The organism is Aeromicrobium senzhongii (genome assembly GCF_014334735.1).
In the GTDB taxonomy this organism is placed as follows: Bacteria; Actinomycetota; Actinomycetes; order Propionibacteriales; family Nocardioidaceae; genus Aeromicrobium; species Aeromicrobium senzhongii.
On record NZ_CP060587.1, the window covers coordinates 453,511 to 565,178 of the forward strand.

Sequence of the window (111,668 nt, forward strand, 5' to 3'; positions counted from 1 at the left end):
GCAAGACGCGTGCCCTGAAGCGGCTCAAGGTCGTCTCGGCGTTCATGGGCAGCGAGAACAACCCCGCGGGCATGGTCCTGGACGCCGTCCCGGTCATCCCGCCGGAGCTGCGCCCGATGGTCCAGCTCGACGGTGGCCGTTTCGCCACCAGCGACCTGAACGACCTGTACCGCCGCGTCATCAACCGCAACAACCGCCTCAAGCGACTGCTCGACCTCGGCGCGCCCGAGATCATCGTCAACAACGAGAAGCGGATGCTGCAGGAGGCCGTCGACTCGCTGTTCGACAACGGCCGTCGTGGCCGTCCCGTCACGGGTCCGGGCAACCGTCCCCTGAAGTCGATCTCGGACATGCTGAAGGGCAAGCAGGGCCGGTTCCGTCAGAACCTGCTCGGCAAGCGCGTCGACTACTCGGGCCGTTCGGTCATCGTCGTCGGCCCGCAGCTCAAGCTGCACCAGTGCGGTCTGCCCAAGCAGATGGCGCTCGAGCTGTTCAAGCCGTTCGTGATGAAGCGCCTGGTCGACCTGAACCACGCGCAGAACATCAAGAGCGCCAAGCGCATGGTCGAGCGTGCTCGGCCGGTCGTGTGGGATGTCCTCGAAGAGGTCATCACCGAGCACCCCGTGCTGCTCAACCGCGCGCCCACGCTGCACCGTCTGGGCATCCAGGCGTTCGAGCCCCAGCTGATCGAGGGCAAGGCCATCCAGATCCACCCGCTCGTGTGCTCGGCGTTCAACGCCGACTTCGACGGTGACCAGATGGCCGTGCACCTGCCGCTGTCGGCCGAGGCTCAGGCCGAGGCCCGCATCCTGATGCTCTCGACGAACAACATCTTGAAGCCGTCGGACGGCCGACCGGTCACCATGCCCACCCAGGACATGATCATCGGTCTGTACTTCCTCACGCTCGACCGTGAGGGTCACGTGGGCGAGGGTCGTGCCTTCAGCTCGACCTCCGAGGCGACGATGGCGTTCGAGCGTGGCGAGATCACGCTGCAGAGCAAGGTCAAGATCCGCATCGACGGCGAGATCCGCGAGACCACGCTCGGCCGGGCGATCTTCAACGAGACGCTGCCCGCGGACTACCCGTTCGTGAACTTCCAGGTCGGCAAGAAGGAGCTCGGTGTCATCGTCAACGACCTCGCCGAGCGCTACAGCAAGGTCGACGTGGCGGTGGCGCTGGACAACCTGAAGGACGCCGGCTTCCACTGGGCGACCCGCTCGGGTGTCACCATCTCGATGGACGACGTCGTCAGCCCGCAGGACAAGGTCGAGATCCTCGAGAAGTACGAGGGTCAGGCGGCCAAGGTCCAGCAGCAGTTCGACCGCGGTCTGATCACCGAGGACGAGCGTCGCCAGGAGCTCATCGAGATCTGGACCCAGGCCACGGCCGAGGTCGCCTCGACGATGGAGGAGCTGTTCAAGGCCAGCGGGGACAACCCGATCTGGATGATGGTCAACTCCGGTGCTCGCGGCAACATGATGCAGCTGCGTCAGATCGCCGCCATGCGAGGCCTGGTGGCGAACCCGAAGGGCGAGATCATCCCGCGCCCGATCAAGGCGAACTACCGCGAGGGCCTGTCGGTCGTCGAGTACTTCATCGCGACCCACGGTGCTCGTAAGGGCCTGGCCGACACCGCGCTGCGTACGGCCGACTCGGGTTACCTGACCCGTCGTCTGGTCGACGTCAGCCAGGACGTCATCATCCGCGAGGAGGACTGCGGCACCGAGCGCGGTCTGCCCAAGACGATCGCGACGCGACTCGACGACGGCACGCTCGTCGCCGCCGAGAACGTCGAGACGTCGGCCTACGCCCGCAACGCGGCGGTCGACATCGTCCACCCGGAGACCGGTGAGGTGCTGGTCGGTGCAGGCGAGGACCTCGGCGACGTCGAGATCCACCACCTCATCGCCTCGGGCGTCGAGACGATCAAGGTGCGCACGGTCCTGACCTGCGACGCCAAGACCGGCACGTGCGCCAAGTGCTACGGCCGTTCGCTGGCCACCGGCAAGCTCGTCGACATCGGCGAGGCCGTCGGTACCATCGCGGCCCAGTCGATCGGTGAGCCCGGCACCCAGCTGACGATGCGTACCTTCCACACCGGTGGTGTGGCCGGTGACGACATCACCCACGGTCTGCCGCGCGTCGTCGAGCTCTTCGAGGCCCGTCAGCCCAAGGGCAAGGCGCCGATCACCGAGGCAGCCGGTCGTGTCACGATCGACGATTCGGACAAGGGCCGCAAGCTGGTCGTCACGCCGGACAACGGTGGCGAGCCGATCGAGTACCCGGTCACCAAGCGCGCGCGCCTGCTGATCCAGGACAACGACTCGGTCGAGGTCGGTCAGCAGCTGACGCACGGTACTCCGGATCCGCAGGAGGTTCTGCGCATCCTGGGTGTCCGCAAGGCTCAGGAGCACCTGGTCGACGAGGTCCAGGAGGTCTACCGCAGCCAGGGCGTGGCGATCCACGACAAGCACATCGAGATCATCGTCCGCCAGATGCTCCGTCGCGTGACGGTCATCGAGCAGGGCGACGCGCGACTCATCCCCGGCGACCTCGCGGACCGCGCGGTCTTCGAGGAGGAGAACCGTCGCGTGGTGGCCGAGGGCGGCACCCCCGCCTCCGGTCGTCCGGTCCTGATGGGCATCACGAAGGCCTCGCTGGCCGTCGAGTCCTGGCTGTCGGCCGCCTCCTTCCAGGAGACGACCCGCGTCCTCACCGAGGCCGCGATCCAGGGCAAGTCGGACTCGCTGCGCGGTCTGAAGGAGAACATCATCATCGGCAAGCTGATCCCGGCAGGCACCGGCCTGGATCGGTACCGCAACATCCGGGTCGAGCCGACCGAAGAGGCGCGTCAGAACGCCTACGCGGTCACCGGCTACGACAGCTTCGACTACCAGTTCGGAGCATCGGACGCGGCGCCGGTGGCGTTGGACGACTACGACTTCAGCTTCGACAGCTGAGTCACTGAGTCACCGCGAAGGGGCCCTGCCGATCCGGCAGGGCCCCTTCGTCATGCCCGGCTCCGTCATGGCGGGCAGCCGCAGGCGGTCAGCGCAGCCGCGGGCTGAGCGGGACGTCGAGGTGCGGCGGCAGCGCCTCGTCGACGCCTCGGTCCCACACGTCGGGGTGGGCGCCGCGGTGGTAGGTGTCCTCCTGCGGGTCGCGGAACATCCACGTGAGGCGCGGCTCGAAGACGGGCCGGAACACCGTGGCCACGGGCTTGGTCATCAAGACGTTGGCGACGATGATCGCGACGACGATGCAGCCCAGGACGGCGGTGGCGCCGTACGGCTCGATCCGCTCCCAGAGCCGGAAGTGCCGGTCGAGCCACACGATGATGAACCCGTGCAGCAGGTAGCAGTAGAACGTGCGGCCACCCAGCGTCGTGGTCCAGGAGCGGGCACGAGGCACCAGTGAGAGCGCCGCCAAGGTGAGCACGAATGCGATCACCAGCAGGGCGGCCCGCGTGGCGATGCCCTCCACCGGGCCGGCGTCGAGCTCGTCGTAGCGGGCCTTCCACAGCAGCCACGTGGTGGGCCAGCGGTCGGCCCACGACTGCGCGTACAGCTGGCACAGCACGAACGTGGCTGCCAGCAGCACGACGGCGGCCGCCCGGATCCGGGCGCGGCCCAGGCGCAGGAACAGGTCGCGATCGAAGTGGAGCCCGATGACGTAGAACGGCAGCAGGCCCAGGACCTTGGGCAGGGCCAGCACGTTCGGGATCTCGATGAGGCCCGACAGCAGCGAGATCAGGACGGCCGTCGTGATCGGGTACTTCAGCGCCCGCCAGATCGGGGTGGTCAGCCGCCAGATGAACAGGGCGGCCAGGAACCAGCCGAGCCACTGCGGCGACAGGATCATCCAGTGCTCGGGCTCGCCGTCGTAGTGACGGGTGATCAGCTGCAGGCCGGTCTCGACGATCAGGTACGGGACGATCAGGGTCGACACGATGCGCCTGATCTGGCGGAAGTCGCCGACGTAGTGGCGGGCCGTGTAACCCGAGATCAGCACGAAGAACGGCATGTGGAAGGCGTAGATCCACGTGTAGACGCCGCGGGCCGAGTCCATCACGACCAGCTCGGTCAGTGAGTGGCCGACCACCACCAGGAGCATCACCCAGTACCGGGCGTTGTCGAGGTAGGCGACGCGTTCCTTGGGCGTGGTCGTGCTGATCGGCAGGGGGTCGAGTCGGCTCATCGCCCTCGACTCTAGTTGCTCGGCCGCCCGAGGACAGCCCGGTGAACCTGCCGCGAGAGGAGGCTCAGACCGTCGGGTCGACGAACAGCGCGAGGTAGTTGCCGCGCGCCGAGAGCGTGTGCACCGTGCGGATCCGGCGGCCGTCGGCCCCGGTGCCCCACGTCGTGATGATGACCTCGTTGAGGTCGGCGACGACGTCGCGCTTCAGCGCCGCCTCCGGGACCCGTCCCTGGGTGAACGCCGTCGCGATCTCGGTCGCGATGGACGCCCGCGGGGTGGTCATCGTGGCGAACGCCGGGCGCTCCCCGGACAGCAGGACCGTCGCGCTCGTGGGCGGGGTGTACCCGTCGAGCACCAGCTCGGGCGCGTCCTCGTCCATCTTGGGCCAGATCCAGCCCGTCTTCTCGTCGGTGTCCTCGACCTTCGGCGGGTCGGCCAGGTCCTCGGGAGAGCGCTCCTCCTGGCCCGTGCGCGGGTCGCCGACGTAGGCCAGCGACAGCGTCATGACAGGACGTTCGAGGGAGGCGTAGTTGCCCGTGCGGGTGGGGACCCGGCCCGGGTCGACCGTCAGGACCACGTGCAGGTCGCGGCCACCGGGGCTCACCCCGGTGACGTCGAGCTTGCAGCCGGTGATCCGCCGATCGGTGGCCTTGCAGTACGCGGCCAGGTCGTCGGTGACGATCTCGGCCTCGGGCAGCAGCACGGAGAGGTCGGCCAGCATCCGGCGCAGGACGAGCGTCGGGTTGCCGTCGACGCGCATGAGCGAGACGAAGGTGTCCGGACGCGGCGGATCGTCGAGGTCCTCGAAGAGGTCACCCTCGGGCCGGGTGTCGAGCGTGGGCGTCGGTGTCGGCGTGGGCTCGGTGGCCTCGCCGTCCTCCTCCGCCTCCGCGGCCTCCTCGAGCGCCTGCTCGGCACGCACGGCGTCCAGTTCGGGCTTGTACGCGTCGATGAGGCGCTCGCTGCGGTAGCGCACCAACGGGCCGAGCTGGGTCGCCCCGTCCGGCACGCTGATGCCGTATCCGATCGGGCTGGCCGGACCGGACTCGTGGGAGTCGATTCCCGGGGGAGTGGTCGTGCGATCGGCGCTGGGGATCGCCCCAGTGGAGGTGCACCCGGTCAAGATCAGCAGCGCCGCTGTCGCGGCGATGGCGGCAGTCAGACGACGCATCGAATCCCTCGGTAGATGTGGACCTCCCGAGGATACCGGGTGGCGTCGTATGGTTCTGTCCATGTTCGCGCCGAGCCAGCCCGAGTCCATCTTCACCTACGGTGCCCCCGCCTTGAAGTTCGGACCGGGCGCCCGTCACGAGATCGCGCACGACCTCGGTCGATTCGCCGCGAGCCGGGTCCTGGTGGTGACGGACCCGGGGGTCGCGGCCACGGGCGCGCCCCAGGAGCTCGCCGACCGCATCGAGGCGACAGGCGTCGAGGCCATCGTGTTCGACGGCACTCGCATCGAGCCGACGGACGCCAGCCTCAACACGGCCATCGACTTCGCCCGCTCCCACGGCCCGTTCGACGTCGTGATCGCGTTCGGCGGAGGCAGCAGCATCGACACCGCCAAGGCGGTCAACCTGCTGCTGACCAACGAGGGCGAGCTGATGGACTACGTCAACGTCCCGGTCGGCCGTGGGCAGGCGCCGGCCAAGCCGTTGCTGCCGCTCATCGCCGTCCCCACCACGACGGGCACGGGCAGCGAGAGCACGACCATCTGCGTGCTGGACGTCGTGGCGCAGCACGTGAAGACCGGCATCTCGCACGCCGCGCTGCGTCCGACGTACGCGGTGGTCGACCCCGAGCTCACGATCACGCAGCCGGCGGGGGTCACGGCCGCATCGGGGCTGGACATCCTGTGCCACGCGCTCGAGAGCTACACGGCGCGCCCCTTCACCTCGTACGAGGCCAAGGCCCCGCAGGAGCGGGTGCCGTACTGCGGCTCCAACCCCATCGCCGACCTGTGGGCCGAGAAGGCGTTGACCCTCATGAGCACGGCGTTCCGCGAGGCGGTCCGTCACGGGGACGACGTGGCCGCGCGGGAGCAGATGGCGATGGCGGCGACCTTCGCCGGTCTGGGGTTCGGCAACGCCGGAGTGCACATCCCGCACGCCAACGCCTACCCGATCGCCGGCCAGGTGGGCGACTTCCACCCGGACGACTACCCGAAGCCCGACGGCACCACGGGCCACGGCCTGGTGCCCCACGGCATGGCCGTCTCGATGACCGCGCCGGCGGCGTTCCGCTTCACGTTCGAGGCGGCGCCGGACCGGCACGTGCGTGCGGCCCGGCTGCTGGACCCGGACGCCGTCATGACCGACGATCCGGCCGAGCTGCTGCCGACGGTGCTCACGGCGGTGATGCGCGACGTGGGCGTCCCGTCCGGGCTCGCCGAGCTCGGGTTCGGCGAGTCCGACCTGCCGTCGCTGGCCGAGGGCACTCTGAAGCAGCAGCGCCTGCTGGCGACCGCTCCCCGCGAGGTGACGGAGGACGACGTCGTCACGATCCTGTCCGGCTCGGTCGAGCTGTGGTGACGGCGCGCGCGTGACGGCACGTCCCACCGCGGCCGACCGGGTGTTCGCGCTGCTGCGCGAGCGCATCGTCGGCGGCGACCTGGCCGCGGGCTCGCAGCACTCGATCTACCGGCTGTCCGAACAGCTGGACGTGTCGCGCACGCCGGTGCGTGAGGCGGTGCTGCGTCTGGCGGACCTGGGCCTCGTGGAGGTCGAGCGCAACCGGGGCATCCGCATCCGCGGCGTGACGGTTGCCGACGTCCGTGAGGTCTTCGAGCTGCGGCTCCTGCTGGAGGTGCCGGCCGCCGCGGCCGCCGCCCGTCGCGCGGACGCGATCCTGCGCTCCGCGCTGGTCACGAACATCGAGGTCACGCGTGAGCACGCGCGGGCCGGCCGCGAGGCCGACTTCACTCGGGTCGACCGGGACTTCCACGCCTTGATCGCCTCCGCGTCGCAGAACACCCGGCTCGAGGCCGAAGTGGCGCGGCTGCGCGACTCGATCCAGGCACGCGGGGTCTCGACGTTCGGTCGCTCGCGCCCCCTGGCCGAGGTCGTCGCCGAGCACGCGCCCGTGGCCGATGCCATCGGGCGGGGCGAGCCCGAGCAGGCCGCCGGTGCGATGGCCGATCACCTCGAGCACACCGGCACCCTGCTGATGGGACAGGTGGCGGCTCGCGACGAGGTCGTCGATCGCCGGTGGGCCGCGCCGGTGCGTGCAGCGGTCGCGGCAGCAGGCAGTAGCATGCTACTGACGGACGACTCTGACGAAGGACCGCGATGACCACGCCCGGCCTGGACGACCGCCTCGACACCACCGGTGACGTCGTGGCGGCACTCGAGCGAGCCGGCGTGCGCGACGTCGACTCCTCCTCGCTGGCGCGGGCGCTCTACAGCTCGGACGCCTCGCTCTACCGCGTCGAGCCGACCGTCGTGGTGCGACCGCACGACCTCGACGAGGTCCACGCCGTGGTCGAGGCGTGCCGGACGACGGGAACGCCGCTGACGTCGCGCGGCGCCGGAACCTCGATCGCCGGAAACGCGGTCGGTACAGGTGTCGTGCTGGACTTCTCGCGCCACATGAACCGGATCCTCGCGATCGACGAGGCGACCCGCACGGCCGAGGTGCAGCCCGGCGTCGTGCACGCCGCCCTGCAGCGCGTGGCCGCGCCGCTCGGGCTGCGTTACGGACCCGACCCCTCGACCCACACCCGATGCACCGTCGGCGGCATGATCGGCAATAACGCCTGCGGCAACCGGGCTCTCGGGTACGGCCGCAGCGCCGACAACGTGGCCGCGCTCGACCTGCTGACGATGGCGGGGGAGCGGTTCCAGGTCGGCCGGGACGTGGCGGTGACGTCCGACCGTCTCCAGGGACTGCGCTCGCTGGTCGGTGCCAACCTCTCGACCGTGCGCACCGAGTTCGGGCGGTTCGGCCGCCAGGTCTCGGGCTACAGCCTCGAGCACCTGCTGCCCGAGCGGGGCTTCGACGTCGCCTCGTTCATGGCCGGCACCGAGGGGACGCTCGCCGTCACCCTGGGAGCGACCGTCGACCTCGTGCAGGACGCGCCGGTGCGCCACCTCGTGGTGCTGTCCTTCGCGTCCATGGCCGAGGCCGCCGACCACGTCCCCGCGATCCTGCCCTTCGAGCCGATCGCCTGCGAGGGACTGGGCGGGCGCATCGTCGAGGTCTACCGAGCGGCTCACGGCGTCTCCTCGGTCCCCGACCTGCCGAACGGCGACGGGTTCCTCTACGTCGAGCTGGCCGGTGACGACGCCGCCGAGCTGCGCGCACGGGCCGACCGGGTCGTCCGTGCATCGGGCGCCCTGGGGCACCGGCACGTCACGTCGCCGATCGAGCAGTCGGTGCTGTGGCGGATCCGCGAGGAGGGTGCCGGACTCGCCTCGCGTGCGTGGGACCGTCCGGCGCTGGCCGGCTGGGAGGACGCCGCGGTCCCGCCCGAGCACCTCGGTGTCTACCTGCGCGAGTTCGAGGACCTGCTCGCCCAGCACGACCTGCACGGCACCCTCTTCGGTCACTTCGGTGACGGCTGTGTGCACGTGCGCATCGACTTCCCCCTGGACGCGCCGGACGGGCACCGGGGGTTCCGCTCCTTCCTCACCGACGCGGCGACGCTGGCGGCCTCGCACGGCGGATCGTTCTCGGGGGAGCACGGCGACGGTCGGGCCCGCTCCGAGCTGTTGCCGCTGATGTACTCGCCCGAGGCCATCGGCCTGTTCGAGCAGGTCAAGCACGTCTTCGATCCCGAGGACCTGCTGAACCCCGGCGTGCTGGTCCGTCCGCGTCCCCTCGACGCCGACCTGCGCACGCTGGGCGCGGGCTGGCCCGCAGGTCTGCCGGGAACTCGCAAGGGACTGAAGCTGCTGCACGACCACGGCGACTTCGGTGCCGCCGTGCACCGCTGCACGGGTGTCGGCAAGTGTCTGGCCGCGCCCGCCGCGGGGGTCATGTGCCCGTCGTTCCAGGCGACCCGCAACGAGAAGGACTCCACCCGGGGTCGCTCGCGGGTCCTGCAGGAGATGGTCGACGGCCGCCTCGTCGGTCAGGGCTGGTCGAGTCCCGAGGTGCACGAGGCGCTCGACCTGTGCCTGTCGTGCAAGGGCTGCCTGGGCGACTGCCCCACCGGGGTGGACATGGCCAGCTACAAGTCCGAGGTCCTGCACCAGACGTACCGGGGCCGACTGCGTCCGCGCAGCCACTACATCCTTGGTCGCCTGCCGATGTGGGCCCGCCTCGGTGCCCCGCTGGCGCGGCTGTCGAACATGGCCCTGCGCCTGCCCGGGATCGCTCACCTGGCGCGCTGGGTCGCGGGCATCGACCAGCGTCGCAACATCCCGGCGTTCGCGCCGCGGACGTTCTCGCGCGAGATGGCCGACCGCGAGCCGGCCGTCGGCGGTGATCCGGTGCTGGTCTGGGCCGACTCGTTCACCGAGTACTTCTCCACCGAAGCCGGTCGCGCCGCGGTGCGGCTGCTCGAGGCCGCCGGGTACGAGGTGCGATTCCTCGAGCGGCAGCAGTGCTGCGGCCTGACGTGGATCTCGACCGGCCAGCTCGATCACGCCGCGAAGCTGGCCGGTGCGGCGGTCGAGCAGCTGCACCCGTTCGTCGCGCAAGGCATCCCCGTGGTCGGTCTGGAGCCGTCGTGCCTGGCCGTCCTGCGCACCGACGCCGTCGAGCTGGTCGACGACCCCCGGGCCGCCGAGGTCGCCCGCGGGGTCTTCACGCTGGCCGAGCTGCTGCGTGACCGGGAGCAGCTCGAGGTGCCCGACCTCACGGGCCGCACCCTGGTCGTGCAGCCGCACTGCCACCAGTCGTCCGTGATGGGCTTCGACGCCGATCTCCAGCTGCTCGCGCGTACGGGCGCGACGGTCAAGCGGGTGGGCGGTTGCTGCGGACTGGCGGGCAACTTCGGGGTGGAGAAGGGGCACTACGAGGTGTCGGTGGCCGTCTCCGAGCTGCAGCTCATGCCCGCCGTGCGCGAGGCCGGGCCGGACGCGATCGTCGTGGCGGACGGCTTCAGCTGCCGCACGCAGCTCGAGGACCTCGCCGACGTCCGGGCCGTCCACCTGGCTCAGCTCCTGCTGGGGGAGCGCTGACCAGAGGGTGACCGCCGCTCCGGGGTGGACGACCGCGGACCTGGTCACGCACTTGGGCGCCATCCGCCGGTGGGCCGCCGCCATCGTGCTGTCGGGACGGCGGATCGCCGATGAGCCGGCCGTGACGGCGACCGAGCCGCTCGACGAGTGGTACGCCGGGACGGCGACCGCCCTCATCGCCGCGCTCCAGGCCGTCGACCCCGATGAGCCGGTGCCCAACTTCGCGCGCATCGACGAGGTGGCGGCCTTCTGGCCCCGACGACAGCTGCACGAGACCTGCATCCACCGCGTCGACCTGCTGCAGGCGTGCGGGCGACCCGAGCACACGTGGGACGTCGACCCCGAGGTGGCCGCCGACGGCATCGCCGAGGCGATCCGGGTCTTCGGCCGGCGGATGACCGACCGCGGCCGGCGCCCCCACGTGGACGCGCCGATCCGTCTCGTCGCCACGGACCTGGACCGCACCTGGATCGTGGCCCCGGACGAGGACGACCCCCAAGCCGCGCCGCGCCTGGTGCAGCGCGAGATCGACGTCGAGGGGGAGGCCGTGGGCACGGCCACCGACCTCTACCTCGCCGTGTGGGGGAGGGCGCCTGCGTCCACCGTCGCTCCGTCGGGCGCCGCCGAGGCGTGGTTGGCCGGCCCCCGCGTGTGCTGACCGCATCCTGGCGCTGGCCCGCGAGCCGAGGCGATTTGTCCCGACGCGGCGGGCTCAGGTAAGATGGGGAGCCGTGCCCGATGTGAGTCGGCGCGACGTTCGAACGGACAAGGGCCCCTGGCCCGATGATCCGTGACCACGGCGGTCGGATACCGCCGCGGTGGAGATCGAGGAAGACCTGCGAGGCGGCATGCGCGCCCGCGATGTAACGGGAGAATTCTCCCAGGAAGAGGCATAGTGCCCACCATCAACCAGCTTGTCCGCAAGGGCCGCCAGAGCAAGGTCGTCAAGACCAACACGCCGGCCCTCAAGGGTTCGCCCCAGCGGCGCGGCGTGTGCACCCGCGTGTACACCACGACCCCGAAGAAGCCGAACTCCGCGCTGCGCAAGGTCGCCCGCGTCCGGCTCTCCAGTGGCACCGAGGTGACCGCCTACATCCCCGGCGAGGGCCACAACCTGCAGGAGCACTCGATCGTGCTCGTTCGCGGTGGTCGTGTGAAGGACCTCCCCGGTGTTCGCTACAAGATCATTCGCGGCTCGCTCGACACCCAGGGTGTCAAGGGCCGCAAGCAGGCTCGCAGCCGTTACGGCGCGAAGAAGGAGAAGAGCTGATGCCTCGTAAGGGTCCCGCTCCGAAGCGTCCGATCGAGACTGATCCGGTCTACGGCAGCCAGCTGGTCACCCAGCTGATCAACAAGGTTCTGTTCGACGGCAAGAAGCAGGTCGCGCAGCGCATCGTCTACACCGCCCTCGAGGGCACGCGTGAGAAGTCCGGCACCGATCCGGTCATCACGCTCAAGCGCGCGCTCGACAACGTCAAGCCCGCCCTGGAGGTCAAGAGCCGCCGTGTCGGTGGCGCCACCTACCAGGTGCCGGTCGACGTCCGTCCGAACCGTCAGACCACCCTCGCGCTGCGCTGGCTCGTCAAGTACAGCTCCGAGCGTCGCGAGAAGACCATGGCCGAGCGCCTCATGAACGAGCTGCTCGACGCCAGCAACGGTCTCGGTGCCAGCGTGAAGAAGCGCGAGGACACCCACAAGATGGCCGAAGCCAACAAGGCGTTCGCCCACTACCGCTGGTGATCCTGGGCGCAACGTCGTTGCGCTCTCCCACCGAACCACTTCTGTAAAGGCTGATCCACACGTGGCAACCGACATCACCACCGACCTGACCAAGGTCCGCAACATCGGCATCATGGCGCACATCGATGCCGGTAAGACCACCACCACCGAGCGCATCCTGTTCTACACCGGCATCACCTACAAGATCGGTGAGGTCCACGAGGGCGGCGCCACGATGGACTGGATGGAGCAGGAGCAGGAGCGCGGCATCACGATCACGTCGGCCGCGACGACCTGCTGGTGGAACAAGCACCAGATCAACATCATCGACACCCCCGGTCACGTCGACTTCACCGTCGAGGTCGAGCGCTCGCTGCGCGTCCTCGACGGCGCCGTCGCCGTGTTCGACGGTGTCGCCGGTGTCGAGCCGCAGTCCGAGACGGTCTGGCGTCAGGCCGACAAGTACGGCGTCCCGCGCATGTGCTTCGTCAACAAGCTCGACCGCACGGGCGCCTCGTTCGACTTCTGCGTCAAGACGATCCGTGAGCGCCTCGGCGCCACGGCCCTCGTCCTGCAGATGCCGATCGGCGCCGAGTCCGACTTCCTGGGTGTCGTCGACCTGATCGGCATGCGTGCCCTGACGTGGCGCGGCGAGACGACGATCGGCGAGGACTACGCCGTCGAGGAGATCCCGGCCGACATGGTCGCCGCCGCCGAGGAGGCCCGCGAGGCCATGCTCGAGACGCTGGCTGACGTCGACGACGATTTCGCCGAGCTGTTCCTCGAGGGTGCCGACATCTCCGTCGACGTGCTCAAGGCCGCCATCCGGCGCGCGACGCTGGCTGCCAAGCTCAACCCGGTGCTCTGCGGTACCGCGTTCAAGAACAAGGGCATCCAGCCCCTGCTCGACGCGGTCGTCGACTTCCTGCCCAGCCCGATCGACGTCGGCGACATCGTCGGCCTCGACCCGAAGGACGAGACGAAGACCGACACGCGTGCGCCGTCGGACGACGCTCCGTTCTCGGGCCTGGCGTTCAAGATCGCCACGGACCCGCACCTGGGCAAGCTGACCTTCGTGCGTGTCTACTCCGGTCGCCTCGAGGCGGGCACGCAGGTGCTCAACGTCACGAAGGGCCGCAAGGAGCGGGTCGGCAAGGTCTACCAGATGCACGCCAACAAGCGTGAGGAGATCGCGTCGGTCGGCGCCGGCCAGATCGTGGCCGTCATGGGCCTCAAGGACACCACCACCGGTGAGACGCTCGCTGACGCGGCCCACCCGATCGTGCTCGAGTCGATGACCTTCCCGGATCCGGTGATCCAGGTCGCGATCGAGCCGAAGACCAAGAGCGACCAGGAGAAGCTGGGCGTCGCCATCCAGAAGCTCGCCGAGGAGGACCCGACGTTCCAGGTCCACACGGACGAGGAGACGGGTCAGACGATCATCGCCGGCATGGGCGAGCTTCACCTCGACATCCTCGTCGACCGCATGAAGCGCGAGTTCAAGGTCGAGGCGAACGTCGGCAAGCCGCAGGTCGCCTACCGCGAGACCATCCGTGGCACGGTCACCGGTCACAGCTACACGCACAAGAAGCAGACCGGTGGTTCGGGTCAGTTCGCGAAGGTCGTCATCGGGCTCGCGCCCAATGGCCCCGACGCCGGTGGCGAGGGTGGCTACGAGTTCGTCAACGAGGTCACGGGTGGTCGCGTCCCGCGCGAGTACATCCCCTCGGTCGACGCCGGTGGCCAGGCCGCCATGGAGTTCGGCGTGCTCGCCGGATACCCGATGGTCGACGTCAAGTTCACCCTCGAGGACGGCGCCTACCACGACGTCGACTCCAGCGAGCTCGCGTTCAAGCTGGCCGGCAACCAGGCCTTCAAGGAGGCCGCTCGCAAGGCGAACCCGGTTCTCCTCGAGCCGATGTTCGCCGTCGAGGTCACGACGCCCGAGGACTACATGGGCGACGTGATCGGCGACCTCAACTCCCGACGTGGACAGGTTCAGTCCATGGAGGAGGGCTACGGCGGCGCCAAGATGATCAAGGCGCTCGTGCCGTTGTCCGAGATGTTCGGTTACGTGGGCGATCTGCGGTCGAAGACCTCAGGCCGCGCGTCGTACTCGATGCAGTTCGACTCCTACGCCGAGGTCCCCAAGGCCGTGGCCGAAGAGATCATCAAGAAGGCCCGCGGCGAATGAGCTTCGGACCCATCGCGTAGGGTTGCCAGAGGTTCGCTCCGACGCGTTCCACACGGCGTTTCAGTCAACAAGATCTAGATACACCAAAACCAGGAGGGCCCCAGTGGCTAAGGCGAAGTTCGAGCGGACCAAGCCGCACATGAACATCGGCACCATCGGTCACATCGACCATGGCAAGACGACGCTGACCGCGGCGATCACCAAGGTGCTGCACGACAAGTACCCCGATCTGAACGAGGCCTCGGCCTTCGATCAGATCGACAAGGCTCCGGAGGAGCGTCAGCGCGGCATCACGATCTCGATCTCGCACGTCGAGTACCAGACCGAGAACCGTCACTACGCGCACGTCGACTGCCCCGGCCACGCCGACTACGTCAAGAACATGATCACCGGCGCGGCTCAGATGGACGGCGCGATCCTCGTGGTCGCCGCCACCGACGGCCCGATGCCGCAGACGCGTGAGCACGTGCTGCTCGCCCGCCAGGTCGGCGTGCCGGCCATGGTCGTGGCGCTCAACAAGTGCGACATGGTCGACGACGAGGAGATCCTGGAGCTCGTCGAGCTCGAGGTTCGCGAGCTGCTCAACGAGCAGGACTTCGACGGTGACAACGTTCCCGTCGTCAAGGTTGCGGCCCACCCGGCCCTGACCGGCGACGAGAAGTGGGCCGAGTCGATCCTCGAGCTCATGAACGCGGTCGACGAGTACATCCCGCTGCCCCCGCGTGAGACGGACAAGCCGTTCCTCATGCCGGTCGAGGACGTCTTCACGATCACCGGTCGTGGCACCGTCATCACGGGTCGTATCGAGCGCGGCATCGTCAAGGTGAACGACACGGTCGACATCGTGGGCATCCGCGAGGACAAGCAGACGACGACCGTCACGGGCATCGAGATGTTCCGCAAGCTGCTCGACGAGGGCCAGGCCGGCGAGAACGTGGGCCTGCTGCTGCGTGGCACGAAGCGTGAGGACGTCGAGCGCGGCATGGTCGTGATCGCTCCCGGTTCGACCACCCCGCACACGGAGTTCGATGGTCAGGTCTACATCCTGTCCAAGGAGGAGGGTGGCCGTCACACGCCGTTCTTCAACAACTACCGTCCGCAGTTCTACTTCCGCACCACGGACGTCACCGGCGTCGTCACGCTGCCCGAGGGCACCGAGATGGTCATGCCCGGCGACAACACCGAGATGTCGGTCGTGCTGATCCAGCCGATCGCCATGGAGGAGGGCCTGCGCTTCGCCATCCGCGAGGGCGGCCGTACCGTCGGCGCCGGCCGTGTCACCAAGATCCACAAGTGATCTGATCTGACACGCACTGCGTGAGGAACCCCCGAGGCTTCGGCCTCGGGGGTTCTTTCTTTTTCCGGCGCCGCCGCGCCGCCCGGTAGCCTCGCGGTGTGGGCCATGATCACGCGCACGGCGCCGGAGTGAAGCACCGAGGACGCCTCGGACTCGTCCTGGCGCTCACACTCTCGGTCCTCGTCCTGCAGGTGGTCGTGGGCCTCGTGACCGGCTCGCTGGCGTTGCTCGCCGACGCCGGCCACCTGCTCAGCGACTCGTTCGGCCTGGTCCTCGCGCTGGCGGCCATCGCGGTGGCCCAGCGACCCGCGGGGGCGCGCAGCACCTACGGCTTCCATCGCACGGAGGTGCTGGCCGCCGGACTCAACGCCCTGATCCTGATCGGTCTGTGTGTCGCCATCGTGATCGGCGCCGTGCGACGGCTCGAGGATCCGCCCGCGATCGAGGGCGGCTGGGTCCTCGCCGCCGGCGTCGTCGGCCTGGTCGTCAACGTGGTCGGGCTGCTCGTGCTGCGCTCCGGCGCCCAAGAGAGCCTGAACGTGCGGGGCGCCTACCTGGAGGTCATGGGCGACACCCTGGGCTCCGTGGCGGTCATCGGGTCGGCCGTCGTCATCCTCGCGACGGGCTGGTACCCGGCGGACCCGCTCGCGTCCCTGCTGATCGCCGCACTCATCGTGCCCCGTGCCGTCTCGCTGCTGCGTGACGTCGCCGAGGTCCTGCTCGAGGCCAGCCCGCGCGATGTCGACCTCGACGCCGTGCGGAACCACATCCTCGGCGTCCGCGGTGTCGTGGACGTCCACGACCTCCACGTCTGGACCATCACCAGCGGGATGCCGGTGATGAGCGCCCACGTCGTCGTCGACGAGAGCGTGGTCGACATGGGCGACGCCCACGCGGTGCTCGACCAGCTCGGCGAGTGCCTCAGCGGTCATTTCGACGTGGCCCACTCGACCTTCCAGCTGGAGCCGGCGGGCCACCTCGAGAACGAGAGTCACCGCCACCGGTAGGTCACCGTCCCGGGGCGGGTGTGACGAGGCCGACGACGTTCCACAGGCCCCGATTTGGAAACTCCGGGAGATGTCTGTCAGAATGGTCAGGTTGCCCCGGCATGTTCGCGGTGGCTCCTGCGGTTGGGAACTCACGCCCAGCTCAACGCACGAGCCGAACCCGAGTCCATGTTGTCCGGCCAGCCGCACCGCATCGCGGGGCGGAGCCGGTCCAACCACCTAACTCGAGAAGTGTGTGTTCCTCTGTGCCCCGCAGGCACCGCGACACGCCCGACCTCGGGGAACGGAGACGGGGGCATGCCTACCCCGAACCCGGGGGCTGGCGAAGACGAACGTAAAGGACGAGCGAGAGCATGGCGGGACAAAAGATCCGTATCCGGCTCAAGGCCTACGACCACGAGGTCATTGACTCCTCGGCGAAGAAGATCGTCGACACCGTGACCCGGACCGGCGCCAAGGTCGCCGGCCCCGTGCCGCTTCCGACGGAGAAGAACGTGTACTGCGTCATCCGTTCGCCGCACAAGTACAAGGACAGCCGCGAGCACTTCGAGATGCGCACCCACAAGCGGCTCATCGACATCATCGACCCGACGCCCAAGACCGTCGACTCGCTCATGCGACTCGACCTGCCGGCCGGCGTCGACATCGAGATCAAGCTCTGAGGGAGGGACGCACACCATGAGCAGCAGCACACTCACCGCGCGCGGCCTTCTCGGCCGCAAGCTCGGGATGACGCAGGTCTGGGACGAGAACAACCGGGTCGTCCCGGTGACCGTCCTCGAGGCCTCCACGAACATCGTCACCCAGATCCGGACGCGCGAGACCGATGGCTACAGCGCCATCCAGCTCGGCTACGGCGAGGTCGACGGACGCAAGCTGAACAAGCCCCAGGCGGGCCACTTCGCGAAGGCCGGCGTCACGCCGCGCCGCCACATCGTGGAGATCCGCACGGAGGCCGTCGCCGACTACACCCTCGGCCAGGAGATCTCGCCCGAGATCTTCGCCGCCGGTGACAAGGTCGACGTGACCGCCACCAGCAAGGGCAAGGGCTTCGCCGGCGTCATGAAGCGTCACGGCTTCGCCGGCGTCTCCGCCTCGCACGGCGCGCACCGCAACCACCGCAAGCCCGGCTCGATCGGTGGCTGCGCCACCCCGGGCCGTGTCTTCAAGGGTCTGCGCATGGCGGGCCACATGGGCACGGACACCGTGACCACCCAGAACCTCACCGTCCACGCGGTCGACACCGAGCGGGGCCTCATCCTGGTCAAGGGCGCTGTGCCCGGGGCCAAGGGCGCTCTCGTCGTCATCCGCTCCGCTGCGAAGGGAGCCTGACCGACATGGCACAGACCATCGACGTCGACCTGCCCGTCGACATCTTCGACGCCCGCGTCAGCATTCCGTTGATGCACCAGGTCGTCACCGCACAGCTCGCCGCCGCCCGTCAGGGCACGCACGACGTCAAGTCGCGCGGCGAGGTCCGTGGTGGCGGCAAGAAGCCGTACCGCCAGAAGGGCACCGGCCGCGCCCGTCAGGGCTCGATCCGCGCGCCCCAGTACAACGGTGGTGGCGTCGTTCACGGCCCCACGCCGCGTTCGTACGACCAGCGCACGCCCAAGAAGATGAAGGCCGCCGCCCTGCGCGGTGCCCTCACCGACCGGGCCCGCAGTGGCCGTCTGCACGTCGTCGAGTCCTTCGTGACCGGTGACGCGCCGTCGACCAAGGCAGCGCTCGCCGTGGTGCGCGACCTCACGATCCGTCCCCGCGTGCTCGTGGTCCTGGACCGCGACGACGCCGTGACGGCCAAGAGCCTGCGCAACGCCGAGCTGATCGCCACGATCACCTTCGACCAGCTCAACACGTACGACGTGCTGCTGGCCGACGACGTGGTGTTCACCAAGGCCGCGTTCGACGCCTTCGTGGCGGCGCGCTCGGCTGAGGGTGTCGACACGGTCAAGCTGAGCCAGGCGGTCGTCGAGTCCGACGCCCCCGCGGCCAAGCCGGCCAAGAAGACGGCCAAGAAGGTCGCGGCCCAGGCCGAGACCGCCCCGGTCGAGACCGCCCCGGCGGACGAGCCCAAGGCCGGCGCCACGAAGACCCAGCCGTACGGCCCGGGTTCGAAGGCGCCGCTCGCCAGCGGCAACGCGCCCAAGGGTCACGAGATCAAGGGCAACGAGAACTCGAAGAAGTACCACACGCCTGACAGCCAGTGGTACGACCAGACGGTCGCCGAGGTCTGGTTCGACTCCGTCGAGAGCGCCGAGGCCGCTGGCTTCGCTCCCGCCGGTGGCGCCGAGGCCCAGGAGGAGAACTGATGACCAACCACGGAACCTTCGCCCGGGACGTCCTGATCGCCCCGGTCGTCAGCGAGAAGAGCTACGGCCTCCTCGACGACAACAAGTACACGTTCCTGGTCCACCCGGACGCCAACAAGACCCAGATCAAGATCGCCGTCGAGGAGATCTTCGGGGTCAAGGTCACCGGTGTGAACACGATCAACCGCAAGGGCAAGGCCCGTCGCACTCGCAACGGTGTCGGCAAGCGCAAGGACACCAAGCGCGCCGTCGTCAGCGTGGTCGCCGGCCAGAGCATCGACATCTTCTCGAGCCCGAGCTGAAGGACTGACTGACATGGCTATTCGCAAGTACAAGCCCACCACCCCGGGCCGTCGCGGCTCGAGCGTGGCGGACTTCGCCGAGATCACCCGCACCACGCCCGAGAAGTCGCTGGTCGAGCCGCTGCCCAAGAAGGGCGGCCGCAACAACCAGGGCCGGATCACCACCCGTCACCAGGGTGGCGGCCACAAGCGCGCCTACCGCGTGATCGACTTCAAGCGTTACGACAAGGACGGCGTGCCGGCCAAGGTCGCTCACATCGAGTACGACCCCAACCGCACCGCCCGTATCGCGCTGCTGCACTACGCCGACGGCGAGAAGCGCTACATCATCGCGCCCGAGGGCCTGAAGCAGGGCATGGCCGTCGAGGCCGGTGCCGGTGCTGACATCAAGCCCGGCAACAACCTGCCGCTGCGCAACATCCCGGTCGGCACCACGATCCACGCGATCGAGCTGCGTCCGGGCGGCGGCGCCAAGATGGGCCGCTCGGCCGGCGCCAAGGTGCAGCTCGTCGCCAAGGAGGGCTCGAAGGCGCAGTTGCGTCTGCCCTCCGGCGAGATGCGCTACGTCGACGTGCGTTGCCGCGCCTCCATCGGTGAGGTGGGCAACTCCGAGCAGTCGAACATCAACTGGGGCAAGGCCGGCCGCAACCGTTGGAAGGGCAAGCGCCCGTCCGTCCGTGGTGTCGCCATGAACCCGATCGACCACCCGCACGGTGGCGGTGAGGGCAAGACCTCCGGTGGCCGTCACCCGGTCAGCCCGTGGGGCAAGCCCGAGGGCCGTACGCGTAAGCGCAAGGCCAGCGACCAGATGATCGTCCGCCGTCGCAAGAGCGGCCGCTGAGAGAGGACCTGGAGAAAAAGATGCCTCGTAGTTTGAAGAAGGGTCCCTTCGTTGACGGCCACCTTGAGAAGAAGGTGGACGCCCAGAACGCAGCCGAGACCCACAACGTGATCAAGACGTGGTCGCGCCGCTCGATGATCCTGCCGTCCTTCATCGGACACACGATCGCCGTGCACGACGGCCGCAAGCACGTTCCCGTGTTCATCACCGACTCGATGGTCGGCCACAAGCTGGGGGAGTTCGCTCCCACCCGCACGTTCAAGGGCCACGAGAAGGACGACCGGAAGGCGAAGCGCCGATGAGTGCCACTACCCGCGACAACGTGAGCGAGCGCCGCGCGCGCCTGCTCGGCGACCGTCCCGGAGCCTTCGCCGTGGCGCGCTACGTGCGTGTCACCGCGCAGAAGTCCCGCCGTGTCGCCGACCTGATCCGCGGCTCGCGCGTCGAGGATGCCCTGACCATGCTGAAGTTCCAGCCGCAGGCTGTGGCCGAGAACTTCTACAAGCTGGTCGATTCGGCAGCCGCGAACGCCGAGACCACCGAGGGTCTGGATCGTTCGACCCTGGTCATCACCACGGTGATGGTCGACGAGGGTCCGACGATGAAGCGCTGGCGCCCCCGCGCCAAGGGTGCGGCCAACCGCATCCTCAAGCGCACGAGCCACCTGACGGTGGTCGTCGAACCCGCAACCGATGAGAAGAAGGGTGGCAACTGACATGGGTCAGAAGATCAACCCGCACGGTTTCCGCCTGGGCATCTCCACGGATCACAAGAGCCGTTGGTACGCCGACAAGCTGTACTCCAGCTACGTCGGTGAGGACGTCAAGATCCGTCGCCTGCTGACCAAGGGCATGGACCGCGCCGGCATCAGCCGCGTCGAGATCGAGCGCACCCGCGATCGGGTCCGTGTGGACATCCACACGGCTCGTCCGGGCATCGTGATCGGCCGTCGTGGCGCCGAGGCCGACCGCATCCGCGGCGACCTCGAGAAGCTGACCGGCAAGCAGGTCCAGCTGAACATCCTCGAGGTCAAGCAGCCCGAGATGGACGCGCAGCTCGTCGCGCAGGGCGTGGCCGAGCAGCTCTCCGGTCGTGTGCAGTTCCGCCGTGCCATGCGCAAGGCGATGCAGACGACGATGCGCTCCGGTGCCAAGGGCATCCGGATCCAGTGCTCGGGTCGTCTCGGCGGCGCCGAGATGAGCCGCTCGGAGTTCTACCGCGAGGGTCGCGTCCCGCTGCACACGCTGCGCGCCGACGTCGACTACGGCTTCTACGAGGCCAAGACGACCTTCGGCCGCATCGGCGTGAAGGTCTGGATCTACAAGGGCGAGGTCGCCGGTACCCGGGCCGAGCGCGAGGCCGAAGCGGCCCGTCGCGCTGCTGCTCCCGGCAGCCGTCGTCCCGGTCGTGGAGAGCGTGGCGGCCGCCGCCCCGCTCGTGACGCCGCTCCCGCTGCCGCGCCGGCTGCCGCCGAGGCGGCTCCCGCGGCCGCTCCTGCGGCCACCGAAGGAGTTGAGTCCTGATGTTGATGCCCCGTCGCGTCAAGTACCGCAAGCAGCACCACCCCAAGCGGCGTGGCATGGCCAAGGGAGGCACGGAGCTCGCTTTCGGCGACTTCGGCATCCAGGCCGTCGAGGGTCACTACGTGACCAACCGTCAGATCGAGTCCGCTCGTATCGCCATGACCCGTCACATCAAGCGTGGCGGCAAGGTCTGGATCAACATCTACCCGGACCGCCCGCTGACCAAGAAGCCCGCCGAGACCCGCATGGGTTCCGGTAAGGGCTCGCCCGAGTGGTGGGTCGCCAACGTCAAGCCCGGTCGCGTGATGTTCGAGCTCTCGGGCGTCACCGAGGAGGTCGCCCGTGAGGCGATGCGCCGCGCGATTCACAAACTGCCGATGAAGGCCCGCTTCATCACCCGCGAGACAGGAGACCTGTGATGGCAAGCAACGCCGCAGAACTCCGCGACCTCACCGCCGATGACCTGGCCGCGAAGCTGAAGGAGGCCAAGGAGGAGCTGTTCAACCTGCGCTTCCAGAACGCCACCGGTCAGCTCGACAACACCGCGCGTCTGCGCACGGTGCGCAAGGACATCGCGCGCATCTACACGGTCATCCGTGAGCGCGAGCTCGGCATCATCGAGCCGCTGCCGAATGAGGGGGCGAAGGCATGAGCACGAAGGACAACGAAGTGAGCAACGAGCGCGCCGCACGTAAGATCCGCGAGGGTCTGGTCGTCAGCGACAAGATGGACAAGACCGTCGTCGTCAGCATCGAGGAGCGCTTCAAGCACCCTCTGTACGGCAAGGTCCTGCGCCGCAACATCAAGCTGAAGGCTCACGACGAGGCCAACGAGGCCGGCATCGGCGACCGCGTGCTCCTGTCGGAGACGCGTCCGCTGTCGGCCACCAAGCGTTGGCGCATCGTCGAGATCCTCGAGAAGGCGAAGTGAGAGACAGATGATTCAGCAGGAGTCGCGACTCAAGGTCGCCGACAACACGGGTGCCAAGGAGATCCTCTGCATCCGCGTTCTCGGTGGCTCCGGTCGTCGCTACGCCGGTATCGGCGACACGATCGTCGCCACCGTCAAGGATGCGATCCCCGGAGGCAACGTCAAGAAGGGCGATGTCGTCAAGGCGGTCATCGTGCGCACCGTCAAGGAGCGCCGCCGTCCCGACGGTTCGTACATCAAGTTCGACGAGAACGCCGCCGTGATCCTCAAGGCTGACGGCGACCCGCGTGGAACCCGCATCTTCGGCCCCGTGGGCCGCGAGCTGCGCGACAAGAAGTTCATGCGCATCATCTCGCTCGCTCCGGAGGTGCTCTGAGATGGCTCGAATTCGCAAGGGTGACCAGGTCAAGGTCATCGCTGGTAAGGACAAGGGCGTCGAGGGCAAGATCATCGCCGTCCTGGAGAACGACCGCGTGATCGTGGAAGGCGTCAACCGGGTGCAGAAGCACACGCGCGCCGGACAGGCCGGAGCCGAGGGCGGCATCATCACCGCCGAGGCTGCGATCCACGTCTCGAACATCATGCTCGTCGTCGACGCCGACGGTGAGAAGACCACCACCAAGGTCGGCTCTGGCGTCATCGACGGCAAGAAGACCCGTATCAGCCGCAAGACCGGAAAGGAGATCTGAGATGGCCACCACCACCGGTCCCCGCCTCAAGGCGAAGTACCGCGAGGAGATCGTCGCCGCGCTGCGCGAGCAGTTCGACTACGACAACGTCATGCAGGTCCCCGGCCTGACCAAGATCGTCGTCAACATGGGCGTCGGTGAGGCGGCCCGCGACGGCAAGCTCATCGAGGGTGCCATCAAGGACCTCACGGCCATCACCGGCCAGAAGCCCCAGGTCACCCGGGCCCGCAAGTCGATCGCCCAGTTCAAGCTGCGTGAGGGCATGCCGATCGGCACGCACGTCACGCTGCGTGGCGACCGCATGTGGGAGTTCCTCGACCGTCTCCTGACGCTCGCGCTGCCCCGTATCCGCGACTTCCGTGGGCTCTCGCCCAAGCAGTTCGACGGCCGTGGCAACTACACGTTCGGTCTGACCGAGCAGGTCATGTTCCACGAGATCGATCAGGACAAGATCGATCGCAGCCGGGGCATGGACATCACGGTCGTCACGACGGCCACCAACGACGACGAAGGCCGCGCGCTGCTCAAGCTGCTCGGCTTCCCGTACAAGGAGAACTGACATGGCGAAGACCGGTCTGAAGGTCAAGCAGGCTCGCACGCCGAAGTTCGGCGTTCGCGGCTACACGCGCTGCCAGCGCTGCGGCCGTCCCCGCTCCGTCTACCGCAAGTTCGGCCTGTGCCGTATCTGCCTGCGGGAGATGGCGCACCGCGGCGAGCTGCCCGGCGTGACCAAGAGCTCCTGGTAATCACCACCACCCAACCGCAGCAGGTCCCCTCCCACCCGCAGGCCCCGGCCGGCGAGCACGAGACGGAAACCGCAGCGAGAAACGGAACACCACTGTTATGACGATGACCGATCCGATCGCGGACATGCTGACGCGTGTCCGCAACGGCAACCAGGCGTACCACGATGCCGTGACGATGCCGCACTCCAAGCTCAAGGAGGGCGTCGCCGCCATCCTGAAGCAGGAGGGCTACATCACCGATTACGCCGTGGCCGACGCCCCCGAGGGTGAGGTCGGCAAGACGCTGACCATCACGCTCAAGTACGGACCGCACCGCGAGCGCTCGATCGCCGGCATCCGCCGCATCAGCAAGCCGGGCCTGCGTGTCTACGCCAAGTCCAACAACCTTCCGAAGGTCCTCGGCGGCCTGGGCGTGGCGATCATCTCCACGAGCCAGGGTCTGCAGACCGACCGTCAGGCCAACAACAACGGAGTGGGTGGGGAAGTCCTCGCCTACGTCTGGTGACGAGAGGAGACTGAACATGTCGCGCATCGGCAAGCTCCCCGTCGCCGTACCTTCCGGCGTCGAGGTCAACATCGACGGACAGACCGTCACCGTCAAGGGCCCCAAGGGCCAGCTCTCGCACACTGTCGCGGAGCCGATCACCGTTCGCAAGGACGATGACGGCGCCCTGTCGGTCGAGCGTCCGAACGACGAGCGTCGCAGCAAGGCCCTTCACGGCCTGTCGCGCACGCTGGTCAACAACATGGTCATCGGTGTCACCGAGGGCTACGAGAAGAAGCTCGAGATCGTGGGTGTCGGTTACCGCGTGCTCCCCAAGGGCCCGTCGGAGATCGAGCTCAACCTCGGCTTCAGCCACCCGGTGCCGTTCACGGCACCCGAGGGCATCACGTTCACCGTCGAGGGTCCGACCAAGCTGACCGTCTCGGGCATCGACAAGCAGGCCGTGGGCGAGGTCGCCGCCAACATCCGCAAGATCCGCAAGCCGGAGCCGTACAAGGGCAAGGGCGTTCGGTACGCGGGAGAGCGCATCCTGCGCAAGGCCGGAAAGGCTGGTAAGTAAGCCATGGCAATCTCGATCAAGCACGCCAAGCACACCGCAGGTCGGGTCGCGTCGCGTCAGCGTCGCCAGATCCGCGGTCGTAAGAAGATCCAGGGTTCGGCCGAGCGTCCTCGTCTGGTCGTCACCCGCTCGAGCAAGCACATCGTCGCCCAGGTCGTCAACGACCTGGAGGGCCACACGCTGGCCTCGGCTTCCACCATGGAGTCGGACCTGCGCTCGTTCGACGGCGACAAGACGGCCAAGGCGAAGAAGGTCGGCGAGCTGCTCGCCGAGCGCGCCAAGGCCGCCGGCATCGACGCGGTGGTCTTCGACCGCGCCGGCAACAAGTACGCCGGTCGCGTCGCCGCGCTGGCTGACGGCGCCCGCGAGAACGGGCTGGATTTCTGATGACCATCACGACGAACAAGGGGAGTGCCGCATGAGCACGCGCCGACAGGGTGGCGAGCGTCGCGGAGGCCGCGGCGACCGCAACGCCGACAAGTCCAATTACATCGAGAAGGTCGTCACGATCAACCGTGTGGCCAAGGTCGTCAAGGGCGGCCGGCGCTTCAGCTTCACCGCGCTGGTGATCGTCGGTGACGGCGACGGCCAGGTCGGTATCGGCTACGGCAAGGCCAAGGAAGTCCCGACGGCCATCGCCAAGGGTGTCGAGGAGGCGAAGAAGTCCTTCTTCCGCGTCCCGCGCATCCAGGGCACCATCCCGCACCCCGTGCAGGGTGAGAAGGCCGCCGGTGTCGTCTTCCTGCGCCCCGCGTCCCCCGGTACCGGCGTCATCGCCGGTGGTCCGGTCCGCGCCGTGCTGGAGGCCGCTGGCATCCACGACGTCCTGAGCAAGTCGCTCGGTTCCTCCAACGCGATCAACATCGTCCACGCGACGGTCGAGGCTCTGCGTCTGCTGGAGTCGCCCGAGGACGTGGCTCAGCGCCGCGGCCTGACCGTCGAGGAAGTTGCTCCTGCGGCCCTCATCCGGGCCGGCAAGGTCAAGTACGGAGAAACGGAGGCGACCGTCTGATGGGCAAGATCGAAGTGACCCAGATCCGGTCCGCGATCGGCCGTGAGTCGAACCAGCGCAACACGCTGCGTTCGCTCGGGCTCAAGCGCATCGGCGACGTCAAGGTCGTCGAGGACCGTCCCGAAATCCGCGGCATGGTCAACACCATCCCGCACCTTCTCTCCGTGAAGGAGGTGGACTGATCATGGCGATCAAGCTGCATCACCTGCGCCCGGCCCCGGGCGCCAAGAAGGCCAAGACCCGCGTGGGTCGTGGTGAGGGCTCCAAGGGCAAGACCGCTGGTCGTGGCACCAAGGGCACCAAGGCCCGTTACCAGGTGTCCGCCAGCTTCGAGGGTGGCCAGGTCCCGCTCCACATGCGCCTGCCGAAGCTCAAGGGCTTCACCAACCCGTTCCGGGTCGAGTACCAGGTCGTCAACGTGGGCCGTATCGGCGAGCTCTTCGCCGATGGCGGTGCCGTCGACGTGCCGTCCCTCATCGAGAAGGGCGCCGTCCGCAAGGGCAAGCCCGTCAAGGTGCTCGGCGGAGGCGACATCGACGTCGCGGTCCAGGTGACCGTCGACAAGGTGTCGGCCTCGGCCAAGTCCAAGATCGAGGCCGCCGGCGGCTCGGTCACCGCGTCCTGACGCGGTAGTTCGGTAGTCGGAAGCGAACGTCGGGCGGGTTCTCCCCATGGGGAGAGCCCGCCCGTTTCGCTCACTGTTACAGTCAGACGGCGTCAAGCCGTGAAGCGGGAGGAAGTCCGTGCTCAAAGTCTTCGTGAACGCGTTCAGGACACCTGAACTGCGTCGCAAGATCCTCTTCGTGCTGGGGATCGTCGTGCTCTTCCGGCTCGGCTCCATGCTGCCCGCTCCGGGCGTGAACGTGGCCAACGTGCGTCAGTGCGTCGACCAGGCCGCCGGCGGCGAGAACGCCGGCCTGTTCGCCCTCATCAACGTCTTCTCCGGCGGCGCCCTGCTGCAGTTGACCGTGTTCGCGCTGGGCATCATGCCCTACATCACCGCGAGCATCATCCTGCAGCTGCTCGTCGTCGTGATCCCGCGGCTGGAGGCCCTCAAGAAGGAGGGCCAGTCCGGTCAGGCGAAGATCACGCAGTACACCCGCTACCTGACGGTCGGCCTGGCGATCCTGCAGGCTGCCGGCATCGTGGCGCTGGCCCGCAGTGGCGACCTGTTCCAGGGCGCCTGCAACCTGCCGCTGCTCTACCGCCCCGACAGTCTGGCGTCGTATCTGCTCATCGTCCTGACGATGGTCGCCGGCACGACCGTGATCATGTGGTTCGGCGAGCTCATCACCGATCGCGGTGTCGGCAACGGCATGTCCGTCCTGATCTTCACCCAGGTCGTCGCGACCTTCCCCGGTGCGATGTGGAACATCCGCCAGGGCCAGGGCTGGACCACCTTCGCCATCGTCATCGCCGTCGGCCTGGCCGTCGTCGCCCTGGTCATCTTCATCGAGCAGGCCCAGCGCCGGATCCCGGTGCAGTACGCCAAGCGCATGGTCGGTCGCCGGATGTTCGGCGGCTCGTCGACCTACATCCCGCTCAAGGTGAACCAGGCCGGCATCATCCCGGTCATCTTCGCCTCCAGCCTGATGTACCTGCCGGTCCTGTGGGTCAACTTCAACCAGGGCTCCCCGGCCTCCACGTGGATCCAGGATCACCTCGTCACCGGCGAGCACCCGCTCTACATGGCGATGTTCTTCCTGCTGATCGTGTTCTTCACGTACTTCTACGTGTCGATCACCTTCAACCCCGAGGAGGTCGCCGACAACATGAAGAAGTACGGCGGCTTCATCCCGGGCATCCGCGCCGGCAAGCCCACCCAGGACTACCTGGCGTACGTCCTCTCGCGCATCACGGCTCCCGGTGCCCTGTACCTGGGCCTGATCGCGCTCATCCCGATGCTGGCGATCTCGCTGGTGGGCGCCAACCAGAACTTCCCGTTCGGCGGCACGACGATCCTGATCATCGTCGGCGTCGGTCTGGACACCGTGAAGCAGATTGAAAGCCAGTTGCAGCAGCGCAACTACGAAGGGTTCCTGAAGTGACGCGACTCCTCATCATGGGTCCGCCCGGGGCGGGCAAGGGCACGCAGGCGGTGGCGCTCGCCGAGCGCATCGGCGGTGCTCACATCTCGACCGGCGACATCTTCCGCGCCAACGTGGCGCAGCAGACCGAGCTCGGTCAGACCGCGCAGCGGTACATGGACGCCGGCGAGTACGTGCCGGACGAGGTGACCAACGCGATGGTCGCCGACCGGCTCGCCCAGGACGACGCCCGCGAGTCGTTCCTGCTCGACGGCTACCCGCGCACGCTGGACCAGGTCGCCAAGCTCGACGACATCCTCGGCGCGCTGGACTCCAAGCTCGACGGCGTCATCGCGCTGACCGTGGTCGAGGACGAGCTGATCGCGCGTCTGCTCGAGCGGGCCAAGAGCAGCGGTCGCTCCGACGACACCGAGGACGTCATCCGGCACCGCCAGGACGTCTACCGTGCCGAGACCGAGCCGCTGCTCGCGGTGTACCGCGACCGCGGTCTGCTGATCGAGGTCGACGGCATGGGCACCCCCGAAGAGGTCGGTCGCCGCATCGCCGACGCTCTGCCGTCCTGATCCGGTCCGAGGAGTCCCCGTGTTCGGCGAGTCCATCGAGCTGAAGACCCCCGAGCAGCTCGCCACGATGCGCCAGGCGGGTCTGGTGGTCGGCCGCACCCTCGAGGTGCTGCGGGCCGCCGTGGCCCCGGGCGTCTCGACGGCGGACCTCGACGCCCTGGCGCGCGAGCGTCTCGCCGCCGAGGGCGCGACCTCGAACTTCCTGGGCTACCACGGGTTCACCGGGGTCATCTGCGCCTCGGTCAACGACGAGATCGTCCACGGCATCCCGGGCGACCGGGTGCTGGCCGAAGGCGATCTCATCTCGATCGACTTCGGCGCGGTCGTCGACGGCTGGCACGGCGACGCCGCGATCACCGTCCCGGTCGGCGAGGTCGCACCCGAGGTGGCCGAGCTCAATCGCGTCACCGAGGAGTCCCTGTGGCGGGGCATCGCCGCCGCGCGCATCGGTGGGCGCGTCGGCGACATCTCCCACGCGATCCAGTCCTACGTCCGCAGCCAAGGCCGCTACGGCATCACCGAGGGCTTCACGGGGCACGGCATCGGCTCCGAGATGCATCAGGCGCCGGACGTCCCGAACGCCGGGCGTCGCGGCAAGGGTCCCAAGATCACGCTGGGCATGGCGCTGGCCATCGAGCCGATGATCACGCTGGGCACCTCGCGCGCCGAGATCCTCGAGGACGACTGGACCGCCGTCACCACCGACGGCACCTGGGCGGCACACCACGAGCACTCCATCACGGTCACGACCGAGGGTGTCTGGGTGCTCACCGCGCTCGACGGCGGCGCCGCCCGCCTCGCCGAGCTGGGCGTCCCGTGCGCCGAGCCCGCCTGACCTCACTGCGGGCGAGATGTGCTCCGAATTCCACCTTTCAGATCGATTGAAAGGTGGAATTGGGAGCAAATCTCGGGTGTGGGAGAGACTGGGCGCATGCGCATCTCGTGGTTGACCCCGGTCGTGCTCGGCGCCGTGCTGCTGGCCGGTTGCGCCGATCGCGGCGACGACCCCGACCGGCCGGCGACCACCCCGAGTCCGTCGGGGGCCGCTGCCGAGGCGACGCTCCGGGACTATCTCGTGGCGGCCGACGCCGGCGACTGCGACGCGGTCAAGGAGACCGTGCTCCTGCCCGAGCAGGTCGAGTGCGGGGACGTCCACGAGCAGGAGGGCCGCTGGTCCGCCGGAGGCGTCGACCTCCGGGCGGTGCCCATGACGACCGAGGTCGTCGAGACCAGTGCGACGGTGACGGTCGACTGGCCGAAGGATCCCGAGGACGTCTGGAGCCTCGAGCACGTCGACGGTTCGTGGCGAGTCGTCAACGCCGACTCCGGTGACGAGGTCTGAGTCCGCTCAGCGGTGCAGCTCGGCGGTGCAGCACTTGACGCTGCCGCCGCCCTTGACGAACTCCGTCAGCGCGACCGGCACCGGGCGATAGCCGCGGGGGACCAGGGCGGACGCGAGATCGGTGGCCTCGCGGGGGAGCACCACGTTCCAGCCGTCGCTGACCAGATTCAGTCCGAAGGCCAGTGCGTCGGCCTCGGAGCACTCCCAGGACCCGGGGAAGAGGCGGCGTAGGGTCCGCCGGCTCCGTCGGCTGAACGCGCCGGGGAACCACGCGATGTCCGCGGGTGCCTCTCCGCCACCGTCGTCGAGGACGGCCAGGGCGACGTCGAGGTGGTAGAAACGCGGGTCGACCAGGTCCAGGGACACGACGGGACGGCCCAGCGCGGCTGCCGCCTCCGCGTGGGCGTCCCGGCTGGTGCGGAACCCGGTCCCGGCCAGGACGACGTCGGCCAGGACGAGGAAGTCGCCCTCGCCCTCGTTGACGTGGGCCGGCCGGCTGACCTCGCGCCCGGTGCCGCGCAGGAAGTCGACGTGGGCGTGCGCCTCGGCCTGGCGCTGCGGGAATGCGAAGGCCGCGCCGTAGGTGCGCGTGCCGATCGAGACGGCGCCGTTGGCCGCGAACACCATGTCCGGCAGGCCCGGGACCGGGTCGAGCAGGTCGACGCGGTGACCCAGCCCCAGGTAGGTGTCGTGGAGCTCCTGCCACTGGAGCCGAGCCGCCACGGAGTCGACGGCCACCGTGGGATCCATCCACGGGTTGATCGCGTAGACGACGTCGAACTGCGTGGGCGGGCACATCACGTAGTGCCGGGTGCGCGCCGCGCGGGGCGCGACGGCCCGTGGCGTCGTCAGGATCTGGGCCATGGGACTCCCTCGGTCGATTCCTCGATCCTAAGGAGCGCCGGACGATCGAACCATCGATCTTTCCTGCCTCTGACCGATGATTCGTTGCGCATTCCGCGCCCTGACCTTTGGTACGTTTCGGGCATGAGCCTGGACCAGATCGATCGTGACCTGCTGGAGGCACTCACCGAGGACGGCCGCGCGAGCTTCGCCGCGCTGGGCTCTCGCGTGGGACTCTCGGCACCGGCCGTGAAGCGCCGCGTCGACCGCCTCGTCGAGACCGGTGTCATCAGTGGCTTCACGGTCGTCGTGGACCCGCACCATCGCGGCTGGACGACCGAGGCGTACGTCGAGGTCCACTGCCAGGGCACGATCTCGCCCGCCGTCCTGCGCGAGGCCTTCCTGCAGGTCCCGCAGGTCCACGCCGCGGCGACCGTGTCCGGAGCGGCCGACGCGATGCTGCACCTCGTCGCGGAGGACGTCCGCGACCTGGAGCAGGCCCTGGAGAGCATCCGGGCGGGGGCGGCCAACGTCAGCCAGACCGAGACGTCCATCGTCCTGTCGCGGCTCGTGCACGACCGGCGCAGCGTGGCCGGGCAGGAGCGTCGGGAAGGGCGACCGTCGGACCCGGCGCGCCGCTAGCGTGACCGCATGACTCGATCGCGGACCGCCTCGGTCGGTGCCGGACTCGTCGGCGCCCTCGTCTTCGTCGAGTTCGTCAGCGGGTTCCTGCAGGGGTACTACACGCCCTTGGCCACCGACATCGCCCGGCACCTCGACATCAACGACGCGGACGTGAACTGGTTCGAGGCGGCGCAGCTGCTGTTGTCGGCGCTGTGCGTGCCGCCGCTGTCGAAGCTGGGCGACCTGATCGGGCACCAGCGGGTCCTGGCCTGGTCGGCCGGGCTGACCGCAGTGGCGACGTGGGGGATCGCCCTGTCCTCGAGCTTCGAGACGTACCTGGTCTTCTGGGCCCTGCAGGGCGTGTTCACGGTCTGGCTGCCGCTCGAGGTCGCCCTGATCTACCGGCGCAGCATCGGCCGGCCGATGCGCGCCGCCGCGACACGTCGCGCGACGGGCGTCATCGTCGCGGCGTTGCAGGCCGGTGCCATCGCGGGCGCCCTCTCGGCGGGCGCCACGTCGGCGGTGTTCGACGCACTGTGGATGGTCCTGGCCGTGCCGGCGGTGCTGACCGTCGCCGTGGTGGTGGTGATCATCGGGTTCGTCCCGGGCGGACACGAGGTCCAGCCCGGCAGCCTCGACGGGCCGGGGTTGGCCTGGATCAGCGCGAGCCTGCTGCTGGTGACGGGAGGTCTGTCGCTCGTGCGGGTGTGGGGTGCCGGCTCGCCGTGGCCGTGGACGGCGATCGTGCTCGGAGCGCTCGCCCTGGTCCCGTTCTGCCGCCACGAGCTGCGGACGCCGGACCCGATCATCGATCTGCGGGTCATGCGACAGCCCGCGATGTGGCCCGTCCAGTTCACGGCCCTGCTGTTCGGGGTCAGTGTCCTCGGGGCGCAGATCCCGTTGTCGACCTTCGCGCAGACCGATCCGGAGGTCCATGGCTACGGCCTCGGTCTGGACTCCACGTCCGTGGCCCCGATCATCGGCGGCTACGTGTTCTCGATGCTCGTGGGCGCCCTGCTGTTCGCCCGGATCAGTCAGCGGTCGAGTCCTCGGGCGTGCCTCATCGGTGCCGCCACGCTGGTCGGGGTCGGGTACGCGGCCCTGCTGGCCCTGCACGGGTCGGTGCTGCAGATGGCCGCCTGCATGATCGTCGCCGGGCTGGGCTCGGGTGCGCTCGTCGCGGCCCTGCCGGCGGCCGCCGCAGCGGCCGCACCCGAGGGTCGTACGGCCGTGGCCACGGGCCTGACGAACACGACCAAGACCATCGGCGGCTCCTTCGCCTCGTGCATCTTCGGGGTCGCCCTGGCCGCCGGGGCGACGCACGCGACGGCCGCCTCGCTCTCGGGGTACTACACGGTCTGGATCGTCTGCTCCGCCACGGCGTTCGTGGCGGCGATCGGGCTCAGGTTCGTCCCTCGGCTGGCCTTCGCCGATCCGGTGGCACGAGAAGAGGAGCTGGAACGATGACCGCAGCCGAGCGACTGGCCGAGCTGATCGCCTGCCGCACCGTCTCTGCGCCCGACGAGCGCGACGAGGCGCAGTTCGTCGCCTTCCGCGAGACCTTCGCGCGGCTCTACCCGCAGCTGCACGGGTCACTGGAGCTGACCGAGTTCGAGGGCGGCACCCTGCTGTTCCGGTGGCCGGGTCGCACGTCGGCCGATCCGCTGGTGCTCATGGCGCACTACGACGTCGTCCCCGCACCGGCCGAGCAGTGGGATCGCGACCCCTTCTCCGGGGCCCTCGAGGACGGCTTCGTCCACGGCCGCGGCGCGCTCGACGACAAGGGCCCGCTGGTCTGCATCGCCGAGGCCGTCGAGTCCCTGCTGGCGGAGGGGTTCGAGCCCGCCCGCGACGTGTACCTGTCGTTCGGCGCCGACGAGGAGGTCTTCGGTCGCGGCGCGTCCGACGTGGTGTACCACCTCGAGTCCGCCGGCGTCCGGCCGTGGCTCGTCTCGGACGAGGGCGGCGCGGTCGTCGACGACGCCCTGCCCGGCGTCTCGGCCCTCACCGCGATGGTCGCGATCGTCGAGAAGGGCAGCGTCGATGTCGGCCTGCTGGCACGCGGCGGGGGAGGGCACGCGTCCACGCCGTCCCGCCACGGCGCCACCGCCCGGCTCGCCCGCGCCGTCGTGCGGCTCGAGCGACATCCCGCGACCCCGCACCTGTCCGATCCCGTCCTGCAGATGCTGGACGCCCTGGCCGACCTCGTGCCGCGCCCGGCCGGTGCCGTGCTGCGCCGCGCACGTCGGGCCAACCGCCCGGTGGCCGAGCTGCTCGCCCGGCTGGGCAAGGAGACCGGCGCGATCGTGCGCACCACGATGGCGGTGACCCAGCTGAGCGGCAGTCCCGCCCGCAACGTCCTGGCCACCGAGGCGCGCGCGAACGTCAACGTGCGGCTCGCGATCGGCGACACGAAGCAGCAGCTGGTGACGCGCCTGGAGCGGCTGCTCCGAGGTCTCGACGTCGAGGTCGAGCGCGTCGACGGCGACGATCCGCCCCCGGTGTCGCGGACCGACAACGACGCGTGGCGGGCCCTGGGCGATGCCATCGCGGTGCTGGGCCCGGACATCCATGTCGTGCCGTACGTGCAGACCGGAGGCACCGACTCGCGTCACTTCACCCGCATCAGCGACTCGGTCTACCGCTTCGCCCCGCTGCACATGACCCGGGCGCAGCGCGACTCGATCCACGCCCCGAACGAGAAGGTCGCGATCGAGACGCTCGAGCGCGGCAGTGCCTTCCATCGCGCACTCATCACAGGGCTGGGCTGAAGGCCCTAGAGTCGGCCCATGGCAGTCGATCCCACCGGTGCGGACCTCAAGCGATTCCTGGCCGAGGACCCCGGTGGTCCCGTCGTGATGCTGAACCTGCTGCAGTTCCGCGAGGACGGCATCGCGTCCTACCGCGAGTACAGCGAGCGGGTCGGTCCGTTCCTGGCCAAGGTCGGCGGCGAGGTCGTCCACGCGGGCAACCTGTCCACCGCGCTGGTCGTCCCGCAGGACTGGCCGTGGGACGCCGTGCTGCTGGTCCGCTACCCCTCGCGCGAGGCGTTCAGCCAGATGGTGGCCGATCCCGAGTACCAGCAGATCACCGGTCTGCGGTCGCAGGCGCTCGACGCCGCGGTCCTGCAGGCCGGCACCACCTGGGGTGTCTGAACCCGCTTCCGAGGCCCGATTTGAGTCCGGGGCCCCCTTCGACGTAGACTTGTGTGTCGGCCTAGTCGGGCCGTATCCCCATGCCCAATGGCAAACCCGGGAACGGGTGGGGACACGTGCGCGTGCCTGGTCGAACAGTCGATACGAAGAAGTTGAGGTGTATGGCGAAAAAAGAAGGCGTCATCGAGATGGAGGGCGCGGTCGTCGAGGCCCTGCCCAACGCGATGTTCCGGGTCGAGCTGGCCAACGGCCACAAGGTCCTGGCACACATCAGCGGCAAGATGCGCCAGCACTACATCCGGATCCTCCCCGAGGACCGTGTCGTGGTGGAACTCTCGCCCTACGACCTCAGCCGCGGTCGCATCGTCTACCGCTACAAGTGACAACTACACATCCCCCACGTTCAGTTCGTACCGAAGAGAGAGCTTCTCGATGAAGGTCAACCCGAGCGTGAAGAAGATCTGTGACAAGTGCAAGGTGATCCGTCGCCACGGCCGCGTCATGGTGATCTGTGAGAACCCGCGCCACAAGCAGCGCCAGGGCTGAATCAGAAAACCCTCTTCTTCAACGCAGCACCCTGAACATCTGATGGCTCATCCGGGCCCCGTCCACGACGGAGTCCGGGTGTCACCTCCGGCGCAGAGGCCGGAGCCCGATCGAGGCGATCGGGATGCCCCAGGTGACGACACCTCTGCCGAACCGAAAGGAACTGCCAGCACATGGCACGCCTCCTCGGAGTGGATCTGCCGCGCGAAAAGCGCGTGGTGATCGGACTCACGTACATTTTCGGGATCGGCCGCACTCGTGCGGTCGAGGCCCTCGCCGCCACCGGCATCGACCCCAACACCCGTGTTCACGAGTTGACCGACGACCAGCTCGTCGCGCTCCGTGACTACATCGAGGCGAACTTCCAGGTCGAGGGTGACCTGCGCCGCGAGGTCACCGCGGACATCCGCCGCAAGATGGAGATCGGCTCGTACCAGGGCCGCCGTCACCGTGCGCACCTGCCCGTTCGCGGCCAGCGCACCAAGACCAACGCGCGCACCCGCAAGGGCCCCAAGCGCACCGTCGCCGGAAAGAAGAAGTGAGGTAGCCGATGCCCCCGAAGAACTCCGGCGCCAAGAAGGTGCGCCGCAAGGAGAAGAAGAACGTCGTTCAGGGCGAAGCCCACATCAAGAGCACGTTCAACAACACGCACGTGACGATCACCGACCCCAGCGGTGCGGTGATCGCGTGGGCCTCCGGCGGAACCGTCGGCTTCAAGGGCTCGCGCAAGTCGACTCCGTACGCCGCCGGCATGGCCGCCGAGGCCGCCGGACGTCAGGCGATGGACCACGGCATGAAGAAGGTCGACGTCTTCGTCAAGGGCCCCGGCTCGGGACGAGAGACGGCGATCCGGTCGCTCAGCGGCGTCGGCCTCGAGGTCGGCACCATCTCTGATGTGACCCCCAGCCCCCACAACGGCTGCCGTCCGCCCAAGCACCGTCGTCTCTGACGCGTCGACTTTCTTCAAGGAGTAATCACCCATGGCCCGTTACACCGGACCTCTCACCAAGAAGTCGCGCCGTTACGGCGTCGACCTCGTTGGTGGGGACAAGGCCTTCGAGCGCCGTCCGTACGCGCCCGGCCAGCATGGCCGCACCCGCGTCAAGGAGTCGGAGTACCGCACCCAGCTGCAGGAGAAGCAGAAGGCGCGTTACACCTACGGCGTCCTCGAGAAGCAGTTCCGCAAGTACTACGAGCTCGCCTCGCGTCGTCCCGGCAAGACCGGTGACAACCTGTTGATCCTGCTCGAGAGCCGCCTCGACAACGTCGTCTACCGTGCCGGCCTGGCCCGCACGCGTCGTCACGCCCGCCAGCTGGTGACCCACGGTCACTTCCTGGTCAACGGCGTGAAGACGAACATCCCGTCGTTCCAGGTCAGCAAGCACGACATCATCGACGTCAAGACCAAGAGCCTGGACACGACGCCGTTCATCGTCGCTCGTGAGACCCACGACGCCGACACGGTGCCCGGCTGGCTCGACGTGTCGCCCGATCGTGGCCGCATCCTCGTGCACAACAAGCCCGTGCGCGAGCAGATCGTGGTTCCGATCCAGGAACAGCTCATCGTCGAGTTCTACTCGAAGATCTGATCCTTCACCAACCTCCACCAACCCGGCCCTCATATAGCGGTGGGACCGGAAAGGAAGATGCATCATGCTGATCGCACAGCGCCCCGTTCTGTCCGAAGAGGTCGTCGACGAGTTCCGTTCGCGGTTCGTCATCGAGCCCCTCGAGCCCGGATTCGGTTACACCCTCGGCAACTCGCTGCGTCGTACGCTGCTGTCGTCGATCCCGGGTGCGGCCGTCACCTCGATCAAGATCGACGGTGTCCTCCACGAGTTCTCGACCATCGAGGGCGTCACCGAGGACGTCACCGAGATCATCCTCAACCTCAAGAACCTCGTCGTGTCGTCGACGATCGACGAGCCCGTGGTCATGTACCTGCGGGCCGACACCGCCGGTGACGTCACCGCCGCGGCGATCACGCCGCCGGCCGGCGTGGAGGTCCACAACCCGGACCTGCACGTCGCGACGCTCAACGACAAGGGTCGTCTCGAGATCGAGCTGGTCGTCGAGCGTGGCCGCGGCTACGTCTCGGCCGTCCAGAACAAGACGGGCGACGAAGAGATCGGCCGCATGCCGGTCGACTCGATCTACAGCCCGGTCCTGAAGGTCACCTACAAGGTCGAGGCCACCCGTGTCGAGCAGCGCACCGACTTCGACAAGCTGATCATCGACGTCGAGACCAAGTCCTCGATCCTGCCGCGCGACGCGATCGCGTCGGCCGGTTCGACGCTGGTCGAGCTCTTCGGCCTGGCCCGTGAGCTCAACGTCGAGGCCGAGGGCATCGACATCGGCCCGTCGCCGGTGGACGAGCAGCTGGCCGCCGACCTCGCGTTGGCGATCGAGGACCTGGACTTCACCGTCCGTTCCTACAACTGCCTCAAGCGCGAGGGCATCCACACCGTGGGTGAGCTCATCACGCGCAGCGAGCAGGACCTGTTGGACATCCGCAACTTCGGGTCGAAGTCGATCGACGAGGTCAAGGCCAAGCTCGCCGAGCTCGGTCTGTCGCTCAAGGACAGCCCGCAGGGCTTCGATCCGTCCGCCGTCATCGACACGTTCGACGAGGACGCCGGATTCGCCGAGGACGAGCAGTACTGAACTGCTCTGACACCACTGATTCAGGAGTAACGACATGCCCACCCCCACCAAGGGTCCTCGCCTCGGCGGCAGCCCTTCGCACCAGCGGCTGATCCTGGCGAACCTGGCCCAGAGCCTGTTCGAGCACGGCCGCATCACGACGACCGAGGCCAAGGCCAAGCGCCTGCGCCCGTACGCCGAGCACCTCATCACCAAGGCCAAGACCGACACGGTGGCCAACCGCCGCCACGTCGTCAAGGTCATCCGTGACAAGGGCGTGCTGCACACGCTCTTCACGGAGATCGGTCCGGCCATGGCCACCCGTCCGGGCGGCTACACGCGCATCACGAAGATCGGTCCGCGCAAGGGCGACAACGCCCCCATGGCCGTCATCGAGATCGTGGAGGCCAAGGACTTCGACGCCGCCGCGCCGAAGGCTCCGGCTGCCGAGGCCGCTCCGGCTGCCGAGGCCGCTCCGGCTGTCGAGGAGGCCCCGGTCGAGGAGACCGTGACCGACGAGACCGTCGAGACGCCCGCCGAGGAGACCGCTGAGGTCACCGAGGCTCCGGCCGACGAGGCGACCGAGTCCACGCAGGACGAGGCCAAGTAACACCTCTCGTACGAAGCGCCCATCCCGCTGGGGTGGGCGCTTCGTCGTTCCCGGGCAGCGACGCCTCCGCGTCGCACCCGCGGGTTACCATCAAGAGCCACTCGTGGAGCGGGTCGGCGAGACATTGTCGGGGGAAGGTCCATCATGACGCCGTGGCTGCGCCGTCCACTCACCCTGCTCGTGCCTGCGGCGCTGACCTGCGCCCTGGCGGCGGGCTCGCTGCCAGCAGTCGCGGCCGATGCTGCGGACCCGCTGAACACCGCGCCGTTGTCCCAGCCCGCCCGCGGCCTGATCGTCAAGCTCGCCGATGACGCGGACGGTGCCGTGGCCGACCTGGTCGACGACGTCGCCGCCGAGCTGCCCAGCGACATCGGCGTGGCCGAGACGACCTCCGGCCCGGCCGACCTCGGCCTGCTGGAGCTGTCCGAGGAGGTCGAGTCCGAGGATCTCGACGCCGCGATCGAGGTGCTGGAGTCCGACCCGCAGGTCGAGTGGGTCGTCCCCAACGGCGTCCGCCTGCCCTCGGCGACCGCGAACGACCCGTACTTCACCAACGGCCGGCTCTGGAACCTCAACGGCGCCTGGGGCGTCGAGGCCGACAAGGCCTGGGACATCACCACCGGCAGCCCGAACGTGCGGGTCGCGGTCGTCGACACGGGCCTGGTCGCCAACCATCCCGATCTGGTGGGGCAGTCGGTCGCGGGTCGCGACTTCGTCGACGACGAGTACGACTGCGCCAACCTCGCCTGCTCGCGGATCCGGTACCGCAACTCGTTCACCAGTGCCAACGACGGCAACAGCTGGGACGCCAACCCCGCGGACCCCGGTGACTGGCGCGACTACGCCGGCCAGTGCGCGGGGATGGCCCAGGGCCGCAGCACGTGGCACGGCACCCATGTCGCCGGCACGATCGCGGCGAAGCGCAACAACGGCGTGGGCGTCGTGGGCGTCGCGCCCACGGTGAAGGTGCAGCCGGTCCGCGTCCTGGGGCGCTGTGGCGGCACCGACTGGGACATCGCGATGGGGGTCCTGTGGGCCTCGGGCGTGAACGTCACCGGCTACGACGGCCGTCGTCACGGCGCCGTCCCGGTCAACCGGACGCCCGCCAAGGTCATCAACCTCTCGCTGGCTGGGTGGGTGCCTCGGCCCGCGGACGTGCGGGAGCTGTGCAAGTTCTACGGTCAGATCGCCTCTGTCGCGCGCAAGCGTGGGTCCACGATCGTCGCCGCGGCGGGCAACAACGGGCGGAACCACGCCCAGAACGTGCCCTCGTCGTGCCCCGGCTACATCGCCGTGGCCGCCACGGACCAAAAGGGGTTGCGCGCGAGCTTCTCGAACTACGGCCCCGGCATCGACGTGGCGGCCCCCGGCGTCGGGATCGTCTCGACGTTCAACACCGGCGCGAAGGCGCCGGCGACGAACACCTACGCCTCGTGGGACGGCACGAGCATGGCCGCGCCGGCTGTTGCGGCCACTGCGGCTCTCGCGTACTCGGCGGGGATCACGCACCCCGACGTGGTCGAGCGCGTACTCAAGGCCACTGCACGACGGGCGGCCGGGTGCTCCGTGGCCCAGTGTGGCGCGGGTGTCGTCAGTGCCCACAAGGTCCTGACCGCCAAGGCTCCGACGAGTGCGCCCCGATTGACCGGAACGCCGCGGCCCGGTGGCACGCTGCGGGCGACGCCGGGGGCGTGGCGCAACGGCGCCACCGTCAAGCTCACCTGGCTCCGTGCCGGCCGCGCCGTCGCCACGGGCCCCGCGTACCGGGTGACGAAGGCCGACATCGGCAAGGTCGTCACGGTGCGGGCGACCGCCACGAACGGCTCGCCGGGGATCTTCCACCAGAGCTCGGTCGCGGTGAAGGTCAAGCCTCGTCTGGCCTTCGGCCTGCCGTCGAAGCTCAAGAAGTCCACGCGCGCCAAGATGACGGTCAAGGTCAAGGCGCCCTACGTGCGCCCGACCGGCACGATCAAGGTCTACGACGGCAAGAAGCGCATCGCCGTCAAGAAGCTGAAGGCCAAGAACAAGGGCAAGGTCGTCATCAAGCTGCCCAAGATCACGAGGAAGGGCAAGCACCGCATCCGGGTCGTCTACTCCGGCAGCGGCAAGGTGAGTGCGGCCAAGCGGAGCAAGGTCGTCCGCGTCCGCTGATCTCCTGCGCCAAAGGGGGGACGTGACACCCGTGGCACCGGTAACCTGCTGAGGTTCACCTCGTTCGTCGAGACGTCCCCTCCCGTCAGGACACCGCCGTGCGCCGCAGCCTGCCCTTGTTGGTCCTTCCGGTCCTTGTCGCGGCCACCGTGATGGTCGACGTCGGCGCCTCGGCGGCGCCGTCGGGTCCGCCGCCGGGCACCGCTGTGTCGGTCACGACCGATCCCGCGGGCGCGAAGGCGCCGGCCCTGGCCCGCGGCCTCATCGTGAAGGCGCGCACGGACACGCCCGCCCGACGTGCGTCGATCGCCCGGAGCGCGCGCACCGAGCTGCCCGACGGCAACGATGTGGCGTCGACCAGCAGCGCGCCGGCCGGGCTGTCCGTCCTGCGGCTCCAGGACCCGGTGCCCGTCGGCGAGCTCGATGCGGCGATCGCCGAGATCGACGCACGTGCCGATGTCGAATGGGTCATCGCGGACCGGCTGCGATCGACCTCCAGCGTGCCGCCGGTCTCGGTCGACGACCCGCACTTCCTCATCCAGGGGAACCTGTGGGACACCCGCGACACCATCGACGGCCTGCCGACGAACGGCGGCTTCAGCACGAAGGCACCGGCGTTGTGGCGCTCCACGAAGGGCGACCCCTCCGTGGTCGTGGCGGTCGTCGACACCGGCCTCGCCGCGCATCCTGACCTGGTCGGCCAGACCGTCGCGGGCTACGACTTCGTCGACGACGAGTGCACGCCGGTCGGCGACGCCTGCCACTACGACCGCACGTACATCAATGCCGGCGACGGGAACGGATGGGACGCCGATCCGGCCGATCCGGGCGACTGGCTCGACGAGGGCCTGGTGACGAAGTGCTTCGGCCCGATCGACGACCCGGCCGACTACACGGCCGACAGCTCCTGGCACGGCACGCACGTGGCAGGCACGGTCGCCGCGAAGGCCGGGAACGGTATCGGCGTGGCCGGCGTGGCGCCGGGCGTGAAGGTGCAGCCCGTCCGCGTCATGGGCCACTGCGGCGGCTGGGACCTGGACATCGTGTTCGGGATCCTGTGGGCGTCCGGCGAGGACCTGCGCGAGTACGGGGTGCCCCTGAACCCGACGCCGGCGAAGGTCGTCAACCTGTCGCTCGGCGGCGTGTACGACTCGGCGGCCGAGGCCGCCCAGGACTGTGAGCTCTACAGCGACGTCGCCACCGTGGCTCGGGCGCGCGGCGTGACGCTCGTGGCCGCTGCGGGCAACGCGTCCGGCCAGGCGATCGCGCCGCTCAACCTGAGCGTGCCCGCGTCCTGCGCCGGGTACGTGAGCGTCACCGCCTCGAGCGACACCGGACACCGCTCCTGGTACTCGACCGCGGGGGAGGGGGCGGACATCGCCGCACCCGGCGGTGACATGCAGGTGCCCACCACGTCGGCCGAGCGCGGCATCTTGTCCACCATCAACCTGGGTGCGACGCGACCGGCGGCGGCGGGCTACGGCTTCTACCAGGGCACGAGCATGGCCGCTCCGGCCGTGGCTGCGGGTGCGGCACTGCTGTACTCCCTGGGCATCACCGGCCCTGCCGCCGTCGAGCCGGGCCTGAAGTCGGCGGTTCAGCCGTTCTCGACCGTGCCCTACGGGCAACGCACGATCGGCGGCGGGACCGCGTCGCTCACGACCGACGAGCTCGACTGCACCACCACGGGACGGACGGCCTGCGGCGCGGGCATCCTGGACCTGTCCCGGGTGACGGCGCCCCTCGGCGCGCCGAAGATCACCGGGACGCCGGCACTCGGCGTGGTCCTGCAGGGCCAGTCGCGCGGTCTGACGAACGGCGGCGCCGGCTCGACCATCACCTGGTGGCGAGGAGCGACGAAGGTCGGCACGGGGGCGACCTATCGGGTCGTCGCCGCGGACCTGGGTCGGACGTTGACCGTGCGGGACACGGTGGCCTCGGGGCCCTTCGCCGGTGCCTCGCGGGCGGCGTCGGTGGACGTGCCGGTCGCGCCGACCCCGACCCCGAAGCCGACGCCCCAGCCGGTGGCCAAGGTGAAGGCGACGGTACGGATGTCGGTGCCGTCGAAGGTCAAGCGCACGAAGCGCGTGCCGGTGACCGTGCGGATCGCGGCGCGCGGCGTGCGTCCCACCGGCACGGTGCGGGTGTACGACGGCCGCAAGCGGCTCGCGACACGGAAGCTGCAGGCCAAGCACGGCGGCAGCCTGCGGATCACCCTGCCGAAGCTGAAGAAGGGCAAGCACCGCATCCGCGTCGTCTACTCCGGCAGTGCCACGGTGCGCTCGGCAGCGACGAGCAAGGTCGTCCGCTCCCGCTGAGTCGCGTCACGCGTCGAAGGAGTCACCCCGTCCGATGCGGACGGGGCCCTGCGCCGCGGCGGCCGTGACGGGGACTCCGCGGCGGGTCACCTCGACGTGACCTCCGGACCCGGAGACGTGCCCGGGTGAGTGGTCGCCTCAGCGGACGCCCAGGGGTGCGGCCAGGGGCAGCGACCACGGCAGTGCCTCGTGCTCACGGAGTCGGTCCCGCAGCACCTCTGTCAGGTGCTCGGGCATCGGTGTCGTCCGCCGCGAGGTGAGGTCGACGTGGAGCTCGAGGAACTCCAAGGTGTTGGCGATCGTCCCGCGCGAGCGGTTGACCACGATCGTCAGCCCGTGGATCGCCTTGGGTGCGACGCCGAGGATGCGCAGGTGGACCGACAGCTCGTCGCCGACCAGGGACTCGTCGAGGAAGCGGATGTGGTGCTCCACGCTGAAGACGCTGTGTCCGGTGCGAGCGCGGTAGGCGTCGTCGAACCCCAGCTCGGTGAAGGCCGCGTCGGCGGCCTCCATGTGCAGCCGGTAGTAGTGGCCGACGTTGACGTGTCCGTTGCCGTCCTCGAACTCGGGCGGCGCGACCAGGGACAGGGCGGTCCCCAGGCCGGAGACGTCGTCGATCGTGGGCGCGGTGGCGGTGGTCATGGCGGTCACTCTAACCACAGTTGAATCGAGTTTCATATCCCTCGCCCACCTCGTCGGGGGTGCCCGGGGTGACGTGGCCGCGTTTAGGTGCTAAAACTGAAACCAAGTTCACCTTGTGACGCACGACACGTGTCGTCACGTCAGTTGCGATCGAAGGACGACATGGTCAACATCGTTTCCCGCGTCTGGGCCCACGCCGACTCCGAGCCGGGCCGGGTGGCCGTCCGGTCGCCCCGCACGATCACGTTCGAGCAGTTGCGCGAGACGAACCGGCGGGTCGCCGGCGCCGTCCGTGCCGCCGGCCTGCAACCTCTCGATCGGGTGCTGTTCATCGCGCCGACGATCCCCGAGTTCCCCGAGGTCTACTACGGCCTGCACGCGGCAGGGGTGACCGTCACGACGATGAACGTCATGTCGACGGTTCCCGAGATCGACTACGTCCTCGACGACTGCGACGCGTCGCTGGTCATCGCCTGGCACGAGTGCGCCGAAGCTGCGCGCACGGCGGCCGAGCGGCGCGGGATCCCGTTCTGGCAGCTCGACCCGGGCGTGACCATCGAGGCCGAGCCCCTGATGCAGGCCCACGAGCACGAGCCCGACGACACCGCGATCATCCTCTACACGTCCGGCACGACCGGTCGGCCCAAGGGTGCCGAGCTGACGGCCGGCAACCTCGTCGAGACCGTGGACTCCTTCATGCCCGTCCTGGAGCTCAGTGACGACGACCGGTTCGGTACCGCGCTGCCGCTGTTCCACGTCTTCGGGCAGGCGGTGTGCATGAACACGGCGCTCGCGGTGGGGGCGTCCTTCTCCCTGCTGAGTCCGTTCGATCCGGTGAAGATGCTGGAGATGGTCCGTGCGGATCGGCTCACGACGCTCTCGGGTGTGCCGACCATGTGGAACGCGATGCTGCACGCGCAGGGTGACTTCACCCCCGAGGACTTCGCCTCGCTGCGGATGGCCACGTCCGGCGGCGCTTCGCTGCCCGTCGAGGTCATCCGGGCCTTCGGCGAGCGCTTCGGCTGCACGATCCTCGAGGGCTACGGCCTGACCGAGACGACCGGTGCCGCCACCTTCAACGACCTACGTCGCGAGCAGCGCACCGGCACGACCGGTCCCGCGCTGCCCGGGACCGTCATCGAGGTCCGGGACTCCACCGGCGCGGTGTTGCCGCCCGGTGAGGTGGGCGAGGTCTTCATCAAGGGGCCGACCGTCATGAAGGGGTACTGGAACCGGCCCGAGGCGACCGCGAGCGAGCTCGTCGACGGGTGGCTGAAGTCCGGCGATCTCGGATCGCTCGACGCCGACGGCTACCTGACGATCGTCGACCGGGTGAAGGACCTGGTGATCCGCGGTGGCTACAACGTGTACCCCCGCGAGGTCGAGGAGGTGCTCTACGAGCACCCGGCCATCGTCGAGGTGGCCGTGGTGGGCATCCCCGACGACCACTACGGCGAGGAGATCGCCGCGGTCATCGCTCTCGCGCCGGGTCACGAGACGACGGGCGAGGAGCTGCGCGCCTGGGCCAAAGAGAGGCTCTCGGCCTACAAGGTGCCGCGCGTCTACTCCTTCGTCGACACCCTGCCCAAGGGCGCCACGGGCAAGATCCAGAAGCGCGCCATCGACAAGGACGCCCTGCTCGAGATCGCCCGCGCCGCGGTCCGCGCGCGATGACCTCGGCGACGGCGCGGGCCGAGCAGGACGACGTCTTCGCCTCCGAGGCGCCGCCGCGCGCCGTGCTGTTCGACTTCGGGGGAGTGCTGACGACCAGCGTGTTCGAGTCGTTCGCCCGGTGCAGCCTCGAGATCAGTGGCGACCCCGACCTGCTGCTGCAGGTCGTGGCGCAGGACGAGGCCGCGAGCGCGGCGCTCGTCGAGCACGAGTGCGGCCGCATCGAGGACGAGGAGTTCGAGGCGGCCGTGGCGCGTGCGCTGGCGGCCCGTGGTGTCGAGATCGAGCCGGACGGCCTCATCGCCGCGATGCAGCGTGGCCTCGAACGTGACGTCGCGATGCGCACCGCCGTCGAGCGCCTGCGTGAGCACGGCGTCGCGGTCGCCCTCGTCTCGAACTCCCTCGGCCGGGACTGCTACACGGGGCACGACCTCGACGAGCTGTTCGACGTGCAGGTCATCTCGGGTCGCGAGGGGGTCCGCAAGCCGTCGCGGGCGCTGTACCGCATCGCCTGCGAGCGGCTGGACGTCTCACCCGCCGAGGCGCTCATGGTCGACGACCTGGCGATCAACGTGCGCGCCGCACACGCGCTGGGGCTGGGCGGCGTCGTGCACCGCAGTGCCGAACGGACCATCGGGCACCTCGCGGATCTGCTCTCCCTCCCGGTCGACGATCTCCGCGCCGAAAACTAATCTTGAACTTGAGCCCGACTTCAGGTTAGAGTGTGAACCACGTCACCCCGACCCCTTCCGACACAAGGAGCAGCATGGACATCACCGGCAAGGTCGCCGTCGTCACCGGAGCCGGTGGCGGCATCGGAGCCGCTCTGGCCGAGGCGCTGGTCACGGCCGGCGCCCGGGTCGTCCTGGCGGACCTCAAGGCCGACGGTGTCGACTCCGTGGCGGCCCGCCTCAACGCGCAGACCCCCGGATCCGCTGTCGCGGTCGCCGGCGACGTGTCCCGCACCGAGCAGATCGAGAAGCTGATCGCCGCCGCCGAGGAGTCCTTCGGTCCGGTCGACGTCTACTTCGCGAACGCCGGGGTCGGCGGGGGAGTGTCCCTGGACGCCTCCGAGGAGGAGTGGGACCTCGCGCACCAGGTCAACGTCATGGCGCACGTGCGCGCGGCCCGCCTGCTCGTGCCCGGCTGGATCGAGCGGGGACAGGGTTACTTCGTCTCGACCGCCTCGGCAGCCGGCCTGCTGACGCAGATCGGCTCGGCGACCTACTCGGTCTCCAAGCACGGTGCCGTCGCGTTCGCCGAATGGCTCTCGATCACGTACGGCGACCAGGGCGTGGCCGTCAGCTGCCTGTGCCCCATGGGCGTCAACACCGACATGCTCACCGGCGGCGGACCCGTCACCAACGAGACGCAGCGCCGCGCCGCGAAGGCCGTCACCGACGCCGGCGGCGTGCTCGAGGCCGACGAGGTCGCCGCGATCGTGCTCCGGGCCATGGCGGCCGAGGAGTTCCTCATCCTGCCCCACCCCGAGGTGAAGGTCTTCGCCTCCCGCAAGACCGGCGACATCGACCGCTGGCTCGCGGGGATGCGCCGTTACCAAGCCTCACTCGCCTGATCATCGCGCTCGAACGCGACCCACCGAACAGCCAAGGAGCTGACATGCAATTCGAACTCTCGGACACTGCCAAGGAGTACCAGGAGAAGCTGCTCGCCTTCATGGACGAGCACATCTACCCGGCGGAGGCCGTCTACCACCGGCAGATGGCCGAGGCCGGCGATCCGAACTTCCACCCGCCGATCCTCGAGGAGCTCAAGGCCGAGGCGCGCAAGCGCGGCCTGTGGAACCTGTTCCACCCCCACAAGGACGAGGCCTGGGGCTCGCCGGGTCTGAGCAACCTCGACTACGCGCCGCTCGCCGAGATCATGGGTCGCAGCCCCTACATCGCCCCCGAGGCCATGAACTGCAACGCCCCGGACACCGGCAACATGGAGGTGCTGCAGCTGTTCGGCACCGAGGAGCACAAGGAGAAGTACCTCAAGCCGCTGCTCGCCGGTGAGATCGCCTCGGCGTTCTGCATGACCGAGCCGGCCGTGGCCAGCTCGGACGCGACCAACGTCGAGCTGCGCATGGTGGCCGACGGCGACGAGTACGTCCTCAACGGGCGCAAGTGGTTCGCGTCGAACGCGCTGCACGCGAACTGCAAGGTCCTCATCGTCATGGGCAAGACCAACCTCGAGGCCGAGACCCACCGTCAGCAGTCGATGATGGTCGTCCCGATCGACGCCCCGGGCGTCACGATCGTCCGTGGCCTGCCGGTGTTCGGCTACATGGACCGCGAGGGCCACGCCGAGATCCTGTTCGAGGACGTCCGCGTCCCCAAGACCGCGCTGCTGGCCGGCGAGGGCGACGGCTTCATGATCAGCCAGGCCCGCCTCGGCCCGGGCCGCATCCACCACTGCATGCGCTCGATCGGCATGGCCGAGCGCGCGCTCGACCTGATGATCAGCCGCGCGCAGAGCCGCACGACGTTCGGTCAGCCCGTGGCGATGCGCTCGAACATCCAGGACTGGATCGCCGAGGCGCGCATCGAGATCGAGATGATCCGCCTGCTGGTGTTCAAGACGGCGTACCTGATGGACACCGTGGGCAACCAGAAGGCTCGTACCGAGATCGCGGCCATCAAGGTCGCGGCGCCCGAGATCGCGCTGAAGATCATCGACCGGGCCATCCAGGTCCACGGCGGCGGCGGCGTCACCGACGACTTCCCGCTGGCCAGCTTCTACGCGCACCAGCGCACCCTGCGGATCGCGGACGGCCCGGACGAGGTGCACAAGCGCACCATCGCGCGTGTCGAGCTGCGCCGCATGGAAGCCGAGCTGTCCCGCGCCTGAGCGCCACCGGTGTGTGCGGGCGGTCCCTGGACCGCCCGCACGCCCGGCCACGCCCAGCGTGGCCTCCCATCCCGCCGATCCCAGGAAAAGAACGATCAATGCTGATGGAGACGAAGTGACATGAAGTGGCGTCGGTTCCTGGTGTCCCGGCTCGTCCGGCTCGCCTTCGTGCTGGTGGCGATCACCACCCTCACGTTCCTCATGATGCACTTGGCCCCGGGTGACCCCGCGCGCCTCGTGGCCGGCATGGACGCGGACGAGCAGGCGGTCGAGGTCGCCCGCGAGCGGCTCGGTCTCGACCAGCCGATGTACCGCCAGTTCCTCGACTACGTCGGTGGTCTGTTCCGTGGCGACATGGGCACGTCCTTCGCCACCAACCAGCCGGTGACGTCGGAGATCGCTCAGAAGATCGGACCCACCGCGCAGCTCGCGGTCATCGGCATGGCGCTGATCCTGCTCGTGGGCCTGCCCCTGGGCATCATCGGCGCGGTCCTGACCCGCAACGGTCACCGCTGGTTCGAGATCATCTTCAGTGGATCGACCGGCGCGATGGCCTCGATCCCGCAGTACCTCATCGCGACCTTCCTGGCCTTCCTGTTCGCCGTGACGTGGCAGCTTCTGCCGGTCGCGGGATCAGGATCGATCGAGGCCGCGATCCTGCCGGCCGTGGCCATCGCGGTCCGTCCGGCCGCGTCGATCGCCCGCCTCGTGCGGGTGCGGACCCTGGAGGTCCTCGAGTCCCCGTACGTCCGCACGGCACGCAGCAAGCGACTGCCGACGCGCAAGCTCTACCTCTCCCACGTCTTCCCCAACTCGATCACGACCATGCTCGCCATGGGCGGCGTCACCTTCGCCAGCCTGATCGGCGGCGCGGTCATCGTCGAACAGGTCTTCGCCCGCCTCGGGCTCGGCACGACGCTGGTCCACAGCGTCCTGGTCGGCGACTACCCGGTCGTCCAGGGCATCGTCCTGCTCCTCGGGCTCTCCGTGGTCCTGGTCAACGCCCTGGTCGACGTCATCCTCGGGATCGTCGATCCCCGCACCATGGAGGCCGGCCGATGAGCACGAACCGCCACGGCACCACGCGCCAGATGGTCCGCGCGTTCCTGTCCAGCCCGACCGGCATCATCTCGGGCCTGATCCTGCTGGGCCTGACCGTGCTGGTCATCATGGGCCCGAACGGGTTCGGCGACCAGGCCGTCGTCAGCAACATGGCGCGCTCGAGCGAAGGGCCGTCCGCGGACCACCGCTGGGGCACCGACGCCCTGGGTCGCGACATCTTCACCCGCACCCTGGCCGCGACCCGGCTGTCCATCCTCTACGCCTCCGCCGCGGTCTTCTTCGCGATGATCGTCGGTGGCCTGATCGGCGGCCTCATCGCCGCCGGCAGTCCGCGCGTCCGCAAGGTCGGCGCCACCGTCATCGACACGATGATGGGCTTCGGCGACATCCTGCTGGCCGTCGTCGTGGTGGCCATCGTGGGCGTCGGCGCGAAGGGCGCCGTGCTCGCGATCGGTGTGGCGTTCACGCCGCACTTCGCCCGCTTCACGTACAGCCTGGTCGACTCGGTGATGGTGCGCGACTACATGTCCGCAGCACGGGTCGTCGGCGTCAACAAGTCGGGCATCGGACGCCGGTACGTCGGCCGCAACGTGGCCGACAGCCTCGTCATCGTGACGTTCACGACCGTCGCCGAGGGGATCATGGCGATGTCCTCGCTGAGCTTCCTGGGCCTGGGTATCCAGTCCCCGCAGTTCGACTGGGGCCAGATGCTCACCGACGGGGTCAAGAACTTCTACCTCAACCCGTACGCCGCCCTCGTGCCGGCGTCGTTGATCCTCATCACCGGCCTGGCGGTCAACCTCTTCGGTGACGCCCTCGCCCGCGCCGTCAACCCGGTGCTGTGGAACGAGCGGCCGAGCCTGTTCCGCTCGCGGTTCCGGCGCAACCGCGCCAAGGCGCTGGCCGAGACGCCCGAGATCACGATCGACCCCGCCATGGAGACCGAACTCAGGAAGGGACGCCCATGAACGACGCTCCCGTGAACGACGACCGCCTGCTGGACGTGCGCAACCTCTCGATCAGCATCGAGAACGGCGACGAGGCGCCGCCGCTGGTGCGGGACGTCTCGTTCCACCTCGACCGCGGCGAGATCGTCGGCATCGTCGGCGAGTCCGGCAGCGGCAAGACCCTGACGTCGCTCGCGGTGTCGCGGCTGCTGCCCCAGGGCCTGACGATGACCGCCGACCGGGTCGACTTCGACGGTCACGACCTGCTGAACGGGTCGGACCGCGAGCTGCGGACCGTGCTGGGCACCAACCTCGCGATGGTGTTCCAGGACCCCATGTCCTCGCTCAACCCGGCGCGCAAGATCGGCGCCCAGATGATCGAGACGGTGCGCGAGCACCGGGGCCTGTCCAAGAAGGAGGCGCGGGCCCTGGCGATCCGCAGCCTCGAGGACGTGCACATCACCGAGCCGGCCAAGCGACTCAAGCAGTACCCGCACGAGCTGTCCGGCGGCATGCGCCAGCGCACGATGATCGCGATGGGCCTCATGGGCGAGCCGAGTCTGATCCTGGCCGACGAGCCCACCACGGCACTGGACGTGACGGTGCAGGCGCAGGTCATGCAGCTGCTGTGCGACCTGAACGACCGCAAGGGCAGCGCCGTGCTGCTGATCTCGCACAACATCTCGCTGCTGTCCGAGGTGTGCGACCGGATCATCGTGATGTTCCGCGGCGAGATCGTCGAGGACCTCACCACGGCGAAGCTGCTCTCGGGCCCCGATCACCCCTACACACAGGGCCTGATCCGCGCGGTCCCCGATCTCAACACGGACCGCAGCGAGGATCTCGTGACCATCGAGGACGGGCAGTTCGACGTCGAACGGGAGATGAACCATGCTTGAGATCCAGAACGTCGAGGTGACGTACCCCGGACCGCCGCCGTTCACGGCCGTCAAGGGCATCGACCTCACCGTGCCGACCGGCTCGACCGTGGGCCTCGTGGGCGAGTCCGGCTCGGGGAAGTCCTCGATCGCCCGCGCCGCCATCGGCCTGACGCCGGTGACGCACGGCAAGATCCTGCTCGACGGCGAGGACGTCACGAACCCCAAGGGCCGGGCGCTGCGCCACCTGCGCGGCCGTGCCCAGCTGGTGTTCCAGGACCCGCACGCGTCGCTCAACCCCCGCATGGAGATCGCGATGGCCGTGCAGGAGGCGGTCAGCGTCGCCACGGGCAAGCGCATCACGTCACGCGAGTGCGCCGACGCGGCGCTGGACCTGCTCGACAAGGTGGGCGTGCCGAAGGCGGCCGTCCGCCGCTACCCGCACCAGCTGTCCGGCGGGCAGCTGCAGCGCGTGTCGATCGCCCGGGCGCTCGCGCTCGAGCCGTCGCTCATGATCCTCGACGAGGTCACCGCGTCGCTGGACGTCTCGGTCCAGGCGCGCATCCTCAACCTGCTGCGTCAGCTGCAGCGCGAGCTCGACGTCTCGATGCTCTACATCTCGCACGACCTGTCGGTCATCCGCTACCTGGCCGACCACGTGTACGTCATGCGCCACGGCGAGATGGTCGAGGCCGGCACGGCCGACCAGGTCTTCGAGTCCCCGCAGCAGGAGTACACCAAGGCCCTGCTCGCCGCCGTCCCCACGCTGGGCGGCAGTCGCTGGCGCTCGCGCCACGACCTCGCCGTCAGCTGACCGAACCCATCGAACGCTCCGAGGCGGAGCACAAGGAGCTCATGCATGAACACCGTTGACCGACTGTGGAGTCACGCCGAGAACACCCCCGACGCGATCGCCGTGCGGGTCGCTGACGAGTCGTGGACGTACGGGCGGCTGCGCGACCTCATCGCCACCTGGGCGGCGCGGTTGGACCGGGCCGGCATCTCGGCGGGAGACCGCGTGCTGCTCGTGGCGCCGACGTCGCAGGAGTTCGTCGTCGTGCACCATGCCGTCGCGGCGATCGGCGCCATCGGCGTGACGGTCAACTCGACGTCGACCGCGGCCGAGCTCGAGTACTTCCTCACGGACGCCGAGTGCGCGCTGGCGATCGCCTGGCACGAGACGCAGGACGTCGCGCGCCGGGCCGCCGAGGCGACGGGGATCGACCTGTGGGTGCTCGAGGCGGGGGACGTCGATATCGACGTCTCGCCCGATCTGCAGCTGCCCCGGCCCATGGCCGAGGACGACACGTCGGTGCTGCTCTACACGTCGGGGACCACCGGCAAGCCCAAGGGCGCCGAGCTGACCCACGGCAACATCGTGGCCTGCGCCGAAATCATCGCCGGCGCCCTGGAGAGCGACAGTTCGGACCGGGTGGGCACGGCGCTGCCGCTGTTCCACGTGTTCGGCCAGGTCTGCGTCATGGCCAGCACCTTCGCTGTCGGCGCGAGCCTGTCGCTGCTGCGTCCCTTCAGCGGTCCCGGCCTCCTGCAGATGGCCGCGGCGCACCGCCTGACGGTCCTGGCCGGTGTCCCGACGATGTGGAACGCCATGCTGCACGCCGACGTGGACGTCTCGCGCGAGGACCTGGCGGGCCTGACGCACGCCCTGTCCGGTGGTGCCGCGCTGCCGCTCGCGGTCGCCGACGCGTTCCGCGAGCGCTTCGGCTGCCGCGTCCTGGACGGCTACGGCCTCAGCGAGACGACCGGCGCGGCCACGTCCGCCAAGCTCAGCGTCCGGCGCAAGGAGGGCTCCGTCGGCCCCGCACTGCCGCGGTTGAAGGCCTGCATCATGGACCCGGACGGCCGTCAGGTCGAGCCCGGCGTCCACGGCGAGGTCGCCGTCGCGGGCCCGGTCATCATGAAGGGCTACTGGCGCCGTCCCGAAGCCACCGCGGAGGTCATGCGCGGCGAGTGGTTCCTGACCGGCGACATCGGCAAGCAGGACGAGGACGGCGACGTGTGGATCGTCGACCGCAAGAAGGACCTCGTGATCCGCGGCGGCTACAACGTGTACCCGCGCGAGATCGAAGAGGTGCTCTACACACATCCGGACCTGCGCGAGGTCGCCGTCATCGGTGTCCCCGACGACCGGTTGGGCGAAGAGATTGCCGTCGTCTTCGCCCCGCACCCCGGGCGCGAGGTGGACGCCGCACGTCTGCGCGAGTGGTTGGAGGAGCGGGTGGCCCCCTACAAGGTGCCGCGGGTCTACCAGCAGGTCGAGGAGCTGCCGAAGGGCTCGACGGGCAAGATCCTCAAGCGCCAGCTCGACCGCGGTGCGGTCCTGGCGGAGGGGACGCGTGTCTCCAGCGGCAGGAGCGCGTCGTGACACAGCTGATCGCGACGGAGCCCGTCGCTCGCTGGATCGCCTCCCTGGGGATCGGGGCCGAGGGCCCGATCGAGTTCCGACGGGTCGGCGCGGGGCAGTCGAACCTCACCTTCCTGGTCACCGATGCCGTCGGGCACCGGTGGATCCTGCGCCGTCCTCCGCTGGGCAAGCTTCTGGCATCGGCCCATGACGTCGAGCGCGAGCACCGGATCATGTCCGGGCTGCAGGGCACCGGGGTCCCGGTGCCGGCGATCCACGGGTTCACGAAGGACCCGGCGGTGACGGACGCGCCGATCATGCTCATGGACTTCGTCGACGGTCGGGTGCTGGACAGCATCGAGGCCATCGAGACGGTGCCCCAGGACTCCCGGCGCGCCATCGGGCTGTCGCTGGCCTCGACGCTGGGATCGGTCCACGCGGTCGATCTCGCCGCAGCCGGACTGGCCGACCTGGCCAGCCACGCGCCCTACGCCGAGCGCCAGCTGCGCCGCTGGCACCGCCAGTGGGAGCAGTCCCGCACGCGGGACCTGCCGATCGTCGCCGATCTCGCGCAACGGCTCACCGCCCAGGTGCCCGAGCAGCGCGAGGTCTCGCTGGTGCACGGCGACTTCCACCTGATGAACGTGATCACCGACCCCCGTGCGGGTCGCGTCACGGCGGTCCTGGACTGGGAGCTGTCGACCCTGGGTGATCCGCTGGCCGATCTCGGCGGACTGCTGGCGTACTGGCCCCAGGCCGACGACGAGATCCTCACCGGCTTCCAGGGTCCGACGCTGCCGGGATTCCCGTCGCGCGACGAGCTCGTGGCCCAGTACGCCAAGAGCACGGGACGCGACGTGTCGGCCATCGGCTTCTGGTACGTCCTGGGCCTGTGGAAGATCGCGATCATCGCCGAGGGCGTGTTGCGCCGGTCGATCGACGACCCGCGGAACACCGCCGTCACCGGCCAGATCTCCAGTGACCTGATCGACGCCCTGCTGGCCCGTGCCGATCTCGAGGCACGCGCCGTCGGACTCTGAGGATCACGGGCACCCCCCACCTGTTGATGTTCGAAATTGAGTACGTGAGAGGTTGACATGAAGTTCAACGAGCGAGTCGGCGCGACGCGCCGCTCCACCCGGCGCCGTGGCCTGGCCACGGCCGCCGTCGCGGCCCTGGCCGCATCCGTCCTGGCCGCCTGCGGCGGCGGGGACAGCTCCGGCAGCGGAGCGTCGGGCGAGACGCCCGAGCAGGTCACGATGGTGCTGCGCAATGACGTGGACACCTTCGACCCGATGTTGACGGCCGCCGAGAACGGCGCCGTCCAGATGTACGAGGCGCTGTACGACACGCTCGTGCGTCGCAACTGGAAGACCGGCGACTACGAGCCGGCGATGGCCACTTCCTGGGAGATCACCCCGACGAAGATCGACTTCGCGCTCAAGGACGGGCTGAAGTGCAGCGACGGCACCGACCTGCTGCCCACGGACATCCAGAAGTCGCTGGAGCGGCTCGCCGATCCGAAGACCGGCTCGATCTACACCGGCCGGTTCTTCGGCGCGGGCGGCGTGAAGCAGATCGTGGCCGACGACGAGGCGAACACCGTCTCGGTCGAGGTCAACGAGCCGCACACCGACCTGATCGACAGCATGGCCGCAGCGTTCATCGTCTGCCCGAAGGGCCTGGCCGACACCGAGGCGCTGGCGACGACGCCCCAAGGATCAGGCCCCTACAAGCTCGCGTCGATGAAGCGCGGCGACACCTACGAGCTCGAGGCCTGGGGTTCGCCCGCCCTCGAGGATCCCGAGAGCGTGCCGGACCAACTGACGTACCGCGTGGTCACGTCCGACTCGACCCGCGCCAACCTCGTCGACACCGGTGACGCGGACATCGTCAGCGTCATCGGGCGCGACTCCAAGCGCCTCGAGGCGAGCATCGAGCCGATCCAGGGCAAGGCGTTCCAGGCCGACTCGATCGTGTTCAACCAGCGTCCCGGCGCCCCGTTCGCCGACGAGCGACTGCGTCGCGTCGTGGCCCAGGCCGTCGACGCCACGAGCTACACGAAGGCGGCGTCCTTCGACGTCGGCGAGGCGATCGACACGCTCGCCACGCCCAACATGGACTGCTACGTCGAGAGCAACGGCGAGATCGGCCTGAAGTTCGACAAGGACCAGGCGAAGGCCGACCTGTCGGCTGCGGGCTACGGCCCCGGTGGCAAGGAGCTGTCGGTGCGCCTGCTGGGCTACGACCTGCAGAACTCCGGCCCGGAGTACGTCGCCGACGCCCTGCGCGAGCTGGGCATCAAGGTCGACATCACGAACGGCACGCTGGCCCAGGCGGCCGGTGTCGTCTACGGCGACGCGGGGGAGTGGGACGTCATGGTCTTCCCGATGAACGCCCCCGCGCCGCACCTGTATCCGGCGGTCACGAAGATGAGCTCGAACCTCGGTGAGGGCGGGTCGTACAACTTCGGCCGGGTCCACAACGAGGAGTTCGACCGCTACGCGAAGCTGGCACCCGCCTCCACCGGGGACGAGCGGTGCGAGAACTGGAGCAAGGCCGAGGCGGCCCTGCTCGAGCGCACCGACGTGGTGCCGATGATGTGGCCGATCGCGAACTACTTCTCGAAGGACCTGACCTTCGAGACGGGCTACCGCACGACCGATCTGCGCACCATCCGCGTCAAGGGCTGAGTCCTCGACGAGATCAGGCCGGTTCGCCCGGGCCTCGTGCCCCGGCGGACCGGCCTTCTCATGGTCTGAAATGAAACTGAATTCAGTATTGATATCTCTCGTGACTTGGGTCACACTCAGGTCAGAAGAAACTGAAGTCGTCTTCAGGCTCACGTCCGAAAGGTTGATCATGACTGCTCCCCGAAATCGATCCCTGCGCCGAGGTGTGGGCGCCCTCGGCCTGATGGTGCTGTCGGCCTCCGTCCTGGCCGCATGTGGCGGCTCCGCCGAGGGTGGCGACAACGTCGCCGGGGAGGCTCCGAAGCAGGTGACCATGGACCTGCGCAACGACGTCGACACCTTCGACCCGATGCTCACGGCCGCCGATCAGGGCGCCATGCAGATGTACGAAGCGGTCTACGACACGCTCGTCCGGCGCAACCTGACCACCAACGAGTACGGGCCCTCGATGGCCACCGACTGGAAGGTCACGGCCACGCGGATTGACTTCAACCTGAAGCCGGACCTGAAGTGCTCCGACGGCACCGACCTGCTGCCCACCGACGTCGCGAACTCGCTCAAGCGCCTCGCCGACCCGAAGACGGGGTCGATCTTCACCGGCCGGCTCTTCGGGGCAGGGGGGATCAAGGAGATCGCCGCGGACGACGAGGCGGACACCCTGTCGATCGAGGTCAACGACCCTCACTCCGACCTGCTCGACGGGCTGACGCAGGCCTTCATCGTGTGCCCGAAGGGCCTGAAGGACCTCGACGCGCTCGCGTCGGCCCCGCAGGGCTCGGGCCCCTACAAGATCACCACGCTCAAGCGCGGTGACGCCTACGAGCTCGAGGCCTGGGGTTCGCCGACGGTCGAGCCCGGCGACGTCCCGGAGAAGATCTCGATCCGGGTCGTCACGTCGGACTCCACGCGGGCCAACCTCTTCGAGACCGGCGAGACGGACATCGCCGCGATCACGGGCCGGGACTCCCAGCGGCTGGAGGCCAAGACCAAGCCGATCCAGGGCAAGACGTTCCAGGCGGACTCGCTCACGTTCAACCAGCGTGACGGTGAGCCGATGGCCGACGAGGCCCTGCGGCGTGTGGTGGCCCAGGCGATCGACGCCGGTGACTACACGAAGGCGGCGTCGTACGACCTCGGCGAGCCGATGCACACGATCATCACCCCGAACATGGACTGCTACGACGAGAAGAACGGTGAGCTGGGGGTCAAGTACGACCCGGACCAGGCCAAGGCCGACTTGAAGGCCGCGGGTTACGGCCCCGGCGGCAAGGAGCTCACGCTGCGTCTGCTCGGCTACGACCTGCAGAACTCCGGCCCGGACTATGTCGCGGACGCGCTGCGCAAGATCGGGATCAAGGTGGAGGTCACCAACGGCACGCAGGCGCAGGCCGGCGGCATCGTCTACGGCGACGAGGGGGACTGGGACATCATCGTCTTCCCCTTCCAGTCGCCCGCGCCGCACGCCTACCCCCTCGTGACCAAGATGAGCTCGAACCTGGGTGAGGGCGGTTCCTACAACTTCGGCCGCATCACGAACGAGGAGTTCGACCGGCTCACGAAGCTGGCACCGGCGGCGACCGGCGAGAAGCGGTGCGAGTACTGGGCCGGTGCCGAGGCCGCGCTGCTCAAGGACACCGACCTCGTCCCGCTCATGTGGCCCGTCACGAACTACTTCACGAAGAACCTGACGTTCGACGCGAGCTATCGCATCGTCGACCTGCGGACCATCCGCGCGGTCGAGTGAGACCGGTGGGCACCCCGGCGCAGCCGGGGTGCCCACTTCCTTTCCCATCCGCAGCACGAAGCGCAAGGAGCACCATGTCAGTCGTACTCGCCGAGAAGGTCCTGGACGGTCGAGCCCTGCTCATCACCCTGAACCGGCCCGACGCCCGCAACGCCGTGAACGGTCAGGTCGCCCGCGAGATGGCCGCGATCCTGGACGACCTGGACGCCGACCCCGCGCTGGCCGTGGGCATCATCCGCGGCGAAGGCCGTGGCTTCAGTGCCGGCATGGACCTGAAGGCGTTCCTCGAGGGCGACTTCCCCACGTTCGAGGACCGCGGCTTCGGCGGCTTCGCCGAGCGTGGACCGAAGACCCCGCTGATCGCCGCGATCGAGGGGTTCGCCGTCGCCGGCGGCCTGGAGATGGCCCTGGCCTGCGACCTGATCGTCGCCGCCTCCGACGCGAAGCTGGGCCTGCCCGAGGTCAAGCGGTCGCTCATCGCGGCCGGCGGCGGCCTGCTGCGGCTCGCGCAGCGCATCCCGTACCACGTGGCCGCCGAGATCGCCCTGACCGGAGACCACCTCCCGGTCGAGCGGCTCCACCAGGTCGGCCTGGTGAACCGCGTCGCCGAGCCGGGCCACGCGCTCGACGAGGCGCTCGCGCTGGCCGCCCAGCTGGTCGACAACGCCCCGCTGGCTCTCGAGGGCTCGAAGTACGTCCTGGAGAACGCCGCCGACTGGGGGATGGCCGACGGCTGGAAGCACCAGCAGCCCGTCATGGAGCGCGTGAGCACGTCCGAGGACGCCCGCGAGGGGGCGACCGCGTTCGCCGAGCGCCGGGCGCCCGTCTGGCGCGGACGCTGACCCCTACCGATTTCCCACCACACCCTGCAACGAAGGACAGACATGACCGACACGACCCAGCTCCCCGTCCGCCCCCAGAACGTCGCCGAGCTCGAGGCGCTCATCGGACGGACGATCGGCCCCACGCAATGGCACGACGTGACGCAGGAGAGCGTCGACGCCTTCGCCGACGTGACCGGCGACCACCAGTGGATCCATGTCGATCCCGAGCGGGCCGCCCAGAGCCCGCTGGGCACGACGATCGCGCACGGGCTGTACAGCCTGTCGCTCGGGCCGGCGTTCTCGTACTCGCTGATCTCGTTCGAGGCCTTCACGCACAGCCTGAACTACGGGTACGAGAAGGTGCGCTTCCCGGCACCGCTGCCGATCGGCTCGCGCGTGCGCATGACCACCGAGGTCATCGCCGTCGACCACGTGCCCGGCGGCGTCCAGGTGCGTGCCCGTCAGGTGTTCGAGCGCGAGGGCTTCGACAAGCCGGTCGCGGTCGCCGAATCGCTGGGGCGCCTCGTCGAGGCCGGATGACCCGAACTTGACGTCAAATTCCCGTAGCATGTAACCCATGAGTAGCACGCCAGAGAGTGCGGCGCGTCACCGTCGCTCGGCCGGGTTCTCCGGGGAAGCGACGTCCCGCGACCTGCCCACCACCCCGCGTGGCCTGCGTACCCGCGCCAAGCTCGTCGACGCCGCACGCGTCGTCTTCGAGCGCGACGGGTTCCTCGATGCGCGGCTGGTGGACATCACCTCCGAGGCGGGCATCTCGGCCGGATCCTTCTACACGTACTTCGACAGCAAGGAGGAGATCTTCTCCGCCGTGCTGGGCGAGGTCGAGAAGGAGATGCTCCACCCCGACGTCCGTGCCGTCACCAGCGGGGACGACCCGGTGGAGATGATCCGGCAGGCGAACCGCGCCTACCTGGAGTCGTACCAGCGGTTCGCGAGCTTCATGCGGCTGCTGGAGCAGGTCGCCAGCATCGACGAGGGGTTCCGCGAGCTGCGCCGCAAGCGCGGCGAGTCGTTCGTCCGTCGCAATGCCAAGAGCATCCGCCAGATGCAGCAGGACGGCGTGGCCGGGGCCGACATCGATCCGATGATGGCGGCCTCGTTCCTGTCCGGCATGGTGGCGCGCGCGGCGTACTCGCGGTTCGTGCTGGGCGAGGACTGGACGATCGACCAGATGGTCGACTCGCTGACCGAGCTGTGGGCGAACGCCCTGAAGATCACTCGTCCCGCGACCTGATCGACCCGACGACGAAGCCCTCGACCGCGGACGGTCGGGGGCTTCGTCGTTCGCGGGTCCGGTCAGGGGGTGGGTCGCGGGTCGCGGCCGGTCGTCTGCGCGGCCACGTCCTGCCGGCGGGGGATGCCCACGGCGGTGATGAGAATGCTGAGCGCCATGGTCGCCGCGCCGATCGAGAAGACGATGACGAACACCGACTCGTGCGGGTGGTCGTCGGGCATCAGGTGACCGGCGATCAGGGCGACCACCAGTGCGCTGCCGAGGGCGCTGCCGGCCGACCGGGTGATCGAGGCCATCGCATTGGCCAGTGCGGTCTCGTGAGGGCGGACGACGGCGGTGACGACGGCGGGCACGGCGGCGAAGCCCATGCTGAAGGCCGCGTTCGTGATGACGCCGCCCATGATGACCTGCCAGGCCCGGTCGTGGAACGCCAGGAGCTGCAGGTAGCCGAGCAGGCCCACGACCGAGGAGACGAGCAGTGTCGCGCGACCGCCGAACCGGCTGACCCACATGCCGCCCAGCGGGGAGGCGATGATGCCGATGCTCGCGGCCGGGAGCAGGTAGACCAGGCTCGTCTCGAGCACCGAGGCCGAGAACCCGTGTCCGTGACTCTCGGGAACCTGGACGAGCGCCGTGATCGCCAGGAAGATCAGGAACATCCCGAAGCCGATGAAGAAACCGATCGCATTGGCCGATGCCAGGGTCCGGTCGCGCAGCATCGCGATCGGCACCAGCGGCTCACGCACCCGGTTCTCGACCGTGAGCCAGACGGCGAAGGTCACGACCGCGCCGACGAGGCAGCCGACGGTCGTGACGCTCGCCCAGCCCCAGTCGTTGCCCTGGGTCATGGCCAGCAGCAGCAGGATCAGGGCGACGCCCAGCAGGAACCCGCCGGTCCAGTCGACGCGGCCGGTGCGGTGGGGGCGATCGCGGGGAATGACCACGAGGGCCAGGACCAGCAGCACCAGTGCCACGGTCAGCGTGAACCAGAAGATGTTGCGGTAGTCGCGGTCGCCGTGGGTGAGGATGCCGGTCAGGACCAGTCCGGCTCCGGCGCCGACACTGATCGCACCGGTCAGGAACGACAAGCCCAGCGGCAGCCGCCGGGGCGCGAGGTGGTCGCGCAGGATTCCCACGGACAGCGGGAAGAGACAGAACGAGGCCCCCTGCACGGCGCGGGCGACCAGCAGCAGCCAGTAGGAGGAGGTCGCGGCGGCCAGCAGCGATCCGGCGGCGACCGCGACGACGACCACGAGCACGAGGCGGCGGCGGCCGTGGAGGTCGCCGGACTTGCTCAGGACCGGGGTCAGGACCGCCGCGGCCAGCAGGTTGATCGTGACGACCCATCCGATCGCGGCGGTCGAGACCTCGAGGTCGCGGCTCATCTTGCCCAGCACGGGGACCGCCATCGTCTGCAGCAGCGCGGTCACGGTGGACAGCAGGGCCAGGACGCAGACCAAGGCCGCGCCGGACGTCCGCGTCGGGCGGTCGGCCCGGCGACGCGTGGTGTTCGGTGACATCGGCGTCCCGGCTCGCTTCCTGCGCACGAGGCGCGGTTGACAATCGGGCGGACCCCAGCCAAAGTTGAAACTGAAGTAAGATTCATGTTAGCTCCATCGCGCCCCGGGCGCGAGCACTATTTCCCATTGATCTCGAGCAGAGGACACGTCCATGAGAGAGGCTGTGGTCGTCTCGACCGCCCGCACCCCGATCGGCAAGGCCTATCGCGGGGCGTTCAACAACACCCAGGCCCAGCAACTCGCCGGTCACGCCATCGCCGAGGCCGTGAAGCGGGCCGGCATCGACGGCTCCGAGGTCGAGGACGTCGTCCTGGGCGCGGCGATGCAGCAGGGCAGCTCCGGTTTCAACATCGCGCGTCAGGGCGCCCTGCGCGCCGGCCTGCCGACCTCCGTCGCCGGCATGTCGGTCGACCGCCAGTGCGCCTCGGGCCTCATGGCGATCGCGACCGCGGCCAAGCAGATCGTCCACGACGGCATGGACATCACGATCGGTGGCGGCGTGGAGTCGATCTCGCTGGTGCAGAACGAGCACATGAACGGGCACCGGGCGAACGATCCGTGGCTCGAGGAGCACCGCCCCGACCTGTACATGCCGATGCTGCAGACCGCCGAGATCGTGGCCGAGCGCTACGGCGTGAGCCGCGACGCCCAGGACGAGTTCGCGCTGCTGTCGCAGCAGCGCACGGCCGCCGCGCAGGCGGCCGGCCGGTTCGATGCCGAGATCGTGCCGTTCGAGTCGGTCCAGCTGGTCCAGGACCGCGAGACCAAGCAGATCAGCGAGCAGCGCGTGACGCTGGCGAAGGACGAGGGCAACCGCCCGTCGACGACCCGCGAGTCGCTCGCCGGCCTGTCCGCGGTGCTGCCCGACGGCCAGGTGACCCAGGTGTCGAGCGTGACCGCCGGCAACGCCTCGCAGCTCTCCGACGGCGCGTCCGCCTCGGTGCTGATGGAGGCCAAGGTCGCCGAACAGCGCGGTGCCCAGGTGCTCGGCGTCTACCGCGGCATGGCCGTCGCGGGCTGCGATCCCGACGAGATGGGCATCGGGCCGGTCTTCGCGATCCCGAAGCTGCTCAAGAACCACGGGCTCACGGTCGACGACATCGGCCTGTGGGAGCTGAACGAGGCCTTCGCGTCGCAGGCGCTGTACTGCCGCGAGGCCCTGGAGATCGATCCGGAGCGCTACAACGTCAACGGCGGGGCGATCTCGGTCGGTCACCCGTACGGCATGACCGGCGCACGCCTCGTGGGCCACTCGCTCATCGAGGGCAAGCGCCGCGGCGTCCGGTACGTCGTCATCTCGATGTGCATCGGTGGCGGCATGGGCGCCGCGGGCCTCTTCGAGGTCGCGTGATGTCCGCGCAGCTCATCGGCGGCACCAGCACCGAGGACGACGTCTACGGCCAGGTCGATGACGGCATCGGCACCATCACGCTGAACCGTCCCGATCGCCGCAACGCGCTGTCCGACGCGATGGTCGCGGGACTGGAGTCCCTGCTCGACGCCATGCAGGAGTCGCCGGAGGTCGGCGTCATCGTCATCACGGGCGCCGGCAAGGCGTTCTGCTCCGGCGGCGACGTGCAGGACTTCGACGCCAAGGGTGGCGAGGGCGGCGGCAGCACCGAGGTGGACGCCGCGGCCGTCGAGGCCCAGCGGCAGGCTCAGCGCGCGACGGTCGCCAAGATCTACCGCAGCCGCAAGCCCGTGATCGCGGCGATCCCGGGCGCTGCGGCCGGCGCCGGCCTGGGCCTGGCCCTCGCGGCCGACTTCCGGATCGGCAGCGAGCGGGCCGTCTTCGCGACGGCGTTCGGCGCGGTCGGGCTGTCGGGCGACTTCGGCGTGGCGTGGCTGCTCAACGACATCGTGGGGCCGGTGAAGGCGCGTGAGCTCATGCTGCTGAACCCGAGGGTCCGCGCCGAGGAGGCCCGCTCGCTCGGCCTGCTCAACGAGGTCGTGCCCGAGGACGAGTTCGACGCCCGGGTGCGCGCTCTGGCCGAGCAGCTCGCGAACGGACCGGCGCTGGCCTATGAGTACATGCTGGACAACCTCGACCGCGCGCCCCGCGTGAGCCTCGAGGAGAGCATGGACGCCGAGGTGCCCCTGCACAAGGCGACCGGCCTGACCGAGGACCACATCGGCGCGGTCCGCGCCTTCGTGGAGAAGCGCACGCCGACCTTCGGCCGGCGCTGACCACCGATCGAGAGGAACCGCATGATCAACGTGACCGCGGCTGTCACGGTCCGCGAGGACCGCACGGCCGACTTCGAGGCGGCCGTCGCCGCCGCCCGCCCGGGCATGCTCGCCGACCCCGGCTGCACGCGCTGGGACCTGCAGCGGGTCAGCCGGTCCGAGGTGGACTACGTGCTGCTGGAGGAGTACGTCGACGGTGACGCCCTGCGTCGCCACGGCCAGTCCGCCGAGTTCGTCGCCTTCGGTGAGGTTCTCCAGGACCTCATCGCCGGCCCGCCGGTCCTCTCCGTGCTGAAGCCGGTCGGTGAGCAGTCCCGCTAGCGGGCTGCCCGAGGGGCACGAGGCGGGTTCGCTGGTCGACGAGCGACAGGTCCGGGCGCTGCCCGTGACCGCGCGCGGCCAGCGGACCCGCGAGTCCCTGGTCGCGGCGGCGCGGCGGGTGTTCGAGCGCGACGGGTTCATCAACTCGCGCCTGACGGACATCGCCCGGGAGGCCCGCACGTCGATCGGGACGTTCTACACGTACTTCGACGGCAAGGACGAGGTCTTCACCGCCGTCCTGCAGGTCGCCCAGGACGACATGCTCCACCCGGGCCTGCCGCGGGTGGAGGAGGATCCGCAGAACATCGCCGCGGTCCTGGAGGCGTCGAACCGCGCCTACTTCGAGGCGTACCGGCGCAACGCGAAGCTCATGGTCCTGCTCGAGCAGGTCGCCACGATCAACCCGGACTTCCGCGTCCTGCGCCTGGAGCGCTCCAAGGTGTTCACCGACCGGGTCGCGCGCTGGGTCGAGTCGATGCAGGAGTCCGGGATGGCCGACCCGAGCCTGGAGCCGCTCATGACGTCCCGTGCCCTCGCCAGCATGGTGAGCCGCCTGGCGTACTACTCCTTCGCGCTGGGGGAGGAGTGGGACGTCGACGCGATGGTCGAGACCTCCACCAAGCTGTGGTTCAACGCGCTCGGGATGAATCCGCCCGGGGCGGCCGTCGATCCGTGATCCCCGCTGTCGCGGACCATTGCCACCGAGCCACCCACGCGCTAGCCTGAGTTGAATCTGAATTCACCTTTGGGAGACTCCCGTGGAATTTGCCTACGACGCCACCACCAACGACCTGATCGAGCGCCTGACCTCGTTCATGGACGAGTTCATCTATCCCGCCGAGGCGACCTTCTGGGAGCAGCTCGAGGCTGCTCCCGACGTGTGGTCGCCGCCGCCGGTGATCGAGGGCCTGAAGGCCGAGGCGAAGAAGCGCGGCCTGTGGAACCTGTTCCACCCCGGCGCCGAGGGCGCCGGCCTGACGAACCTGCAGTACGCGCCCCTGTGCGAGATCATGGGCCGCAGCCTGCACATCGCCCCCACGGCCACGAACTGCGCCGCGCCGGACACCGGCAACATGGAGGTGCTGAGCATGTTCGGCACCGACGAGCAGAAGAAGCAGTGGCTCGAGCCGCTGCTGGCCGGTGAGATCCGCTCGGCCTTCGCCATGACCGAGCCGGCCGTCGCCAGCTCGGATGCGACGAACATCGAGACCTCGATCGTGCGCGACGGCGACGAGTACGTCATCAACGGCCGCAAGTGGTTCATCTCGGGTGCGATGAACCCGAACGCCAAGATCATGATCGTCATGGGCAAGACCGACCCGAACGCGTCGCGTCACCGCCAGCAGTCCCAGATCCTCGTGCCCCGTGACACCCCCGGCGTCGACATCAAGCGCGGCATGCGCGTCTTCGGCTACGACGACCGCGATCACGGTGGCCACGCCGAGGTCGTCTTCACCGACGTGCGCGTGCCGGTCTCGAACCTCATCGCGGGCGAGGGCGAGGGCTTCGCGATCGCCCAGGCCCGTCTCGGGCCCGGACGCATCCACCACTGCATGCGTCTGATCGGCATCGCCGAGCGCAGCCTCGAGCTGATGGTCGCGCGCGCCAACGACCGCGTCGCCTTCGGCAAGCCCTTGAGCGAGCAGGGTGTCGTCCGCGACTGGATCGCGGAGTCGCGCGTCAAGATCGAGCAGATCCGACTGCTGACCCTCAAGGCCGCCTGGCTGATGGACACGGTCGGCAACAAGGGCGCGCACACCGAGATCCAGGCGATCAAGATCGCCGCGCCCCGCACGGTGGAGTGGATCGTCGACAAGGCCATCCAGGTCCACGGCGGCGGTGGCCTGAGCCAGGACTTCCCGATCGCCGAGTGGTTCGCCCAGGTGCGCACGCTGCGCTTCGCCGACGGACCCGACGAGGTGCACAAGAACGCCCTGGCGCGCCACGAGCTGCGGAAGGTGGCCACGCGTGACTGACGTGCGCGCGGAGGTGGCGGCCCTGCTGGCCCGCTTCGACCTCGAGACCGTCGACCCCGTCGAGTTCCTCGGCGCCCGCTTCGACGCCGGCCTGGCGTGGGTGCACTTCCCCGTCGGGCGCGGCGGGCTGGGTCGTCCTCGCGACGAGCAGCAGGTCGTCGAGCAGTTGCTCGCCCAAGCCGGAGCACCGGCGCCCGACCTCGGCCTGAACAGCATCGGCCTGGGCATGGCGGCCCCGACTCTCATCGCCTTCGGCACGCCCGAGCAGCAGGACCGCTACCTGCGACCGCTGTTCACGTGCGAGGAGGTCTGGTGCCAGCTCTTCAGTGAGCCCGGCGCCGGGTCCGATCTGGCCGGTGTGGCGACCCGAGCCGTGCTCGACGGCGACACCTGGATCGTGAACGGCCAGAAGGTCTGGACCTCCGGCGCCCAGAACGCCCAGCGGGCGATCCTCGTCGCACGGACCGACCCGACGGTCGTCAAGCACGCCGGCCTGTCGTACTTCGTGGTCGACATGAGCGACCCCGGGGTCGACGTGCGTCCGCTGCGCCAGATCACCGGTGAGGCCGAGTTCAACGAGGTCTTCCTCAGCGACGTCCGCGTCCCGGACACCGATCGGGTGGGTGCGGTCGGCGCCGGCTGGCGCGTCGCCACGACGACGCTCAACAACGAGCGCGTGGCGATCGGCAGCGGCGCGGATCGCGAGGCCGGACAGATCGGCATCGTCACCGAGCGCTGGCGGCGCGACCCGTCCGTGCGGTCCGCGGCCGAGCACGACCGGCTGATGTCCTGGTGGGTCGAGACCGAGGTGACCCGCCTGGCCGGCGAGCGACTCCGTCAGCAGCTCGCGGTGGGCCAGCCCGGCCCCGAGAGCTCGGCGATGAAGCTCGCGTTTGCGAAACAGGCCCAGCAGGTCTCGGGCTTCGCCCTGGAGCTCGATCCCGACGCGGGTCTGCAGTACGACGACTGGACGATGGTGCGAACCGGCTCGGCCAGCTTCCTGGGCCGCGGCCCGGGCTTCCGTTACCTGCGCGCCAAGGGCAACTCGATCGAGGGCGGGACGTCCGAGATCATGCGCAACGTCGTGTCCGAGCGTGTCCTGGGCCTGCCCGCCGACCACCGCCCCGACAAGGGCGTTCCCTTCAATGAGGTGCCGCGATGACTGAACTTCTCTACTCGGACGTCGAGGAGTCGCTGCGCTCGAGCGTGCGCGGCGCACTGAAGCGCACCGTCGATCCCGCGACCGTGGCGGCGCTCTACGACGCCCCGGACACCGACGTCTCGGCTGCCTGGTCCGCCCTCGCGGGCGACCTCGGCCTGGCCGGGTTGCTGGTCCCCGAGGAGTGGGGCGGCGCGGGTGCCGGCGCGCGCGAGGCGTCCGTCGTGCTCGAGGAGCTGGGCCGCGCCGTGGCGCCGGTCCCGTTCCTGGAGAGCGCCGTCATCGCGACGACCGCGCTGCTGGCCGTCGAGGCGCAGGACGTCCTGGAGCAGCTGGCCTCGGGCGACCGACGGGCCGTCCTCGTCCTGCCCTGGTCGGCCCGTGCCGGCGCCTGGTCGGCGGGGGAGGGAGTCACGGCTCCGGTCGCCGGCGCCCTCGGTGCCGACCTGTTCGTCGTGCCGACCTCGGTCGACGGGACCGTGCAGCTGGTGCTGCACGAGACCGCTGACGTCGCGGCGCTGACCTCGCTCGACATGAGTCGGCCGCTGGCATCGGTCGCGCCGACGGGCGAGGGGCGCGTGCTGGCCGAGGGCGACACCGCGGTCGCGGCCGTCGATGCCGCGCTGGCCGCGGGTGCCGCCCTGCTCGCCTCCGAGCAGCTGGGCCTCGCGCAGTGGTGCCTCGAGACCACCGTGGAGTACGCCAAGACGCGCATCCAGTTCGCCCGGCCGATCGGCTCGTTCCAGGCGATCAAGCACCGGCTCGCCGACCTCTACCTCGAGGTCACCCAGGCGCAGGCCGCGGCGCGGTACGCGGCGGACACGCTGGCCACGCGAGACCCCGACGCGCCCGTCGCGCAGGCGGTCGCGCAGTCCTACTGCTCCGACGTCGCGGTGCACGCGGCCGAGGAGGCCCTGCAACTGCACGGCGGCATCGGTATGACCTGGGAGCACGGGGTGCACCTGTACCTCAAGCGCGCCAAGTCCGACCAGCTGGCACTCGGGACGCCGGCCGCCCACCGCGCCGACCTGGCCGGGCTCGTCGACCTTCCGCAGCACTGACCTTTCGACCACGACCGACTCCACCTCCACAGAAGTAAGGACCACCATGGACACGAATGCACTGTTCAGTCTCGAAGGCCGCTCGGCCCTCATCACCGGCGGCTCGCGCGGCATCGGCAAGATGATCGCGGAGGGCTTCCTGAGCCAGGGCGCGCGCGTCTACATCTCGGCCCGCAAGGCCGAGGCGTGCGACGCGACGGCCGAGGAGCTCTCGCAGTACGGCCAGTGCGTCTCGCTGCCGGCCGACGTCTCGACCCTCGACGGCATCAACGACCTGGTCGCCCGCTACCGCGAGCACGAGTCGAGCCTGGACATCCTGGTCAACAACGCCGGTGCCGCCTGGGGAGCCCCGTTCGACGAGTTCCCCGAGTCCGGCTGGGACAAGGTCATGGACCTCAACGTGAAGTCGCTGTTCTTCCTCACGAAGGCGCTGAAGTCGGACCTCGTCGCCGCGTCGGGCGATCACCTGGCGAAGGTCATCAACATCGCGTCGATCGACGGGATCAGCCTGAACCCGCAGGAGACGTACTCCTACCACGCGAGCAAGGCCGGCGTGATCCAGCTGACCCGCCGGATGGCCATCCGCCTGATCGAGGACCGGATCGCCGTCAGCGGCATCGCGCCGGGCGCGTTCGCCTCGAACATGAACAAGGACGCGCGCGATCGCGGCGACGAGATCAAGGCCGAGATCCCCGCGGGCCGCATCGGCGACCCCGAGGACATGGCCGCGGCAGCCATCTACCTCGCCGCGCGGTCGGGCGACTACGTGGTGGGCTCGACCATCACCGTCGACGGGGGCGTCACCCACGCCCGCTGACGCCGCTGTACCCAGCCCTCCCGGTCTCCCCACGAAGGAGATCGGGAGGGCTTTTCTAAAGTTGAACTCAATATTGACTCCAGCCGCCTAGTCCTTCAAGATGGGGCGAACGTGTGAGCACGATCACAGCCCCTTGGAGGAGAACGACGATGGCAAGAACCAGTGCAGCGGTGGTGCTCGGGACCGCCGCGGTGATGGCCCTGAGCGCCTGCGGAGGCGAGGCGAAGGGCTCGAACGGAGCGGCCGGAGCGGTGCCCGAGAGCCTCGTCATGGACCTGCGGAACGACATCGACACCTTCGATCCGGCGATCTCCTCGTCCGACCAGGGCTCGATGCAGCTGTTCGAGGCGCTCTACGACACCCCGGTCCGCCAAGACCGCAAGACCGGCGGCGTCGCCCCGGCGATGGCCACGAAGTGGGACGTCACGCCCACGAAGGTCGTCTTCACCCTGCGCCCCGACCTGAAGTGCAGCGACGGCTCGGACCTGCTGCCGTCGGACGTCGCCAAGAACATGCAGCGGCTCGCCGATCCGAAGTCCGGGTCGCCGTTCACGGGGCGCCTCTTCGGACCCGGTGGAGCCAAGTCGATCGTCGGTGACGACGAGGCCGACACCCTGACGATCGAGGTCAACCAGCCGCACGCGGACATGCTGGAGTCGATGACCAACGCGTTCGTCGTCTGCCCGAAGGGGCTGAAGGACGTCGAAGGCCTCGGCACCGCACCGCAGGGGTCGGGCCCGTACAAGATCGCGTCGATGAAGCGCGGTGACGAGTACGTGCTCGAGGCCTGGGACTCGCCGGCTCTCGGCGATGAGGAGGTGCCGGCGAAGATCACGATGCGCGTCGTGACGTCGGACTCCACCCGCGCCAACCTCTTCGAGACCGGCGCCACGGACATCGCCGCGATCCTCGGCCGCGACAACGAGCGGCTGGTGAAGGACAACGAGCCGATCCAGGGCAAGGCGTACGGCGCCGACGCCATCTCGTTCAACGAGCGCAAGGGGCGCCCGTTCGCCGACGAGCGCCTGCGCCGCGCCATCGCGCACGCCGTCGACCCGGAGGGGTTCACGAAGGCCGCCTCGTTCGGTCTGGGCGAGCCGACCCGGACGTTCATCACGCCGGACATGAACTGCTACACGCCGGAGAACGAGAAGTTCACGCCGGAGTTCGACCTGGACCGGGCGAAGGCGGAGCTCAAGGCGGCCGGGTACGGCCCGGGCGGCAAGGAGCTGACGATCGAGATGCTGGGCTACGACGTCCAGAACTCCGGACCGGAGTACCTGGCCGACGCAGTGCGCCAGCTGGGCGTCAAGGTCAACATCACCAGCGGCACGCAGGCCCAGGCGGCGGGCACGATCTACGGTGAGAACGAGAACTGGGACATGATCGTCTACCCGTACCAGACCGCGATCCGCACGCCCTTCCCCATGGCCACGAAGATGAGCTCGGTCTACGGCGAGGGTGGCGCGCTGAACTGGGGGCGCGTCGACAACGACACGTTCGACGCGATGGTCAAGGACCAGCTCTCGCGGGTGGAGGGTGATGAGCGCTGCAAGCTCTGGGGCGAGGCCGAGGCCGCGCTGCTGGAGCGGGTGGACTTCGTCCCGCTGATGATCCCCGTGGCGAACTACTTCAGCAAGGGACTCACCTTCGACGCGGGCTACCGCGTCGTGAACCTGCGCAGCATCCGCAACGCGGGCTGACGCCCACGAGCCAGCAGCCCCACCGGATCCCCCCTCCGGTGGGGCTGTTGTCGTCCTCAGGCGCTGGCGAGCGAGCGGACCGTCTCGATCGTGTCGGCCTCGGCCGGCTGCTTGTCGTCGCGGTAGCGGACGACGCGGGCGAAGCGCAGTGCCAGTCCGCCGGGGTAGCGGGTCGAGCGCTGGAGCCCGTCGAAGGCGATCTCGACGACCTGCTCGGGTCGCACGTGGACGACGTGTCCCTCGCGGTGGGTCTCGAGGGCGAGGAAGCGCTCGGTCTGCCAGGCGAGCATCTCGTCGGTCATGCCCTTGAACGTCTTGCCGAGCATCACGAACCCGGTGGGGGAGGACTCGTCGCGGGCGCCGAGGTGGATGTTGGACAGCCAGCCCCGGCGCCGGCCGGAGCCCCATTCGACGGCGAGGACGACCAGGTCGAGGGTGTGCACCGGCTTGACCTTGACCCAGGCCGCGCCGCGCCGGCCGGCCGCGTAGGGAGCGGAGAGGTCCTTGAGGACCACGCCTTCGTGGCCGGCGGCGACGGTCTCGGCGGCGAAGGCGTCCGCGGCCTCGACGTCGGAGGTGACGAGGCGTCGGACCCGGTGCGGCTCGGGCACGAGCGCGTCGAGGGCGGCGAGACGCTCGTGGCCGGGGGAGTCCAGCAGGTCGCGGCCGTCGACGTGGAGCACGTCGAAGAAGTGCGGCGTGATCGCGACACCGACGGCCTGGGCGGTGCGGCTGGCGGTGTCCTGGAAGGCCAGCGGGCGGCCGTCGTCGGAGAGCGCGAGCGCCTCGCCGTCGAGCACGAACCGGGTGGCCGGCAAGGACCGGGCGACCTCCACCACCTCGGGCAACCGCGCGGTGATGTCGTCGAGGCTTCGGGTGACCACGAGCACCGCGTCGCCGTCGCGGTGGACCTGGATGCGGATCCCGTCGAGCTTGGCGTCGACGGCGACCTCGGTGCGGCCGTCGGGGGAGAGGCCGGCCATCGCGGCGGCCACGTCGGGCGCGCTGGAGGCCAGCATCGGCATGACCGGCCGGCCGACCTCGAGACCGATCGCGGCCAGTGCCTCCCCTCCCTCGAAGGCGGCTGCGGCCGCGGCGACCGTGCTGCCGGCGAGCATCGCCGCTCGGCGGACGGTGGCCACCGGGACCTCGGCGACCTGCGCAACCGCCTCCTGCGTGACGGCGTCGAGCGCGCCCTGGCGGAGGTTGCCGGTGACGATCGCGCGCAGCCACGCCTGCTCGGTGCCGGTGGCGCGCCCGAACAACTCGGTGACGGCCTGCTGGCGCGCGCCCTGCGACCCGGGTCCGGACAACCGGGACATCGCCTCGAACGCCACGTCGACCTCGAGGACGCTGAGCGATGGCTCGTCGGCCGGCGGGACCGTCGCGCTCACGCCCCGCCAGCCCAAGCCGGTGCGTCGCTGGCGCAGCGCACCGCCGAGGTAGGACACGACGACCGCGAGCTCGTCAGGCTCGGTCCGGCGCAGCAGCTCCGCGAGCAGCGCGACCTTCGCCTTCCGCGAGCGGGTGGCGGCAACCTCGGACGAGGTGGCGACGAGCTCGGCGAGCAACATGCCCCCATCCTGCCGCTCGGCACGGACAGTCGCTGGCGCCGACGGGCAGGATGGATCCGTGGACGCCGGTCGGATCAGGGAGCGCTTCGTGGGCCGGATCGCCGGCGTCGGCAGCACGAGCGGCATCCGGGTGGTCGTCGGGCGTTGGGACTCCTCGCCGTGGGGTGCGTTCGCCGACGTGATGCTCGAGGACCCCACCGGACATCGCGTCCTGCTGGCGCCGTCCGATCGGGTGCGGGACTTCGTCGCGGCGACCTACGCGTTCGACGAGCACGTCATCGAGCCCGTGTCCGTGACGGACACGGCCGACGGGTGGCAGGTCTCGACGCCCTCGCTGTCGCTCCGGCTCGTGACCGGAGGCCGCACTCCGCTCGGCGCGCTGCTCGGACTCGTCCCGAAGCGAGTCGCGACCGCACCCGCGTGGTGCGGTGCGATCGACCCGATCGCGCGCGTCGTCATGCGCGGCGTGCGGACCCGCGGGACGGCCGGCAACGACCGCCGCGAGTGGTACGGCGCGACGTCGGTCGTCGCGGTGGACGCCATCGCCGGGACCTGGCGAGGGGCGGGCCTCGGGACGCTCGCCCCGGTCGACCCGCCGTGCCGCTTCGGCTTCTCGAGCACGCCGACGAGGCCCTCGGTGACGAGCGTCGTGACCACGATCGAGCGGCTCGCGTAGCCGCTCAGGCGGTCACCAGGTGTCGACGTAGCGGTGCGACCCCTCGCCCTGCCAGTCGCCGAGGGTCGCCACGATCCAGCGGCGGGTGTCGGCGGGGTCGATGACCTCGTCGAGCTCGAGCTTCATCGCACCGTTGATCGCCTTGCCGGCCTCGTAGTGCTGGGCGACGAGCTCCTCGTAGCGCTCGGCGCGGGCCTGTTCGTCCTCGATCGCGGCCAGCTCCTTGGAGAAGCCGAGCCGGACCGCGCCCTCGAGGCCCATACCGCCGATCTCGCCGGTCGGCCAGGAGAGGGTCGCCGTCGTCTGGGCGAAGCCGCCGGCGGCCATCGCCTGGGCGCCCAGGCCGTACGCCTTGCGCAGGACGATCGTCGTGAGCGGCACCGTGAGGTGCGACGAGATGACGAAGAGCCGGCTGAAGTGGCGGACCGTGGCGGTCTGCTCGGCGTCCGGCCCGACCATGAAGCCCGGGGTGTCACACAGTGACACGACCGGGAGTCCGTGAGCGTCGCACAGCTGCAGGAACCGGGCCATCTTGTCGGCGGCGTCCGCGTCGATCGCTCCGCCGAGGTGCGCGGGGTTGTTCGCGACGAGCCCGTACGGACGCCCCTCGATCCGCACGAGGGCGGTGATGGCGCCCACGCCGAACTCGCGGCGCAGCTCGAGCACGCTGTCGGTGTCGACGAGGTCCTCGATCACCCGGCGGATGTCGTAGACCTGCTTGCGGTTCTCGCCGATGGCGTGGCGCAGCCGCCGCTGGTCGGCGGCGGTCCACGTCCGGCGGCCGCCCTGGAAGTAGGACAGGTAGCGCTGCGCGACCTCGATCGCCTCGGCGTCGTCGGCGACGACGATGTCGACCACGCCGTTCGGGGCCTGGACCGACATCGGGCCGATCTGCTCGGGGGTGAAGACGCCCAGTCCGCCGCCCTCGATCATCGCGGGACCGGCCATGCCGAGGTTGGCGTCCTCGGTCGCGATGATGACGTCACAACAGCCCAGGAGAGCCGCGTTGCCGGCGAAGCAGCGTCCGGTCAGGATGCCGATGGTCGGGACCACGCCGCTGAGCGAACCCATCGTCGAGAACGTCCGCACGTTGAGTCCGGCGGCCATCAGGTCGGCCGTGTCGGTGTCGCCGGGGCGACCTCCGCCGCCCTCGGCGAAGAGGACGACCGGCAGTTTCCGGTCGCGCGCCAGCTCCAGCAGGCGGTCGGTCTTCTTGTGGTTGAAGTAGCCCTGCGTGCCGGCGAGGACGGTGTAGTCGTAGGCGAGCACGGCGCAGCGGTTCGCGGCGTCGTCGGTGCCGTTGATCGTGCCGAGGCCGGTGATGATGCCGTCGGCGGGAGTGTTGTCCATGAGGTCGTCGAGGCTGCGGCGCTGCCGCTGGGCGGCGACCGTCAGCGAGCCGTACTCGGTGAAGGTGCCCTCGTCCACGAGCAGGTCGATCCACTCGCGCGCCGTGAGGTGACCGCGGGCGTGCCGTTTCGCGACGGCGGTGGTCCGGGCGGCGTCGCGGGTGCGGGCGATCCGCTCACGCAGTTCGGCCAGGTCGGGACGGACGTGGTCGAGGTCGACCTCCGCGTCCTCGGCGTGCTGGTGGTCGACGGTGTCGTCGGGTGTGACCACGGCGATCGGCTGGCCGGCCGCCACCTGCTCACCGACCGCGACCAGCACCTCGGTGACGGTGCCGGCGAACCCGGCGGTGATCGGGTGCTCCATCTTCATCGACTCGAGGGTCGCGAGCGGCGTCTTCGGTCCGACGGTGTCACCGGGCTCGACCGAAACGGCCAGCACGGTGCCGCTCATGACCGAGGACACGGTGTCGGACTCCTCGGTGGTGCGCTCGGCGTCGGCCCGCTCGGCCAGGAGGCGGTCGAGCCACGCCGTGGTGACCTCGCCACTGCGGACGGCGTCGTGCGCGAACAGCTCGTGCAGCAGCGGGACGTTGGTCCGCACGCCCTCGATCCGCAGGGCGGCGACCGCCGCGTCGGCGTCGGCGCAGGCCGCCGCGTGGTCGCCCTCGGTGACGGTCACGACCTTCGCGAGAAGCGAGTCGAAGGTGCCGTCGGCGACGGTCCCGACCGAGATGCCGGTGTCGACCCGGACACCGTCGGGGGCCGAGAAGCCGGTGACGGTGCCGGTGGTGGAGACGACCGTGCCGCCGACGACCTCCTCGGCGTTGACGCGCGACTGGATCGCGACGACGCCCGGACGGGGCTGCACGTCGGTCGGCACACCCGCCTCGTCGAGCCCGTGGCCGGCCGCGACGAGCAGCTGGGCACGCACGAGGTCGGTCCCGGTGACCTCCTCGGTGACGGTGTGCTCGACCTGGAGCCGGGGGTTGACCTCGATGAACACGGCGTCGAGTGGGCCGCCGCGGCGCAGCAGGTCGGCGTTGACGAGGAACTCGACCGTGGCCAGGCCGCGGTAGCCCAGGGGAGCGACGAGGTCCTTGGCCCACGTGGTCAGCTGGTGCCGGTGGGCATCGGTCAGCGACGGGCTGGGGGCCACCTCGATCACCTTCTGGTGTCGCCGCTGGACCGAGCACTCGCGCTCGCCGAGCGTGACGACGCCCGAGCCGTCGCCGAGCACCTGGACCTCGATGTGCTTGGCGCTGGCGAGGAGCCGCTCGGCGTAGACCGCAGGGTTGCCGAAGGCCCGCTCGGCCTCGGAGCGGCACCGCTCGTACGCTTCGGCGAGATCCGCGGGGTCGGTCACGGGACGCATGCCGCGCCCGCCGCCACCGGAGACGGCCTTGATCATGATGCCGGAGGGGTGGCGCTCGAGCAGGGCGGCGACCTCGGCGAGCGAGGCGTCGCGGCCGGTCGCGTCGAGCACAGGAACGCCGTGGGTGACGGCATGCTCGCGCGCCAGGCCCTTGTCGCCGAACAGCTCCAGGATGCGCGGCTCGGGCCCGACGAAGCCGACGCCGGACTTCTCGCACGCAGCGGCCAGCTCGGCGCTCTCGCTGAGGAAGCCGTAGCCCGGGTGCACGAGGTCCGATCCGCTCAGGACGGCGGCCGCCACGATGCCCTCGACGTCGAGGTAACCCGCGACGCCGGATTGGGGGAGCAGCCAGCTGTCGCTGCCGGCGCCGGCGGCCTCGTCGGACGTGTGGACCCGCTGCGGCGTCCAGCCCAGCGCCTCCACCGCACGCTCGATCCGGACGGCGATCTCGCCGCGGTTGGCGATCAGGACCTTCATGGGCTCTCCTGGCATTGACAGTGGTGTCAATGCCCATCTTGGCCACTGTTGACACAGGTGTCAATGATCTGGCTAGGCTGACCCCCATGACACAGGGCTGGTCGGTGCGCGAGGACCGTGACCGTGCGGACGCCGAACGCCACCGCGAGTTGGTCGCCGCCGCGCGCTCGGCCTTCGAGGAGCTGGGCTACGGTGCCACGACGATCGCCGAGATCACCCGCCGCGCCGGCGTCAGTCGCGCGACGTTCTACGTGTACTTCGCGTCGAAGGAGCAGGTCTTCGCCGTCCTGGCGGAGCAGGTCCGGGATCGCTTCGTCCGGGCCCAGGACCTGAGCGGCGTCGACCGCGACGACGTCGAGGGCGTGCTGCGGCGCACGATCGCCACGACGCTGGAGGCCACGGTCGAGAACCTGGCGCTCATGACGGTGCTCAACCACCAGGCGGTCGCGGACGACGCGATCCGCGACCTGTGGCTCGAGATCCAGCGCGAGGCGGTCCACCGCACCGCCGGTTACGTGCGCCAGCAGGCACGCGCCGGACGCGTCTCGCCGGTCGCCGACCCGGAGGCGCTCGGCTACATGGGCGCCGGCATGAACGACCGGTATGCGCCCTTGGTCGTGTCCGGGGCCACGACCCCCGAGGTCGCGGTCGAGGAGATGCACCGCATCTGGATGGCCTGCCTCGGCCACTGACCCGGCGGGCGGGTCATCCGGGCCGTGAGGTGCCCAGCTGATGGCTGGGCGGCAGGGTCCAGTCCAGCGTCACGTGGTGCTCCAGTGCCGCGTCGACGCGCGCCGCCACGGCGGGCGCGAGCGGGGTGGTGCGGCGGGTGGTGAGGTCGACATAGGCCTCGACGAACTCCAGGGTGCTGGCGACCTGGCCCGTCGTGCGGTTGGCCAGGATCGTCACCGCGTGCATCGTCTTGGGACCGCGACCGAGGAACCTCAGGTGCACCGAGACCTCGTGCCCCACCAGGACCTCGTGGTGGAACTGCAGGTGGTGGGCCAGGCTGAACGAGCTCTGCCCGACGCGGACCACGTATGACTCGTCGAGGCCCAGGGCGCTCTTGAAGGCGACCTCGGCGCCGTCCATGTGCAGGTCGTAGTGGCCGCGCACGTTGACATGGCCGTTCATGTCCTCGAAGCGCGCCGGCGCAGGGCGGACGAGCAGGGTGCCCAGCTCGTCGAGCTGGGCCACCGTGGGGAGCGTGCTCACGCGTGGGCGCCGGCGTTCAGCGATGCGGCGTCCTCGGCCAGCTCGTTCTTGCGGACCTTGCCCGTCGCCGTCATGGGCAGCGATCCCAGGACCGAGACGAGCGGCACCTTGTAGGTGGCCATGTTGGCCCGGGCCCACGTGACGAGCTCGGCGGCCGTGACGTCGCTGTCCGGCCGCGGCACCACGAAGGCGACCGGGCGCTGGCCGGTGTCGGGGTCGTCGGTGGGGACGACCGCGACCGAGTCGACGGCCGGGTGCTGGGCGAGCAGCATCTCGACGTCGGCGGGGAAGACGCTCATGCCGTTGACCTTGATCATCTCCTTGCGCCGGCCGAGGTAGTGCAGGAAGCCCCGCTCGTCGATGCGGCCGTTGTCGCCGGTGTGGATCCAGCCGTCGACCAGCTGCTCGCGCGTGGCCTCCTCGTTGCGCCAGTAGCCGTCCGTGACGGAAGGGCTGCGCACGATGATCTCGCCGACCTCGCCCAGCGGGACGGGACGCTGCGTGCCGAGCTCGACGATGGCGATGTCGGTGCCGGGCACGGGCACCCCGCAGAAGACGGGCTCGGAGAGCAGGTCGTAGTCGTCCTCGGCGAAGCCGTAGGGGACACAGTCGATCGTGTGCGTCTCGGTCATCCCGTACGACGACTCGCGCAGCACGGAGCCCGGGACGCTCTCGGCCCAGCGACGGCGCACCTCGGGCGTCATCTTGCGGACGAACGACACGGCCTGCGGGTCGACCAGCGAGCTGAGGTCGTGCTGGGACAGGTCCTGGGTCTCCATCAGCTCGAGGTAGTTCTCGACCGTGCCGGTCATCAACGTGACCCGGTGGCGCTCGATCGCCTCGACGGCCTGGGCGGCGTCCCAGCGCGGCATCAGGATGCTGGTGCCGCCGAGGACGAACGGGATGAGGATGCCCAGGTCCTCGCCGGCGATCCAGAAGATCGGCAGGTAGCACAGCGAGACGTAGCTGCCGTCGTACGGCATGGCGGTCGCGGTGGCGGCGCTGGCGACGGTGTAGAGCATGTGCCGCTGGCTGTGCCGGCAGCCCTTGGGCATGCCGGTCGTGCCGCCGGTGTAGTTCAGGGCCGCCAGCGAGTCGAGGTCGCCGTCGTCGCCCGGGTACGGGTCGGCGCTCGACGCGGCGTCCCAGCTGAACTCGCCGTCGCCGTCGACGAGCAGGACCGGGATCGCCGGCACGCGGTCGGAGCAGGCGTCCAGCACCTCGGCCAGCCGGCTCGTCGTCACGACGAGGACGGGCTCGCTGTCGAGCAGCTCGTAGGCGAGCTCGGCCGGCTGGAACATGGGGTTGACGGGCACGTGCACGGCGCCCAGCCGCAGCACGGCCAGGAAGGCGATGGCGAACTCGGTGGAGTTGCCCAGGTAGATCGCCACGCGGTCACCGCGTCCGACGCCGTGCTGGGACATCCAGGTGGCCACGCGACGATGGGCCTCGTCGAGCTCGCGGTACGTGTACCGGGTGTCGCCCATCGCGAGGGCGAGGGTGTCGGGTCGTTCGCAGGCCCAGTGCGAGACGTGGGCCGGGATCGTGATCTCGCCGGCCGGGTAGACCACCTCGTCCGGGATGCCAGCGGGCCGGGCTGCCGACTGGAGCCGGCGGACCTCGGTCAGGTACTCGTCCAGGTTCTGGTGACTCGTCATGGGCCGGTGTGCCTCCGCAGGTGCAGGGGACGGCCGGACACGCGTGTGACGGCCGTCTCATTGACGTTGGTGTCAACGAGTGAAGCCGACTTTGACGTTCGTGTCAACACCCCTCAGCGGGACAGCGGCGTGGCTCCCGCGAGGGTGGTCGCCAGCTCGGCGTACTGGAACCCGATGGAGGTCGGGGTCCGGCTCGAGCCGTGCCGGTACCAGCGGGCGACGTCGACGCAGGCCGAGAGGATCATGATCTTGGTCCACTCCACGTCGGCGATCCGGAAGACGCCCTCGTCGCACCCCGCGCGCAGGATCTGCAGCACGTGCTCCTCGACGCCCCGCCGCAGGGTCCAGACGTCGGCGAACTCGGGCCCTCGGTGCAGCCGGACCTCGTACTCGATCGAGCGCGAGAGCAGGTTCATCTCGGCGTTCCAGGTGGCGAACGAGGCGACGCCGAGCCGCAGCTGCGTCAGCGGGTCGGCGCCTTGGCGGGCCGCGTCGCTGAACGCGCCCGTGGATGCGACGTGCCCGTCCAGGGCGATGCGATGGAAGAGCTCCTGCTTGGACGCGAAATGGATGTAGACCGCGGCGGGACTCATGCCGGACCGAGCGGCGATCTCGCGGGTCGAGGCGCCGTGGTAGCCCCGGTCGACGAACGCCAGGGTGGCGCCGCAGAGCACCTTGCGCGACGCGCCGGTGGCGCGCTCGCGCCAGAAGTCCTCGAGCCGTCGCTCGGCGTGCTCGCGATCGACGACGAGCGCCCGCGGCAGCTCGCAGTCGGTCCGGGGGTGAGGGGTCTTCGTCATCGTCCTGCTCCGTCCCGTCTGGGCGGCTGGGTGCTCGCGGCGACGTTCCGGGATCCAGCATAAGCGTATGCTTAGCCGCCATCTGCGAATCGTCGAATGGGAAGGACCGTGTCATGACCGATGTGCGCGCCGAATTGTCGGCCTCGGTGTTCAAGCTCGAGGTCGCGGTGGGGGACCGCGTCGAGCAGGACCAGCCCCTGCTCGTGCTCGAGTCGATGAAGATGGAGATCCCCGTGGTCGCGCCGCGCGCTGGCGAGGTTCAGGAGTTGCTGGTATCCGAGGGTGAAATGGTCGCTGAGGGTGCCGTCGTCGCACGCCTCGCCGACTGACCGCACCGTCTCGCACGCCGCCCGAGCCGCTCTGACGGCTCGGGCGGCGGTGTTTCATCGGAGATGAAATTGGTTTCAGTTTCCTCTTGCGCCGTGTGACGCCGATCACCTAAGTTGGCTGCTTGCAGGACCTAAGCGTTCGCTTAGATTCTTCGGTCAGCGTGGCGCCCGCCGCCTCGCTGGAGACGGAAAGGGCACCAGTGAGCCACGTGTGGTCCGACGAGATCGAGGAGATCGCCCGCCGACGCGGGTGGGCCGAGCTGCTCGGCGGCGAGGAGAAGATCCGCCGTCAGCACGCGACCGGTCGCAGCACCGTGCGGGAGCGCATCCTCGACCTGCTCGACGCCGACAGCTTCGAGGAGATCGGCGCGCTCGCGGGCTTCGCGACGGTCTCCGAGGACGGCACCACCGTGTCCGTGATGCCGGCGAACTTCCTCTTCGGCCTCGGCGAGATCGACGGCCGCCGGGTCGCGCTCGGTGCCGACGACTTCACCATCCGCGGCGGCGCGGCCGACGCGTCGATCATGGCCAAGCAGGTCGACTCCGAGCGCCTCGCCGCGGCGATGCGCGTCCCGCTCGTGCGCCTGGTCGAGGGCACCGGCGGCGGTGGCAGCGTCCGGATGGTCGAGGACGCGGGCTACACCTACGTGCCGGCCAACCCGGGCTGGGACGCCGTCGTCGAGAACCTCTCGGTCGTGCCGGTCGTGGCCGCGTGCATGGGGCCCGTCGCCGGGCTGGGCGCCGGCCGGGTCGCGATGAGCCACTTCAGCGTCCTGATCGAGCAGGTGGCGCAGATGTTCGTCGCCGGCCCGCCGGTCGTGAAGCACGCGACGGGCGAGCACCTCACCAAGGAGGAGCTCGGCGGAGCCGACGTGCACCGCCGCAGTGGCGCGATCGACCGCATCGTCCCCGACGAGAAGGCGGCGCTGCAGGCCGTGCGCGACTTCCTGTCCTACCTGCCGGCCAGCGTCCACGACGTCCCGCCGGTCGTCGCCGGAGCGGAGCCTGCGGGCTCGGCCGACGCGCTGGCCGACGTCGTCCCGCGGAACCGCCGCCAGCCGTACCGCCTGCGGACGATCCTCGACGCGGTCTTCGACGCCGGTTCGAACTTCGAGTACGCGGGATACGGGGCCTCGGTCTACACCGGGCTGGCCCGCCTCGACGGCCACCCGGTCGGCGTCGTCGCCACGGATCCGTACAAGGGCGCGACCATGACGCCCAACGGCGCCGACGCCCTCACCCGGCTGATCGACCTGTGCGAGACCTTCCACCTGCCGATCGTCAGCCTCACCGACCAGGCCGGGATGATGATCGGTCTGCAGGCCGAGAAGTCGGCCTCGATCCGTCGCGGCGCCCGTGCCGTCGTCGCGGCGTACCAGGCCCGGGTGCCCATGGCCGAGGTCATCGTCCGCCGGGTCTTCGGCGTCGGCGGCGCGGGCCAGATCAACCGCCACCGGTTCAGCCGGCAGTGGGCCTGGCCCTCGGGCGACTGGGGCTCGCTGCCCGTCGAGGGCGGCGTCGAAGCGGCCTACCGCGCCGACCTGGAGGCGTCCGACGACCCCGAGGCCCTCATGGCGCAGATCCATGCCCGGCTCGAGGTCGCACGCTCGCCGTTCCGGACTGCCGAGCGCTACGGCGTCCAGGACCTGATCGACCCCCGGTCCACCCGCGAGGTGCTCGTCCGGTGGGTCCACGACGCCTACCGCGTGGTCCCCGAGCTCGTCGGGCCGCCCTCCTTCGGGACGAGGCCGTGACATGACCGCAGCACACCTCTCCGGGGCCGAGCTGGAGCAGCTCCTGGAGTTCGACTTCGCGACCGCCGTGGACGCCTTGGACCACCACGTGGCGCACGCGCCCGACCGCCGGGCCGTCGTGTACGGCGAGACCGGCGAGACGCTGACGTACGCCGAGTTCGGCACCCTGACCGACCACGTCGCCGGCAACCTCGGGCGACTCGGGGTCGGCCCGGGGGACCGGGTCAGCCTGCTCACGACCAACCCGCTCGTCGCGACCGTGCTGATGTACGGGCTGTGGAAGGCCGGGGCCGTGTACGCGCCCGTCAACTTCCAGTACGGCGGCGACCTGCTGGCCTACCAGCTCGACGACACCCGCCCCGCCGTGCTGTTCGTCGACCGGGCCCTGCGCGAGCGGATCGACCAGATCGACGCCCAGCTCGAGTGCTCGCCGCGCGTCGTCGTGCTCGACGGGCTGCGCGACGGCGAGCTCGGCGACCTGCTGCGACCGGCCGAGCGGCCGTCGGTGCGGGTGCAGTTCGACGACCCCGCCAACGTCATCTACACCTCCGGGACGACCGGCCCCTCCAAGGGCGTCGTGCAGTCGCACCGGTGGATCAACGGCTACTGCTGGGTCGGTCGCAAGATGCTCACCCCCGACGACGTGGTCTACAACGACCTGCCGATGTACCACGTCGGTGGAGCGCACTTCAACGTCGTGCGCGCGCTGTGGTCCGGCGCGTCGGTCAGCCTGTGGGACCGCTTCAGCCCGAGCGAGTTCTGGCGCCGCGTGCGCGACGGCGGGTGCACGACGGCGGTGCTGCTCGACGTCATGACGCCGTGGCTGCTCAACGCCGAGCCGTCCGACGACGACCGCCGCAACCCGCTGAACAAGGTGCACATGCAGCCACTGCCGGCCAACCACCACGAATTCGCGCTGCGGTTCGGCATCGACTTTGTGACCTCGGGCTTCGGGCAGTCCGAGTCCGGCAACCCGCTGGTGACGCTGACGCGGCAGACCGACCCGGGGGAGGGCACCCCGGACGACCTCTACCGCGGCCTCTCCCACGCCCGGCTGCACGAGATCTTCGAGGAGCACGGCCTGCTCGTCCGGCGGGGCGCCGACCCCATGCCGAAGGGCATCATGGGCACGCCGACGCCGTTCCTCGAGGTGGCGATCCTCGACGACCGCGACCGGATCTGCCCCGACGGCGTCGTCGGCCAGCTGGCGCTGCGCCCCCGCGTCCCGTCACTCGTCCACGACGAGTACCTGGCCAAGCCCGAGGCGACCGTCAAGGCCTGGCGCAACCTGTGGTTCCACACCGGCGACGCGGCGCTGCGCGACGAGGACGGCGTCTTCGTCTACATCGACCGCCTGGGCGACCGCATCCGCGTCCGCGGCGAGAACATCTCCGGATTCCACATCGAGGAGCTGCTCGTGAAGCACCCCTCGATCGCCCTGGCCGCGGTCATCGCGGTTCCAGGTGCCGACGGCGACGAGGACGACGTCGTGGCGTTCGTCGAGGTGGCCGACGGGCACGACTTCGATCGCACCGCGATCGACCAGCACTGTCTCGACACGATGCCGAAGTTCATGCGGCCGCGTGACGTGATCCCGGTGGACCGGATCCCCCGGACCCCCACCAACAAGATCGAGAAGTACAAGCTGCGCAAGCAGTGGACGGAAGGGCAGGCATCATGACCATTCGATCCCGATGGGGGGCCGCCGCCTCGGCGGTGCTCCTCACTGTGCTCGCCGCCTGCGGTGGCGGCGGCGGGTCCGGCGACTCCGACCGGGCCCTGCGTGTGGCGGCGGCGTCCGACGCCTCGTCGCTCGACCCGATCCGCGGCAACGCGGGCACGGACCACGTGCTGCTCTACCCGCTCTACGACACGCTCGTCTCCTACTCGACGGGCCTCGAGCCCGAGCCCGGCCTGGCCGAGTCGTGGGAGCAGAAGTCGCCGACGGAGCTGACGCTCAAGCTGCGCGAGGGCCTGACGTTCCACGACGGCGAGCCGCTCGACGCCGAGGCGGTCGTCTACAACGCCGAGCGCGCGCTGGGCGAGGGCTCGAACATCCAGGCCGACCTGGCGTCTGTCGAGAAGGTCACCGCGGACGACGAGCTCACGGTGACCTACCACCTCAAGGCTGCGGACGCCTCGCTGCTGCTCGTGCTCGCGGACCGCGCGGGCATGATGGTCTCGCCGAAGGCCGCCGAGGCCGCCAGCGGCGACCTCAGCACCAAGCCCGTCGGCGCCGGTGGCTGGAAGTTCAAGGAGTGGAAGCGCGGCAGCGTCCTCAAGGTCACGAAGTTCGCCGACTACTGGGACACCGACGCCGAGCGCGTCTCCGCGATCGACTTCAACATCATCCCCGAGCCGAAGACCCGGGTGACCTCGCTGCGCTCCGGTCAGCAGGACGTCGCGATGGAGATCTCGCCGTCCGACAGCGACGCGCTCGACAAGGCCGACAACGTCTCGCTCGACGCGTCGCCGCGCGTGAACCTCAACCAGGTCTACCTGAACAAGGCGGCGCCCGAGCTCAGCGATCCCGACGTCCGCAAGGCGCTGTCGCTCGCGATCAACCGTGAGGCACTGCTCAAGAGCGGCTACTTCGGCCGGGGCGTCATCGCCGACGGCATCGTCCCCGGCGGGGACTACTGGGCCGCGCCGCCGGCCTCGGTGAAGTCCGAGTACGACCCCGACCGGGCGAAGCAGCTGCTCGCGCAGGCCGGCAAGAGCGACCTGTCGTTCGACATGATCGCCAACGCCGACTCCGCGACGATCCGCGTGGCCGAGATCCTCAAGGAGCAGTGGGCGGCGGTCGGTGTGACGGTGAACCTGCGCCCGCTCGAGATCGTCCAGGCGACGAACGACTACTTCAACGACCGCAAGGCGCCTGCCCTGCTGTCGCAGTGGACCGGTCGTCCCGACCCCGCGATGAGCTACCGCCTGATGTTCTCGGGCGAGGGCTACTTCAACACCTCGGACGAGGGCACACCCGGTCTGGAGAAGGCGCTCGGCCAGGCCGACGTCTCGACCGAGCCGCAGGCGCGCAAGCCCGGACTCGACGCTGCCGCCGAGGCGGTCTTCGCCGACACGCCGTGGCTGCCGCTGGTGTTCGGCGACTCGCTCGTCGGACTGGGCGACGACGTCAAGGGCTTCGAGGGCAACCTGCTCGGCAAGCCGAAGTTCATCGGGGTCAGCCTCGGCTGAGCCGAGGCCAACAGGAGGTGACGGTCATGCCACTGCTCACGGTCGAAGGACTGCAGGTCCACTTCGGTCAGCACGAGAACCAGGTCCAAGCCCTGTACGACGTCGATCTGACGATCGAGCCGGGCGAGATCGTGGGACTCGTCGGCGAGAGCGGAAGTGGCAAGACCGTCACCTCCCTGGCCCTGATGGGCCTGCTCGATCCGCGATCCTCGCGGATCGAGGGCCGGGCGGTCCTGGACGGAACGCCGCTGTGGGACGAGAAGGGCGAGCGCAGAACCGCGCGTCGTGACGTCCCCATGGCCATGGTCTTCCAGGAGCCGATGACGGCGCTGGACCCCGTGTTCACGGTGGGCTACCAGCTCATCGAGACCCTGCGGGTCCGGCGGGGGATGGGCAAGGCCCAGGCCCGCACCGAGTCCCTCTCGCTGCTCGATGCGGTCGGCATCTCCGATCCGAAGGCGCGCATGCGCGCGTACCCGCACGAGCTCTCCGGCGGCATGCGCCAGCGCGTCATGATCGCGATCGCGCTGGCCTGCGACCCGAAGCTGCTCATCGCGGACGAGCCCACCACCGCCGTCGACGTGACGATCCAGGCTCAGCTGCTCGACCTGATCAAGTCCCTGGCGAAGGAGCGCGGCATGGCGGTGCTCTTCGTGACCCACGACCTGGGCGTCGTCTCCGAGACGTGCGACCGGATGATCACGATGTACGCGGGCCGGATCGTCGAGCGCGGCCCGGTCGCCTCGGTGCTGGCCTCGCCGGGTCACCCCTACACCGCGGGTCTGCTGGCGGCACTGCCGTCGCCGGAGTCGCGCGGCGGTCGGCTCGCGACGATCCCCGGTCGCGTGCCGCCGCCCGGATCGGTGGTGGAGGGGTGCGTGTTCCGTCCGCGGTGCCCCTTCGCCGCCGACGAGTGCGCCCTGCCGCAGCAGCTGCTGCCGCTCTCGGACGCACGCGAGGTCCGCTGCATCCGCTCACACGAACTCGACTTCGAAGGAGTCGCCTCATGACTGCATTGCTGTCCCTCGAGGACGTCTCGGTGCGGTTCCCCATCGGAGGTCGCCGGCACGTGACCGCGGTCGACGGCGTGAGCCTCGAGCTGCGCGAGGGCGAGACCCTCGGCCTGATCGGCGAGAGCGGCTCGGGCAAGTCCACGGTGGCCCGTGCCGCGATGGGCCTGGCGCCCGTCAGTGGCGGCACGGTGCGCTGGCGGGGCGAGGACGTCTCGCGCTTCAACGCCAAGCAGCGCCGGGAGTTCAACCAGTCGGTCCAGATGGTGTTCCAGGATCCGCACAGCGCACTGGACCCGCGGCGCACCATCTTGCAGAGCGTCCGCGAGCCGCTGGACGTCATGGGTCGCGGCGACAAGCGCGGGCGCGAGGACATCGCCGCCAAGGCGCTCGAGGACGTCGGCCTGCCCACGCAGATGCTCAAGCGGTATCCGCACCAGCTCAGCGGCGGCCAGAAGCAGCGCGCCAACATCGCCCGGGCGCTGGTGACCGACCCCAAGCTCCTGATGTGCGACGAGTCCGTGGCGGCACTCGACGTCGCGCTGCAGGCCGAGATCCTCAACCTGCTGCAGGACCTGAAGGCCGAGTACGAGCTGACCATCTTGTTCATCAGCCACGACCTGTCCGTCGTCAGCTACCTCGCCGACCGGATCAGCGTCATGTACCTGGGCAACATCGTCGAGAACGCGACCACCGAGTCGCTCGTCGGTCGCAGCCGCCACCCCTACAGCGAAGCGCTCCTCTCGGCGCAGCCGCTCGTGCACGACTCCTCCGCGGGCCGGCGGATCGTGCTGAAGGGCGACATCCCCAGCCCTGTGTCGCCCCCGCCGGGCTGCCGGTTCAACACCCGCTGCCAGTTCGCGCAGGAGGGCTGCCGCCAGGAGAAGCCCGAGCTCCTGGAGGTCATGCCGGGCCACTGGTCGGCCTGCCTGCGCGTGGACGAGCTCTACGGAGCGACGGCCGGAAGGACGGCGTCATGAGGATCCTGCGCGTGGTCGGGACGTGCCTGCTCTCGGCCGTCCCGACGCTCATCCTGGCGACCTTGATCGTCTTCCTGCTGCAACGGCTGATCCCCGGCGACCCCGCCGTCGCGATCGCGGGCGACTACGCCACCCCCGAGAACCTCGCCCGCATCCGCGAGGAGCTGGGCCTGGACCAGTCGCTCGTGATGCAGTACCTGACCTGGATCGGCAATGCGTTCACCGGCGACCTGGGCACCTCGTTCCAGACCGGCGAGTCCATCACCGCGCTGGTCCTGCAGCGGCTGCCCGTGACTCTCGTGCTGACGACCATGGCTCTGGCCGTCGCGGTCCTGATCGGCCTGCCCGCGGGCGTCTGGGCCGCCCAGAAGGTCGACACGAGCTTCGACCGGTTCCTCACGACGGCGGCCACCGCCGGCATCGCGATCCCCAACTTCTGGCTCGGCATGATGCTCATCATCGTGTTCGCGCTGACACTCGGCTGGTTCCCCGGTCCGGGCGGCGTCAGCTTCGAGGCCGGCTTCGGCCAGGCGATCCGCGGCATGGTGCTGCCGGCGCTGGCGCTGGGCCTGGTCGGCGGTGCCGAGATCTGCCGGCAGGTCCGCAGCGCGATGGTCGAGAGCCTCTCGACCGACTACGTCCGCACGCACCGGGCGAAGGGACTGTCGACCCGCAACATCGTGTGGAAGCACGCGTTGAAGAACTCCAGCCTGCCGTTCGCCACGATCGTGGGCCTGCAGGTGTCGCGCCTGATCGGCGGCGCCGTCGTCGTCGAGGCGGTCTTCGGACTGTCCGGCATCGGCTCGCTCGCGGTCGAGGCGACCAACCAGCGCGACTACGGCGTGATCCAGGCGGTGGTCTTCGTGGCCGCGGTGATCGTCCTGTTGACGAACCTGATCGTCGACGTCTCGTACCGACTGCTCGATCCGAGGATCTCCTGATGTCCGCCGTTGCCGCACGCGTCCAGCCCACGACCACTCGCCGCCGGGCGGGCCGGGTCTCGGTGTGGACCAGCTATGTGATCCTGCTCGTCGTCGCCCTGGTGGTGGTGTTCGCCGACGCGCTGGCGCCGTATGCGCCGAACAAGCAGGACCTCGACGCGATCTTGCTGCCCATGAGCGGCGAGCACTGGCTCGGCACCGACGACCTGGGTCGCGACGTGTTCAGCCGGATGCTGGTCGGGACCCGGGTCTCGGTGCTGGCGGCCCTGCTGGCGGTCGCGATCTCGGTGGTGATCGGCCTGCCGCTGGGCATCGCCGCCGGGTGGCTCGGCGGTCCGACCGACCTGGTCGTGATGCGCGTCGTCGACGCGGTCATGTCGTTCCCCGCGATCGTGCTGGCGATCGGTATCACCGCCACGATGGGGCCCGACATCACGACGGCCATGATCTCGGTCGGCATCGTGATGTCGCCCGCGATCCTGCGACTGGCCCGCGCCCAGACGATGGCGATCCGGTCCGAGACCTACATCGAGGCCGCGAAGTCCTTCGGCGCCCGCGGGCTGCGGCGGATGGTCCTGCCGCACGTCCTGCCGAACATCATCCAGCCCGTGCTCGTGCAGGTGGCGGTGCTGATGGGCTTCGCCCTGATCGCCGAGGCGAGCCTGAGCTTCCTGCAGCTGGGGGTCCAGCCGCCCACGGCCTCGTGGGGCGCGGTGCTGTCGCGGGCGTACACGTTCCTGGACCAGGCGCCGATGCAGATCTTCATCCCGGGCATCGCGATCGCCGCGACCGTGTTCTCGTTCAACATCATCGGCGACGAGATCCAGCGCCTGCTCGACCCGAAGCGGAAGTGACGCCATGACCACGGTCTTCATCGCCAACCGCGGCGAGATCGCCGCCCGGATCCTGCGCACCGTGCAGGAGCTGGGGTACGTCGGGGCCGTCGCCCATCCCGAGGTGGACGCCGACCTGCCCTACGTGACCTCGGCCGACGTCACCGTCGGGCTGACCGGGCCACGGAACTTCGGCGACGTCGAGGCGATGGTCTCGGCCGCGCGGGCGGTCGGTGCCGAGCATGTGCATCCCGGCTACGGCTTTCTGTCCGAGAACTCCCGGTTCGCCCGCGCGGTCGAGGCGGCGGGCATGACGTTCGTCGGCCCGTCGGCCGACGTCATCGAGTCGATGGGCGACAAGGCCGGCGCCCGGACCGCGGCCGTGAAGGCCGGTCTGGCGGTCGCCGCCGGCTCCGACGGAGCGGTGGCGTCGCCGGCGGACGCCGCGCGGGCGGCCGAGATCGCCGGCTATCCCGTGATGCTGAAGGCCGTCGCCGGCGGCGGCGGGATCGGGATGGCGGTCGTCCGTGACCCCGACGGGCTCGAGCGGGCGTTCACCTCGGTGACCGGCCGCGCCGCGTCGGTGTTCGGTGACGAGCGGGTCATCGTCGAGCGCTTCATCGAGCGCTCGCGCCACGTCGAGGTCCAGGTCATGGGCCTGCCCGACGGCCGGGCCATCGCCCTGTCCGAGCGGGACTGCTCGGTGCAGCGCCGGCACCAGAAGGTCGTCGAGGAGAGCCCGTCCCCGGCCCTGCAGCCCGCGGCGCGCGCCGCGCTGCTCGAGCAGGCGGCGGCCCTCGCCGAGGCCGTCGGGTACGTCGGCGCGGGAACGGTCGAGTTCATCCACGACCTCGATTCGGGGGAGTCCTACTTCCTCGAGATGAACACGCGCCTGCAGGTCGAGCACCCGGTCACCGAGCTGGTCCACGGCGTCGACCTCGTCGCGTGGCAGCTGGCGATCGCCGCCGGCGACTCAACCGTGCCCTCGTACCACGTCGAGCCGCGCGGGCACGCGCTGGAGCTGCGGCTCTACGCTGAGGACTCCCAGCGGTTCCTGCCCCGGCCCGGCACGATCACCGCGTGGCGGATGCCGTCGGGCGAGGGGATCCGGGTGGACGCGGGGTACCGCGAGGGCAACACCGTGACCCCGTTCTTCGACCCGCTGCTGGCCAAGATCGTGGTCACGGCGCCGACCCGGGCGCAAGCCCTGGCGCGGGCACGCGAGGCGGTGGCGTCGACCGTCGTCGAAGGACCGGGCTGCAACCTGGAGTTCCTGGCGCGGGTGCTCGACGAGCCCGAGTTCGTCGACGCCACGCACGACACCGGCATCGTCGAGCGGATGGGTCCGGGGCGGCCCCGTCCGTGACGCCGGTCAGGGACGACGGGCCGACAGCACCCGGAAGCCCTTGCTGCTGGCGACCCGCTCGGTGGGGTAGCCCTGGTCGACGAGCCAGCGTTGCAGGGTGTCGGCGCCGAGGTTCTTGCCCACGACCAGACGCGCCTCGCCCTCGGTCTTGAGCCGAGGCAACCAGGTCAGCAGCAGCTCGTGCAGGGCGTCCTTGCCGATGCGGATCGGAGGATTGGACCAGATCGCGTCGAACCGCAGGCCGGACGGAACCTGGTCGGGCAGCGCCGGGTGCACGTCGAGCCCGGCCGCGTTCTGCGCCATGAGCTCGAGCGCGCGCTCGTTGACGTCGACGGCCCACACGGTGCTGCCGGCCTCGGCCAGCGAGCAGGCGATCGGACCCCAGCCGCAGCCGAGGTCGAGCACGACCGAGCCGACCGGGGGCGGGGTGCTCTCGGAGAGCAGGATCGCGGTGGCCTTGTCCAGCGAGCCACCGGAGAACACCCCGGTGGAGGTCACGTACTCGCGGCGGTTGCCCCAGACCTCGACCGTGACGGTGCGGCGCTCGTCGTCGGTGCGGGGCGTGGCGTCGAAGTAGTGGCTCACGCGTCGGGCTCGTTCTCGGCGGTCCAGGCGGCCAGCACGGACGGCGTGGCCGTGACGCGCCAGGCGTCGGTCAGCAGCTCGCGCAGCTCGACCGGATCGATCTCGCCCGGGCGGAACAGGACGACGTTGGGCGAGCGGTCGCGCAGGTGGTCGTTGGTGTGGAACGGCGTGGCGGCGTCCTGGATCAGGGCCTCGGCCTCGTCGCGGTCGACCTTGATCGCGACGCAGCCGGGGGAGTCGTCACGGTCGCGCCACCAGGCCACGAGTCGCCCGCCGGTCTTGACCCCGGGCATGCCCCACGACGTACTGGCCTCGGTGTCGGGGAACCCCAGCAGGAAGGCCTCGATGTCGGTCCACGTCGTCGCCGCATCCATGACGTCAGTCTGGCACGACGGGCAGACGTTCGAGGAACGTCGTTTGCGCCGCGACGATGACCTCGGCGGCCTCGTCGAGGCCGAACCACTCGACCCGGTCGAGCTCGGGGAAGGCCTGGGTCGTGCCCGAGCCGGGCGGCCACTCGAGGTCGAACGTGCCGGGCACGACGGACGCGGGGTCGAGATCGGCCTCGACGGCCCACACCCGGACGTCCTTCTTGGACTGGCGCACGGTGCCCAGATCGACCCACGGACCCTCGGGAACGGGCACGCCGAGCTCCTCGAGGAACTCACGAGCGGCGGCGTCGCGGGCGTCCTCACCGGCCTCGAGCACGCCCTTGGGGATGGACCAGGCCTGCTCGTGGCGCCGGGCCCAGAAGGGTCCGCCCAGATGCCCCAGCAGCACCTGGCGGCGGCCGTCGCGCACCCGGTGCAGGAGGATCCCCGCGCTGAGCAGGCGGGCCATCACTCGTCCCGGCGTCGCCGCGCCTGCTCGACCCGCGCGGCCAGCTGGTCGTCGGCGGGATAGACGACCTCCTCCAGCACCAGGCCGTGCGCGGGCATGACCTTGACCCGGGGGTCGCGGACCTCGCCGGCCAGGATCTCGGCGGCGAACTCCGGCGGGAAGCGGCGCTCGCCGACGGCCACGAGGCAGCCCATCAGCGAGCGGACCATCGAGTGGCAGAACGCGTCGGCGCGCACCGTGGTGGCGATGGTCTCGCCGCCGCGCATGGTGCGCAGGGTCAGCAGGTTGCGGATCGTCGTGGCGCCCTCGCGCTGCTTGCAGAACGAGGCGAAGTCGTGCTCGCCGAGCAGGTGCTGGGCCGCCTCGTTCATGAGCTCGACGTCCAGCGGCTTCGGCATCGCGGCGACCATGCGGCGCTGCAGCGGGTCGGGGCCGGCCGGGTGGTCGGTCATCCGGTAGACGTAGCGCCGCTCGATCGCCGCGAAGCGGGCGTCGAAGTGCTCGGGCGCCTCGGTCACGCGCACGATCCGGATGTCGCCGGGAACGATGCGGCGCAGACGCCGCTCCAGCACGCCCGGGTGGGTGTCGACGTCGACGTGGGCGACCTGGCCGCGGGCGTGGACGCCCGCGTCGGTCCGGCCCGCGCAGGTCAGGCGCGGAGGCTCGGGCAGGCGCAGCACGGTGGCGAGGGCGGACTCGATCTCGCCCTGGACCGTTCGCAGTCCCGGCTGGGTCGCCCAGCCCCTGAACTCGGTTCCGTCATAGGCCAGATCGATCCGCATGCGCACGACTCCACGGTACTGGGCCGCTTTCCCCGGTGACGCCGCGCCGTATTCGGCTTAGCGTGGAGGTATGCGCACCATGATCGGGCTGGTCGCGGCGGTACTGGCGATCTCCGTGCTGTCGCCGCCGGCTCCAGCCGGCGCCGCGAGCTCCGGCGTGAGCCGCATCCTGCTGACGCCGACCTCCGACCCGGCGAGGTCGCAGTACGTGTCGTGGAGCCGTCGGTCGGCGACCTCGGGCCAGCGGGTCGTGGCCGTCGCCCCCGACGGCACGACGCTGTCCGTGCCCGCGCGACGCAAGCTCGGCACGACCACCCGCACGGCCGGCAGCCGTCAGTACCGGTACTACGTCCGGCTGAGCGGGCTCGCGCCGTCGACGCGCTACCGCTACCGGATCGTGGGCTCCGGGTTCAGATCGGCGTGGCGCACCTTCACGACGGCCGGAGGTGCGAACCAGTCGTTCCGGCTCCTGCAATTCGGCGACACCCAGATCGACAACGACGGTGTCCCGGAGCGGATCATCGACCGAGCCACCCAGCGCTACCCCGAGGCCGGGCTGCTGTTGCAGGCCGGCGACGTGGTGAACAAGCCGTGGGTGGGCCGAGAGTGGAGTGAGCTGGCCCGTGCGCTGACGCCGTCGGGGCAGCGGAGCAACTGGATCTCGTCGATCGGCAACCACGAGCAGTGCAAGCTCAAGTCCTCCTGCCGCTCGGGGGAGGGGCGTGGCTTCCGCTCCTACTTCCAGTTCCCCTCGAACGGTTACCCCGAGCAGCGGCGGACGTGGTTCTTCGTCGACCGAGGGCCCGCCCGGATCATCGTCCTGGACAGCTTCGGCAAGGACCTCAAACGCCAGTCGGCCTTCCTGGCGGACGCGTTGCGGACGAACCCGCGGGCGTGGTCGATCGTCCTCATGCACTCCGGTCCCTTCGCCTCGGTCGGCGACCGCAAGAACTCCGAGATGCGCCGCTGGTTCCTGCCGGCGATGGAGCGGTACGACGCGGACCTCGTCCTGTCGGGTCACGATCACTCCTACGCCCGTGGCCGCAAGGCGGGCGTCACCTACCTGACCTCCGTCAGCGGCCCGAAGTACTACGGCTCCTCCGCGAAGGACTGGAAGCGCGCCGGTGCGACCCGGGTGAAGGCGGCGTACCGGACGTCGACCTACCAGGTGGTGACGGTGACGCCGTCGAAGCTCTCGGTGCGCGCGGTCGTCGGCCACCGGGGCAAGGGCGCCAAGCCCTCGGCGAAGGTCGGCTCGACCCTGGATGCGTTCACCCTGACCCGCTGAGTGTCCTCAGCTGGTCGAATCGAGCGCGCTCAGGTCGATGCTCGTGCCGCGCAAGGGCTCGCCGCACTGGTCGCAGGTCAACTCGCCGGCGAAACGGGCTCCGCAGGCGCGGTGCGTCTGGATCAGCGCAGGTCCCTCGTCGCTGCCGAACCACCGCTCGGACCAGCCGATCGTCATGGCGATGACGGGGAAGAACGCCAGGCCCTTGGCCGTCAGCCGGTACTCGGACCGCTCGGCGGCCGACTCGCCGGTGACCTGTTCGATGATGCCGTGCTCGCGCAGCGTGCTGAGCCGGCCCGAGAGCAGCGACGGCGGCAGGCCGAGCGCGGCCTCGAACTCGCTGAAGCGCCGCACGCCCAGCAGGGCTGCGCCCATCAGGGCCCAGGACCAGCGGTTGCCGAAGATGGCCATGGTGTCGGGATAGAACGTGTGCCCGACGGCGGCTCCGCGGGTGGAGGAGCGGCGTCGCGTGGCGACCTCGGGCACCGAGCTGCGCCACCCGCCGGTGGGTCCCCATGCCGTGTCGAGGTCCTGGACGGCGACGGGCCGGTGGCACTCGCGGCAGGTCAGGACGGGGGTCGTCTCCTGTCCGCAGGTGATGTGGCGCATCGGCGGGGTCTCGTAGGAGTGCTCGTGCACCCAGGTGCGCTCCCAGCCCCAGATCGCGGTCAGGATCGGCCACGTGGCGCGGCCGGAGTCGGTCAGGACGTACTCGGCGCGCGGCGGGCGCTGCTGGTACTCGTGCCGGGCCATCAGGCCCGAGCGGACGAGGGTGTCCAGGCGGCCGCTGAGGACGGCGTGCGAGATGGGCATCCGGGTCGAGAACTCGGTGTAGCGGCGGCAGCCCAACAGGGCGAACCGCAGCAGGAACAGGGTCCACTCGTCCCCGAGGACGCCGAAGCCACGGGAGAGTGCGTTGGGTGTGCTCGGTCCGGCGGGCTCGTCGGAGGAGTAGCCGCGAATGCTCACTCGGGCATCCTAGGCGCCTCGACGTCCCGGGGCGCGAGATGATTCTTGTAGTCACTCTGTTTAATGCAGTAACCTGCCGTCATGCCCGCACGGTGCGGCGCGTTCAGGACAGGTGGGATCGATGACCGAGGCCTTCGTCTACGAGGCGGTGAGGACGCCGCGCGGTCGCGTGCGGCGCGACGGCGGAACGCTCGCCGGCGTGCCCGCCCACGAGCTGCTCGCCCAGCTGCTGCGCGAGCTCGAGCGACGCGACCTGCCGCTCGACGCCGTCGAGGACGTCGTCATCGGCGTCAGCACGGCCCACGGCGAACAGGCCGCCGACCTGGGTCGCGTCGCAGTCATGGCCGCCGGGTGGCCGGACGCGATCCCCGCCGGCGTCGTGTCGCGGATGTGCTGCTCGGGCCTGGACGCGATCGCCACGGCCTCGGCCCAGGTGCGGTCCGGGATGCTCGACGTGGTGGTGGCCGGTGGCGCCGAGTCGATGTCGCGTGTGCCGATGATGAGCGACAAGCCGGCGTTCGCCTTCGAGCCCGGCATCGGTGGGACGACCGGCTTCGTGACGATCGGCGTGTCGGCGGACCTGACCGCCGCCAAGCACGGCTTCTCCCGCGAGGAGCTGGACGCCTGGGCCGTCCGCTCGCACCGGCGCTCCGCCGCCGCCACGTGGGACTCCGTCGTGCCCGTGACCCAGGGCGGCGAGACCGTCCTGGCGCAGGACGAGGGCGCCCGCGCCGACACGACCCCCGAGTCCCTCGCGGGCCTCGCCCCGCTGTTCGGCGACGACCCGCTCTGGTCGCGCGTCGAGGAGCGGTTCCCCGGCTTCGAGCGACCGGCGCAGGGACTGCACACCGTCGGCACCGCCCCGCAGCTGTGCGACGGCGCCTCGGCCTCCGTCATCGGTTCGGCCGCCGCCGAGCACGTCCTCGGCCGTGCCCCGCGCGGCCGCATCGCGGGCTGGGCGCACACCGCCGTCCGCTCGCCCGGCCTGGACGGCACCGTCGCCGCGGCCCGGCTGGCGCTGGAGCGGGCCGGCATCGACATCTCCGACGTCGCCGTCGCGGAGTTCAACGAGTCCTTCTCGGTCACGCCGCTGCTGCTGACCCGTGAGCTGCGCCTCGACCCCGAGCGCGTCAACATCCAAGGTGGCGCCGTCTCCGTGGGCCACCCGCTGGCCGCCAGCGGCGGCATCCTGCTGGCGAACGCCCTGGACCTGCTGGAGCGTCGCGGCGGGGGATACGCCCTGCTCGTCATCCCCGCGGCCCTCGGCGTCTCGATGGCCGTCGTCGTCGAAGGACTGGCGTCATGACCTACCGCGTCGTCCAGTGGGCGACCGGTGCCATGGGGACGGCGATCCTGCGGACGATGCTGGACCACCCGGGTGTCGAGGTGGTCGGGACGTACGTCTACGGCGCCGCCAAGGCCGGCCGTGACGTCGGCGACCTCGCCCGCCGGGACGCGACCGGCGTGCTGGCGACCTCGGACATCGACGAGATCCTCGCCCTCGACGCCGACGTGGTCGTCCATGCCGGCCGCATCGGCCCGTACGGCGCCCACGACGACGAGATCGTCGCCCTGCTCGAGTCGGGCAAGAACGTGCTCAGCATCAACGGCTACACCGATCCGTTCGTCCACCCGGGCCCGCGGCTGGACCGGCTCCGGGCCGCGGCCGAGCGTGGCGGCGTCACCCTCATGGGGGTCGGGCTCAATCCCGGGTTCATCGGTGAGCAGGTCGCCGTCCTCGCCACGGGCGTGTGCGCCTCGGTCGACCACATCGAGGTCGTCGAGATGGCCGACGCCCGCCTGGTGCAGGACCCCGAGTACCTGTTCGGCGCCCTCGGCTTCGGTGCGGCGCTGGACGAGCACGACCCGAACGATCCCTCCTGGGGCCCGGTCGGCGCGCTGAACGGCATGTACGAGGAGGTCCTCGGAGCGATGGCGCACCACCTCGGCCTGACGATCGACGAGGTCATCAGCGACCACGTGTGCCATCCGGCCGGGTCCGACCTCACGGTCGCCGCCGGCGTGATCCCGCAGGGGACCGTCGGGCACACGAACTGGCGCTGGCACGCGATGGTCGACGGCACCCCCCGGCTGACGATGTCGATCCACTGGTTCGTCGAGACCGCGCACCTGCCCGAGCCCGAGCCGCCGCTGTGGCGGGTCAACATCACGGGGCACCCCGGCGTGAAGATCGCGATGGAGCTCGAGAAGCACCCCGCCGACCGCAGCCGCATGGGCGCCGAGCAGTACGCCGTGGCGGGGCAGGTCATCAACGCCGTGCCGCACGTGGTCGCCGCTGAGCCGGGTCTGATGATCCGGCCCGTCGCGACGCCGGCGCGGGCCGACTACGCGACGTTCCGGCCGCGCTGAAGCCCGCTGAAAGAGCTGTTTTCTCAACCCTTCCGTAGCAACTCTGATAAGTGTAGTGTGATCAACGACGCGTGAGTGCGCGTCAGAGAGGTGGATCATGACCAAGTCGCCGAACGTCTGGGTGCTCGGTGGGTACCAGACCGATTTCGCTCGCAACTTCCATCGCGAGGGCAAGGACTTCGCCGATCTCGCGACCGAGGTCGTCGACGGCACGCTGGCCGCCTCCGGGCTCGACGCCGAGGAGATCGGCGTCGTCCACGTCGGCAATGCCTTCGGCCAGCTCTTCGCCGGTCAGGGGCAGCTCGGCGCGTTGCCCGCGACCGTCAACCCCGGCCTGTGGGGCACCCCCTCCTCCCGCCACGAGGCCGCCTGCGCCTCGGGCAGCATCGCGGTCCTGGCGGCGATGGCCGACCTGCGCGCCGGCAACTACGACACCGCGCTCGTCGTCGGCATCGAGCTGGAGAAGACCGTCAGCGGAGACCAGGCGGCCCACCACCTCGGTGCCGCGGCCTGGGCCGGGCACGAGGGCGAGGACGCCACGTTCATGTGGCCCTACATGTTCAGCCAGGTCGCCGAGGAGTACGACCGCCGCTACGGCATCGACCAGGCGCACCTGAGCCGGATCGCCGAGATCAACTTCGCCAACGCGAAGCTCAACCCCAACGCGCAGACCCGCGGCTGGGACGTGCCCGACCTCGGTCCGGCCGGCGACCCCGCCCTCAACCCGCCGGTCGACGGCCGCGTCCGCCGCTTCGACTGCAGCCAGATCACCGACGGCGGCTCCGGCATCGTGCTGGTGTCCGACGAGTTCCTGGTCCGCCACCCCGACCTGCGCCCCATGGCGCGCATCGCGGGCTGGGGCCACCAGACCGTCGGCCTGGGCCTGCAGCAGAAGCTGGACCACTCGGCGGACCAGCCCTACGTCATGCCGCACCTGCGCCGTGCCGTCCTCGACGCGTTCGACCGTGCGCAGATCGGGCTCGACGACCTCGACGCGCTCGAGACGCACGACTGCTTCACGCCCAGCGAGTACATCGCGATCGACCACATCGGCCTCACCGAGCCCGGCGAGTCGTGGAAGGCGATCGAGAACGGCGACATCGAGATCGGCGGTCGCCTGCCCATCAACCCCAGCGGCGGCCTGATCGGCGGCGGACACCCCGTCGGTGCCTCCGGCATCCGGATGGTGCTGGACGCGACCAAGCAGGTCACCGGTACCGCCGGCGGCTACCAGGTCGACGGCGCCGACACCGTGGGCACGCTCAACTTCGGCGGCAGCACCGCCACCACCGTCAGCTTCGTCGTGACGGCCAACTGACCTTCTGACTTCATACGTACGAGAGGAACCTCCATGGATCTGGAACTGGTGGGCAAGCTGCTGTCGACGCTGCCCGAGGACGACGACCACCCCTACCGCACCGGCCCCTGGCGCCCGCAGACCAACGAGTGGGTCGCCGACGACCTGGAAGTCGTCGAGGGTCAGGTCCCCGCCGACCTCGACGGCGTCTACCTGCGCAACACCGAGAACCCGATGCACCCGTCGTTGAAGAACTACCACCCGTTCGACGGTGACGGCATGATCCACGTCGTCGGCTTCCGCGACGGAAAGGCGTTCTACCGCAACCGGATGATCCGCACCGACGGCTACCTCGCCGAGCAGGAGGCCGGGCAGTCGCTGTGGGCCGGCCTGGCCGAGCGACCCCAGATCGCGTTGCGTGAGGACGGCTGGGGCGCCCGTCGGCAGATGAAGGATGCGTCCAGCACCGACGTGGTCGTGCACCGGGGCGTGGCGCTGAGCACGTTCTACCAGTGCGGCGACATGTACCGGATCGACCCGTTCTCGGCCCAGACGCTGGGCAAGGAGAGCTGGAACGGACACTTCCCGTTCGACTGGGGCGTCTCGGCGCACCCGAAGGTCGACGACCGGACCGGCGAGATGATGTTCTTCAACTACAGCAAGGAGGCGCCGTACATGAAGTACGGCGTCGTTGACGACAAGAACGACCTCGTCCACTACGTCGACATCCCGCTGCCGGGCCCGCGTCTGCCGCACGACATGGCGTTCACGGAGAACTACGCGATCCTCAACGACATGCCGCTGTTCTGGGACCCGGAGGCGCTCAAGCAGAACGCCCACGTGGCCCGCTGGCACCGCGACATGCCGGCCCGGTTCGCGGTCATCCCGCGCCGTGGTCAGACCAAGGACATCATGTGGTTCGAGGCCGAGTCGACCTACGTCCTGCACTTCACCAACGCCTACGAGGAGGGTGACGAGGTCGTGCTGGAGGGCTACTTCCAGACCGACCCCGAGCCGTCCGACAACGGCACCGGCACGAAGTGGGAGCGGGCGTTCCGCTTCCTGGCGCAGGACCGGATGGAGACCCGCCTGCACCGGTGGCGCTTCAACCTCAAGACCGGCCTGACGAAGGAGGAGCGCCTCACCGACACGGTGTCCGAGTTCGGCATGATCAACGGCTCGTACGGTGGCGTGAAGCACCGCTACTCCTACTCGGCCACGAACAAGCCGGGCTGGTTCCTGTTCAACGGTCTGGTCAAGCACGACTCGTGGACCGGCGCGGAGGAGACGTTCTCCTTCGGTGACGGCGTCTACGGCAGTGAGACCGCGATGGCGCCGCGCGTGGGCTCGACGTCCGAGGACGACGGCTACCTGGTCACCTTGATCTCGGACATGAACGCCGATGCGTCCTACGCCGTGGTGTTCGACGCCGCGCGGCTCTCGGACGGGCCCGTCTGCAAGCTCAAGCTGCCCGAGCGCATCTCCAGCGGGACGCACTCGACGTGGTGTGCCGGCGAGGAGCTGCGCCGCTGGCAGACGGAGGACTCCGCGGCGACCGCCGTCGGCCTCTGAGACGATTGAAGAGCGAAGCCCGCCATTCCTGCGAGAGGATGGCGGGCTTCGTCTTTCCCCGGGACCGGCCCCGGACCTCCCCGCAGCCCGAGATCTGCTCCCCTTCCGACCTTTCGTCCGGGTTGAAAGGTGGATTCAGGAGCAAATCTCGGGACGGGGGGAGGGGGGTCAGCGCGGCTGCAGCGTTCGCGCGGCGAAGCGCTCGCCGGCCGCGCGGTACTCGGTCTCCAGGCGGTCGACGACGGTGGCGACGGGCTCGACGGCGCGGATGGTCTGCAGGCCCTGGCCGGCGGCCCACAGATCCTTCCAGCGTGCTCCTGCGCCGGCGGTCGAGTCGTAGTCGCGCTCGGCCGGACCGACCATGGCGTCCGGGTCGTAGCCGTTGGCCACCAGGCTCGGCCGCAGCCACGACGCGGGGGTGCCGGTGACGCCCGAGCTGACGATCAGGTCGTCCGGGCCGTGGTCGACGACCATCTGCTTGTACTCGTCCTGGGCCATGCTCTCCTCGGTGACGAGGAACCGCGTGCCCATGTAGACCAGGTCGGCGCCCGCGGCGATCGCACCGGCGATGCCGGCTCCGTCGGTCACGCCGCCGCCGACGGTGACGATGCCGTCGAACATCTCGCGCACCGCGGAGATGAACGCGAAGGGCGACAGGTGGCCGGTGTGGCCGCCGGCGCCGGCCGAGACGCAGGCCAGCCCGTCGACGCCCGCGTCGATCGCCTTGCGCGCGAGCTTGAGGTTCACGACGTCGGCGATGACGGTGCCGCCGTAGGACTTCACGACCTCCATGACCGGCAGCGGGGAGCCCAGCGCCGTGATCACGATGTCGGGCTGGTGCTCGGCCACGAGGGCGAGGTCCTCGGGCAGGCGTGCGTTGCTGCGGTGGGTCACGAGGTTCAGCGCCCAGGGAGCGGCGTCCGGCGAGCCGGCGAGGCGGTCGCGGATCGTGCCCATCCAGGTGTCGAGCTCCTCGGCGGTCCGGCAGTTCGGGCTGGGGAAGGAGCCCACGACGCCGGCCTCGCAGGCCGCGACGACGAGGTCGGGGCCGGAGATCAGGAACATGGGCGCCGCCACGACGGGCAGCCGGAGGCGGTCGAGCAGGGTGTCGGTCATCGAGGTCACTTCTCTTGCGGGTGGGGGATCTGGTCCCGGGACAGTGGGGGGAATCGTGGGGGACGGCGTTCAAGGAGGCTGGCGAGTCCCTCGCGGAAGTCGGCCGAGCCCAGGACGTCGTCGAGGGTCGCGTCCGCCGACTCGGTGGCGTCGCGGACCCGATCGAGCCACGGCGCCACGAGATGTGCCTTGATGGTGGCCAACGATGACGGCGCGCACGTGGCCGCGAGCTCCGCAGCGAGGTCCAGGGCGCGCTCGAGGGGGGCGTCGCTGATCTCATTGACGACACCGAGCCGGTGCGCCTCGACGCCGTCGAAGGTCCGCGCGGTCAGCAGCAGGTCGGCCGCGACGGACTCGCCGGCCGCGCGGGCCAGCAGGGGCCCCATGCCGTGCATGGGCGGCAGTGCGCGGCGCGCGAAGGCGGTGGTGAAGCGGGTGTCCGGTGCCGTGATTCGCAGGTCGCACATCAGTGCCTGCGCGAGACCCACGCCGGCGCACATGCCCGAGATCGCGGCGATGACCGGTTTGGGCACCGTGAGCGTGAACCACTCCGGCTGTTCGATGGTGGCCATCTCGGGGTTGGTGGTCGCGGTGTCGCTGTAGACCTGCAGGGCCTGGGTGTCGGCGCCGGGGCAGAAGGTGCCGCCGGCTCCCGTGACCACGATGGCTCGCACGTCCGGATCGGCCGTGAGCTCCTCGAGTGCGCCGAAGTAGGCCCGCTGGAGGGGCACGGTCCAGGCATTGCGCCGGTGCGGCCGGTTCAAGGTGATGGTGCCGGTCCCGGGTCGGTCGCGCGTCAGCACGATCACGTCCTGCTCTTCACTCATCGCCCCTCCTCGATTCGTGTGGCTGTTCTTATCTGACCTTACATGGAATATGGGGCGGTAAGTCCAGTCATAGGTCGAAAAAGGTCACTTCCTATCTAGTAGTTTTCCCGAATCTCAACTAGAATTCCGGCCATGGAACTGTTCGATGAGCACCAGCGCCGGGAGTTCGAGGCGCAGGGGTGGTGGACCGGTCGGACCTGGTCCGCCCTGGTGGCGCGGGCCGTGACGGCCACTCCCGACGCCGTGGCCGTGGCTGACCCGATCAACCGAGCAGCCGTCATGTCGGGGGAGCCCCGGACCCTCACCTGGACGCAGCTCGATGCCGAGGTCCGCCGGATCGCCGCCGCGCTGTACGGACTGGGTGTGCGCCGTGGGGACGTGGTCGGGGTCCAGCTGCCCAACGTCGTCGAGCTGCCGCTGACGCTCCTCGCGGTGGCGCGGCTCGGGGCGATCACGTGTCCCTTCCCGATCCAGTACCGCAGCCACGAGCTGGTCCGCATGTGCGAGCTGGCCGGGGTCGAGGTCTTCGTCTCGACGACCTCGGCGCTCGGCCGCGACCTGGCCGCCGACGTGGCGGAATTCCGCGCCGACGTCCCCGGGCTGCGGGCCGTCGCCGCCTACGGGCAGCCGGAGCAGGACGCGCGTCTCGCGTCGCTGACCCGGGCCGACGACGACGTGCGCGCCGAGGCCGACGCCTACGCGTCCGGCCTGGAGTTGGGCTCGGGCGACGCCGTGACCATCGTCTGGACGTCCGGCACCGAGGGCTTCCCCAAGGGCGTGCCCCGTGCGTACGGCGACTGGGAGGTCCTGGGGACCGCGTGCGTGCAGTCGCCGCGGCTGGTCGCCGACGACGTGCTGCTGAACCCGTTCCCCATGGTCAACGGCGGTGGGCTCGCCGGGATGTTCGTGCCGTGGCTGCTCACCGGGTGCACCCTCGTGCAGCACCACCCCTTCGACCTCGACCTGTTCTGCGAGCAGATCGAGCTCCACCGCGTCACGTACACGTGCGCTCCGCCGCCCGTGCTCAACGCCGTCGTCTCGGGCGCCGGCCCCGACCGTGACCTGTCGTCCCTGCGGGTGGTCTCGTCCGGATCGGCCCCGTTGGCCGGCTGGATGATCGACGCCTGGGAGAACGGACGCGGGGTCGAGGTGCTCAACCTGTTCGGCTCGAACGAGGGCGGGATGCTCTTCGCCGAGCCCGAGACGGTGCCGGACCCGGCCCAGCGCGGACGCCTGTTCCCGCGCTACGGCCGCGAGGGACTGGCCTACCGCACCGACGTGGCCGCGGCGATGTCCGCACGCCTGGTCGACCTGGCAGACGGCTCCGAGATCGACACCCCGGGGCGCCCGGGCGAGCTGCGGCTCAAGGGCCCGGCGATCTTCTCGGGCTACCTCGGCCGGGGCCGTGAGGGCTTCGACGAGGACGGCTGGTTCTGCACCGGCGACGTCTTCGAGATCAGCGCCGAGAACGAGGACCTGCTGGTCCACGTCGATCGCGCCAAGGACCTGATCATCCGCGGTGGCTACAAGATCTCCGCCGCCGAGATCGAGGCCATCGTCACGTCCGACCCGCGGATCTCCGAGGCCGCGGCCGTCGCCGTGCCGGATCCGGACCTGGGTGAGCGACTGTGTCTGTTCGTCGTCCCGTCCGGGGACGAGCCGATCGGCCTCGACGAGGTCGTCTCGATCGTCCGCGCCGCGGACGTCGCGAAGTTCAAATGGCCGGAGCGACTCGAGGTCGTCAGCGCGCTGCCGCGCAATCCGGTGGGCAAGGTGCTCAAGCGTCAGCTGCGTGACCGGCTGAGCGCAACCACGACAGGAGCCAACTGATGGAACCACTGCGTCTTCGACAGGTCGTCCTCATCACGGACGACCTTCCCGCCGCCCGGGACGAGGCGATCGCCGCCTTCGGATTCCCCGGCAGCGTCCGTGACGAGGAGGGGATGGCCGCGCTGGGCTTCGTCCACGAGGTGTTCAGCTTCGCCGACACGTTCGTGGAGATCGTCGCCCCGATCTCGGCGGACTCGCCGCACGGGCGGCTGGTGGCCAAGAACGGCCCGAGCGGCTTCATGATCGCCACGCAGGTCCTCGACCTGGCCCTGGTCGTCGAGCGCGCCGCTGAGCACGGGCTCGAGCCGCTGATGCACCAGGAGTACGACGGCCACATGATCTCGCAGTGGCACCCCAAGCAGCTGGGCACGCTGGCCGAGATCGACCAGGTCGATCCCTTCGAGAGCTGGCACTTCGCCCCGCGGATCTTCGCGCAGTCCGCCACCGACGTGGCGGTCGACATCGTGGGCGCCACCCTGGCAGTCCCGGACCCGGCCGCGGTGGCCTCGACGTGGGGTGCGCTGACCGGCGCGTCCGTCGACGAGGGCCACACCGTCCAGATGGGCCCGGAGTCACTGTCGTTGGTGGCCTCCGGCGACGGCCCGCGCGGGCTGGTCGCGGTCGACGTGCTCGCGGCCGACCCGCACGAGGCCGGCCGGGTCGTCGAGCTGTGCGGCGTCCCCTTCCGTTTCGTCTCCGCCGACACCCAGGAGCAGTCATGACCAGCCCTCACGTCCACTACGAGGTCGCCGACGGCATCGCGACCATCACGATCGACCGCCCGGAGAAGCGCAACGCGCTGAACTACGCGATGTACGACGCGATTCGCGACCACACGGCCGAGGCCGACGCGGACCCCGGCGTGCGGGCGATCATCCTGACGGGCGTGCCGGGACAGTTCTGTGCCGGCACCGACCTGACCGAGCTGCGCGACGTCGAGCCGGGCACGAAGCCCGAGGACCGCGAGGGCCACACCGACGGCCGCCACTGGTACTTCTGGGAGTCGTCGACGCCGGTCATCGTGGCCGTCGATGGTCCGGCGGCCGGCCTCGGCGTCGAGCTGTCGACCCAGGCGGACTTCCGCATCGCGTCCACCCGCGCGAGGTTCTCGTGGATCTTCGTGCAGCGCGGCCTCATCCCCGACACCGGCGCCGGCACGTGGCTGCTGCCGGACCTCGTCGGGCCCCAGCAGGCCAAGCGGCTGGTGTTCTCGGGCGAGTTCATCGACGCCCAGGAGGCGCAGCGGATCGGCTTCGTCATGGACGTCGTCGAGCCGGAGGACCTGCTGGCGGCCGCCCGCGAGCTGGCGGCGAAGATCTCGACGGGCTCGCCGTTCGCGATCTCGCGCGCCAAGTCGCTGCTCAACTGGTCGTCGTCGCGCACCCGGGACGAGCACCTGCGCCATCACATCGAGGCACTGACCCAGTGCCAGCTGTCCGACGACCACAAGGAGGGCGTGGCCGCGTTCCTGGAGCGTCGTCCCGCCGTCTTCACGGGTCGCTGAGCACGGGTCGCTGAGTCACCGACGACCGGTGCTGCTCGTCAGCGGAGCCGTTGCACGATCTCGCGCGTGTCCTCGTCGACCGTCACTGTCGCCAGTGCGCCGTTGACGAGCGGCAGGTGCGGCGGCACGTGTCCGATCTCCAGGTCGAACACGATCGGCAGGTCGAGGCGGCCGAGGGCGTCGATGACCGCGTCACGTTGGGTGAACCCGTCCGAGTCGGGTGCGTTCGTCCGGCCGATGAGGATCGCCTTCGCGTGCTCGAACCATCCGGCGAGGCGCAGGCCGTGGAGGTTCCGGCAGATGGTCGCCGCGACGTCGCCGGCCGCCTCGAGGTAGACGATGAGGCCGTCGGCGGCGTGCTCGCGACCGAACGCCGCCACATCGCCGTACGGGGTGCCGGCCAGGTTGGCCATGGTCTCGACGCACCCGCCGATGAGCCGGCCGGTGACGTCCACGACGTCGGCACCGTGAACCGTCCACCGGCCGTCGCCGACCCGCTTCCAGCGCGTCGCCCTCGCGTCCTCCTCGAACCGCCACCAGTCGGCGACGAGGCCGGAGTCGTGCTGACGATGCGGGCCGGGCCCAGCGGCGAGGTCCCGCCAGCTCATCAGGGCGTCCGGCACGTCGTAGGGCGTGTCGGCGAGGTTGTCGCCGTGGATCGTCGCCCAGCCCAGGCGCGTGGTGAGCGGCAGCAGGAGAGTCGACAGGTCGGAGTACCCCACCAGCCACGTCGGCTCGGCGTCGGCGAGGGCGTTCCAGTCGAGCAGGTCCACGAGATCGATCGCCGTCTCGCCGCCCCAGGGCGGGATCACGCACCGGATGTCCGGGTCGCAGAGCATGGCGGTCAGCTCACGGGCCCGCAGCGCGGCCGGGCCCGACGTGATCGCGGTCCCGTCCATCATGTCGCCCACCACGACGTCATAGCCGGCCTCGCGCAGCCAGTCGACGCTGAAGTCGATGCGGTCGGCGCCCGGCCCCGCCACCCCGGCCGACGGGGAGGTGACACCGATGCGGTCACCGCGCTGCAGCGGAGCGGGGAATCGAACCATGCTCCGCATCGTGCCAGCCCGACCGCGGCCGGCACCAGCTCACAGCTCGGGGATCGGCCCCTCGAACCGGATGTTGGTGCGGTTCAGCACGCCGTTGCACGCGTTGCACGTGAACTGCGGCACGAACTCGTTCTCGCACGGGATGTGCACGAGGTTCAGCCCGGAGCGGCCGTCCTGGGTGAGCCAGCGCTGGGCCCACCCGTTGATCGTCGTGGTGACGTCGAAGAAGTCCAGGGCCTTCGAGGTGAGCCGGTACTCCTGACGCTTGCCGCCGGCGATGTCCTCGCGCGACATCATCCCGGCCTCGACGAACAGGTGCAGGCGCTGCGTGAGCGTCACCGGGGAGATGCCCAGGTTCTCCTGGAAGTCGTTGAACCGGCGCGTGCCGGTGAAGGCGTCCGAGAGCAGGAAGGTCGACCACCGGTCGCCCAGGACGCCGGTGGCGTCGATCGGGGTCGTCATGGTGGGGGAGCGCCGCGAGCGGCGCTGCACGCTGTCGAGCAGGAGACGGTCGTCCACCGTGCCGCGCACGTCACGGGCGCCGACGCCGATGGCCCCGCAGGCGCCACAGCCGAACACCGGCCGGACGTGGTGACCGCAGTCGAGGTGGCGCAACCGGGTCTGGGCGTCGCGGTGGTGGTGTCCCGCCCAGCGTCGGTCCCACACCCACATGGCGACGAGGACCTGCCACAGGTCCAGTCCCGCCTCGGTGAGCACGTACTCACGCCGGGGCGGGTTCGTCTGGTACTCGCGGGCCTCGAGGATGCCCTCGTCGACGAGCGAGTTGAGGCGGCGCGACAGCACCGGATCGGAGATGGACAGGGCGTTGCGCAGGTCCTGGAAACGGCGCTTGCCGTTGAAGACCCACATGACGATCCGCAGCGTCCACATGTCGCCGAGCAGGATCAGGGCGCGGCCGAGCGGGGAGGCACCGTTCTCGTCGGTGGTCGCCTCGGTCATCGCGCCCCCTTTCGACGTCGTAGTTCCTGGTCGGTAGCAACAGTGGGCGCTGACTACTCGATAGTCAAGCGACGCGAGAGCCGCGCGGCGGACCTCCGGTGAGTAACTACGTCAAATGTAGTGATGCTCCGGAACGACTCCTCAGGGGCGCACGGCGCTGTCTCGAGAGCTCGGTCCGGTACTCGCTCGCCGACCCGTGACCGGCGGTTTTGCTGCGCCGTATGGGGTTCCTGAAGCATCAATGACAAAAGACACTTCAAAACACAGAGTTTCTCTTGACCGGGCGTCTTTAGTGCTGTTAGAAAGACGTGTACACATTGGCAGAGTGACTCCAGTCACAGATTCAGGCCCAATGAGTCTCCCCTCTACTTCGTTAGCGAAAGGCTCCTGATGCTTCACGTTTCGGACGTTGTTCTCCGCTTCGGTGGGGTGACCGCGCTCGACCGGGTGGGGTTCGAGGTGGCCGACGGTGAGATCTGCGGACTCATCGGGCCGAACGGGGCCGGCAAGACCTCCCTGTTCAACTGCGTCACCCGCGTCTACCAGCCCGACGAGGGCACGATTCGCTACGGCGAGGTCGACCTGCTGGGTCTGCGCCGCCACCAGGTGATCCGTGCCGGCGTCGCCCGCACCTTCCAGAACCTCGCCCTGTGGCCCGAGATGACCGTCCTGCAGAACACGGTCCTGGGCGCCCACGGCACCCGGACGCCGCACCTGCTGCCGTCGCTGGTCGGCTGGCCCGGCTCGCGCCGCGTCACGCGTGAGATCGAGCGCGACGCCTGGGCCCTGCTCGAGCGGCTCGACCTGACCGAGTTCGCCCACCAGCCCGCGGCCGGCCTGCCCTTCGGCACGCTCAAGCGTGTCGAGCTGGCCCGCGCCCTGATCAGCCGTCCGTCCCTGTTGTTGCTCGACGAGCCGGCCGGTGGACTCACGCACTCCGAGGTCGCCGACCTCGGCACCCTCATCCGCTCCCTGCGCGACGAGCTGGGCTTCAGTGTCCTGCTGGTCGAACACCACATGGGCCTGGTCATGGGCGTGTGCGACCACGTCGTCGCCATGGACTTCGGCCGCACGATCGCCGACGGCCTCCCCGCGGAGGTCCAGCGTCACCCCGAAGTCATCGCCGCCTACCTGGGGAGGTCCGCATGACCGCGCTGCTGGAGGCCACCGGCCTCACCGCCGGATACGGCGGAGCCACCGTGCTGCGCGACGTGTCCGTGCACGTCGAGCCCCTTGAGGCCGTCGTCGTGCTGGGCGCCAACGGCGCCGGCAAGTCGACACTGCTCAGCGTGCTCTCGGGTCAGCTGCCCTTCGAAGGCTCGCTCAAGATCGACGGCAAGGAGCTCGGCAAGATCCGTCCCGACACGGTCCTGGCCGCAGGGGTCAGCCTCGTGCCGCAGGGCCGCGGCACCCTGACCGCGATGTCCGTGCTGGACAACCTGCGCGTCGGCGCGGTCACGCGTCGCGACAAGGCCGGAGTCGAGGAGGACATCGAGCGCTGGTTCTCGGTCTTCCCCCGGCTGGCCGAGCGCAGCGACCAGGTCGCCGGCACTCTGTCCGGCGGAGAGCAGCAGATGCTCGCCATCGCCCGCGCGCTGATGAGCCGTCCGCGGCTGCTGATGTGCGACGAGGTCAGCCTCGGCCTGGCACCGGTGATCGTGCAGAACCTGTTCGACACCCTGCGCGGCATCAACCGCGAATCGGGCACCGCCCTTCTCATGGTCGAGCAGAACGCCGAGCTCGCCCTCGACATCGCCTCGCGCGTCTACCTGCTCGAGGTGGGTGAGGTCAGCGCCAGCGGAACGGCCGAGGCCTTCCGCGCCGACGACAGCATCCGTGCTGCCTACCTGGGCTACTGAGGAGCATCCATGGACATCTTGCTTTCCCGCGTCTTCGCCGGCGCCACCAACGGCTCGGTCTACATCCTGATCGCGCTGTGCCTGGTCATCGTCTTCCGCAGCTCGTCGACCATCAACTTCGCCCAGGGTGAGTTTGCCCTCTTCACCGCCTACATCACGTGGTGGCTGACCGAGCGGGGCCTGAACCCGTGGGTCGCCATCATCCCGGCGATCATCATCGGCTTCCTCATGGGCGCCGCCGCCGAGCGCTGGCTCATCCGGCCGGTCGCCAAACGCGACGAGACGGCGGTGCTCATCGTGGCGCTGGCCCTCTTCACCGGGCTCAACGGCCTCGACGGCTGGATCTGGGGCTCGGACGACAAGCCCTTCCCCCGCATGCTGCCCAGCGGTGAGAACGACTTCGTCCTGATCGCCGGAGCGCGGCTCTACTACGACTCGATCGTGATCTGGGCGATCACCGCGGCGATCGTCTTCGGCCTCTACCTGTTCTTCAAGTACACGACCATGGGCCTGCAGATGCGGGCCGTGGCGACCAACCGGCAGTCCGCCGCCCTCTCGGGCGTCAAGGTCGGCCGGGTGCTCACCCTCTCGTGGGGCCTGTCGAGCGCGATCGGCGCGTTCGCCGGAGCCCTGCTGATCCCGCTGGTCCCGCCGGGCCAGCTCGGCCTGAACGGCATGTTCCACGTCCTGATCTTCGCGACGGCCGCCGCCCTGCTGGGCGGGCTGGACTCCGTGAAGGGCGCCGTCGTGGGCGGTCTGGGGCTGGGCATCGGCCTGGCGCTGGTCAACGGCTACGCGACGTTCCTGGGCGGCTCGATGTCGCTCACCGTCGCCCTGGTCGTGATCGTGGTCATCTTGCTGGTCCGCCCCACCGGTCTGTTCGGGGCCCGACGTCTGGAGCGCGTGTGAACACCCCCCGAGTCATCGAACGTGGCACCCCTACCCACCGCGCCCTGGTGGGTGCCGGCGTGGTGCTCACCGTCGCCGCGGCGCTGTGGCTGGGCGGCTTGGCGCCGTTCGAGATCGGCCAGGTCACCCGGGTCATGATCTTCGCGGTCGCCATCGCCGGCCTGAATCTGGCGACGGGCTACGTCGGCCTGCTGTCGGTCGGTCACTCGGCCTTCTTCGGCATCGGTGCCTACACGACCGGCATCCTCATGCTGGAGCACGGCTGGCAGGGCTGGGCGACGATCCCGGTCGCCTTCGCCATCAGCCTGATTGTCGGACTGTTGGTCGGCCTGCCGGCCCTGCGGATCCGCGGTCTCTACCTGGCGATGGTCACGCTGGCCTTCGCCGTCGCCTTCCCCGAGCTGGTCGCCCGGTTCGACGACCTGACCGGTGGCGCGAGCGGCATGACGATCCCCCGGACGGCCATGCGTCCGCCGGAGTGGACCGGGCTGGGTCTGGGTGAGAAGTACGTCTGGCTGTTCTGGCTCTCGGTCATCGTCATGACCCTGTCGTTCTATGTCTGCTGGTGCCTGACCCGCAGCCGCTACGGCATGGCGATGTCGGCCATCCGCCAGAACGAGATCGCCGCGTCGGCCTCGGGCGTCAACATCGCCGTGGTCAAGACCGCGAGCTTCGGCCTGTCGGGGGCGATCACCGGCGCCGCGGGCTCCCTGTTCGCCCTCTACATGGGCAGCCTCTACGCCGAGGGGTCGTTCACTCTGATGGCCGGCATCACGCTGCTGATCGGCCTGGTCATCGGCGGCGAGCGGACCGTGCTCGGCCCGATTGCCGGCGCCTTGGCCGTCGTCTACGTCCCGTACTACACGGCCGACATCGGCAGCGGTCAGTCGTCCGCGGTCCTGTTCGCGGTCGTCCTGTTGTTCGTCATTTTCGTCGCGCCGGCCGGAGTCGTCGGCTCGCTGGCCAACCTGGTCAGGCGGCGCGTCGTCTTCCGGGACCCGCGCCCAGAACTCGCCACCGGGGAGGCGTCCGCGGTGCCCGCAACGGCCCCGCACCCCGAGCATCCGCTCGACAGCACCACCACCACCATCGAAAGGTCCCGTTCATGACCGCATCCACCACCATGCGCCGGTTCCGCCGCGCCGCGGTGATCCCGGCCGCCGTGCTCGCGAGCTTCACGCTCGTCGCCTGCGGCTCGAGCAGCGACGACTCCGACTCCGGCTCCTCCGGCGGCTTCCAGCTCAACCTGGACGACTGCGAGGATCCGGACGCGGTCTCCAAGAAGATCACCGACACGATCGCCGTCGGCTACAGCGCTCCGCTGTCGGGCCCGATCGCCGGTGCGGCCGAGCTCGCCACCGCGGGCTACAACGCGCGCATCGAGGCGGCCAACGCCGAGGGTGGCATCGACGGCGTGAAGATCGAGGTGACCTACAAGGACGACGCGTTCGCCCCCGACAAGGCGAAGGCCAACGCGACCGAGTTCCTGCAGAAGGACAAGGTCGACCTCGTCACGACGTTCGGCGCCGGCCAGGTCGCCGCCATCGCCGACGACCAGAACGCGGCCTGTGTGCCGATGCTCTACCCGAGCTCGAGCGACGTGCGGTTCAACGACATCGAGGCGTACCCCTGGACGCTGCAGTTCCTGCCGTCGGCCGACGTCGAGACGAAGTTCATCATCGACTTCATGAAGTCCAAGGTCGACGACATCAAGCTCGGCATCGCCGAGAACGCGACCGCCAGTGGCGCGGCCATGGCTGAGTCGTTCAAGAAGTCGGCTGAGGCCGCGGACCTGAAGATCGAGGCCGAGACCGAGGACACCGATCCCTCGGCCGCCGCGACGAAGCTCAAGGCCGCCGGCGTCAACGTGCTCTACCACGGTGGCGTCACGGGCACCTGC

The 111,668-nt window shown here is 69.8% G+C and carries 115 protein-coding genes and 1 pseudogene (2 of these 116 only partly in view); 96 read left to right on the plus strand and 20 right to left on the minus strand.

What is annotated here, in order from left to right; translation table 11 throughout:
- On the plus strand, positions 1-2,963 hold the 3' portion of the coding sequence (locus H9L21_RS02280) for a DNA-directed RNA polymerase subunit beta' (protein WP_187411721.1). It extends 862 nt beyond the left edge of the window; only the last 2,963 of its 3,825 coding nucleotides appear in the window; the start codon falls outside the window, past its left edge; it ends in the stop codon at positions 2,961-2,963.
- An 88-nt stretch (positions 2,964-3,051) separates the two neighbouring features.
- Here H9L21_RS02280 and H9L21_RS02285 read toward each other — a convergent pair whose 3' ends face one another.
- Together H9L21_RS02285 and H9L21_RS02290 are read right to left on the minus strand one after the other, a co-directional pair.
- On the minus strand, positions 3,052-4,200 hold the full coding sequence (locus tag H9L21_RS02285) for an acyltransferase family protein (protein ID WP_154595858.1): 1,149 nt from the start codon (positions 4,198-4,200) through the stop codon (positions 3,052-3,054).
- A gap of 64 nt (positions 4,201-4,264) precedes the next feature.
- On the minus strand, positions 4,265-5,371 hold the full coding sequence (locus tag H9L21_RS02290) for a hypothetical protein (protein WP_154595857.1): 1,107 nt from the start codon (positions 5,369-5,371) through the stop codon (positions 4,265-4,267).
- A gap of 61 nt (positions 5,372-5,432) precedes the next feature.
- Here H9L21_RS02290 and H9L21_RS02295 point away from each other — a divergent pair, with 61 nt between their 5' ends.
- The 34 genes from H9L21_RS02295 to H9L21_RS02460 all read left to right on the plus strand — a co-directional run bounded on the left by H9L21_RS02295 (position 5,433) and on the right by H9L21_RS02460 (position 29,914).
- Positions 5,433-6,731: a hydroxyacid-oxoacid transhydrogenase gene (locus H9L21_RS02295; RefSeq protein ID WP_154595856.1), complete on the plus strand. Its 1,299-nt coding sequence runs from the start codon at positions 5,433-5,435 to the stop codon at positions 6,729-6,731.
- A 10-nt stretch (positions 6,732-6,741) separates the two neighbouring features.
- Positions 6,742-7,491 (plus strand): GntR family transcriptional regulator, encoded by a 750-nt coding sequence (locus tag H9L21_RS02300; RefSeq protein WP_154595855.1) that lies wholly within the window; start codon positions 6,742-6,744, stop codon positions 7,489-7,491.
- Entirely contained in the window at positions 7,488-10,325 is a 2,838-nt protein-coding gene (locus H9L21_RS02305; RefSeq protein ID WP_154595854.1) for an FAD-binding and (Fe-S)-binding domain-containing protein, read from the plus strand. Before H9L21_RS02300 ends, H9L21_RS02305 begins: the two co-directional genes overlap by 4 nt.
- A 7-nt stretch (positions 10,326-10,332) precedes the next feature.
- On the plus strand, positions 10,333-10,983 hold the full coding sequence (locus H9L21_RS02310; protein ID WP_154595853.1) for a maleylpyruvate isomerase family mycothiol-dependent enzyme: 651 nt from the start codon (positions 10,333-10,335) through the stop codon (positions 10,981-10,983).
- Positions 10,984-11,220: 237 nt separating this feature from the next.
- Positions 11,221-11,595, plus strand: a complete 375-nt coding sequence (gene rpsL / locus H9L21_RS02315; protein ID WP_019143662.1) for a 30S ribosomal protein S12 — start codon at positions 11,221-11,223, stop codon at positions 11,593-11,595.
- Positions 11,595-12,065 carry a 30S ribosomal protein S7 gene (gene rpsG / locus H9L21_RS02320; protein WP_146825783.1) on the plus strand — a complete coding sequence of 157 codons (471 nt, stop codon included), beginning with the start codon at positions 11,595-11,597 and terminating at the stop codon, positions 12,063-12,065. The genes rpsL and rpsG overlap by 1 nt, the downstream gene beginning before the upstream one ends.
- A gap of 61 nt (positions 12,066-12,126) precedes the next feature.
- Positions 12,127-14,238: an elongation factor G gene (gene fusA / locus H9L21_RS02325; RefSeq protein WP_187411722.1), complete on the plus strand. Its 2,112-nt coding sequence runs from the start codon at positions 12,127-12,129 to the stop codon at positions 14,236-14,238.
- Between the two features lie 103 nt (positions 14,239-14,341).
- Complete coding sequence (gene tuf / locus H9L21_RS02330; RefSeq protein ID WP_187411723.1) at positions 14,342-15,535, plus strand: elongation factor Tu; 1,194 nt, start codon at positions 14,342-14,344, stop codon at positions 15,533-15,535.
- 98 nt (positions 15,536-15,633) lie between these two features.
- A complete protein-coding gene (locus H9L21_RS02335; RefSeq protein WP_187411724.1) occupies positions 15,634-16,542 on the plus strand; it encodes a cation diffusion facilitator family transporter in 909 nt (302 codons plus the stop codon).
- A gap of 353 nt (positions 16,543-16,895) precedes the next feature.
- A complete protein-coding gene (rpsJ, locus tag H9L21_RS02340; protein ID WP_078699131.1) occupies positions 16,896-17,204 on the plus strand; it encodes a 30S ribosomal protein S10 in 309 nt (102 codons plus the stop codon).
- Between the two features lie 16 nt (positions 17,205-17,220).
- Positions 17,221-17,874 carry a 50S ribosomal protein L3 gene (gene rplC / locus H9L21_RS02345; protein WP_154595852.1) on the plus strand — a complete coding sequence of 218 codons (654 nt, stop codon included), beginning with the start codon at positions 17,221-17,223 and terminating at the stop codon, positions 17,872-17,874.
- 5 nt (positions 17,875-17,879) lie between these two features.
- The gene (gene rplD / locus H9L21_RS02350) at positions 17,880-18,854 is read left to right on the plus strand and encodes a 50S ribosomal protein L4, sunset domain variant (RefSeq protein WP_154595851.1); all 975 of its coding nucleotides are present in this window, start codon (positions 17,880-17,882) and stop codon (positions 18,852-18,854) included.
- The gene (gene rplW, locus H9L21_RS02355) at positions 18,854-19,156 is read left to right on the plus strand and encodes a 50S ribosomal protein L23 (RefSeq protein ID WP_154595850.1); all 303 of its coding nucleotides are present in this window, start codon (positions 18,854-18,856) and stop codon (positions 19,154-19,156) included. Before rplD ends, rplW begins: the two co-directional genes overlap by 1 nt.
- Before the next feature lie 13 nt (positions 19,157-19,169).
- Positions 19,170-19,997, plus strand: a complete 828-nt coding sequence (gene rplB / locus H9L21_RS02360; protein WP_154595849.1) for a 50S ribosomal protein L2 — start codon at positions 19,170-19,172, stop codon at positions 19,995-19,997.
- Positions 19,998-20,017: 20 nt separating this feature from the next.
- Positions 20,018-20,299: a 30S ribosomal protein S19 gene (gene rpsS / locus H9L21_RS02365; RefSeq protein ID WP_078699126.1), complete on the plus strand. Its 282-nt coding sequence runs from the start codon at positions 20,018-20,020 to the stop codon at positions 20,297-20,299.
- On the plus strand, positions 20,296-20,712 hold the full coding sequence (rplV, locus tag H9L21_RS02370) for a 50S ribosomal protein L22 (protein ID WP_154595848.1): 417 nt from the start codon (positions 20,296-20,298) through the stop codon (positions 20,710-20,712). Before rpsS ends, rplV begins: the two co-directional genes overlap by 4 nt.
- Before the next feature lies 1 nt (position 20,713).
- Positions 20,714-21,520 (plus strand): 30S ribosomal protein S3, encoded by an 807-nt coding sequence (gene rpsC / locus H9L21_RS02375; protein WP_154595847.1) that lies wholly within the window; start codon positions 20,714-20,716, stop codon positions 21,518-21,520.
- Positions 21,520-21,939: a 50S ribosomal protein L16 gene (gene rplP / locus H9L21_RS02380; protein ID WP_154595846.1), complete on the plus strand. Its 420-nt coding sequence runs from the start codon at positions 21,520-21,522 to the stop codon at positions 21,937-21,939. The genes rpsC and rplP overlap by 1 nt, the downstream gene beginning before the upstream one ends.
- Positions 21,939-22,172 (plus strand): 50S ribosomal protein L29, encoded by a 234-nt coding sequence (rpmC, locus tag H9L21_RS02385; protein WP_154595845.1) that lies wholly within the window; start codon positions 21,939-21,941, stop codon positions 22,170-22,172. Before rplP ends, rpmC begins: the two co-directional genes overlap by 1 nt.
- On the plus strand, positions 22,169-22,450 hold the full coding sequence (gene rpsQ, locus H9L21_RS02390; protein ID WP_154595844.1) for a 30S ribosomal protein S17: 282 nt from the start codon (positions 22,169-22,171) through the stop codon (positions 22,448-22,450). Before rpmC ends, rpsQ begins: the two co-directional genes overlap by 4 nt.
- A gap of 7 nt (positions 22,451-22,457) precedes the next feature.
- A complete protein-coding gene (rplN, locus tag H9L21_RS02395; RefSeq protein ID WP_019143636.1) occupies positions 22,458-22,826 on the plus strand; it encodes a 50S ribosomal protein L14 in 369 nt (122 codons plus the stop codon).
- A 1-nt stretch (position 22,827) separates the two neighbouring features.
- The gene (rplX, locus tag H9L21_RS02400; RefSeq protein WP_154595843.1) at positions 22,828-23,139 is read left to right on the plus strand and encodes a 50S ribosomal protein L24; all 312 of its coding nucleotides are present in this window, start codon (positions 22,828-22,830) and stop codon (positions 23,137-23,139) included.
- Position 23,140: 1 nt separating this feature from the next.
- Positions 23,141-23,698, plus strand: coding sequence for a 50S ribosomal protein L5 (gene rplE, locus H9L21_RS02405; protein WP_154595842.1), 558 nt, complete (start codon positions 23,141-23,143; stop codon positions 23,696-23,698).
- Position 23,699: 1 nt separating this feature from the next.
- On the plus strand, positions 23,700-23,885 hold the full coding sequence (locus H9L21_RS02410; protein WP_154595841.1) for a type Z 30S ribosomal protein S14: 186 nt from the start codon (positions 23,700-23,702) through the stop codon (positions 23,883-23,885).
- Between the two features lie 97 nt (positions 23,886-23,982).
- Positions 23,983-24,390: a 30S ribosomal protein S8 gene (gene rpsH / locus H9L21_RS02415; protein WP_154595840.1), complete on the plus strand. Its 408-nt coding sequence runs from the start codon at positions 23,983-23,985 to the stop codon at positions 24,388-24,390.
- Positions 24,391-24,406: 16 nt separating this feature from the next.
- Positions 24,407-24,949, plus strand: coding sequence for a 50S ribosomal protein L6 (rplF, locus tag H9L21_RS02420; protein ID WP_154595839.1), 543 nt, complete (start codon positions 24,407-24,409; stop codon positions 24,947-24,949).
- Positions 24,950-24,952: 3 nt separating this feature from the next.
- On the plus strand, positions 24,953-25,336 hold the full coding sequence (gene rplR / locus H9L21_RS02425; protein ID WP_154595838.1) for a 50S ribosomal protein L18: 384 nt from the start codon (positions 24,953-24,955) through the stop codon (positions 25,334-25,336).
- Between the two features lie 31 nt (positions 25,337-25,367).
- The gene (rpsE, locus tag H9L21_RS02430) at positions 25,368-25,961 is read left to right on the plus strand and encodes a 30S ribosomal protein S5 (protein WP_154595837.1); all 594 of its coding nucleotides are present in this window, start codon (positions 25,368-25,370) and stop codon (positions 25,959-25,961) included.
- Complete coding sequence (rpmD, locus tag H9L21_RS02435; protein ID WP_146825764.1) at positions 25,961-26,143, plus strand: 50S ribosomal protein L30; 183 nt, start codon at positions 25,961-25,963, stop codon at positions 26,141-26,143. The genes rpsE and rpmD overlap by 1 nt, the downstream gene beginning before the upstream one ends.
- A 2-nt stretch (positions 26,144-26,145) precedes the next feature.
- Entirely contained in the window at positions 26,146-26,586 is a 441-nt protein-coding gene (gene rplO, locus H9L21_RS02440; protein WP_154595836.1) for a 50S ribosomal protein L15, read from the plus strand.
- Between the two features lie 118 nt (positions 26,587-26,704).
- Positions 26,705-28,009 carry a preprotein translocase subunit SecY gene (gene secY / locus H9L21_RS02445; RefSeq protein ID WP_187411725.1) on the plus strand — a complete coding sequence of 435 codons (1,305 nt, stop codon included), beginning with the start codon at positions 26,705-26,707 and terminating at the stop codon, positions 28,007-28,009.
- Positions 28,006-28,572 carry an adenylate kinase gene (locus tag H9L21_RS02450; protein WP_255467142.1) on the plus strand — a complete coding sequence of 189 codons (567 nt, stop codon included), beginning with the start codon at positions 28,006-28,008 and terminating at the stop codon, positions 28,570-28,572. The genes secY and H9L21_RS02450 overlap by 4 nt, the downstream gene beginning before the upstream one ends.
- Positions 28,573-28,591: 19 nt before the next feature.
- Positions 28,592-29,407 (plus strand): type I methionyl aminopeptidase, encoded by an 816-nt coding sequence (gene map, locus H9L21_RS02455; RefSeq protein ID WP_187411726.1) that lies wholly within the window; start codon positions 28,592-28,594, stop codon positions 29,405-29,407.
- A gap of 96 nt (positions 29,408-29,503) precedes the next feature.
- Positions 29,504-29,914, plus strand: coding sequence for a nuclear transport factor 2 family protein (locus H9L21_RS02460; RefSeq protein ID WP_154595835.1), 411 nt, complete (start codon positions 29,504-29,506; stop codon positions 29,912-29,914).
- 6 nt (positions 29,915-29,920) lie between these two features.
- Here H9L21_RS02460 and ddaH read toward each other — a convergent pair whose 3' ends face one another.
- Positions 29,921-30,778, minus strand: coding sequence for a dimethylargininase (gene ddaH / locus H9L21_RS02465; protein ID WP_154595834.1), 858 nt, complete (start codon positions 30,776-30,778; stop codon positions 29,921-29,923).
- A 123-nt stretch (positions 30,779-30,901) separates the two neighbouring features.
- Here ddaH and H9L21_RS02470 point away from each other — a divergent pair, with 123 nt between their 5' ends.
- The 13 genes from H9L21_RS02470 (at position 30,902) to H9L21_RS02530 (ending at position 42,804) form a co-directional block, all read left to right on the plus strand.
- The gene (locus H9L21_RS02470; protein ID WP_154595833.1) at positions 30,902-31,399 is read left to right on the plus strand and encodes an Lrp/AsnC family transcriptional regulator; all 498 of its coding nucleotides are present in this window, start codon (positions 30,902-30,904) and stop codon (positions 31,397-31,399) included.
- 9 nt (positions 31,400-31,408) lie between these two features.
- Positions 31,409-32,848, plus strand: a complete 1,440-nt coding sequence (locus tag H9L21_RS02475) for an MFS transporter (RefSeq protein WP_154595832.1) — start codon at positions 31,409-31,411, stop codon at positions 32,846-32,848.
- Positions 32,845-34,152 (plus strand): M20/M25/M40 family metallo-hydrolase, encoded by a 1,308-nt coding sequence (locus H9L21_RS02480; protein ID WP_154595831.1) that lies wholly within the window; start codon positions 32,845-32,847, stop codon positions 34,150-34,152. The genes H9L21_RS02475 and H9L21_RS02480 overlap by 4 nt, the downstream gene beginning before the upstream one ends.
- An 18-nt stretch (positions 34,153-34,170) precedes the next feature.
- Positions 34,171-34,536 (plus strand): DUF1330 domain-containing protein, encoded by a 366-nt coding sequence (locus H9L21_RS02485; protein ID WP_154595830.1) that lies wholly within the window; start codon positions 34,171-34,173, stop codon positions 34,534-34,536.
- A 161-nt stretch (positions 34,537-34,697) separates the two neighbouring features.
- Positions 34,698-34,919: a translation initiation factor IF-1 gene (gene infA / locus H9L21_RS02490; protein ID WP_007078610.1), complete on the plus strand. Its 222-nt coding sequence runs from the start codon at positions 34,698-34,700 to the stop codon at positions 34,917-34,919.
- A 49-nt stretch (positions 34,920-34,968) separates the two neighbouring features.
- A complete protein-coding gene (rpmJ, locus tag H9L21_RS02495; protein ID WP_008361054.1) occupies positions 34,969-35,082 on the plus strand; it encodes a 50S ribosomal protein L36 in 114 nt (37 codons plus the stop codon).
- A gap of 173 nt (positions 35,083-35,255) precedes the next feature.
- Complete coding sequence (gene rpsM, locus H9L21_RS02500) at positions 35,256-35,624, plus strand: 30S ribosomal protein S13 (RefSeq protein ID WP_154595829.1); 369 nt, start codon at positions 35,256-35,258, stop codon at positions 35,622-35,624.
- Positions 35,625-35,632: 8 nt separating this feature from the next.
- Complete coding sequence (gene rpsK, locus H9L21_RS02505; protein WP_078699099.1) at positions 35,633-36,031, plus strand: 30S ribosomal protein S11; 399 nt, start codon at positions 35,633-35,635, stop codon at positions 36,029-36,031.
- 31 nt (positions 36,032-36,062) lie between these two features.
- Positions 36,063-36,671 carry a 30S ribosomal protein S4 gene (rpsD, locus tag H9L21_RS02510; protein WP_154595828.1) on the plus strand — a complete coding sequence of 203 codons (609 nt, stop codon included), beginning with the start codon at positions 36,063-36,065 and terminating at the stop codon, positions 36,669-36,671.
- A 64-nt stretch (positions 36,672-36,735) separates the two neighbouring features.
- Positions 36,736-37,746 (plus strand): DNA-directed RNA polymerase subunit alpha, encoded by a 1,011-nt coding sequence (locus H9L21_RS02515; protein ID WP_154595827.1) that lies wholly within the window; start codon positions 36,736-36,738, stop codon positions 37,744-37,746.
- Positions 37,747-37,780: 34 nt separating this feature from the next.
- Positions 37,781-38,335 carry a 50S ribosomal protein L17 gene (gene rplQ / locus H9L21_RS02520; RefSeq protein ID WP_154595826.1) on the plus strand — a complete coding sequence of 185 codons (555 nt, stop codon included), beginning with the start codon at positions 37,781-37,783 and terminating at the stop codon, positions 38,333-38,335.
- A gap of 144 nt (positions 38,336-38,479) precedes the next feature.
- Positions 38,480-40,486, plus strand: coding sequence for a S8 family serine peptidase (locus H9L21_RS02525; protein ID WP_154595825.1), 2,007 nt, complete (start codon positions 38,480-38,482; stop codon positions 40,484-40,486).
- A 98-nt stretch (positions 40,487-40,584) separates the two neighbouring features.
- Complete coding sequence (locus H9L21_RS02530) at positions 40,585-42,804, plus strand: S8 family serine peptidase (RefSeq protein WP_154595824.1); 2,220 nt, start codon at positions 40,585-40,587, stop codon at positions 42,802-42,804.
- 6 nt (positions 42,805-42,810) lie between these two features.
- On the opposite strand, the pseudogene H9L21_RS15585 reads toward H9L21_RS02530, so the two are convergent.
- A pseudogene (locus H9L21_RS15585) lies at positions 42,811-42,897 on the minus strand (hypothetical protein); the annotation flags it as partial.
- A 45-nt stretch (positions 42,898-42,942) separates the two neighbouring features.
- A complete protein-coding gene (locus tag H9L21_RS02540) occupies positions 42,943-43,446 on the minus strand; it encodes a thioesterase family protein (protein WP_187411727.1) in 504 nt (167 codons plus the stop codon).
- A gap of 162 nt (positions 43,447-43,608) precedes the next feature.
- On the opposite strand from H9L21_RS02540, the gene H9L21_RS02545 reads away from it, so the two are divergent.
- From H9L21_RS02545 to H9L21_RS02615, 15 genes are all read left to right on the plus strand, one after another.
- Positions 43,609-45,120 (plus strand): AMP-binding protein, encoded by a 1,512-nt coding sequence (locus H9L21_RS02545; protein ID WP_154595822.1) that lies wholly within the window; start codon positions 43,609-43,611, stop codon positions 45,118-45,120.
- Positions 45,117-45,809 carry an HAD family hydrolase gene (locus H9L21_RS02550; protein WP_154595821.1) on the plus strand — a complete coding sequence of 231 codons (693 nt, stop codon included), beginning with the start codon at positions 45,117-45,119 and terminating at the stop codon, positions 45,807-45,809. Before H9L21_RS02545 ends, H9L21_RS02550 begins: the two co-directional genes overlap by 4 nt.
- 74 nt (positions 45,810-45,883) lie before the next feature.
- Positions 45,884-46,693 carry an SDR family oxidoreductase gene (locus H9L21_RS02555; RefSeq protein ID WP_154595820.1) on the plus strand — a complete coding sequence of 270 codons (810 nt, stop codon included), beginning with the start codon at positions 45,884-45,886 and terminating at the stop codon, positions 46,691-46,693.
- A gap of 44 nt (positions 46,694-46,737) precedes the next feature.
- Positions 46,738-47,970: an acyl-CoA dehydrogenase family protein gene (locus H9L21_RS02560; RefSeq protein ID WP_154595819.1), complete on the plus strand. Its 1,233-nt coding sequence runs from the start codon at positions 46,738-46,740 to the stop codon at positions 47,968-47,970.
- 120 nt (positions 47,971-48,090) lie between these two features.
- On the plus strand, positions 48,091-49,032 hold the full coding sequence (locus H9L21_RS02565) for an ABC transporter permease (protein ID WP_154595818.1): 942 nt from the start codon (positions 48,091-48,093) through the stop codon (positions 49,030-49,032).
- Positions 49,029-50,000: an ABC transporter permease gene (locus H9L21_RS02570; protein ID WP_154595817.1), complete on the plus strand. Its 972-nt coding sequence runs from the start codon at positions 49,029-49,031 to the stop codon at positions 49,998-50,000. The genes H9L21_RS02565 and H9L21_RS02570 overlap by 4 nt, the downstream gene beginning before the upstream one ends.
- Positions 49,997-50,878, plus strand: coding sequence for an ABC transporter ATP-binding protein (locus tag H9L21_RS02575; RefSeq protein WP_154595816.1), 882 nt, complete (start codon positions 49,997-49,999; stop codon positions 50,876-50,878). The genes H9L21_RS02570 and H9L21_RS02575 overlap by 4 nt, the downstream gene beginning before the upstream one ends.
- Positions 50,871-51,671 (plus strand): ABC transporter ATP-binding protein, encoded by an 801-nt coding sequence (locus H9L21_RS02580; protein WP_154595815.1) that lies wholly within the window; start codon positions 50,871-50,873, stop codon positions 51,669-51,671. The genes H9L21_RS02575 and H9L21_RS02580 overlap by 8 nt, the downstream gene beginning before the upstream one ends.
- Positions 51,672-51,716: 45 nt before the next feature.
- Positions 51,717-53,243, plus strand: a complete 1,527-nt coding sequence (locus H9L21_RS02585; protein ID WP_154595814.1) for a class I adenylate-forming enzyme family protein — start codon at positions 51,717-51,719, stop codon at positions 53,241-53,243.
- A complete protein-coding gene (locus tag H9L21_RS02590; RefSeq protein WP_187411728.1) occupies positions 53,240-54,262 on the plus strand; it encodes a phosphotransferase family protein in 1,023 nt (340 codons plus the stop codon). Before H9L21_RS02585 ends, H9L21_RS02590 begins: the two co-directional genes overlap by 4 nt.
- A gap of 57 nt (positions 54,263-54,319) precedes the next feature.
- The gene (locus H9L21_RS02595; RefSeq protein ID WP_154595813.1) at positions 54,320-55,915 is read left to right on the plus strand and encodes an ABC transporter substrate-binding protein; all 1,596 of its coding nucleotides are present in this window, start codon (positions 54,320-54,322) and stop codon (positions 55,913-55,915) included.
- 169 nt (positions 55,916-56,084) lie between these two features.
- Positions 56,085-57,659 carry an ABC transporter substrate-binding protein gene (locus H9L21_RS02600; protein WP_187411729.1) on the plus strand — a complete coding sequence of 525 codons (1,575 nt, stop codon included), beginning with the start codon at positions 56,085-56,087 and terminating at the stop codon, positions 57,657-57,659.
- Positions 57,660-57,733: 74 nt separating this feature from the next.
- Complete coding sequence (locus H9L21_RS02605) at positions 57,734-58,501, plus strand: crotonase/enoyl-CoA hydratase family protein (protein WP_154595811.1); 768 nt, start codon at positions 57,734-57,736, stop codon at positions 58,499-58,501.
- Between the two features lie 42 nt (positions 58,502-58,543).
- Complete coding sequence (locus H9L21_RS02610; RefSeq protein WP_154595810.1) at positions 58,544-59,023, plus strand: MaoC family dehydratase; 480 nt, start codon at positions 58,544-58,546, stop codon at positions 59,021-59,023.
- Positions 59,024-59,060: 37 nt separating this feature from the next.
- On the plus strand, positions 59,061-59,738 hold the full coding sequence (locus tag H9L21_RS02615) for a TetR/AcrR family transcriptional regulator (RefSeq protein ID WP_154595809.1): 678 nt from the start codon (positions 59,061-59,063) through the stop codon (positions 59,736-59,738).
- Positions 59,739-59,800: 62 nt separating this feature from the next.
- Here the strand turns inward: H9L21_RS02615 and H9L21_RS02620 are convergent, their stop codons facing one another.
- A complete protein-coding gene (locus tag H9L21_RS02620) occupies positions 59,801-61,258 on the minus strand; it encodes an MFS transporter (protein WP_154595808.1) in 1,458 nt (485 codons plus the stop codon).
- Between the two features lie 151 nt (positions 61,259-61,409).
- Between H9L21_RS02620 and H9L21_RS02625 the strand changes: the two genes are divergently transcribed.
- From H9L21_RS02625 to H9L21_RS02665, 9 genes are all read left to right on the plus strand, one after another.
- A complete protein-coding gene (locus H9L21_RS02625) occupies positions 61,410-62,609 on the plus strand; it encodes an acetyl-CoA C-acyltransferase (protein ID WP_154595807.1) in 1,200 nt (399 codons plus the stop codon).
- A complete protein-coding gene (locus H9L21_RS02630; RefSeq protein WP_154595806.1) occupies positions 62,609-63,445 on the plus strand; it encodes an enoyl-CoA hydratase-related protein in 837 nt (278 codons plus the stop codon). The genes H9L21_RS02625 and H9L21_RS02630 overlap by 1 nt, the downstream gene beginning before the upstream one ends.
- Before the next feature lie 21 nt (positions 63,446-63,466).
- The gene (locus H9L21_RS02635; protein ID WP_154595805.1) at positions 63,467-63,766 is read left to right on the plus strand and encodes a putative quinol monooxygenase; all 300 of its coding nucleotides are present in this window, start codon (positions 63,467-63,469) and stop codon (positions 63,764-63,766) included.
- Positions 63,750-64,442 carry a TetR/AcrR family transcriptional regulator gene (locus H9L21_RS02640; protein ID WP_222865828.1) on the plus strand — a complete coding sequence of 231 codons (693 nt, stop codon included), beginning with the start codon at positions 63,750-63,752 and terminating at the stop codon, positions 64,440-64,442. The genes H9L21_RS02635 and H9L21_RS02640 overlap by 17 nt, the downstream gene beginning before the upstream one ends.
- Positions 64,443-64,524: 82 nt before the next feature.
- Positions 64,525-65,742 (plus strand): acyl-CoA dehydrogenase family protein, encoded by a 1,218-nt coding sequence (locus H9L21_RS02645; RefSeq protein WP_187411730.1) that lies wholly within the window; start codon positions 64,525-64,527, stop codon positions 65,740-65,742.
- On the plus strand, positions 65,735-66,904 hold the full coding sequence (locus tag H9L21_RS02650) for an acyl-CoA dehydrogenase family protein (RefSeq protein WP_187411731.1): 1,170 nt from the start codon (positions 65,735-65,737) through the stop codon (positions 66,902-66,904). The genes H9L21_RS02645 and H9L21_RS02650 overlap by 8 nt, the downstream gene beginning before the upstream one ends.
- Positions 66,901-67,962: an acyl-CoA dehydrogenase family protein gene (locus tag H9L21_RS02655; protein WP_154595804.1), complete on the plus strand. Its 1,062-nt coding sequence runs from the start codon at positions 66,901-66,903 to the stop codon at positions 67,960-67,962. Before H9L21_RS02650 ends, H9L21_RS02655 begins: the two co-directional genes overlap by 4 nt.
- 46 nt (positions 67,963-68,008) lie before the next feature.
- A complete protein-coding gene (locus H9L21_RS02660) occupies positions 68,009-68,779 on the plus strand; it encodes an SDR family oxidoreductase (protein ID WP_154595803.1) in 771 nt (256 codons plus the stop codon).
- Between the two features lie 149 nt (positions 68,780-68,928).
- Entirely contained in the window at positions 68,929-70,482 is a 1,554-nt protein-coding gene (locus H9L21_RS02665) for an ABC transporter substrate-binding protein (RefSeq protein WP_154595802.1), read from the plus strand.
- A gap of 56 nt (positions 70,483-70,538) precedes the next feature.
- Here H9L21_RS02665 and H9L21_RS02670 read toward each other — a convergent pair whose 3' ends face one another.
- Complete coding sequence (locus H9L21_RS02670) at positions 70,539-72,056, minus strand: ATP-dependent DNA ligase (RefSeq protein ID WP_154595801.1); 1,518 nt, start codon at positions 72,054-72,056, stop codon at positions 70,539-70,541.
- 58 nt (positions 72,057-72,114) lie between these two features.
- On the opposite strand from H9L21_RS02670, the gene H9L21_RS02675 reads away from it, so the two are divergent.
- Positions 72,115-72,732 carry a hypothetical protein gene (locus tag H9L21_RS02675; RefSeq protein WP_222865829.1) on the plus strand — a complete coding sequence of 206 codons (618 nt, stop codon included), beginning with the start codon at positions 72,115-72,117 and terminating at the stop codon, positions 72,730-72,732.
- Positions 72,733-72,744: 12 nt separating this feature from the next.
- On the opposite strand, the gene H9L21_RS02680 is transcribed toward H9L21_RS02675, so the two are convergent.
- Positions 72,745-75,930 (minus strand): acetyl-CoA carboxylase family protein, encoded by a 3,186-nt coding sequence (locus H9L21_RS02680; RefSeq protein WP_222865830.1) that lies wholly within the window; start codon positions 75,928-75,930, stop codon positions 72,745-72,747.
- Between the two features lie 86 nt (positions 75,931-76,016).
- On the opposite strand from H9L21_RS02680, the gene H9L21_RS02685 reads away from it, so the two are divergent.
- On the plus strand, positions 76,017-76,622 hold the full coding sequence (locus H9L21_RS02685; RefSeq protein WP_187411732.1) for a TetR/AcrR family transcriptional regulator: 606 nt from the start codon (positions 76,017-76,019) through the stop codon (positions 76,620-76,622).
- Between the two features lie 13 nt (positions 76,623-76,635).
- Here H9L21_RS02685 and H9L21_RS02690 read toward each other — a convergent pair whose 3' ends face one another.
- The 3 genes from H9L21_RS02690 to H9L21_RS02700 form a co-directional block, all read right to left on the minus strand.
- Positions 76,636-77,145 carry a thioesterase family protein gene (locus H9L21_RS02690; protein WP_154595798.1) on the minus strand — a complete coding sequence of 170 codons (510 nt, stop codon included), beginning with the start codon at positions 77,143-77,145 and terminating at the stop codon, positions 76,636-76,638.
- Entirely contained in the window at positions 77,142-78,803 is a 1,662-nt protein-coding gene (locus tag H9L21_RS02695; RefSeq protein ID WP_154595797.1) for an AMP-binding protein, read from the minus strand. The genes H9L21_RS02690 and H9L21_RS02695 overlap by 4 nt, the downstream gene beginning before the upstream one ends.
- Before the next feature lie 113 nt (positions 78,804-78,916).
- Positions 78,917-79,603, minus strand: a complete 687-nt coding sequence (locus tag H9L21_RS02700; protein ID WP_154595796.1) for a TetR/AcrR family transcriptional regulator — start codon at positions 79,601-79,603, stop codon at positions 78,917-78,919.
- 113 nt (positions 79,604-79,716) lie between these two features.
- On the opposite strand from H9L21_RS02700, the gene H9L21_RS02705 reads away from it, so the two are divergent.
- The 9 genes from H9L21_RS02705 to H9L21_RS02745 all read left to right on the plus strand — a co-directional run bounded on the left by H9L21_RS02705 (position 79,717) and on the right by H9L21_RS02745 (position 90,011).
- Complete coding sequence (locus H9L21_RS02705) at positions 79,717-79,932, plus strand: biotin/lipoyl-binding carrier protein (RefSeq protein WP_154595795.1); 216 nt, start codon at positions 79,717-79,719, stop codon at positions 79,930-79,932.
- A gap of 200 nt (positions 79,933-80,132) precedes the next feature.
- Complete coding sequence (locus H9L21_RS02710) at positions 80,133-81,686, plus strand: acyl-CoA carboxylase subunit beta (protein WP_222865831.1); 1,554 nt, start codon at positions 80,133-80,135, stop codon at positions 81,684-81,686.
- A gap of 1 nt (position 81,687) precedes the next feature.
- A complete protein-coding gene (locus H9L21_RS02715; protein WP_154595793.1) occupies positions 81,688-83,367 on the plus strand; it encodes a class I adenylate-forming enzyme family protein in 1,680 nt (559 codons plus the stop codon).
- Positions 83,364-84,881, plus strand: a complete 1,518-nt coding sequence (locus tag H9L21_RS02720; protein ID WP_154595792.1) for an ABC transporter substrate-binding protein — start codon at positions 83,364-83,366, stop codon at positions 84,879-84,881. Before H9L21_RS02715 ends, H9L21_RS02720 begins: the two co-directional genes overlap by 4 nt.
- A 26-nt stretch (positions 84,882-84,907) precedes the next feature.
- Entirely contained in the window at positions 84,908-85,891 is a 984-nt protein-coding gene (locus H9L21_RS02725; RefSeq protein ID WP_154595791.1) for an ABC transporter ATP-binding protein, read from the plus strand.
- Positions 85,888-86,871: an ABC transporter ATP-binding protein gene (locus tag H9L21_RS02730; RefSeq protein ID WP_154595790.1), complete on the plus strand. Its 984-nt coding sequence runs from the start codon at positions 85,888-85,890 to the stop codon at positions 86,869-86,871. Before H9L21_RS02725 ends, H9L21_RS02730 begins: the two co-directional genes overlap by 4 nt.
- A complete protein-coding gene (locus tag H9L21_RS02735) occupies positions 86,868-87,812 on the plus strand; it encodes an ABC transporter permease (RefSeq protein WP_154595789.1) in 945 nt (314 codons plus the stop codon). The genes H9L21_RS02730 and H9L21_RS02735 overlap by 4 nt, the downstream gene beginning before the upstream one ends.
- Complete coding sequence (locus tag H9L21_RS02740) at positions 87,812-88,666, plus strand: ABC transporter permease (protein ID WP_154595788.1); 855 nt, start codon at positions 87,812-87,814, stop codon at positions 88,664-88,666. The genes H9L21_RS02735 and H9L21_RS02740 overlap by 1 nt, the downstream gene beginning before the upstream one ends.
- Before the next feature lie 4 nt (positions 88,667-88,670).
- Positions 88,671-90,011 carry an acetyl-CoA carboxylase biotin carboxylase subunit gene (locus tag H9L21_RS02745; protein WP_154595787.1) on the plus strand — a complete coding sequence of 447 codons (1,341 nt, stop codon included), beginning with the start codon at positions 88,671-88,673 and terminating at the stop codon, positions 90,009-90,011.
- A gap of 6 nt (positions 90,012-90,017) precedes the next feature.
- Here the strand turns inward: H9L21_RS02745 and H9L21_RS02750 are convergent, their stop codons facing one another.
- From H9L21_RS02750 to truA, 4 genes are read right to left on the minus strand one after another with little or no spacing between them, the layout of a single operon-like run.
- Positions 90,018-90,596: a class I SAM-dependent methyltransferase gene (locus H9L21_RS02750; protein ID WP_187411733.1), complete on the minus strand. Its 579-nt coding sequence runs from the start codon at positions 90,594-90,596 to the stop codon at positions 90,018-90,020.
- Positions 90,593-90,970 carry an MmcQ/YjbR family DNA-binding protein gene (locus H9L21_RS02755; RefSeq protein WP_154595785.1) on the minus strand — a complete coding sequence of 126 codons (378 nt, stop codon included), beginning with the start codon at positions 90,968-90,970 and terminating at the stop codon, positions 90,593-90,595. Before H9L21_RS02755 ends, H9L21_RS02750 begins: the two co-directional genes overlap by 4 nt.
- Before the next feature lie 4 nt (positions 90,971-90,974).
- Positions 90,975-91,436, minus strand: coding sequence for an NUDIX hydrolase (locus H9L21_RS02760; protein WP_154595784.1), 462 nt, complete (start codon positions 91,434-91,436; stop codon positions 90,975-90,977).
- The gene (truA, locus tag H9L21_RS02765; RefSeq protein WP_222865832.1) at positions 91,436-92,224 is read right to left on the minus strand and encodes a tRNA pseudouridine(38-40) synthase TruA; all 789 of its coding nucleotides are present in this window, start codon (positions 92,222-92,224) and stop codon (positions 91,436-91,438) included. The genes H9L21_RS02760 and truA overlap by 1 nt, the downstream gene beginning before the upstream one ends.
- Before the next feature lie 64 nt (positions 92,225-92,288).
- Here truA and H9L21_RS02770 point away from each other — a divergent pair, with 64 nt between their 5' ends.
- Positions 92,289-93,506 carry a purple acid phosphatase family protein gene (locus tag H9L21_RS02770; protein WP_154595783.1) on the plus strand — a complete coding sequence of 406 codons (1,218 nt, stop codon included), beginning with the start codon at positions 92,289-92,291 and terminating at the stop codon, positions 93,504-93,506.
- A 6-nt stretch (positions 93,507-93,512) separates the two neighbouring features.
- On the opposite strand, the gene H9L21_RS02775 is transcribed toward H9L21_RS02770, so the two are convergent.
- Entirely contained in the window at positions 93,513-94,475 is a 963-nt protein-coding gene (locus H9L21_RS02775) for a winged helix-turn-helix transcriptional regulator (protein ID WP_222865833.1), read from the minus strand.
- Positions 94,476-94,596: 121 nt separating this feature from the next.
- On the opposite strand from H9L21_RS02775, the gene H9L21_RS02780 reads away from it, so the two are divergent.
- The 4 genes from H9L21_RS02780 (at position 94,597) to H9L21_RS02795 (ending at position 99,714) form a co-directional block, all read left to right on the plus strand.
- On the plus strand, positions 94,597-95,781 hold the full coding sequence (locus H9L21_RS02780) for a thiolase family protein (protein WP_154595782.1): 1,185 nt from the start codon (positions 94,597-94,599) through the stop codon (positions 95,779-95,781).
- Positions 95,778-96,845, plus strand: a complete 1,068-nt coding sequence (locus tag H9L21_RS02785) for an NAD(P)H-dependent amine dehydrogenase family protein (protein WP_154595781.1) — start codon at positions 95,778-95,780, stop codon at positions 96,843-96,845. The genes H9L21_RS02780 and H9L21_RS02785 overlap by 4 nt, the downstream gene beginning before the upstream one ends.
- A 97-nt stretch (positions 96,846-96,942) precedes the next feature.
- Positions 96,943-98,163: an acetyl-CoA acetyltransferase gene (locus tag H9L21_RS02790; protein ID WP_154595780.1), complete on the plus strand. Its 1,221-nt coding sequence runs from the start codon at positions 96,943-96,945 to the stop codon at positions 98,161-98,163.
- 33 nt (positions 98,164-98,196) lie between these two features.
- The gene (locus tag H9L21_RS02795) at positions 98,197-99,714 is read left to right on the plus strand and encodes a carotenoid oxygenase family protein (protein WP_154595779.1); all 1,518 of its coding nucleotides are present in this window, start codon (positions 98,197-98,199) and stop codon (positions 99,712-99,714) included.
- A gap of 168 nt (positions 99,715-99,882) precedes the next feature.
- On the opposite strand, the gene H9L21_RS02800 is transcribed toward H9L21_RS02795, so the two are convergent.
- Positions 99,883-100,830, minus strand: a complete 948-nt coding sequence (locus H9L21_RS02800) for an NAD(P)H-dependent flavin oxidoreductase (protein WP_154595778.1) — start codon at positions 100,828-100,830, stop codon at positions 99,883-99,885.
- Positions 100,831-100,835: 5 nt separating this feature from the next.
- The gene (locus H9L21_RS02805; protein ID WP_154595777.1) at positions 100,836-101,657 is read right to left on the minus strand and encodes an enoyl-CoA hydratase-related protein; all 822 of its coding nucleotides are present in this window, start codon (positions 101,655-101,657) and stop codon (positions 100,836-100,838) included.
- A 132-nt stretch (positions 101,658-101,789) separates the two neighbouring features.
- Between H9L21_RS02805 and H9L21_RS02810 the strand changes: the two genes are divergently transcribed.
- The 3 genes from H9L21_RS02810 to H9L21_RS02820 are packed head-to-tail and all read left to right on the plus strand — an operon-like array spanning position 101,790 to position 104,991.
- Positions 101,790-103,487 carry a class I adenylate-forming enzyme family protein gene (locus H9L21_RS02810; protein WP_154595776.1) on the plus strand — a complete coding sequence of 566 codons (1,698 nt, stop codon included), beginning with the start codon at positions 101,790-101,792 and terminating at the stop codon, positions 103,485-103,487.
- On the plus strand, positions 103,487-104,209 hold the full coding sequence (locus H9L21_RS02815; RefSeq protein ID WP_154595775.1) for a VOC family protein: 723 nt from the start codon (positions 103,487-103,489) through the stop codon (positions 104,207-104,209). The genes H9L21_RS02810 and H9L21_RS02815 overlap by 1 nt, the downstream gene beginning before the upstream one ends.
- On the plus strand, positions 104,206-104,991 hold the full coding sequence (locus H9L21_RS02820; RefSeq protein WP_154595774.1) for an enoyl-CoA hydratase/isomerase family protein: 786 nt from the start codon (positions 104,206-104,208) through the stop codon (positions 104,989-104,991). Before H9L21_RS02815 ends, H9L21_RS02820 begins: the two co-directional genes overlap by 4 nt.
- A gap of 38 nt (positions 104,992-105,029) precedes the next feature.
- Here H9L21_RS02820 and H9L21_RS02825 read toward each other — a convergent pair whose 3' ends face one another.
- Both H9L21_RS02825 and H9L21_RS02830 read right to left on the minus strand, forming a co-directional pair.
- The gene (locus H9L21_RS02825) at positions 105,030-106,040 is read right to left on the minus strand and encodes a S66 family peptidase (protein WP_154595773.1); all 1,011 of its coding nucleotides are present in this window, start codon (positions 106,038-106,040) and stop codon (positions 105,030-105,032) included.
- A 39-nt stretch (positions 106,041-106,079) separates the two neighbouring features.
- Entirely contained in the window at positions 106,080-107,000 is a 921-nt protein-coding gene (locus tag H9L21_RS02830; RefSeq protein WP_154595772.1) for a winged helix-turn-helix transcriptional regulator, read from the minus strand.
- Positions 107,001-107,390: 390 nt separating this feature from the next.
- Here H9L21_RS02830 and H9L21_RS02835 point away from each other — a divergent pair, with 390 nt between their 5' ends.
- The 5 genes in view from H9L21_RS02835 to H9L21_RS02855 are tightly spaced (at most 9 nt apart) and all read left to right on the plus strand, a layout consistent with a single transcriptional unit that may run on beyond the window.
- A complete protein-coding gene (locus H9L21_RS02835; RefSeq protein ID WP_154595771.1) occupies positions 107,391-108,149 on the plus strand; it encodes an ABC transporter ATP-binding protein in 759 nt (252 codons plus the stop codon).
- A complete protein-coding gene (locus H9L21_RS02840) occupies positions 108,146-108,859 on the plus strand; it encodes an ABC transporter ATP-binding protein (RefSeq protein ID WP_154595770.1) in 714 nt (237 codons plus the stop codon). The genes H9L21_RS02835 and H9L21_RS02840 overlap by 4 nt, the downstream gene beginning before the upstream one ends.
- A gap of 9 nt (positions 108,860-108,868) precedes the next feature.
- On the plus strand, positions 108,869-109,768 hold the full coding sequence (locus H9L21_RS02845; protein ID WP_154595769.1) for a branched-chain amino acid ABC transporter permease: 900 nt from the start codon (positions 108,869-108,871) through the stop codon (positions 109,766-109,768).
- Positions 109,765-110,877 (plus strand): branched-chain amino acid ABC transporter permease, encoded by a 1,113-nt coding sequence (locus H9L21_RS02850; RefSeq protein WP_187411734.1) that lies wholly within the window; start codon positions 109,765-109,767, stop codon positions 110,875-110,877. Before H9L21_RS02845 ends, H9L21_RS02850 begins: the two co-directional genes overlap by 4 nt.
- Positions 110,874-111,668, plus strand: partial view of an ABC transporter substrate-binding protein gene (locus H9L21_RS02855; RefSeq protein WP_154595768.1) — the 5' portion only. 486 nt of this gene lie beyond the right edge of the window; only the first 795 of its 1,281 coding nucleotides appear in the window; it begins with the start codon at positions 110,874-110,876; its stop codon lies off the right edge, out of view. Before H9L21_RS02850 ends, H9L21_RS02855 begins: the two co-directional genes overlap by 4 nt.

Bases quoted from the DNA above. Each gene is read 5' to 3' on its own strand.
- H9L21_RS02285 (WP_154595858.1), bottom strand. From the start codon at position 4,200: ATGAGCCGACTCGACCCCCTGCCGATCAGCACGACCACGCCCAAGGAA.
- H9L21_RS02290 (WP_154595857.1), bottom strand. From the start codon at position 5,371: ATGCGTCGTCTGACTGCCGCCATCGCCGCGACAGCGGCGCTGCTGATC.
- H9L21_RS02295 (WP_154595856.1), top strand. From the start codon at position 5,433: ATGTTCGCGCCGAGCCAGCCCGAGTCCATCTTCACCTACGGTGCCCCC.
- H9L21_RS02305 (WP_154595854.1), top strand. From the start codon at position 7,488: ATGACCACGCCCGGCCTGGACGACCGCCTCGACACCACCGGTGACGTC.
- rpsG (WP_146825783.1), top strand. From the start codon at position 11,595: ATGCCTCGTAAGGGTCCCGCTCCGAAGCGTCCGATCGAGACTGATCCG.
- rpsJ (WP_078699131.1), top strand. From the start codon at position 16,896: ATGGCGGGACAAAAGATCCGTATCCGGCTCAAGGCCTACGACCACGAG.
- rplC (WP_154595852.1), top strand. From the start codon at position 17,221: ATGAGCAGCAGCACACTCACCGCGCGCGGCCTTCTCGGCCGCAAGCTC.
- rplD (WP_154595851.1), top strand. From the start codon at position 17,880: ATGGCACAGACCATCGACGTCGACCTGCCCGTCGACATCTTCGACGCC.
- rplW (WP_154595850.1), top strand. From the start codon at position 18,854: ATGACCAACCACGGAACCTTCGCCCGGGACGTCCTGATCGCCCCGGTC.
- rplB (WP_154595849.1), top strand. From the start codon at position 19,170: ATGGCTATTCGCAAGTACAAGCCCACCACCCCGGGCCGTCGCGGCTCG.
- rpsS (WP_078699126.1), top strand. From the start codon at position 20,018: ATGCCTCGTAGTTTGAAGAAGGGTCCCTTCGTTGACGGCCACCTTGAG.
- rplV (WP_154595848.1), top strand. From the start codon at position 20,296: ATGAGTGCCACTACCCGCGACAACGTGAGCGAGCGCCGCGCGCGCCTG.
- rpsC (WP_154595847.1), top strand. From the start codon at position 20,714: ATGGGTCAGAAGATCAACCCGCACGGTTTCCGCCTGGGCATCTCCACG.
- rplP (WP_154595846.1), top strand. From the start codon at position 21,520: ATGTTGATGCCCCGTCGCGTCAAGTACCGCAAGCAGCACCACCCCAAG.
- rpmC (WP_154595845.1), top strand. From the start codon at position 21,939: ATGGCAAGCAACGCCGCAGAACTCCGCGACCTCACCGCCGATGACCTG.
- rpsQ (WP_154595844.1), top strand. From the start codon at position 22,169: ATGAGCACGAAGGACAACGAAGTGAGCAACGAGCGCGCCGCACGTAAG.
- rplN (WP_019143636.1), top strand. From the start codon at position 22,458: ATGATTCAGCAGGAGTCGCGACTCAAGGTCGCCGACAACACGGGTGCC.
- rplX (WP_154595843.1), top strand. From the start codon at position 22,828: ATGGCTCGAATTCGCAAGGGTGACCAGGTCAAGGTCATCGCTGGTAAG.
- rplE (WP_154595842.1), top strand. From the start codon at position 23,141: ATGGCCACCACCACCGGTCCCCGCCTCAAGGCGAAGTACCGCGAGGAG.
- H9L21_RS02410 (WP_154595841.1), top strand. From the start codon at position 23,700: ATGGCGAAGACCGGTCTGAAGGTCAAGCAGGCTCGCACGCCGAAGTTC.
- rpsH (WP_154595840.1), top strand. From the start codon at position 23,983: ATGACGATGACCGATCCGATCGCGGACATGCTGACGCGTGTCCGCAAC.
- rplF (WP_154595839.1), top strand. From the start codon at position 24,407: ATGTCGCGCATCGGCAAGCTCCCCGTCGCCGTACCTTCCGGCGTCGAG.
- rplR (WP_154595838.1), top strand. From the start codon at position 24,953: ATGGCAATCTCGATCAAGCACGCCAAGCACACCGCAGGTCGGGTCGCG.
- rpsE (WP_154595837.1), top strand. From the start codon at position 25,368: ATGAGCACGCGCCGACAGGGTGGCGAGCGTCGCGGAGGCCGCGGCGAC.
- rpmD (WP_146825764.1), top strand. From the start codon at position 25,961: ATGGGCAAGATCGAAGTGACCCAGATCCGGTCCGCGATCGGCCGTGAG.
- rplO (WP_154595836.1), top strand. From the start codon at position 26,146: ATGGCGATCAAGCTGCATCACCTGCGCCCGGCCCCGGGCGCCAAGAAG.
- H9L21_RS02460 (WP_154595835.1), top strand. From the start codon at position 29,504: ATGCGCATCTCGTGGTTGACCCCGGTCGTGCTCGGCGCCGTGCTGCTG.
- ddaH (WP_154595834.1), bottom strand. From the start codon at position 30,778: ATGGCCCAGATCCTGACGACGCCACGGGCCGTCGCGCCCCGCGCGGCG.
- H9L21_RS02470 (WP_154595833.1), top strand. From the start codon at position 30,902: ATGAGCCTGGACCAGATCGATCGTGACCTGCTGGAGGCACTCACCGAG.
- H9L21_RS02475 (WP_154595832.1), top strand. From the start codon at position 31,409: ATGACTCGATCGCGGACCGCCTCGGTCGGTGCCGGACTCGTCGGCGCC.
- H9L21_RS02480 (WP_154595831.1), top strand. From the start codon at position 32,845: ATGACCGCAGCCGAGCGACTGGCCGAGCTGATCGCCTGCCGCACCGTC.
- H9L21_RS02485 (WP_154595830.1), top strand. From the start codon at position 34,171: ATGGCAGTCGATCCCACCGGTGCGGACCTCAAGCGATTCCTGGCCGAG.
- infA (WP_007078610.1), top strand. From the start codon at position 34,698: ATGGCGAAAAAAGAAGGCGTCATCGAGATGGAGGGCGCGGTCGTCGAG.
- rpmJ (WP_008361054.1), top strand. From the start codon at position 34,969: ATGAAGGTCAACCCGAGCGTGAAGAAGATCTGTGACAAGTGCAAGGTG.
- rpsM (WP_154595829.1), top strand. From the start codon at position 35,256: ATGGCACGCCTCCTCGGAGTGGATCTGCCGCGCGAAAAGCGCGTGGTG.
- rpsK (WP_078699099.1), top strand. From the start codon at position 35,633: ATGCCCCCGAAGAACTCCGGCGCCAAGAAGGTGCGCCGCAAGGAGAAG.
- rpsD (WP_154595828.1), top strand. From the start codon at position 36,063: ATGGCCCGTTACACCGGACCTCTCACCAAGAAGTCGCGCCGTTACGGC.
- H9L21_RS02515 (WP_154595827.1), top strand. From the start codon at position 36,736: ATGCTGATCGCACAGCGCCCCGTTCTGTCCGAAGAGGTCGTCGACGAG.
- rplQ (WP_154595826.1), top strand. From the start codon at position 37,781: ATGCCCACCCCCACCAAGGGTCCTCGCCTCGGCGGCAGCCCTTCGCAC.
- H9L21_RS02525 (WP_154595825.1), top strand. From the start codon at position 38,480: ATGACGCCGTGGCTGCGCCGTCCACTCACCCTGCTCGTGCCTGCGGCG.
- H9L21_RS02540 (WP_187411727.1), bottom strand. From the start codon at position 43,446: ATGACCACCGCCACCGCGCCCACGATCGACGACGTCTCCGGCCTGGGG.
- H9L21_RS02545 (WP_154595822.1), top strand. From the start codon at position 43,609: ATGGTCAACATCGTTTCCCGCGTCTGGGCCCACGCCGACTCCGAGCCG.
- H9L21_RS02550 (WP_154595821.1), top strand. From the start codon at position 45,117: ATGACCTCGGCGACGGCGCGGGCCGAGCAGGACGACGTCTTCGCCTCC.
- H9L21_RS02555 (WP_154595820.1), top strand. From the start codon at position 45,884: ATGGACATCACCGGCAAGGTCGCCGTCGTCACCGGAGCCGGTGGCGGC.
- H9L21_RS02560 (WP_154595819.1), top strand. From the start codon at position 46,738: ATGCAATTCGAACTCTCGGACACTGCCAAGGAGTACCAGGAGAAGCTG.
- H9L21_RS02565 (WP_154595818.1), top strand. From the start codon at position 48,091: ATGAAGTGGCGTCGGTTCCTGGTGTCCCGGCTCGTCCGGCTCGCCTTC.
- H9L21_RS02570 (WP_154595817.1), top strand. From the start codon at position 49,029: ATGAGCACGAACCGCCACGGCACCACGCGCCAGATGGTCCGCGCGTTC.
- H9L21_RS02575 (WP_154595816.1), top strand. From the start codon at position 49,997: ATGAACGACGCTCCCGTGAACGACGACCGCCTGCTGGACGTGCGCAAC.
- H9L21_RS02580 (WP_154595815.1), top strand. From the start codon at position 50,871: ATGCTTGAGATCCAGAACGTCGAGGTGACGTACCCCGGACCGCCGCCG.
- H9L21_RS02585 (WP_154595814.1), top strand. From the start codon at position 51,717: ATGAACACCGTTGACCGACTGTGGAGTCACGCCGAGAACACCCCCGAC.
- H9L21_RS02595 (WP_154595813.1), top strand. From the start codon at position 54,320: ATGAAGTTCAACGAGCGAGTCGGCGCGACGCGCCGCTCCACCCGGCGC.
- H9L21_RS02600 (WP_187411729.1), top strand. From the start codon at position 56,085: ATGACTGCTCCCCGAAATCGATCCCTGCGCCGAGGTGTGGGCGCCCTC.
- H9L21_RS02605 (WP_154595811.1), top strand. From the start codon at position 57,734: ATGTCAGTCGTACTCGCCGAGAAGGTCCTGGACGGTCGAGCCCTGCTC.
- H9L21_RS02610 (WP_154595810.1), top strand. From the start codon at position 58,544: ATGACCGACACGACCCAGCTCCCCGTCCGCCCCCAGAACGTCGCCGAG.
- H9L21_RS02615 (WP_154595809.1), top strand. From the start codon at position 59,061: ATGAGTAGCACGCCAGAGAGTGCGGCGCGTCACCGTCGCTCGGCCGGG.
- H9L21_RS02620 (WP_154595808.1), bottom strand. From the start codon at position 61,258: ATGTCACCGAACACCACGCGTCGCCGGGCCGACCGCCCGACGCGGACG.
- H9L21_RS02625 (WP_154595807.1), top strand. From the start codon at position 61,410: ATGAGAGAGGCTGTGGTCGTCTCGACCGCCCGCACCCCGATCGGCAAG.
- H9L21_RS02630 (WP_154595806.1), top strand. From the start codon at position 62,609: ATGTCCGCGCAGCTCATCGGCGGCACCAGCACCGAGGACGACGTCTAC.
- H9L21_RS02635 (WP_154595805.1), top strand. From the start codon at position 63,467: ATGATCAACGTGACCGCGGCTGTCACGGTCCGCGAGGACCGCACGGCC.
- H9L21_RS02655 (WP_154595804.1), top strand. From the start codon at position 66,901: ATGACTGAACTTCTCTACTCGGACGTCGAGGAGTCGCTGCGCTCGAGC.
- H9L21_RS02660 (WP_154595803.1), top strand. From the start codon at position 68,009: ATGGACACGAATGCACTGTTCAGTCTCGAAGGCCGCTCGGCCCTCATC.
- H9L21_RS02665 (WP_154595802.1), top strand. From the start codon at position 68,929: ATGGCAAGAACCAGTGCAGCGGTGGTGCTCGGGACCGCCGCGGTGATG.
- H9L21_RS02670 (WP_154595801.1), bottom strand. From the start codon at position 72,056: ATGTTGCTCGCCGAGCTCGTCGCCACCTCGTCCGAGGTTGCCGCCACC.
- H9L21_RS02680 (WP_222865830.1), bottom strand. From the start codon at position 75,930: ATGAAGGTCCTGATCGCCAACCGCGGCGAGATCGCCGTCCGGATCGAG.
- H9L21_RS02685 (WP_187411732.1), top strand. From the start codon at position 76,017: ATGACACAGGGCTGGTCGGTGCGCGAGGACCGTGACCGTGCGGACGCC.
- H9L21_RS02695 (WP_154595797.1), bottom strand. From the start codon at position 78,803: ATGACGAGTCACCAGAACCTGGACGAGTACCTGACCGAGGTCCGCCGG.
- H9L21_RS02700 (WP_154595796.1), bottom strand. From the start codon at position 79,603: ATGACGAAGACCCCTCACCCCCGGACCGACTGCGAGCTGCCGCGGGCG.
- H9L21_RS02705 (WP_154595795.1), top strand. From the start codon at position 79,717: ATGACCGATGTGCGCGCCGAATTGTCGGCCTCGGTGTTCAAGCTCGAG.
- H9L21_RS02715 (WP_154595793.1), top strand. From the start codon at position 81,688: ATGACCGCAGCACACCTCTCCGGGGCCGAGCTGGAGCAGCTCCTGGAG.
- H9L21_RS02720 (WP_154595792.1), top strand. From the start codon at position 83,364: ATGACCATTCGATCCCGATGGGGGGCCGCCGCCTCGGCGGTGCTCCTC.
- H9L21_RS02725 (WP_154595791.1), top strand. From the start codon at position 84,908: ATGCCACTGCTCACGGTCGAAGGACTGCAGGTCCACTTCGGTCAGCAC.
- H9L21_RS02730 (WP_154595790.1), top strand. From the start codon at position 85,888: ATGACTGCATTGCTGTCCCTCGAGGACGTCTCGGTGCGGTTCCCCATC.
- H9L21_RS02735 (WP_154595789.1), top strand. From the start codon at position 86,868: ATGAGGATCCTGCGCGTGGTCGGGACGTGCCTGCTCTCGGCCGTCCCG.
- H9L21_RS02740 (WP_154595788.1), top strand. From the start codon at position 87,812: ATGTCCGCCGTTGCCGCACGCGTCCAGCCCACGACCACTCGCCGCCGG.
- H9L21_RS02745 (WP_154595787.1), top strand. From the start codon at position 88,671: ATGACCACGGTCTTCATCGCCAACCGCGGCGAGATCGCCGCCCGGATC.
- H9L21_RS02755 (WP_154595785.1), bottom strand. From the start codon at position 90,970: ATGGATGCGGCGACGACGTGGACCGACATCGAGGCCTTCCTGCTGGGG.
- H9L21_RS02760 (WP_154595784.1), bottom strand. From the start codon at position 91,436: ATGGCCCGCCTGCTCAGCGCGGGGATCCTCCTGCACCGGGTGCGCGAC.
- H9L21_RS02770 (WP_154595783.1), top strand. From the start codon at position 92,289: ATGCGCACCATGATCGGGCTGGTCGCGGCGGTACTGGCGATCTCCGTG.
- H9L21_RS02780 (WP_154595782.1), top strand. From the start codon at position 94,597: ATGACCGAGGCCTTCGTCTACGAGGCGGTGAGGACGCCGCGCGGTCGC.
- H9L21_RS02785 (WP_154595781.1), top strand. From the start codon at position 95,778: ATGACCTACCGCGTCGTCCAGTGGGCGACCGGTGCCATGGGGACGGCG.
- H9L21_RS02790 (WP_154595780.1), top strand. From the start codon at position 96,943: ATGACCAAGTCGCCGAACGTCTGGGTGCTCGGTGGGTACCAGACCGAT.
- H9L21_RS02795 (WP_154595779.1), top strand. From the start codon at position 98,197: ATGGATCTGGAACTGGTGGGCAAGCTGCTGTCGACGCTGCCCGAGGAC.
- H9L21_RS02800 (WP_154595778.1), bottom strand. From the start codon at position 100,830: ATGACCGACACCCTGCTCGACCGCCTCCGGCTGCCCGTCGTGGCGGCG.
- H9L21_RS02805 (WP_154595777.1), bottom strand. From the start codon at position 101,657: ATGAGTGAAGAGCAGGACGTGATCGTGCTGACGCGCGACCGACCCGGG.
- H9L21_RS02810 (WP_154595776.1), top strand. From the start codon at position 101,790: ATGGAACTGTTCGATGAGCACCAGCGCCGGGAGTTCGAGGCGCAGGGG.
- H9L21_RS02815 (WP_154595775.1), top strand. From the start codon at position 103,487: ATGGAACCACTGCGTCTTCGACAGGTCGTCCTCATCACGGACGACCTT.
- H9L21_RS02820 (WP_154595774.1), top strand. From the start codon at position 104,206: ATGACCAGCCCTCACGTCCACTACGAGGTCGCCGACGGCATCGCGACC.
- H9L21_RS02825 (WP_154595773.1), bottom strand. From the start codon at position 106,040: ATGGTTCGATTCCCCGCTCCGCTGCAGCGCGGTGACCGCATCGGTGTC.
- H9L21_RS02830 (WP_154595772.1), bottom strand. From the start codon at position 107,000: ATGACCGAGGCGACCACCGACGAGAACGGTGCCTCCCCGCTCGGCCGC.
- H9L21_RS02835 (WP_154595771.1), top strand. From the start codon at position 107,391: ATGCTTCACGTTTCGGACGTTGTTCTCCGCTTCGGTGGGGTGACCGCG.
- H9L21_RS02840 (WP_154595770.1), top strand. From the start codon at position 108,146: ATGACCGCGCTGCTGGAGGCCACCGGCCTCACCGCCGGATACGGCGGA.
- H9L21_RS02845 (WP_154595769.1), top strand. From the start codon at position 108,869: ATGGACATCTTGCTTTCCCGCGTCTTCGCCGGCGCCACCAACGGCTCG.